Here is a 104,909-nt window from a genome sequence, read left to right as displayed (position 1 = left end):
TGGGGGGGGGGGGGGGGGGGTGCCCGGGGGGGGGGGGGGGGGTTGGCGGGGGGGGGGGGGGGGGGGGGGGGGGGGGGGGGGGGGGGGGGGGGGTCCGGGGGGGGGGGGGGGGGGGGGGGGCCCCCCCCCCCCCCCCGCCGCCTCACCCGTCGAACAGGACGGACAGGACCGCCAGCAGCACCATCGGCACCGGGACGAGTCCCGCGCTCGTCGCCCAGTAGCGCCCCGGCCGGGGGCACGACGCCGGGCGGACCAGCTGGTTCAGCGGGATCCACAGGGCGAGGAAGACCGCCCACACCAAAACCAGGAGCATCACCCAGGGGAGCATGCCGTCGTTGTCCGTGGGCTCCCTGGAGACGAGGCCCAGTCCCGCCAGGGGGTAACTCACCACGAACATCATCGACAGCCACAGCGGCACCACGGCCACGACCCCGAGGACCAGGTTGACGGCCAGCGGAGCGCCCCATCGTCTGAGCTGTCGCATGCCCAATCCCCTTGTCCTTGAGGGGAATCACCCTAGGGAACGGGCGTCGCCGTCGTTCCGGCGGGGAGGAAATCCAAGCCCCCTCTGGACATACCGTGAGGTTAGGCTACCCTAAGCCCTGCCTCGGGTCCGAGGCTCCGCAGGCCCGCATCCCACGGCTCCGTACGCACGAAAGCAGACCCGCCCATGTCGAACGCCAGAACCGCCCGCTTCTCCCGTCGCGGCATCCTCGCCGCCGGTGGCGCCCTCGGACTCGGTGCCGTGCTCGCGGCCTGCGGGGACGGCGACGCCAAGAGCGGCGGCTCGGACTCGTCGGCGGCTGCCGGGAAGTCCGGTCCCTGGTCCTTCAAGGACGACCGCGGCACGACGGTGAAGCTGGACAAGGTGCCCGCGAACATCGTGGCGTTCACCGGTGTCGCCGCCGCGCTCCACGACTACGGCGTCCAGGTCAAGGGCGTCTTCGGTCCGACGAAGACCAAGGACGGCAAGGCCGACGTCCAGGCCGGCGACCTGGACATCAGCAAGGTGACGATCCTGGGCAACGTCTGGGACCAGTTCAACGTCGAGAAGTACGCGACGCTCGCCCCCGAGGTCCTCGTCTCGACCACGTTCGACGACGCGGGCACCCTCTGGTTCGTCCCCGAGACGTCCAAGGAGAAGATCGCCAAGCTCGCCCCGAGCGTCGCCGTCTCCGTCTACGACCGCCAGCTGACCGCGTCGCTGGAGCGCATGTGGGAGCTGGCCGAGTCGCTGGGCGGCGACATGAAGGCCGCCAGGGTCACCGACGCGAAGAAGCGCTTCGAGGAGGCCTCCGAGCGGCTGCGCAAGGCCGCGAAGGCCAACCCCGACATCAAGGTGATGGCCGGCTCCGCGAGCCCGGAGCTGTTCTACGTCTCCGGCACCAACCTCTCGGTCGACCTGGAGTACTACAAGGCCCTCGGGGTGAACTTCGTCGAGCCGACGGAGAAGGCCAAGGAGCCCACCGGCGGCTGGTTCGAGAGCCTGAGCTGGGAGAACGTCGACAAGCACAAGGCCGACGTCATCATCATGGACGACCGCTCCTCGGCCATGCAGCCCGCCGACATCACCGAGGCGACCTGGAAGAAGCTGCCCGCGGTCAAGGCCGGCCAGGTCATCGGGCGTTCCGCCGAGCCGATCCTGTCCTACGACAAGTGCGTCCCGCAGATCGAGGCCCTCGCCGAGGCCATCGAGAAGGCCAAGAAGGTCAGCTGACCCTTCCCGCCCTCCCCCGTCACCGGAGCCGTCCGTGACCACTGCCGTAGCCGCCCCGTTCCGCTCCTCCTCCCTCCAGGCCGCCGGAACGAGGCGGCTCGGCCCGTCCCTGACCCGGGACAGCACGAGCCGGTCGTGCCGGCCGGGCCCGGAGGGGGGTCCCCCCGCTCGGGTGAAGCCGGGCATGGAGGGTCGTGGTGGCAGGGCCGACGTGAACCCCCCGACGACGTGCGCGCGGTGATGCGGTCGTACATCCCGCGGGGCCTGCGCACGGACGCCGAGGGCCGCACCACCGAGGACGGCATCGGCTTCGTGCCGCACGGCGTCGTTCCGGGGGCCGGCGGGGCGGCGGCCGGCCCCTCCTCCCGCCGGGCCCCCGCGCCGCCGCCGGCGACCGGGCGGCCCGTTACCGGCCGCCCCAGGACACGGACCTCGTCCTGCACCGGGCCGACGAAACCGCGCTGCCGGTGACCGTCGCCGCCCTCACCCCACCCCCCGCCTGCCGAGCGGCCGTACGCGTGGCTCCCGGGCGAGTCCGGCCGCGTGAAGCAGCTGCGGTGGCGCTTCGCCGGCGAGTGCGGTCCCGGCCGCCGGCGCGTCGCCTTCGCGGGGTGCCGCCGCAGCGGTCCGGCGGAGGTGCGGCTGCCCGAACAGCGTTGGCAGCAACGCCACTTGGGCTCGTTTCACACCTCGTGAGGGAGTGAGGACGGTCACGGCGGCAACAGGAATGAAACGCAGATGATTAGGTTAGGCTCGCCTAAGTAAAAACGGGCCGCACCGCGGCGCGCCCGCTCCCTCCCCGCACCGGACCGTCCCCACCGGAGGCCCCCACATGCGCTCGCACCTGCTCAACGACACCACCGCGGAGCACTATCGCCGCTCCGTGACCGAAGGAGTCGAGCGGGTGGCAGCCAAACTCGCCACCACAGAACGTCCGTTCACCGGCGTCACGGTCGATGCCCTCGCCCCCGTCATCGAGCGGATCGATCTCGACCGGCCGCTGCACGACACCACCGCGGTGCTGGACGAACTGGAGGACGTCTACCTCCGGGACGCGGTCTACTTCCACCACCCCCGCTACCTCGCCCATCTCAACTGCCCGGTCGTCATCCCGGCCCTGCTCGGCGAGGCCGTGCTCTCCGCCGTCAACTCCTCCCTGGACACCTGGGACCAGTCGGCCGGCGGCACCCTCATCGAGCGCAAACTGATCGACTGGACCGCCGCCCGGATCGGTCTCGGCGGCGCCGCCGACGGGGTGTTCACCTCCGGCGGGACCCAGTCCAACCTCCAGGCGCTGCTGCTGGCCCGCGAGGAGGCGAAGACCCGCGATCTCGCGGGCCTGCGCATCTTCACCTCCGAGGTCAGCCACTTCAGCGTGCAGAAGTCCGCGAAACTGCTCGGCCTCGGACCGGACGCCGTGGTGTCGATCCCCGTCGACCACGACCAGCGGATGCAGACCGTGGCCCTCGCCCGCGAACTGGCGCGCTGCGCCGAGGACGGCCGGGTCCCCATGGCCGTCGTCGCCACCGCCGGCAGCACCGACTTCGGCTCCATCGACCCGCTGCCCGAGATCGCCGAACTGTGCGCGCAGTACGGCGTCTGGATGCACGTGGACGCCGCCTACGGCTGCGGGCTCCTCGCCTCGCTGAAGCACCGGGACCGCATCAACGGCATCGAGCACGCGGACTCGGTCACCGTCGACTACCACAAGTCCTTCTTCCAGCCGGTGAGTTCGTCCGCCGTACTGGTCCGGGACGCGGCCACGCTGCGGCACGCCACCTACTACGCGGAGTACCTCAACCCGCGCCGCATGGTGACCGAGCGCATCCCCAACCAGGTGGACAAGTCCCTGCAGACCACCCGCCGTTTCGACGCGCTGAAACTGTGGATGACGCTGCGCGTGATGGGTGCCGACGGCATCGGCCGGCTCTTCGACGAGGTCTGCGACCTGGCCCGGGACGGCTGGCAGCTGCTCGCCGCCGACCCGCGCTTCGACGTGGTCGTCGAGCCGTCGCTGTCCACGCTCGTCTTCCGGTACATCCCGGCCGCGGTCACCGACCCCGCGAGCATCGACCGCGCCAACCTCTACGCCCGCAAGGCCCTGTTCGCCTCCGGTGACGCGGTCGTCGCGGGCACGAAGGTCGCGGGGCGCCACTACCTGAAGTTCACCCTGCTGAACCCCGAAACCACGACGGCCGACATCACCGCCGTCCTCGACCTGATCGCCGGCCACGCCGAGCAGTACCTGGGAGAGTCCCTTGAGCGCGCATCCTGAAGCCCCGGACACCACCTACGACTTCGTCGGTATCGGGCTGGGCCCCTTCAACCTCGGCCTCGCCTGCCTCACCGAGCCCATCGGTGAACTCAGCGGCGTCTTCCTGGAGTCCAAGCCGGACTTCGAGTGGCACGCCGGGATGTTCCTCGACGGCGCCCACCTCCAGACGCCGTTCATGTCGGACCTGGTCACCCTCGCCGACCCGACGTCCCCGTACTCCTTCCTCAACTACCTGAAGGAGAAGGGCCGGCTGTACCCGTTCTACATCCGCGAGAACTTCTACCCGCTGCGCGTCGAGTACGACGACTACTGCCGCTGGGCCGCCGCGCGGCTGAGCAGCATCCGCTTCTCCACCACCGTCACCGAGGTGACGTACGACGAGGCGGAGGAACTGTACGCCGTACGGACGCGGGAGGGCGTCACCTACCGCGCCCGGCGGCTGGTGCTCGGCACCGGGACCGTGCCGTTCGTGCCCGAGGTGTGCCGGGGCCTGGACGGCGGCCTGTTCCACACCTCGCAGTACATGCACCGCAAGGCGGAGCTGCAGGAGAAGGAGTCGGTCACGATCGTCGGCAGCGGGCAGAGCGCCGCCGAGATCTACCACGAACTGCTCTCCGAGATCGACGCCCACGGCTACCAGCTCAACTGGGTCACGCGCTCCCCGCGGTTCTTCCCGCTGGAGTACACCAAGCTGACCCTGGAGATGACGTCCCCGGACTACATCGACTACTTCCGGGCGCTGCCCGAGGAGACCCGCTACCGGCTGGAGAAGGAGCAGAAGGGCCTGTTCAAGGGCATCAACTCGGAGCTGATCGACGCGATCTTCGACCTGCTGTACCAGAAGAACGTCAGCAGCGGCGGCCGTCCCGTCCCCACCCGGCTGATCGGCAACTCCACGCTGACCGGGGCGCGTCACGAGGGCGGCGCGTACACGCTCGGCTTCCACCAGGACGAGCAGGACAAGGACTACGAGATCCGCACCGAGGGCCTGGTGCTGGCCACCGGCTACCACTACGAGCCGCCGGCCTTCCTCGACCCGGTCCGCGGCCGTATCCGCTTCGACGGCCACGGCCGGTTCGACGTGGCCCGCAACTACTCCATCGACGTGACCGGCCGGGGCGTGTTCCTGCAGAACGCGGGCGTCCACACGCACAGCGTCACCAGCCCCGACCTGGGCATGGGCCCGTACCGCAACAGCTGCATCATCCGCGAGCTGCTCGGCACCGAGTACTACCCCGTCGAGAAGTCCATCGCCTTCCAGGAGTTCACCGTATGAGCACCACCGGCACCGGCCTGCGGACCGCGCTGGGCACCTTCGGTGTCCGCCCGCTCGACCCGCTGAAGGACGCCGAACTGCTGCACTCCTGGGTCACCCATCCCAAGGCGGCCTTCTGGATGATGCAGGACGCGAAACCGGAGGACGTCGAGCGCGAGTACCTGCGGATCGCGGCCGACGAGCACCACCACGCCCTGCTGGGCCTGCACGACGGCGTCCCCGCCTTCCTGATGGAGACGTACGACCCCGTCCACCGCGAGCTGACCGGGCTGTACGAGCCGGAGCCCGGGGACGTCGGCATGCACTTCCTGGTCGCGCCGACCGGCACCCCGCTGCACGGCTTCACCCGGGCCGTGATCACCGCCGTCCTCGCGCACATCTTCGACGACCCGGCGGCCCTGCGGGTCGTCGTCGAACCGGACGTGTCCAACAAGGCGGTCCAGGCCCTGAACGAGGCCGTGGGCTTCGTTCCCGTACGCGAGATCGACAAACCGGAGAAGAAGGCGTTGCTGAGCTTCTGCACCCGTGAACAGTTCGCCGCGGCCACGGGGGTGACCATATGAGCCTCACCGACAGGGGCCCCGCCGGCGCGGGCCTCGCCGCCGCCGTGGACCACCTGACCCCCGAGCACTGGGAGAGGGCCAACCGTCTGCTGCTCCGCAAGGCGCTCGCCGAGTTCGCCCACGAGCGGCTGATCACGCCGGAGCCCGCCCCGCACCAGGCGGACGGGTACGTCGTGCGCAGCGACGACGGGCTGACCGAGTACCGCTTCACCGCCGTCCGCCGCGCCCTGGACCACTGGCAGGTCGCCGCCGAATCCGTCACCCGGCACCGCGGCGGCAGCGAACTCCCGCTCGCCGCGCTGGACTTCTTCATCGAGCTGCAGAAGTCGCTGGGGCTGAGCGACGAGGTCCTGCCGGTGTACCTGGAGGAGATCTCCTCCACCCTCTCCGGCACCTGCTACAAGCTGGCCAAACCCGCCGTCACCTCGGCCGAGCTGGTGGACGCCGGTTTCCAGGCCGTCGAGACCGGCATGACCGAGGGCCACCCCTGCTTCGTCGCCAACAACGGGCGCCTCGGCTTCGGCATCCACGAGTACCGGGCCTACGCGCCGGAGACGGCGAACCCGGTGCGGCTGGTGTGGCTGGCCGCGCACCGCTCCCGGGCCGCGTTCACCGCCGGCGTCGGCATCGAGTACGAGTCGTTCCTGCGGCAGGAACTGGGCGGGGACACCGTCGAGCGCTTCCACCGGACCCTCACCGAACAGGGACTCGACCCGGCCGACTACCTGTTCGTCCCCGTCCACCCCTGGCAGTGGTGGAACAAGCTCGCCGTCACCTTCGCCGCCGAGGTCGCCCGCCGTCACCTGGTGTGCCTGGGCGAGGGCGACGACGAGTACCTGGCCCAGCAGTCCATCCGTACCTTCTTCAACCGGTCCGACCCGCGGAAGCACTATGTGAAGACGGCCCTGTCCGTCCTCAACATGGGCTTCATGCGCGGGCTCTCGGCCGCGTACATGGAGGCCACCCCGGCGATCAACGACTGGCTGGCCCAGCTGATCGAGAACGACCCGGTGCTGCGGTCGACCGGGCTGACGGTCATCCGGGAACGGGCCGCGGTCGGCTACCGGCACCTGGAGTACGAGAAGGCCACCGACCGCTACTCGCCGTACCGCAAGATGCTGGCCGCGCTGTGGCGGGAGAGTCCGGTGGCGTCGCTGCGGGAGGGCGAGTCCCTCGTCACGATGGCCTCGCTGCTCCATGTGGACCACGAGGGGACGTCCTTCGCGGGCGCGCTGATCGAGCGGTCCGGCCTGACACCGGTGGGGTGGCTGCGGCACTACCTGCGCGCCTACTACACGCCGCTGCTGCACAGTTTCTACGCCTATGACCTGGTGTACATGCCGCACGGCGAGAACGTGATCCTCGTCCTGGAGGACGGGGTGGTGCGGCGCGCGGTCTACAAGGACATCGCCGAGGAGATCGCGGTGATGGACCCGGACGCGGTGCTGCCGCCGGAGGTCTCCCGCATCCGCGTGGAGGTGCCGGAGGACAAGAAACTGCTGTCCATCCTCACGGACGTCTTCGACTGCTTCTTCCGCTTCCTGGCCGCCGACCTCGCCACCGGGGGCGTCCTCACCGAGGACGACTTCTGGCGGACGGTCGCGGAGATCACCCGCGAGTACCAGGCGTCGGTGCCCGAACTCGGCGACAAGTTCGCCCAGTACGACATGTTCGCCCCCGAGTTCGCGCTGTCCTGCCTCAACCGGCTCCAGCTGCGCGACAACCGGCAGATGGTCGACCTCACGGACCCGTCCGGCGCGCTCCAGCTGGTCGGCACCCTGGAGAACCCCCTCGCCGGGTTCTGACCCCCGCACGGACGGGCACCCCGCAGTACGGTCCTGCGGGGTGCCCGTCGCTCATCCGGTCAGCGGCTCATCCGCCTGCGGGCCAGGGCACCTGCGGGGACCGGTGGTAGTCGCCGGCCTCGCGCGCCGCGCGGGAGTCACCGACCCGGATCCGGGTGCGTTCGGTGATGCGGTACGGGGATCCGCCCGGTTCCACCGAGGCGGGGGCCGGGATCACCCGGTCGAGCGGGACCGGCGACGCCCCGCCCCGGTCGCCCGGGGCCGCGCCCAGGGTGGTGGCCCCGGCCGCCATGACCAGCAGCAGGGACCCGAGCAGCCGGGTCGTACGGGGAGTCGTTCCGTGGTGCCGTCGTTGCCGTCTCACACGCGCTCCCCTCTCGTCAGCTCTCAACTCCACGGCTCCGCAAGGGAACCGACAAGGTACAGACCACTCTCCCGCAGATCCGGTGAAACAATCACCCCATGGCGGAAATCATCCAGAAGGACGGAACCTGGGTCTTCGACGGCGGCACCCTGCGGCTGACACCCGGCCGGGACAAGAACGTCGGGCTGCTCCGCCGGACCCTGGGCGAACTGACCGTGCCCCTGCAGGCGTTGGCGGGCATCTCCTTCGAGCAGGGCCGCAAGGCGGGGCGGCTCAGGCTGCGGCTGCGCGAGGGCGCCGACCCGCTGCTCCAGGCGACCGGCGGCCGGCTCACCGAGCCGCACGACCCGTACCAGCTGATCGTGGAGTCCGACCGGTACGGCGTCGCCGAGTACTTCACGGACGAGGTGCGCAACGCCCTGCTGCTGGACCAGGTGCCCTCCGACCCGGTCCCCGGGTATCTGCTGCCCGGCCCGTCCGTGCCGCTGTCGGTCGCCGCCGGGGACGGGTCGGCGAGTTTCGACGGGGAGCAGGTCCGCCTGGAGTGGAACTGGAAGACGGAGGACGCCAAGTCCGCCGCCGGCGCCCGCGTCCTCGCGCTGGCCGAGATCACCGCCGTCGACTGGCAGCCGGCGGCCGGGCTGGAGAACGGCCATCTGCGTTTCGTCGTGCGCCACGCGCCCGCCAAGACCCCGGCGAAGTACGACCCCAACTCGGTGGAGCTGTGGGGCTTTAAGAAGGACCCCCTGATGGCGCTCGTCGCCGCCGCCGTCCAGGCCCGTCTGCCCCATCCCTCCACCTCGGCCCCGGCCCTCTCCGGGAACGACCACCCGGCCCTGCCGGGGGCCCCGGGCGCGGGCACCGCCCCCGCCCGCGAGGACGACCACGACGCGCTGCTGCGCCGGCTGCGCGAGCTGGGCGAACTGCACCGCGCCGGGGTCCTGACGGACGAGGAGTTCACTCGGGCCAAGCAGGCGGTCCTGAAACGCATGTAGGCCGACCGGGCACCCCACCGCACACTCGACCGCATACCCGGCCGCACACCCGCCCGGCGGCCTTCACGCCCCCGCACCCTCGCAACCCTGCCCGAAATCGGGCAGGATTCTTGCGTGAACCCCTCCCTTACCCCAGGATCGTCGAGTGCACGACGAACTTGTTGATCACCTGACGCGGTCCTCGCCCCTCAGCCGGGGCGAGGCGCTGCGTGTGGTCCAGGACGTGCTCGCCTACTTCGACGAGACGACCGAGGACTTCGTCCGTCGCCGCCACCGCGAACTCCAGGCCCAGGGCCTGGTGAACGCGACGATCTTCGAACGGATCGAGGCGGACCTCAGATACCGCGCCGTGGCCCCGCCCGAGCTCTCGCTCCGGCAGCTGCGGCGCATCGTCTACGGCTAGGAAAACATCACACATGTGCGGAATCGTCGGATACATCGGCAGGCGTGAGGTCGCCCCTCTGCTGCTCGAGGGCCTGCAGCGCCTGGAGTACCGGGGCTACGACTCGGCGGGCATCGCCGTCACGTCGCCGAAGGCGGCCGGTCTGCGGACGGTCAAGGCCAAGGGCCGGGTGCGCGACCTGGAGGCGAAGGTCCCGGCGCGCTTCAAGGGCACCACGGGCATCGCCCACACCCGCTGGGCCACCCACGGCGCCCCGTCCGACGTGAACGCGCACCCGCACCTGGACGCCGAGGGCAAGGTCGCGGTCGTCCACAACGGCATCATCGACAACGCCGGTGAGCTGCGCCGCAAGCTGGAGGCGGAAGGCGTCGCGTTCCTCTCCGAGACGGACACCGAGGTCCTCACCCACCTGATCGCCCGCTCGCAGGCCGAGAAGCTGGAGGACAAGGTCCGCGAGACGGTGCGGATCATCGAGGGCACCTACGGCATCGCCGTGCTGCACGCCGACTTCCCGGACCGCATCGTGGTGGCCCGCAACGGCTCGCCCGTGGTGCTCGGCATCGGCGAGAAGGAGATGTTCGTCGCCTCGGACATAGCCGCCCTGGTCACCCACACCCGCCAGATCGTCACCCTCGACGACGGCGAGATGGCCACCCTCAAGGCCGACGACTTCCGTACGTACACCACCGAGGGCACCCGCACGACGGCCGAGCCGACCACCGTGGAGTGGGAGGCGGCCTCGTACGACATGGGCGGCCACGACACGTACATGCACAAGGAGATCCACGAGCAGGCCGAGGCCGTGGACCGGGTGCTGCGGGGCCGGATCGACGACCGGTTCTCCACCGTGCGCCTCGGCGGCCTGAACCTGGACGCGCGGGAGGCCCGCCAGATCCGCCGGGTGAAGATCCTCGGCTGCGGCACCTCGTACCACGCGGGCATGATCGGCGCCCAGATGATCGAGGAGCTGGCCCGCATCCCCGCCGACGCCGAGCCGGCCTCCGAGTTCCGTTACCGCAACGCGGTCGTCGACCCCGACACGCTGTACGTCGCGGTGTCCCAGTCCGGTGAGACGTACGACGTGCTGGCGGCGGTGCAGGAGCTGAAGCGCAAGGGCGCCCGGGTGCTGGGCGTGGTGAACGTCGTCGGTTCGGCGATCGCCCGCGAGGCCGACGGCGGCATGTACGTGCACGCCGGGCCCGAGGTGTGCGTGGTGTCCACCAAGTGCTTCACCAACACCACGGTCGCCTTCGCCCTCCTCGCCCTGCACCTGGGCCGCACCCGCGACCTGTCCGTGAGCGACGGCAAGCGGATCATCGAGGGGCTGCGCAGGCTTCCGGGACAGATCACCGAGATCCTGGAGCAGGAGGAGGAGATCAGGAAGCTGGCGCTGGAGTACGCCGAGGCCCGCTCGATGCTCTTCATCGGCCGCGTCCGGGGTTACCCGGTGGCCCGCGAGGCGTCGCTGAAGCTGAAGGAGGTCTCCTACATCCACGCGGAGGCCTACCCGGCGTCCGAGCTCAAGCACGGCCCGCTGGCCCTGATCGAGCCCGCGCTGCCCACGGTCGCGATCGTCCCCGACGACGACCTGCTGGAGAAGAACCGCGCGGCGCTGGAGGAGATCAAGGCCCGCAGCGGCCCGATCATGGCCGTCGCCCACCGGGAGCAGGAGAAGGCCGACCACACCATCGTCGTCCCGAAGAACGAGAACGAGCTGGACCCCATCCTCATGGGCATTCCGCTCCAGCTCCTCGCCTACCACACGGCGTTGGCCCTGGGCCGGGACATCGACAAGCCCCGCAACCTCGCCAAGTCGGTCACCGTCGAGTAGGCGGCACTCGCCCCCGAAGGCATCCGGGCACCCGCGTGGGCGGGGCGGACACCCAGTCCGCCCCGCCCACGCGCGGTGCATGCCGTCCCCGGCCGGCCGCCGCCCGGCTGCCGAGCGGTCGGCCATCCGGCCGACGCGTCAGGGAATGACCACGACCGGGCGCTGGGCCCGCTTGGCGAGCCGGCCCGCGACGGAGCCGAAGAGCCGGCCGACGAGGCCGTGGGTGGAGCCGACGACGATCGCGTCGGCCTCGTACTCCCGGCCGACCTCCTCGAGTTCGTGGCAGATGTCGCCGCCGCGCTCGACCAGGATCCAGGGCACCTCGGTGAGGTAGTCCGCGCAGGCCAGTTCGAGGCCGAGGACCTCGGTGCGATGGTCCGGGACGTCGACGAAGACCGGGGGCTCGCAGCCCGCCCACACCGTGGTCGGGAGCCGGTTGGCGACGTGGACGATGATCAGCGCGGAGCCGAAGCGCCGGGCCATGCCGATCGCGTACGCGAGGGCGCGCTCACTGGAGGTGGAGCCGTCGAAGCCGACGACGACGCCGTGCCGGAACGCCGGATCGCACGGCTGGCGCGACTGAGCCGCGCCCAGGGGCTCGGCCCCCGCCGGCTCGGCGGTCGTGGGGTCGGCGAGGGGTCGCTTGCGGTCCGCGGGTTCGAAGAATTCGTGACCGGCCATGGCTGTCTCGGCGTTGTGATCCTTGTTATGAGGGACGACAGGCTGCGTCGGAGCTGTGTCCGGGAATCATCTTCCCAACCCCATACCCTCAAGGGTACGGCGGCACGCCTCCTTCGCGCAGATCCCGTCCACGCTGGCCGACGGGTATCCCGGAGCATGCCCGAGGGGACACCCCTCACGCAATGGTCGCTGCGTTGTACAGGCGGTTTGCACGGGGCGGGCCCAGCCGCGAGAGTGGGGCGTGCCGGGGGTGCCGGCTCCGCAGGCGCGGTGACCGACGCCCCGCCCGCGCGTTGAACCTCCTGTGCGCCGCACCGCACGAAGCACTTACCGCGCCCGGTCCGGGAGGGGGCCCGACCGGATCCCGACCGGATCCCGACCGGACCCGGAGCGGACGCGGAGCGGAGTCGGAGCGGGCCCGCCGCGCCGACCGCCCCGCCCTCACCTCCCGGCCGGGAACGGACCTCGTGACGGACTTGCCGGACCGGTCCGCGACCCGGCGGAGAGACACCGGTCGCCTGACCGGTTTCCGCGCACGCGGCCGCATGTTTTCAGCCAACTTCCGTAACCTGTGCATCGACTGGTGCGACCACCCCCCAACCCCCGTTCGACCTGCACGGAAAGGCTCCGGGGGACCCCGCGCACCCTACGGGGATTGGCCACCGCGACAAGGCGCACTTCCCTGTACGCCCCACGAGTGCAACCCTTCGTGATCGAATGCTTCACGCCAAGTTGCCAAGTCGACAATCCGCCGGGGGCCGAACTGGCCACCCGGGCACGACGGGACGCAGTAGATTCGATCTTGACTGTCTTACGGCGGGGGACTCGTGCAGGACCGAGGGGAAACGTGCAGGTGCGACACAACCGAGGAGCCGCGACCACCGAGGGGGGCTTAGCAGTATGAGCCACGACTCCACTGCCGCGCCGGACATCGCGGCCCGGAAACTCACCGGGCGACGCCGCAAGGAGATCGTCGCGGTGCTGCTGTTCAGCGGCGGCCCCATCTTCGAGAGTTCCATACCGTTGTCGGTGTTCGGCATCGACCGCCAGGACGCCGGCGTACCGCGCTACCGCCTGCTGGTGAGTGCAGGTGAAGAAGGCCCGCTGCGGACCACGGGGGGTCTCGAACTCACCGCGCCGCACGGCCTGGAGGCGATCGCGCGGGCGGGCACCGTTGTCGTGCCCGCCTGGCGTTCGATCACCTCGCCACCACCGGACGAGGCGCTCGAGGCGCTGCGCCGGGCCCATGAGGAGGGCGCCCGCATCGTCGGGCTGTGCACCGGCGCCTTCGTGCTCGCGGCGGCCGGCCTGCTGGACGGCCGTCCGGCGACGACCCACTGGATGTACGCGCCGACGCTGGCGAAACGCTATCCGTCGGTGCACGTCGACCCGCGGGAACTCTTCGTGGACGACGGCGACGTGCTGACCTCCGCCGGTACGGCGGCCGGAATCGATCTGTGCCTGCACATCGTGCGCACGGATCACGGCAACGAGGCGGCGGGGGCACTCGCCCGGCGGCTCGTCGTCCCGCCGCGCCGGACGGGTGGTCAGGAACGTTATCTGGACCGGTCTTTACCCGAAGAGATCGGCGCCGACCCGCTCGCCGAGGTCGTCGCCTGGGCGCTGGAGCACCTCCACGAACAGTTCGACGTGGAGACGCTGGCGGCACGCGCGTACATGAGCCGTCGTACGTTCGACCGCCGCTTCCGCTCGCTGACCGGCAGCGCGCCGCTGCAGTGGCTGATCACGCAGCGGGTGCTGCAGGCACAGCGCCTGCTGGAGACGTCGGACTACTCGGTGGACGAGGTCGCGGGCCGCTGCGGCTTCCGCTCACCGGTCGCGCTGCGGGGCCACTTCCGGCGCCAGCTGGGTTCGTCCCCGGCCGCCTACCGGGCCGCGTACCGCGCACGGCGCCCCCAGGCGGAGCGGCACCAGGGCTCCGACGGCCTCCTGGCCGGCCCGGGAGGCGTCCCGTCCGGGCCGGCGCACCAGCACGGGCACCCGGGCCACCCCGGTCAGGCGCCCGCCGCGCTGCATCCGGACGGCCCGGTACCGCACCAGTCCCGGCGCACGGCGGCCGCGAGCGCCCTGGGCGGTCCGTCGCTGGCGGCGTCGGCGTCCTCGGCCGACCCGGGCCGCGAGGCCCGCGAGGCCTACCTCCAGGCCCGGGCGAGCGTGCCGGGCCAGCGCAGCGCGCCGTGAGGCGGAGCTGAGGCGAGTGTGAGGGGCGGGCGGGCCCGAACAGGGCCCGCGGCAGGCGACAGTCGGCGCCACGGGCCGGAGGCGGAAGTCTCCGGCCCGTACTGCTGCCCGCCCCGCCCTGCCCGCGCGGCCCCTGCCGTCGCTCCGGGCGTTCCCTGCAGCCCGCCCTCTCCCCGTCTGCGCCACACGCCCGGTCCCCGCCTGGTCCCCTACGCTCCTACGCGCCGTAAGGTTAGACATATGAACGATCGCATGGTGTGGATCGACTGCGAGATGACCGGCCTCTCGCTGTCCGACGACGCGCTCATCGAGGTGGCCGCCCTCGTCACCGACTCCGAGCTGAACGTGCTCGGCGACGGTGTCGACATCGTCATCCGCCCGCCGGACGGGGCACTGGAGACGATGCCGGAGGTGGTGCGTCAGATGCACACCGCGTCCGGACTGCTCGACGAGCTGGCGGACGGCACCACGCTCGAGGACGCCGAGCAGCGCGTCCTCGCGTATGTGAAGGAGCACGTCAAGGAGCCCGGCAAGGCCCCCCTGTGCGGCAACTCCGTCGGCACGGACCGCGGATTCCTGCTGCGGGACATGCCGACGCTCGAGGACTACCTGCACTACCGCATCGTCGACGTGTCCAGCGTCAAGGAGCTGTCGCGCCGCTGGTACCCGAGGGCGTACTTCAACAGCCCCGAGAAGAACGGCAACCACCGGGCGCTGGCCGACATCCGCGAATCCATCGCGGAGCTGCGCTACTACCGCGAGGCCGTCTTCGTACCGCAGCCGGGCCCCGACTCGGACACCGCGAAGAAGATCGCCGCGAAGTACGTCCTGCCTGCACAGTAGGCACGCGGCGGGCGCTCGGCGAGCGGCATTCGGGGGCCGTACGGGGGGCGCCGCGAAACCCTGGCGCGAGCACCCCTTCGGACCCTGTACACTTTTTCTCGGCCGGTCGGGAAAGACCCAGTCTCCTCCGATGGCCGCCATGGTGGGTGTAGCTCAGCTGGTAGAGCACCTGGTTGTGGTCCAGGATGCCGCGGGTTCAAGTCCCGTCACTCACCCTGTGAGGAAAGAGGCCCCCTAGGGGGCCTCTTTCGCGTTGCGGGCCGGCCGCTCACCCGGCCGGCGGCCCACCCCGCCGCCGGCGCCGCGTACGTCACGGCACCGGTCCGAAGCGGCCGGGCACTACGACGAAGCGCGCCCCACCAGCTCCGTGGCCAGCACCACCTGGCGCCGGTCCAGTTCCCTGGAGGCGGACGGGCGGCGGTCGGCGACCTCGGCGAGGAGGAGGTCGATCATCCTGCGGCCCATCTCCTCGATGGGCTGGCGCACGCTGGTCAGCGGCGGGTCCATGTGGCGGGCGATGGCGGAGTCGTCGTAGCCGACCAGGGCCACGTCGTCGGGGATGCGGCGGCCCGCCTCCCGCAGCGCGTGCCGGGCACCGGCGGCGGTCACGTCGGAGGCGGCGAAGACCGCGTCCAGGTCCGGGCGGCGCTCCAGCAGCGCCGCCATCGCGCGCCGGCCGCCCTCCTCGGAGAAGTCGCCGGTCTCGATCAGCAGGTCGTCCGCGGGGTGGCCCGCGTCGCGCAGGGCGTCGCGGTAGCCGTCGACGCGCCGCTGCGCGCCGTACACGTCGAGACGGCCGGTGATGTGGGCGATGCGGCGCCGGCCCCGGCCGAGGAGGTGCTCGACGGCATGCCGGGCCCCGCCGTAGTTGTCGGAGTCGACCGAGGTCAGCGTCTCCGCGGCCGACCGGGGACCGCTGATCACCGCCGGGATCTCCAGCCGGGCGAGCATGTCGGGCAGCGGGTCGTCGGCGTGCACGGAGACCAGCAGCACACCGTCCACCCGGTGCGCGGCCAGGTAGTCGGCGAGGCGCTGCCGCTCCCGGTCGCTGCCCGCGAAGATCAGCAGCAGTTGCATCTCGGTGTCGGAGAGCGCCGCCCCCACCCCGCGCAGCATGTCCGAGAAGTACGGTTCGGCGAAGAACCGGGTCTCCGGCTCGGGCACGACCAGCGCGATCGCGTCGGTGCGGTTGGCGGCCAGCGCGCGGGCGGCCGTGTTCGGGACGTAACCGAGCTCCGCGACGGCGGCCTCCACGGCGGCGCGGGTGGCGTCGCTCACCCGGGGTGAACCGTTGATCACCCGGGAGACCGTGCCCCTGCCGACACCGGCGCGCGCCGCCACCTCTTCGAGGGTGGGGCGGCCGCCCCCGCGGCCCCGCGCTCCGTGGCTTGCCATGTACGCCCCACTTTCCGTCGCATGTCACGCTGGCCTGGAATCTAACAGCCCTGCACACGGCGGCGGCCTCCGGCAGGAGTACCGTCCGGGCCGGCACATCCATCGGCAACGTCCGGGTGTCCAGTTAACAGCCCGATAACTGAACGCAGTTCTCCTCGTCCGCTCCCTTGACACCCCCGCCAGGACCCGCGACCCTTCAACACATCACTTGTGGGAGCGCTCCCACAGTACCTGACACATACACAACCCGCACGTTCCCCGCCCGAGCCGCAGCACGCAACAAACGGGCCCAACAACGCCGTTGGCCGGGGGGTCGGCACGTCAGGGCAACAGGAGGACGCAATGCGAGCACGTACCCTCCCCCTCTCTCGGCAGCGCACGAACGGGGGGAAGCTCTTCACCCGCAAGGCACTGGCCGTCGCGGCCGTGGTGTCACTGGGCACGGGGCTGCTGGCCGGCTGTGCCGACGACGGTGGAGACGGTGACTCCGACTCCTCGTCGGACGGCAAGGGGAAGACGACGGTCACGCTGGGCCTGTTCGGCACCTTCGGCTTCAAGGAGGCCGGTCTCTACGCCGAGTACGAGAAGCTGAACCCGGACATCAAGATCGCCGAGAACGTCGTCGAGCGCAACGAGAACTACTACCCGGCGCTGCTCAACCACCTCACCACCAACAGCGGCCTGCAGGACGTCCAGGCCGTCGAGGTCGGCAACATCGCCGAGATCGTGGAGACCCAGGCCGGCAAGCTCGAGGACCTCTCCAAGGCCGAGGGTGTGAACAAGAGCGACTGGCTCGACTGGAAGTGGGAGCAGGCCACCACCAAGGACGGCCAGACCGTCGGCCTCGGCACCGACATCGGCCCGATGGCGATCTGCTACCGCAAGGACCTGTTCGAGAAGGCGGGCCTGCCCACCGACCGCGAAGAGGTCGGCAAGCTGTGGGCCGGCGACTGGGCCAAGCTGATCGAGGTCGGTGAGGACTACCAGAAGAAGGCGCCCAAGGGCACCACCTTCATGGACTCCCCCGGCGGTCTGATGAGCGCCATTCTCAGCAGTGAGAAGGAGCGGTTCTACGACTCCTCCGGCGAGGTCATCTACAAGACCAACCCCGCCGTCAAGAAGGCCTTCGACATGACCGCGAAGGCCGCCGAGAACGGTCTGGTCGGTGCCCAGACGCAGTTCCAGCCCGCGTGGGACCAGACGATCGCCAACAACAAGTTCGCCGCGATGTCCTGCCCGCCCTGGATGCTCGGCTACATCAAGGGCAAGTCCCAGCCGGACGCCGCGGGCAAGTGGGACGTGGCCCTGCCCCCCAAGGCCGGCAACTGGGGCGGCTCCTTCCTGAGCGTGCCCAAGAGCGCCAAGAACGTCGACGAGGCCAAGAAGCTCGTCGCCTGGCTGACCGCGCCCGAGCAGCAGGCGAAGCTGTTCAAGGTGCAGGGCAGCTTCCCGAGCGCCCAGACCGCCTTCGACAGTCCCGAAGTGACCGGCGCGGTGAACGACATGACCGGCGACGCCCCGATCGGTGAGGTCTTCGCCGAGGCCGCCCGGCAGATCCCGGTCCAGGTCATCGGCCCGAAGGACCAGATCATCTCGCAGGGCCTGGGGGACAACGGCGTCATTCTGGTGACCAAGGGCAAGTCGCCGAAGGAAGCCTGGGAGACGGCCGTCAAGACCATCGACAACAACCTGGACAAGTGACCCGAATGTCCACCCGCCACGACACCGCCGCGTCCCCCGTCAAGGGGGGCGCGGCCCCGGGCCGCCCGGCCGGGAGCACCACGCCCGAGGGCAAGGAGGAGCGGCGGCGGCAGAAGCTGTCCCGCCGCTGGCAGCGGGACATGCGGTGGAGCCCGTACGCCTTCGTCTCCCCGTTCTTCCTGCTGTTCCTCGCCTTCGGCCTGTTCCCGCTGGTCTACACCGGCTGGGCCTCGCTGCACCAGGTGGAGCTGACCGCCCCGACCGACATGAGCTGGGTGGGGCTGCGCAACTACACCCGGATCTTCGACGACGACTTCTTCTGGAACGCGGCGCAGAACACCCTGACCATCGGCATCATCTCGACCGTCCCGCAGCTGCTGATGGCGATGGGCATCGCCCACATCCTCAACTACAAACTGCGCGCCTCGACCTTCTACCGGGTCGCGATGCTCGCCCCGTACGCCACCTCGATCGCCGCCGCCTCCCTGGTGTTCGTGCTGCTCTTCGGGCGTGACTACGGGATGATCAACTGGGCGCTGGACTTCGTCGGGATCGACCCGGTCGCCTGGCAGGACGACAAGTGGCCCGGGCAGTTCGCCGTCTCGACGATCATCATCTGGCGCTGGACCGGTTACAACGCGCTGATCTACCTGGCCGCGATGCAGGCGATCCCGCAGGACCTGTACGAGTCGGCGGCGCTGGACGGCGCCAGCCGCTGGCAGCAGTTCCTGCACGTGACGCTGCCGTCGCTGCGCCCGACGATCCTGTTCACGGTGGTCGTCTCCACGATCGGCGCCAGCCAGGTCTTCGGCGAGCCGCTGCTGTTCGACCCCAACAAGGGCGCCTCCGGCGGTGCGGAGCACCAGTTCCAGACGCTCGGCCTGTACCTGTACGAACAGGGCTGGATCAACCAGCACCTGGGCCGCGCCTCGGCGATCGCCTGGATGATGTTCCTGATCCTGATCGTCATCGGCATCATCAACTACGTCATCTCGCGCCGGCTGCGCGCCAGCAGTTAAGGAGTTGTGGCCGTGACGACGACTGTGACGCCCCCCGAGACCACCCCCGCCAAGGAGCAGAAGCGCTCCCGTCTGCCGAAGTCCGCGCGGGCCGGCGGCACCCTGCACGGCGGCCCCGTCGCGTACGCGATCCTGATCGTGTTCACGATCGTCTCGCTGTTCCCGCTGGTGTGGACCGCGATCGCCGCCTCCCGGGACACCCAGCGCCTGGCGCAGACCCCGCCGCCCTTCTGGTTCGGCTCGAACCTGTTCAAGAACCTGGAGTCGGCCTGGACCGATGCCAACCTCGGTGAGGCCTTCCTCAACACCACGATCGTGGCAGGCATCTCGGCGCTCACCGTCGTCGTCCTGTCGACGATCGCCGGGTTCGCCTTCGCCAAGCTGCGCTTCAGGGGTCGCGGCGCGCTGATGCTGCTCGTGATCGGCACGATGATGGTGCCGCCGCAGCTCAGCATCATCCCGCTGTACATGATGGTCGCCAAGCTGGACTGGACCGACCAGCTGCAGGCGGTCATCTTCCCGTCGCTGGTGAGCGCGTTCGGCGTGTTCTTCATGCGGCAGTACCTGATCCAGGCACTGCCGGACGAGATCATCGAGGCTGCCAGGGTCGACGGCGCGAGCAGTTGGCGCGTGGTCTGGCACGTGGTGTTCCCGGCGGCGCGGCCGGCGATGGCCGTGCTGGGCATGCTGATCTTCGTGCAGACCTGGAACGACTTCCTGTGGCCGTTCCTCGTCCTGACCCAGTCCGGCAACCCGACCGTGCAGGTCGCGGTCGCGGGCCTCGGCCGCGGCTTCACCCCGGACCAGTCCCTGATCATGGCGGGCGCGCTGCTGGGCACCCTGCCGCTGCTGCTGGTCTTCGCGATCTTCGGCAAGCAGATCGTGGGCGGGATCATGCAGGGCGCGGTCAAGGGCTGACGCGCGCACCCCCTCCACCTTCGCCCCTTTCCAGGGGCCGGGTCACCGACGCCTCGGCCCCTGCTCGCCCCCCTCCCTTCCCCCACTCCTTTTCCTCCTGGTTCCCCTGCTCACTCTTCCCCTGCTCACTCCGACTCGCAGGTCCTCCACGACCGCCTATGGGAGCGCTTCCATGTCTGACTCCGCAACGCCGGTGACCCCGGCGGCCTTCCCCCCCGCCTTCCTCTGGGGCTCCGCGACCTCCGCCTACCAGATCGAGGGCGCCGTGCAGGAGGACGGACGCACCCCGTCCATCTGGGACACCTTCAGCCACACCCCGGGCAGGACCGCCGGCGGCGACACCGGTGACATCGCCAACGACCACTACCACCGCTACCGCGACGACGTGGCGATGATGGCGGACCTGGGCCTGGGCGCCTACCGCTTCTCCGTCTCCTGGCCCCGGGTGCAGCCGACCGGCCGCGGCCCGGCCGTGCAGCGCGGCCTGGACTTCTACCGCAAGCTGGTCGACGAGCTGCTGGAGCACGGCATCAAGCCGGCCGTCACCCTCTACCACTGGGACCTGCCGCAGGAGCTGGAGGACGCGGGCGGCTGGCCGGAGCGCGACACCGCCTACCGTTTCGCCGAGTACGCGCAGATCGTCGGCGAGGCGCTCGGCGACCGGGTGGAGCAGTGGATCACGCTCAACGAGCCGTGGTGCAGCGCCTTCCTGGGCTACGCGTCCGGCGTGCACGCGCCCGGCCGTACCGACCCGGTGGCCTCGCTGCGGGCCGCCCACCACCTGAACCTGGCACACGGGCTGGGCGCCAAGGCGCTGCGGTCGGTGATGCCGGCCCGCAACTCGGTCGCGCTCAGCCTCAACACCTCGGTGGTGCGGCCCCTCTCCCCGAACGACCCGGCGGACCTGGCGGCGGCGCGCAAGATCGACGACCTGTCCGGCGGCATCTTCCACGGCCCGATCCTGCACGGCGCCTACCCGAAGACGCTGCTGGAGGCGACCTCCTCGCTCACCGACTGGTCGTTCGTCCAGGACGGCGACCTGGAGCTGATCCACCAGCCGCTGGACGCGCTGGGACTCAACTACTACACGCCCACCCTGGTGTCGGGGGCGGACCCGGACGCGAAGGGTCCGCGGGCCGACGGCCACGGGGAGAGCGAGCACACGCCGTGGCCCGCCACGGACGACGTCGCCTTCCACCAGTCTCCGGGCGAGCAGACCGAGATGGGCTGGTCCGTCGACCCGACGGGCCTGTACGACCTGATCATGCGCTACACCCGCGAGGCGCCCGGCCTGCCGCTCTACGTCACCGAGAACGGCGCGGCCTACGACGACAAGCCCGGCGCCGACGGCTCGGTGCACGACCCGGAGCGTGTCTCCTACCTGCACGGCCACCTGTCGGCGGTCCGCCGGGCCATCACCGACGGCGCGGACGTGCGCGGCTACTACCTGTGGTCCCTGATGGACAACTTCGAGTGGGCGTACGGCTACGAGAAGCGCTTCGGCGCGGTCTACGTCGACTACACGACCCAGCAGCGGACCCCGAAGTCCAGTGCCCTCTGGTACGGCCGGGCGGCCCGCTCGGGAGCCCTGCCGGAGCCGGACGGCATCTGACCCTCCCGGACACGGGGGAACCGGGAGCGGGGGAACGGGGCGCGGCGTCTCAGGGGGAGCGCCGCGCCCCACGCGGGTGTCCGCGTCCCGTCCGGGGCGTGTCCGGGGCGTGTCCGGGGCCGTCTTCCTGCCGGGCGGTGCCCGGACAGGCACCGGAGCGGACACCCGGGCGGATGCGCGCCCCGGCCGGACGGACACCCGGACGGGTGCGCGCACTGTCCGGACGGGGGAGGCCGGCCGGGGCGCGCACCGGCGTGTTCTCCCGGCCTGCCCCCGGAACGCAGGTTCCGGGGGCAGGCCGGGAGACCGGGACGGAAGACCGGGCCCGGAACGCCGGGCCCAAAACCTCAAGCCCCGAACGCCGGGCCGAAACCTCAAGCCCCGAACGCCGGGCCGAAACCTCAGGCCCGGAACGTCGGCACCAGGCGTCCCGGGCGACGGCGGCGTACGGTCCCGCGGTGGCCGCGGCCCCGGCCGCGGGGTGCGCCCTCGCGTCCGTCCAGCTGGATCCAGATCCGTACCTCGGTTCCGCCGAGCACCGACGAGCCGATGCGGACGTCCCCTCCGGTGGTCTCCGCGAGGCGGCGCACTATGTCCAGGCCGAGCCCGGTGGAGCCGTCGTGGCCGGAGCCCCGGCCGCGGGCCATCGCCGCCTCGGGGTCGGGTATGCCGGGTCCCGCGTCGGAGACGAGCACGATCACCGCGTCCTCGCCGTTGTGCACGTCGACCGCGAAGGCGGTGCCCTCGGGGGTGTGCCGGAACACGTTGCCGAGCAGGGCGTCGAGGGCGGCGGCCAGATCGGCGCGGGCCACGGGGATGCGTACGGGGGTGTCCGCGCCGGCCACCCGCCACTTGCGGCCCTCGTCCTCGGCGAGCGCCGACCAGAACACCATCCGCTCCCGGACCACTTCGGCCGCGTCGCAGCCGGCGCCGGGACCGGCGGCGGCCGTCTGCGGTTTGGCGTCCCGCGCGGTGCGGATGATGGTGTCGACCTCGCGCTCCAGTTGTTCCACCGCCGCGCGGGTCTGTTCGGCGGCCGGTCCGTCGCCGAGCGAGGCGGCGTTCAGCCGCAGCACGGTCAGCGGGGTGCGCAGCCGGTGGGAGAGGTCGGCGGCCAGTTCCCGCTCGTTGGCGAGGAGCTGGACGACCTGGTCGGCCATGGAGTTGAACGCCACGGCCGCCAGCCGCAGTTCGGTCGGCCCCTTCTCGGGCACCCGCGCGCCCAGCTTGCCCTCCCCCAGTTCGTGCGCGCCCTCGACCAGCCGCTGCGCGGGCCGCACCATCCGTACGCCCAGCCGGTCGGCGACCGCGACCGAGCCGAGGACGAGGGCGGCGCCGACCGCCGCGAGCACCGCCCAGGCCGTGCCCACCCCGTTGGTGACCTCGGACTCGGGGACGTACACCTCGACCACGGCGATCTCGCCGCTGCTGAGCGCGACCGGCTGGAGCAGCGCGGAGCCGCCGGACACCTGGGAGGTGGAGACGCGCCCCAGGTTCCGTACCGCCTCGACGTCCTCCGCGGTGGCGCGCCGGTGTCCGATGTCGAAGGGCTTCTCGCCGTCCGCCGCGGGGAGGTGCACGGCCATCCCCGCGTCGGACCCGCCGGAGCCGGCGGAGGCGACGACGCGTTCGAGCTGGTCGCGGTCGGTGGTGATGGACAGCGCGGGGGCGACCGCGGCGGCTTCCCGCTCGGCGTTGGAGAAGGCACGGTCGCGGGCCATCTCGCGGATGACCAGGCCCAGCGGCACCGCGAAGGCGACCACGACCATCGCGGTCACCGCCACGGACACCTTCACCAGGGCCCACCTCATCGCGGCTGCTCCGCTCCGGGGGCCTGGGCGGCGGGCGGCTCCAGTTTCACGCCGACGCCCCGCAGGGTGTGCAGATAGCGCGGCCGGGCGGCCGTCTCCCCCAGTTTCCGGCGCAGCCAGGACAGGTGGACGTCGATGGTCTGGTCGTCGCCGTACGACTGCTGCCACACCTCGGCGAGGAGTTCCCTGCGGGCGACGACGACTCCGGGCCGCCCGGCGAGGAAGGCGAGGAGGTCGAACTCGCGCCGGGTCAGGTCGAGCCGTACGCCGTCGAGTTCGGCCTGGCGGCGCAACGGGTCGACGGTCAGCCCGCCGACCCGGATCACCGGGGACGGCGCGGCCTCCCCCGCGAGGGAACGGGCCCGGCGCAGGACGGCCGCCATGCGGGCCGACAGGTGTTCCGCCGAGAAGGGCTTGGTCAGGTAGTCGTCCGCGCCCGCGTTCAACAGCCGTACGATCTCCGCCTCGTCGTCCCGCGCGGTGGCGATGATCACCGGCACGTCGGTGATGCCGCGCAGCATCTTCAGCGCCTCGGAGCCGTCGAGGTCGGGCAGCCCGAGGTCCAGGACGACGACGTCGAAACGGAAATGGGCGACCTCGCGCAGCGCCTCCAGCGCCGTCCCCACACTGCGCACGGTGTGCGTGGCGTCGGTCAGTTGCCGGATGAGCGCCGAGCGCACGAACGGGTCGTCCTCGACCACGAGAACACTTGCCATGGGCGGCACCGTACGCCATGCCGGGCGGGCCGGCGGCGGCCTGTGGACAACTCCGGATCCCGGAGGAGGCGCGACACCCGTGGGACGGGTGAGGCAGTATGACCGGCGATGCGCAGAGGACTCGTACACCTGTTGGCCTGGCTGCTCGCCACGGGCGCGGCGGTCACGCTGTCGTGGTGGGGTGTGCACACCGTGATGGCGGGCACCGCCTACGACCCTCCGCGTGCGCTGCCCGTCACGGCCGGGGACGCGGCGACGCAGGAGTCGAAGCCGGTCTCGTCCTCGACCCGGCGCCCGTCCGACGGGGAGCCGTCGAAGGACGCCGAGGACGGCAGGGACGGCGGGGGCTCGAAGGACAAGGGCACCGGCAAGGACGCGGAGGGCGCCGGGGATTCGGACGCGAAGGCCTCCGCGTCGTCGCGGCGGCCGGCTCGGGAGCCCGGCGGGACGTCCGCTGCGCCCGAGCCGAAGCCGGCCGATCCCGCGCCGGCCGGCGGCGACCCGGCCCCGGCCACCTCCGGCGAGGTCAAGGCCTACGACACCGCCGGCGGCCGGGCGGTCTTCGACCTCGGCGAGACGTCCGCGTCCTTGGTGTCGGCGACGCCCGGGGCGGGCTGGTCGATGCAGGTGTGGAAGACGGAGTCGTGGATCCGGGTGGAGTTCACGTCGGGCGCGGAGCGGGTGTCGGTCTTCTGCACCTGGCACGACGGTCCGCCGCGCGTGGAGATCGGCACCTACTGAGGGGGTCGGCCCGAGAGGGCTCGGCCCGAGGGGCTCAGCGGAACACCGATGCCGGTGGCGCCGGTGAGGCGACCGCCGCCAGGTCGGTGACCGGGGCGGCTCCGCCGGTGAAGTCCCTGAGTTCCGGGCCGTGCTGGACGCGGCCGGGGTGCGGGTCGGAGGCGGCGCGGCGGGTCAGTTCGGCGATCGGGAGGGGCGCGTCGGAGGCGACCAGCACGGCATTGCCGAAGCGCTTGCCGCGCAGGACCGCCGGGTCGGCGATCAGTGCGAGTTCGGCGAACCGGGCGGCGGCGGTGGCGATCTGGCCGCGCAGATGGGCCAGCGGCGGTCCGTCGGCGAGGTTGGCGGCGTAGACCCCGCCGGGTGCGAGGGCCCTGCGGACGTCGTCCAGGAATTCGGTCGAGGTCAGGTGGGCGGGGGTGCGGGCGCCGCTGAACACGTCGGCGACGACGAGGCCGGCCCATCCGTCCGGTATCTTCGCGAGCCCTTCCCTGGCGTCCACCGAGCGCACCCTGATCCGTGACCTGGGGTCCACCGGCAGCTCCCGGCGGACCAGTTGCACCAGCTTCGCGTCCCGCTCGACGACCTGCTGGGTGGACCGGGGCCGGGTGGCGGCGACGTACCGGGCGAGAGTGAACGCGCCGCCGCCGAGATGCACGGCCTGCAGGGGCCGGCCGGCCGGTGCGACGGTGTCGACGACGTGTCCGAGCCGCCGCTGGTACTCGAACGAGAGGTACGCCGGGTCGTCCAGGTCGACGTGCGACTGCGGAGCGTCGTCGATCAGCAGCGTCCACGCCCTCGGCCGCTCCCGGTCGGGGACGAGCCGGGCGAGCCCTCCGTCGACGTTCTCGACGACGGTGTCGGCGGCGGCCTGCCCGCGCCCGGAGTTCCTGGTCCTGCCCATGGGGCCATTGTCACCCGACGCCCGCCCGCTCCCCGGCCGCCCCCTCCTCGGCCCTCCTCACCGGCCGCCCTCCTCACCGGCCTCCCGCGGCTGCCCTCACCGGCAGCCGTCCGCCACGTCGAGCAGGCGCTGTGCCTGGCCCAGTGCCTCCCGCAGGGCCGCGGGGTCGGTGGCGAGGTCGGTGTCCTCGGGCGGCAGCAGCCAGTCCGGGCCCTCCCCCGGCGGCCCGGGGGCGGGCGCCCCGGAGGCGGGGGCCAGGGGCAGTCCGCGGCCGTCGGTCCGCCTGCAGGTGCTGCCCGGCACGTCCCACCCCGCGGCCGTCCCCGGCGGCACCAGGAACCCGAGCGTGCACCCGCCGTCCTCGTGCAGGACGGGACCCACCGCGTCGCCCGCCTCACCGCGCCGGAGGATGTCGACCGCCTCCAGCCCCTGGCGGGCCGGCACCGTCACCACGTCGCACCCGTCCGGCAGCCCGCCGCGCGGCGTTCGGGGATCACTGTTTCGGCTGTCCGTCATCCCGGCCTCCACCTTCCGGCCTTCGCATCTCCGGCCTCCACCACACACGCTCCTGCGGCCCCGTCCGGACGGGCGGGGCCGGAGACCGGGGCCGGGAGCCGAGTGCGCTCCCGGTTCGTCCCCCGGTCCACCGGGTTCTCCGTCCCCCGGTCCACCGGGTTCAACGCCTCGGGCCGTCAACGGCTACGGCGGAACCCAATAGCACAGAATGGCAGTTCATGGCGGATCACGGATGAGATATCCGGTTTGTTGCCAAACTTTGCGTGGCGGCTCCGTCACAGCAGGTACGTTCTTGCCCGCCGGTACCAGAGCGGCGCCGCGCGGCACATGGACGCACCATGACGAACCGCAAGGAACCGCCCTGAGGCCCGGCATGGTTCGACGGTTCGCAGAGAGGACCCGGCCATGGCGTCGTCAACGGTGCCCTCGTCACAGCCCGACCGGCCCCCGCGGCCGAATCTCGTCTTCCGGCAACTGCGCGGACCGCGCTCGCCGGCCGAGTTCGCCGCGTCGGTCCGCCGGGCCGCCCGTGAGATCGGTGAGCGGGTCAGCTGTGACGCGCGGTACGTGCACCGGGTGGAGGCGGGCGAGATCCGCTGCCCCAACTACGCCTATGAACGGGTGTTCCTGCACATGTTCCCCGGCCGCACGCTGACCGACCTGGGCTTCGCGCCCCGCTCGTCGGTCCGCGGGCGCCGGACGCGGGACGACGGGGGCACTCCCCCCGCGCCCGCCGGGACCCCGGCGCTCGTCACGGGTGAGAGCAGCGGGACCCCCGGACCGTATGACACGCAGAACCCGTACGACACGTACCACGACTACGAGGAGAGCGACGTGCTGCGTCGCGCATTCATGACCGGCGGGGGCGCCACGGTGGCCGCCGCCTCACTGGGCCCGCTCGCGCTCGCCCCGGACGCCTCGGCGGCACAGCGCGCCGTGCGCCGCCCCGGTGCGAGCGACGCCGGAGCCCTGGAAGAAGCCGTCCGCCGCATCCGGCTGCTCGACGACCGGCACGGGGCCGACGGCCTCTACCGGCGGGCCTCCGCACCGCTGCGCGCCGCGTACGCCCTGCTCGACGCCGGCGCGACCCGGCAGCGGACGGCGGACCGGCTGTACGCGGGCGCCGGTGAACTGGCCATCTCCGTGGGCTGGCTGGCGCACGACTCGGGCCGTTTCGACGACGCCCGCTCGCACTACGCGGAGGCGCTGGCGACCGCGCGGGTGACGGGGGACCCGGGGCTCGAGGCGCACGCCTTCTGCAACACGGCCTTCCTCGCCCGTGACGCGGGCCGGCCGCGGGAGGCGGTGCGGGCGGCGCAGGCCGCGCAGCGGGCCGCGCGCCCGCTCGGCTCGCCCCGGCTGATGTCGCTGCTGGCACTGCGCGAGGCGGGCGGCTGGGCGGGGCTCGCCGACCGGGCGGGCTGCGAGCAGGCGCTGGCCCGCGCGCAGGCCTACTTCGACCGCGGCACCTCGCCGGCCGACCCCGAATGGATGACCTTCTACGGGAAAGCCGAACTGGAGGGCCTGGAGGCCCAGTGCTGGTCCACCCTGGGCGACTGGCCGCGGGCGGCCCGGCACGCGCGGCGGGCGGCGGAGCTCCAGAACCCGCACTTCACCCGCAACATCGCGCTGTACACGGCGGAGCTGGCGGACGACCTGGCGCGCGGCGGACACCCCGACGAGGCGGCCGCGGCGGGGATGCGGGTACTGGACCTGCTGCCGGAGGTCCAGTCGTCCCGGGTCCGGACGATACTGGCGGGCACCGCCCGCGTCCTGCTCCCGCACCGCCACGCCTCGGGCGTCTCGGCCTTCCTGGACCGCCACGCCTCGCTCCCCCGCGCGGTGTGAGCGGCCCACGCCCGCTGTGAGCGGTGCCCGCGCGGGTGGCCGGCGGGAACAGCGGGAACGGCGGCTCCGGGACGTTCAGCCCGCCAGGTGCCCCAGGTCGTTCCAGCTCTCGACGGCCGGTTCCCCGTACGCCCAGCCCAGGACCGACAGGGAGGTCGGGTTGAGGCGGATACGGGCCGCGAAGTCGAGCGGCAGCCCCAGCCAGCGGGCGCCGATGGAGCGCAGGATGTGCCCGTGGGCGAAGACCAGGACGTCACGGTCGGCGGAGCGCGCCCAGGCCACCACCTCGTCCGCGCGGGCCGTCACCTCGGCGAGGGTCTCCCCCTCGGGGACACCGTCCCGCCAGATCAGCCAGCCGGGGCGGTCCGCCTGTATCTCCGCGGGGGTCAGGCCCTCGTAGGCGCCGTAGTGCCACTCCATGAGGGTGTCCCAGGGCTGCGCGCGCTCGCCGAACCCGGCGAGTTCGCAGGTCTCCCGCGCACGGGAGAGCGGGCTGGTGCGCACCTCGGCGTCCGGCACCCCGTCGTACGGCGGCCGGTGCAGGCGCTCGCCGAGCAGCTTGGCGCCCTGCCGGCCCTCGTCCAGGAGCGGTACGTCGGTCCTGCCGGTGTGCTTGCCGGACAGCGACCACGCGGTCTGTCCGTGCCGGGCCAGCAGCATGCGCGGTGCCATGGGAGACCTTCCAAAGAAATCACAGGCGGAACCCCTCCATCATCGCGCACCCTGGATGCGGGCAACCCGAGGGACGATCCCAGCGTCTATCAGGGCCGAGGCGCCTCCGCGGGGGCGCGTCCACGCCGTAGAGTGGCCGACCGCCATGGGGGCAACCGTATGGGAACGAGGGGGAGGGCGATCGGATGCCGCACACCGAGACACCGGGTACCGAAGGGGCCCCGGCGACCCGGCTGCGCTGGTGGACCGAGCTGCCGCTGATCCTTCTCGTCTACGTCTGCTACTCGGCGGGACGGCTGCTCGTCCGGGGCGACGTCACCGACGCCGTGAACCACGGCCTGGCGATCCTGCGCATCGAGCAGGCGCTGTACCTCAACGCCGAGCACCCGCTGAACCGTCTCTTCACGCGCGAGCCGTGGCTGGGGATACCGGCCGACTTCTGGTACGCGTCGCTGCACTACCTGGTGACGCCCGCGCTCCTGGTCTGGCTGTTCCGCTCCCGCGCGGTGCACTTCCGGGCCGCCCGCACCTGGCTGATGACGTCGACGTTCATCGGGCTGATCGGCTTCACCCTGCTGCCCACCTGCCCGCCCCGGCTGCTCGAGGCGAGCCACGGCTTCGTCGACACCATGGCCCAGTACAGCTCGTACGGCTGGTGGGCCGGCGAGGCCAGCGCCCCCAGAGGGCTGGGCGGCCTGACCAACCAGTACGCGGCGATGCCGAGTCTGCACGTGGGCTGGGCCCTGTGGTGCGGCTTGATCCTGTGGCGGCACGGCGGTACGCGCCTGGCGAAGACCGCCGGTGTGATCTATCCGCTGGTGACGGTCGTCGTGGTGATGGGCACCGCCAACCACTACTTCCTCGACGCGGTCGCGGGTGCCGCCGTGATGGGCGCCGGACTGCTGCTCACGCCGGTCGTGCTGCGGAACACGGACCGGGTGAAGTCCCTCGTGCCGCCGCGCTTCGCACCGGCCCCGGTGGCCTCTTCCGCCTCTGCTGGTTCCCCGATTGTCAGTGACGGATGCCAGACTTCCGCGGGTGAGCAATTTCCAGGGCAGCGGCAGCGACAGCTCGAGCCACGGTTCGCCTCCGGAACCGAGCCGGGCAACTCCCCTCCGGCCCGGGGGGAAGACGCCGAGACAGCTGCGGCACCGGCTCGCTGAGCTGCGCGGTCCGGACGTACGGGCCAAGGCGCTGGACGCGCGCGCCCTGGCCGCCCTGGCCGCCAACCCGGGCTGCGAGCGGCGCGCGATCCTCGACGGCGCGGGGGTCGACAAGGCCACGCTCGCGGGCGCGTTGGGCTCCCCGTCGGTCTTCGGCCAGTCCCAGTTCGCGTTCGTCCGGGGCAACGCGTTCGAGGCCAAGGTCAAGGCCGACGGCGGTACGGAACTGCTGCGGCTGGTCCACGAGAAGCTGGACCGCACGGCCGAACCGCCCGCCGCCGCCCGCGTGCCCGACCTGTCCGCGGCGGGTCACGCGGGGCGTGCGGCGCGTACGGAACTGGCGCTGGGCGAGGCCGTCCTGGCGCCGGGCGAGTGGACGCTGCTCGACCATCCGCTGCTCGCGCTGGACGTCGCCGGCTCCCCGGCCTTCCTGGAACCGGACGCGGTGGTGGTGCACCCGGACGGCAGTTGGACGGTCGTGGAGATCAAGTCCTTCCCCCTGCTGGACGGTTCCGCCGATCCGGCGAAGGTCGGCGCGGCGGCCCGGCAGGCGGCGGTGTACGTACTCGCGCTGGAGGAGGTCGCCGCCCGTCTCGCCACCGCCCCGGACGCCCCCGGGGAGGCCCCCCGGGTGCGGCACCGGATCCTGCTGGTGTGCCCCAAGGACTTCTCCAACCTGCCGACCGCGTCCGCCGTGGACGTGCGCAAGCAGCGCGCGGTGACCGCCCGTCAGCTGGCCCGGCTCACCCGCATCGAGCACATCGCGGACGCGCTCCCCGAAGGCACCTGCTTCGCCCCCGAACTGCCCCGCGAGCGGCTGACGGCGTCCGTGGAGTCCGTCCCGGCGAGCTACGCGCCGGAGTGCCTGTCCGCGTGCGAACTGGCCTTCCACTGCCGGGACCGTTCCCGCGCGCAGGACGCGGTGACCACCCTGGGCCGCCCGGTCCGTGCCGAACTGGGCGGCCTGGCGACGGTCGAGGACGTACTGGCGGCGGCCCGCGGTGAGCTCGGCGACCCCGGTGATCCGACGGTCGCCGCCCTGCGCAGGGCGGCGGCACTGCGCGCGGAGGCACTCGCCGGAGCGGAAGCGCCCACCGGCGCGCAGGCCCTCGCCGGCGTGGCGGGAACCGCCCCCGCGGAGGTGGCCCCTTGTCTCTGATCACCACCCTCGCCCGCCTCGAGGCCGTCAGCACCGGCCGCGCCCGGCCCGCCGCCACCGTCCGGCACCGGCACCTGTCCGAGCGGCCCCTGGTGTTCGTGCCGCTGACCACCGCCGGTGAGGCGGGCGCCCCGCTCGGCGCGCTGGTGGGCACCGACCGGGACGCGCCCCGGCTGCTGGCCGTACCGCAGCCGCGCGACCGCGACCTCAGGTTCGCGTTCCTGGCCGAACTGGCCGACGTGGTCCTGCCCTACATCGACGGCTGCGCCGAGGCCGTGGAGGCCGCGGAGCGCAGCGAGACCGACCCGGAGACCGGCAAGCGGGTCAAGGTCGAGGTCGAACTGTGCGCGGACGCACCGCAGTTGATCGTGCCGAGCCGGGCCGGTGTCGACTTCGTACGGCTCCTCGGCCGTTCCACGCGGTTCAGGCGCACGGCGGAGCAGGATCCGGAGGCGCCCTTCCCGGCGCCGCCCCGGGTGCCGTTGCTCGGGCGGTGGCTGACGCACTTCGGGGAACGGGCCCGGGTGCCCGGGTCGTCGCTGCTGCCCGCCATGACCGATCTGCTGGGCCGGCACTGGGCGACCGGGCAGTCCTCCCTGGAGGACCAGCACCTCGGGGCGCTGCTCGCGTGGATCGACCCGCCCGCGGGCCGCTCGGGTGCCGAGGCCGCGCGGGAGGCGGAGCTGGCGCGGGACGCCGACGGGCAGTTGCGGTGCCCGCCCGCGGGCCCGGCGACCGACCCGGCGTTCGACAACAAGCTGCTCGCCCCGGCGATCGAACGGTACGACCGCGCCCGTACGGCGCTCGCCGCCGCGCAGGACGGCCTGGAGGCCGACGAGCGGCTCGGCGCGCTGACGGCGGCGGAGCGGGAGATCCGCGTCCTGGTGGAGAGCCGTACGCGGCCCACCTGGGACGCGGTGTGGCGGGGCCTGGACCTGCTGCGCGCGCTGCCGGAGGGCGCGCGGGTCGAGGAGCGGTGGACGCGCGACCGCTGGTCGTTCACCGGCCACCGGGACCGGGTCCTGGCCGGAGAGCCGCCGCAGCCGCGCCGCGACGACGCGGTGACCGCGGCCAACAAGCTCGCCACGCGCGAGCGGGAGCAGGCCCGGCTGGAAGCTCAGGAGGCCTTGGACGACCCGCTGGTGATGGCGGGCCGGCGGCTGTCCGGGGAGGCCTTCGCGGGCGAGGTCACCGACGTCGTCATGGCGTACAGCGAGAGCAAGCGGCCGAGCCCCCGCCCGCTGGTCACCGTCCGCACGGACGACCGCCCGCACCTGGCCGTGCGGACCCGGGTGTACCGCTCGCTCGGCGGAAAACCGCAGGCGGCCGAGTTCGTCGGGTACGAGGACGAGACCGACGGGCACGGGAGGGACCGCACCGAAGAGGGGCCGCCCGGGGAGGGGCCGTCCGGGGAGGGGCCGTCCGGGGCAGGGCCGGCCACCGGCGGGCTGCTCGTTCTGCGGATCATGGACAAGATGGGCCGCGGCAAGGAGCCGGAGGCGGGCTCGGTGCCGGAGAAGGGCGACCGCCTCTGCTTCACGCTGTTCGAGCACGAGCCGCGCGGCGGGGCGAAACTGCCCGATCCGGAGGAGACGCCGTGGACGCACGGCGGCCCGCCCGGTGCGGAGGCCGCCACGCGGGAGCCCGCCGACCCGGTGACCGAGGAGGACGTGCTGTGACCCGCTCATCCACCGAGGTGGTCTTCGACGCCGGCGCGGCCGCCACCCGTGCCACCGACGCGATCCTGCGCGACACCCTGCACGGCACCGCCCGCGGTGTGGTCGTCGACTCCCCGCCCGGCGCCGGCAAGTCCACCCTCGTGGTCCGCGCGGCGCTGGAACTGGCCGACGCGGGACGCCCGTTGATGGTGGTGGCGCAGACCAACGCCCAGGTCGACGACCTGGTGCTGCGGCTCGCCGAGAAGAACCCCGGGCTGCCGGTCGGCCGGCTGCACAGCAGCGACACCGACCCGTACGACAAGGCGCTCGACGGACTGGACAACGTCCGCAAGTCGGCGAAGGCGGCCGACCTCGCCGGGCTCGACGTGGTCATCTCGACGGCCGCCAAGTGGGCGCACGTCAAGGGTGTCGAGCCGTGGGCGCACGCGATCGTCGACGAGGCGTACCAGATGCGTTCGGACGCGCTGCTCGCCGTGGCCGGGCTGTTCGAGCGGGCGCTGTTCGTGGGGGATCCGGGGCAGCTGGACCCGTTCTCGATCGTGGGCAGCGAGCAGTGGGCGGGGCTGTCGTACGACCCGTCCGCGTCCGCCGTGACCACGCTGCTCGCGCACAATCCCGAGCTGCCGCAGCACCGCCTGCCGGTGTCGTGGCGGCTGCCCGCCTCGGCGGCGCCCCTGGTGTCGGACGCGTTCTACCCGTACACGCCGTTCCGCAGCGGCACCGGGCACGGCGACCGGCGGCTCGCGCTCGGGGTTCCGTCGGACGGTTCGGGGCCCGACCATGTGATCGACGAGGCCGCCGAGTCCGGCTGGGGCCTGCTGGAGCTGCCCGCCCGGCACACCCCGCGCACCGACCCGGAGGCGGTGCGGGCGGTGGCGCTGGTGGTCCGCCGGCTGCTGGACCGGGAGGGCGCGTCGGTCTCGGAGCGGTCCGAGGACGCGGTGCCGCTCACCGCCGACCGGATCGCCGTCGGCACCGCGCACCGCGACCAGGCGGCGGCGGTACGGGCGGCGCTGGCCGAGCTGGGGGCGGCGGACGTCACCGTCGACACGGCGAACCGGCTCCAGGGGAGGGAGTTCGACGTCACGGTGGTGCTGCACCCGCTGTCCGGCCGCCCCGACGCCACCGCCTTCCACCTGGAGACGGGCCGGCTGTGCGTGCTGGCCTCCCGGCATCGGCACGCCTGCATCGTGGTGTGCCGGGCGGGTGTCGGCGAGCTGCTGGACGCGTACCCGTCGACGGAACCGGTCCAGCTGGGCACCCTCGTGAAGTTCCCGGACGGCTGGGAGGCCAATCACGCGGTCCTGGCCCACCTCGCACGACACCGGATCACCTGGCAGCCCTGACCCCCGACCCCGGCACCCGCCCGGCAGACGATCAGCACGGCACCGGGCCGCCCGCCGGACGGAGTCCGGCACACCGCCGGAGGCGGCCAACGGTCACAGCCCGGACGGCTGGGAGGCCCATCACGCGGTCCTGGCCCACCTCGCACGACACCGGATCACCTGGCAGCCCTGACCCCCCGGCCCCGGCACCTGACCCCGGCAGATGATCAGCACGGCACCGGGCCGCCCGGCAGTCCTGACCCCACCGGCCCCGAGGCCCTCTTGCGGGACGCGGGAGAATGGAAGGTGGCCCGCTCCCCCAGTGGGCCGAAGCGCACGCACGAGCAAGGACGAAGGAGAAGACATGGCGGAGCCCACGCCGCGTCGGGACGAACCGCGGCTACGCCCCGCGCCCCTGTTGTTCGAGCCCACGGCAGCGGCCGCCGATCCGGAGCACTTCTTCGACCTGGAGTCGATCGACGACCCGCGCGCCCTGCTGGAGCGGGCGACGGAACTGACGCTCGCGTTCCGCGCGGCGGCGGACCGGGCGATGGAGTTCCAGGCGATGGCGGCGGCCCAGCTGGCCGACCCCCGGCGCTTCGACCGGCTGACGACCGCCGACATCTCCGAGCGGGCCGAATGGACCGAGGACTACGCGAAGAAGATGGTCGAGTTCGGCCGGGACCTCTTGCGCGGGGACGACGCCGGGACCACGTAGGACGTGCGTGAGGCTCTACGCCTCTCGTACGGCCGACCCCCTACCGGCCCAAAGCCGCCCGGTCGAACAGGTGTGGCATATGCCAGGCGGGCACCATACCCCCCGCCCCTCCCCCTCGTCCCCGGTTCCCGCAACCCTGGGAAACCGTTCCCTCACCGCCGGTAGACAGACGGCATGAGCAGTACACGCAACGCCCCCGATGCCGGCCGTGCCACCGGCGCCACCGATGCCACCGGGGTCACCCCGGACGGCGCCGCCTGGCTCGCCTCCGCAGGAACGTATCCGCGCAGCACGCTCTCCCTCTGGGAGGAGCGGCCGGACGCGCCGGTCGTGCTGCCCTGCGGCTCCGTCTTCGATGTGGTGAGCGCGCCCTCCACCTTCGGGCGCCGGATGCTGGACCGGATGTGGGACGAAGGCCCGGGCTCCGGTCCGGTGGCCGGGTTCCGCGGCCGGATGCTGCTGTTCGCGGCGCCCGGCACCGCCCAGCGGCTGCCCGCGCTGCTGGGGTGGGAGGAGTGGGACGCCCGCGGCAGGGACACCGGGGAGGCCGGCCGTACGGGCGAGGTTCCGCCGCTGCTGTGCCACGGCACCGGAGACGCGGTGACCGTTCCGGCACCGGCTCCCGGCGCCCGCGCGGACCGCTCCGGCTCCCGCTGGCTGGTGGCCCCGGACACGCGTCACCCCTGGCTGCCGGGCCCGGAGGTGCTGCTCTGGGCGGCCGTACGGGCGGCCCGCGCGGCCGTGCGGATATCGATTTTTCCTCCCGCCGACCAGGGTGCTAATGTCTACGACGTCAGCAGGCGCCGCTAGCTCAGTTGGTTAGAGCAGCTGACTCTTAATCAGCGGGTCCGGGGTTCGAGTCCCTGGCGGCGCACGACACGGAAAGGCCTCTTGCGACAGCAAGGGGCCTTTTACGCGTCCCGCCCGCCCCCGCCCGCACTCCCGCCCCCGTCCCGGCCGGTACTGATCTGCACCGTCCAGGCGCCCGAGGCCGTACGCCCCTCCACCTCCACCCGTACGCCCTCCCCCGGCACCGTGAAGCTCTCGCCGAGGGCGACCGGGGCGTCCGCGAGGGGCGGGTAGACCGAGTCCCCCCAGCAGGCCTCCGTGCGCGGGTGGGCGTCGATCACCTGGACCGGGCCGTCCCCGGACCGGGTGGTGACGCTCACCCGGTAGACCAGCACCCCCGACCGGCAGGCACCCGCGTCGTCGCCGACGGGGCTGCGCGCCTCGAAGGCGAGCACGGTGTCCGGGCCGGTGCGCACCACCGCGAGCTTGATCCCCCGGCCCAGCCCGAAGGAGGGCGCCCCGGCGGCCCCCGTCACCGGCACCCCGGGTCCCGCCCCCAGCGGTTCCAGCGTCAGCCGTACCGGCCCCGTGCCCCGCACGCACCGCACCTGCCGGGAACCCAGCCAGCCCAGCTTCCACTTGTGCCAGCCCAACAGGTCGGGCGCGAGCGCGAACTGGCTGCCCATCAGGTCCCAGTCGCCGACGTGGGTGTCCCAGTCGCCCTTGCCGTCCACGGGCCGGTGGTAGAGGTCGGGGAGGTCGAAGACATGGCCGGTCTCGTGGGCGAGGACCAGCCGGTCCGGGGGATGGTCCTCGAACACGGTGACGACCCGGCGGATGTCGGTGCCGTCCGCCCGCAGCGGGGTGTCCAGGTTGACGACCTTCGTCGCGTCGGAGTCCACACCGGGCGCGTCCGGGTCGGCGACGAAGTACACGACGTCGTACCGCGAGAAGTCGACCCGCGGGTCGGCCGCGGCGAGCGCGTCGCGCAGATAGGCGGAGCGGTGCCGCGTGGTCCAGTCACGCTGTATGGCGTAGGCGGTGGACGGGCGCGGCATCCGGATCCAGTCGCGCAGGGCGTGCGGGTGCAGGGAGAACCTGCCGTAGGAGGCCCGGTGGAAGAAGTCGCTGGTGGCGGGGAAGTGGTCGGCTGCCAGCTCCTCGGGGGTGGTCAGCGGGTGCGAGTCCGGGAAGGACAGGAACACCATGACCGCGTTCAGCCGGCCGGCCGGGCGGGGGTAGGCGGCGTTCCAGGTGTCCAGCCCTTCCGAGTGGTGCGCGGCGGTGCGGGTCAGGGCGCACGGCGCCGCGGAGAACGGCCCGTCCTCGGAGGGGGCGCTCACCATGGAGGTCGCCGCGAGCGCCGACATGGTGGTGCACACGGCCGTGGTGCCGCGCAACCGGGGGCGCGACAACGGACCGCCCGGCCCCGGCCGGTCCGGCACCGGGAATCCCGCTCTCAGCCACCCCGCCACCCCCAGACGGCCCAACCCCCTCAGAACCTCACGGCCGAGTCCTCTCAAAGGGAGCTGACGCGGCACGGGGACCTCCGGGAGACGGTTCACGGGACACCGCACCCAGACTGTGGTGGTTTGCAGTCATACGCACTGTTTATCTACACCGGACGGGTGAGGGAGCGTCCAGTCCGTTCACGAGTGACACCCCGAACCACTCACGGAACGTCACAACTGGTCGGAGGCCTGAAGAAGCCGCCCACCTCCGAGCAGAAACGATCTGGCAGAGATGCGGGACCGTCCTGGACACTGGAGAGTGACTGGAAGGGCTTCAGGGAGACCTCTATGATCGGCACACTTTCCTGAGACATTCCTGAGGCTTTCCGGCACGGACGGCGATCGAGTGCACGGCGGGAGCGAGCGGTGAGCGGAACGTCCCAAGGGCCGACGCCCGCAGCAGATCCCAACCGGCCGACCGTCACGGAGAGTGAGATCACTGCCCCACCCCGTGCCGGACGCGCCGACCTCCCTCCCCCTCCGTCGTACCGCTCGGTCTTCGCGGCCTCTCCGCTCGCCATGGCCGTGGTCGGCCGTGACGGCAGGGTGATCAGCGCCAACGGCACGCTCGCCGACCTGCTGGGACGCGCCCCGGACACCCTGGTCGGCGCGGTCGCCGCCGACCTGGTGGACCTCCCCTCCGACGCCCGCGCCTGGCACGCCTACCGCGACCTGCTGAGCGGCCGGCAGGGCCGGCTGCGCTGCACGCGCCGGCTCAAGCACCCCGAGGGGCACTCCCTGTGGGTGCAGGTGTCGGTCGCCCCGCTCCCCCCGGACGACGGTGCCGCCCACGGCGAGTACGACGCACACGACCCGCACGACGGACACGACCCGCACGGCGTACTGCTCTCGGTCACCGACGTCAGCGCCCGCCACGAACTCCAGGCCCGGCTGCGGCACTTGCAGATGCACGACCCGGTGACCCGGCTGCCCAACCGCACCCTGTTCTTCGAACGGCTGACGGCCGCCCTGGAGGCCGAGTCGTACGAGCAGAGCGGCACCGGCCGGATCGGGCTCTGCTCCCTGGACCTCGACGGCTTCAAGGCCATCAACGACGCCCTGGGCCACCGCGTCGGCGACCGGCTGCTGGCCGCCGTCGCCGAACGGCTGCTGCTGTGCGCCGAGGAGGCGGGCCGGGCCAGGACCGGCACCCCACTGGTGGCCCGGCTCGGCGGGGACGAGTTCGCGCTGCTGGTCGAGGACTCCACGGGCACCGAACAGCTCGCCGACCTCGCCGAGTCGGTGCTCGCCGCGATCCAGGACCCCTTCGACGTGGCCGGCCAGCGGCTGTCGGTGTCGGCGTCCATCGGCGTGGTCGAACGGCACGCGGCCGGGACCACGCCCACCGCGCTGATGCAGGCCGCCGACACGACCCTCTACTGGGCGAAGGCCGACGGCAAGTCCCGCTGGACGCTCTTCGACCCGGAGCGCAACGCGCACCGCATGACCCGCCAGGCCCTCGCCTCCGCGCTCCGCCCCGCCGTCGAACGGGGCGAGTTCGCGCTGGAGTACCAGCCGCTGGTCGGCATGGAGGACGACCGGGTGCACGGGGTGGAGGCCCTGGTCCGCTGGAACCACCCGCAGTTCGGCACGCTGACGCCGAATCGGTTCATCTCCATCGCCGAGGAGGACGGCTCGATCGTCAAGCTCGGCCGCTGGGTGCTGCGCACCGCCTGCCGGCAGGCCCGAAGCTGGCAGGTCGAGCACCCCGGGGAGCCGCCGATCTTCGTCAGCGTGAACGTGGCGGTCCGTCAGGTCTGGGACTCCGACCTGGTGGCGGACGTCGCCGAGACCCTGAAGGAGACGGGCCTGGCGCCGGAGCTGCTCCAGCTGGAGCTGACCGAGTCCGCGGTGATGGGCTCCTCGGGCCGGCCGCTCCAGGCACTGACCGCGCTCAGCGAGATGGGCGTCCGCATCGCCATCGACGACTTCGGCACCGGCTACTCGAACCTGGCCTACCTCAGCCGGCTCCCGGTGTCGGTGCTGAAACTGGACGGTGCCTTCGTCCGCGGCTTCCAGTACGAGGACCGGGCCGCGGCGCCCAGCCCGGCGGACGAGGCCATCGTCGAGGCGATGGTGCAGCTCGCCCACCGGCTGGGGCTGACGGTCACCGCGGAGTGCGTGGAGACCTCGGCGCAGGCCACCCGGCTGCGCCGGATCGGGTGCGACACCGGCCAGGGCTGGCTGTACTCCCGTCCGGTGCCGCCGGACCGCATCTCCGAACTGCTGGGCACCCCGGGGGTTCAGGCGGACGTCGTCGGCAACCCGTAGGCGTCGGCTATGAGTTCGTAGGACCGCAGGCGGACGTCACCGCTGTGCGCGTTGGCCGTGATCATCAGCTCGTCGGCGCCGGTGCGCTTCTGCAGGTCGTCCAGACCGGCGCGGACCTCGTCCGGGGTGCCGTGCACGACGTTGGCGTTCCACGAGTCGACGAAGTCCTGCTCCACCGGCGAGAACGGGTGCGCCTCGGCCTCCTCGGGCGTGGGAACCAGGCCGGGGCGGCCGGTGCGCAGCCGGACCATGTTGAGCGCGGCGGCCAGGACCTGGCGCCGGGCCTCGTTCCCGTCCTCGCTCGCGAGCGCGGAGACGCCGATCAGGGCGTAGGGCTCGTCGAGGACGTCGCTCGGGCTGAACGACTCGCGGTAGAGGTCCAGCGCGGGAATCGTGTTCTGCGCCGAGAAGTGGTGGGCGAAGGCGAAGGGCAGGCCGAGCATGCCGGCCAGCCGGGCGCTGAACCCGGAGGAACCGAGCAGCCAGACCGGCGGCCGGTGCGGCGACTGCACCCCGCCCGGCGAGGTCGCCTGGACCGGGCCGGGGACGGCGTGGATCCGGCGGTAGCGGTGACCGTCGGGGAAGTCGTCGTCCAGGAAGCGGATCAGCTCGGCGAGCTGCTGGGGGAAGTCGTCGGCGCCCTCGTTCAGCCTGTCACTGCGGCGCAGGGCGGCGGCGGTGGCGCCGTCGGTGCCGGGGGCGCGGCCGAGGCCGAGGTCGATCCGGCCGGGGGCCATGGCCTCCAGCGTGCCGAACTGCTCGGCGATGACGAGCGGGGCGTGGTTGGGCAGCATCACCCCGCCCGAACCGAGCCGGATGCGCTCGGTGTACGCGGCGAGGTGGGCCAGGATCACGGCCGGGGACGAGGACGCCACCCCCGGCATGGAGTGGTGCTCGGCGACCCAGTGGCGGTGGAAGCCGCGCGCCTCGGCGAACCGGGCGAGCTCGACACTGGTGCGCAGCGCGTCGGAGGCGGTCTGGCCGGCGCCGACCGTGACCAGGTCCAGCACGGACAGCGGAACGGGTGCCGAGCCGTGCGTCACGCCCCGGATCTCTTCCGCTCCTCGGTCCTCGGCGCCTGCGGTGTCGTCTGCGGCCACGGTGGGGTGCCTCCTGTTTCGGGTGACGTTCGCCGTCGTCGGAAACAGGAGGCCTCCTCCGCTTATTCCCTGGCGGGACGCCCGGGGATCTCCGCGCGGCCCCGATCGATCCCGCGCGACGCACGGAACTCCGCGCGGTTCCGCGGGCCGCTACACCTGCACGATCGGTTCCCGCGTGAACAGGGCGCCCAGGCTCGGCGCGTTCACCCGGCGGTCGGCCAGGCGCAGCCCCTCCCAGACGGTGACCTGGTTGGCGGTGAGGACCGGTTTGCCGAGCTCCTTCTCGAGGGCCGGGAGGTGGGCGGCCGTGTGCAGGGCCGTGTCGGGGAGGAGGAGGGCCTGGGCGTCCGGGCGGTCGGCCGCGCGGGCGAGGGCGAACAGCTCGGCCTCGCCCCAGGTGCCGACCTCCGCCGCCGTGACGATCCCGGCGCTGGTGACTCCGGTCACCTCCACCCCGTCGGCCGCCAGGAACTCCACGAAGAGCGCGGCCACGTCGTCCGGGTAGGTCGCGCCGACGGCGACCCGCCGGGCCCCGATCTCCCGCGCCGCGTGCACGAAGGCGAAGGACGTGGAGGACGCGGGCATACCCGCCGTGAGGGCGAGGGCGCGCACCTGCTCGTGGGCGCCCTCCCAGCCGCGGACGAAGCTGCCGCTGGTGCAGGCCCACACCACGGCGTCGGCGCCGGTGAGCCGCAGCTCCTGGAGGCCGGCCGCGAGCCGGTCGGCCTCGCCCATCTCGAGCAGGGCGTCGGCCCGGTGCGCGTCCTCACCGATGTCGGTGTGCACCAGGTCCATCCGTACGTCGCTGCCCAGCAGTTGCTCGATGCGCGGATAGTCGTCCTCGGCGGAGTGTCCGGGGTAGAGGAATCCCAGTGCGGTCATGTCCAGCCTTCCTGCTGCTTCTCGTCCGGTCCACCGGACACGCCCTGCGCGCCCGGCACACCCTGCGCGTCCGACACGCCGTGCACGCCCCGCACCTCCGGTGACTCCTGCCCTTCCGGCAGTACGGAGCCGGTCGGCACCACCGGTCCGGCGGCCGGCACCACGGTGCCGGCCGCCGGGCCCGGCAGTGCGCTCCCGGTACCGGTACCGGTGCCGCTGCGCGCCGACGTGTCGATCAGCGCCTGATACGGTCCCACCGCCCGGGTACCCAGTCGGCGCAACGCCGCCCACATGGTCACCTGGTTGGCCGAGATCACCGGTATGCGCAGTTCCGCCTCCAGCTGGGGGATCACGTCGTAGGTCGGCAGGTTGGTGCAGGACAGGAACAGCGCGTCCGCCGCGCCGAGCCGGCCGCGCATCGCCGCCCGCCGGGCCATGTCGGCCACCTCGCGGTAGGTGACCTTCCAGATCTGCCGGGTCAGGCCCATGTACGCGCAGCCGGTGACCATGACCCCGGCCTGCGCCACGTACTCCTCCAGCGCCCGGGTCACCGACACGGTGTAGGGCGTCACCAGCGCCAGCCGCCGTACGTCCAGCTCCACCAACGCCTCCAGCAGCGCGCCCGAGGTGGTGACCGCGGGGACCGAGCCGGCCCTGCTCATCGCCTCGCACATGGCGTGCTCGCCCATGACCCCGCCGACGAAACTGCCCGACGTACAGGCGTACGCGACGGCCTCGGGGGTGACCTCGGTGAGGGTGCTCACGGCGTTCTGGAGGGTCTCGTGCTCGCTGATCATGCGGGCGAGGTCCAGGCTCACCTCGACCGGCACGTACGGCGTTCGGGTGACGTGCAGGGACACGTCGTCGGGCGTCCACCGCCACAGTTCGCGGTCCAGCGCGAAGTCGAAGGGGGCGATCACACCGACCCCGCGCTGCGGGCCCGGTCCGCCGAGAAAGGAGACGTCCATGTCAGCACCGGCCTCACGGTGAGAGACGAGCACGCAACGGTTCGTGGAAACGCCCGTGTTGACGACGGTAGGTTCGGGGTGCCAGCGTGGTCAATCCGTACATCTCAGACTTCTGGCCGTCCGGAGAAAAGGCGGCCGTGACCTCTCCCCGGAGGACCCCCTCGACCGGCTCACCGACAGGCCCGCGACCGGCCCTTCGACCTCACACAGGACCGCTTCCATGACCCTCCCCACGCTGCTCGTCCTGGACGCCGATCCGCCGCCCCGGCTGGGCCGGCTGACCGGCAGGGTCCGCGTCGAGCACGCGGACGCCTCGACGCTCGCCGAGCGGCTGCCGTCCGCCGACGTGCTGCTGGTCTGGGACTTCACCTCGCACGCGGTGCGCGCCGCCTGGCCGGGCGAGGGCCCCAGGCCCCGCTGGGTGCACACGGCGAGCGCGGGCGTGGACCATCTGATGTGTCCGGAACTCGCCGTCTCCGACACGGTGGTCACCAACGCGCGCGGCGTCTTCGACCGGCCGATCGCCGAGTACGTCGCCGCGCTCGTGCTGGCGATGGCGAAGGATCTGCCGCGGACGCTGGCGCTCCAGCGGGAACGGACCTGGCTCCACCGTGAGTCGCGCAGGGTCGCCGGGACCCGTGCCTGCGTCGTCGGGTCGGGGCCGATCGGGCGGGCGGTCGCCGGCACGCTCGAGGCGCTCGGCGTCACCACCGCGCTGGTCGGCCGGACCGCGCGCGCGGGGTCGGACGGCACCGCGGCCGTGCACGGCACCGAGGACCTGGACCGGCTGATCGCCCGCGCCGACTGGGTGGTCGCCGCCGCGCCGCTCACCGGGCAGACCCGGGGCATGTTCGACGCCCGCCGGTTCGGGCTGATGCAGCCGTCCGCCCACTTCGTCAACATCGGCCGCGGACCGCTGGTCGTCGAGGACGCGCTCGCCGAGGCGCTGCAACAGCACCGCATCGCGGGCGCCGCCCTGGACGTCTTCGACTCCGAGCCGCTCACTGCGGACAGCCCGCTGTGGGACGTGCCGGGACTGGTCGTGTCCCCGCACATGAGCGGGGACACCCTGGGGTGGCGGGACGAACTCGGCGCCCAGTTCGTGGAGTTGTACGAACTCTGGGCCGCCGGCAAGCCTCTGGTGAACGTGGTCGACAAGCAGCGTGGGTATGTACCCGGACACTGACCCGCCCGGCACCCGCCGGCCCGCCCGAGATCCCTGACCCACCCGGCACCCCTGACCTCCCGGGAGCGTGGATGACCCAAGGCACCGACCGCACCGCCCTCACGTCCCTCACCGCCGTGCAGCTCCTCGACGGCTACCGCACCGGCGCGTTCGGTCCCGTGGCGGTGACCCGCGCGGCGCTGGAGCGGGCCCAGGAGATCCAGCCGGAGGTGAACGCGTTCGTCCGGCTCTTCCCCGACCGGGCGCTGGAACAGGCCGCCGCGTCCGAGGCGCGGTGGCGGCGCGGCGAGCCGCACGGGCTGCTCGACGGGGTGCCGGTCACGGTGAAGGACATCCTGCTGCTGCGCGGCGCCCCCACCCTGCGCGGTTCGCGCGCCGTCGACCCGGCGGGCCCCTGGGACGAGGACGCGCCGTCGGTGGCGCGGCTGCGGGAGCACGGCGCCGTCTTCCTGGGCAAGACGACGACCCCCGAGTTCGGCTGGAAGGCCGTGACGGACTCCCCGCTCAGCGGCATCACCCGCAACCCGTACGACCTTGCGCGTACCGCGGGCGGCTCCAGCGGGGGCGCGGCGGCGGCCGTGGCGCTGGGCGCGGGGCCGCTGGCGCTGGGGACGGACGGCGGGGGCAGCGTCCGCATCCCGGCGGCGTTCTGCGGAATCTTCGCGCTGAAGCCGACGTACGGGAGGGTGCCGCTGTATCCGGCGAGCGCGTTCGGCACGCTGGCGCACGTCGGCCCGATGACGCGGGACGCGGCGGACGCGGCGCTGCTGATGGATGTGATCAGCGGACCGGACTCCCGCGACTGGTCGGCACTGGCCCCGGCACCCGGCTCGTTCAGGGAAGGGCTGGACGGCGGGGTGCGGGGGCTGCGGGTGGCGTACTCGCCGTCGCTGGGCGGGCAGGTGGCGGTGGCGCCACAGGTCGCGGCGGCGGTACGGCGGGCGGTGGAGCGGCTGGCCGCGCTCGGCGCGTACGTGGAGGAGACCGACCCGGACTTCTCGGACCCGGCGGACGCCTTCCACACCCTGTGGTTCTCCGGGGCGGCGCGGGTGGTGCAGCACCTCACCCGTGAGCAGCGGGGACTGCTGGATCCCGGACTGCGCGAGATCTGCGCCGCCGGGGCGCGCCGGTCGGCGCTGGACTACCTGGCGGCGGTCGACGTGCGGATGGATCTGGGCCGGCGCATGGGCCGCCTCCACGACACCTACGACCTGCTGGTCACCCCGACCGTGCCGCGCACCGCGTTCGAGGCGGGCGCGGAGGTGCCGAAGGGGGCCGGCCACCGGCGGTGGACGGGCTGGACCCCGTTCACCTACCCGTTCAACCTGACCCAGCAGCCCGCGGCGACCGTCCCCGTCGGCACCGACGCGGCCGGGCTGCCGGTCGGTGTCCAGCTCGTGGCCGCCCGCCACGCCGACGCGCTGGTGCTGCGGGCGGCCCACGCGCTGTACACGTCCGGGGCGGCCCGGGTTCCCGGGCTCACGCCCGCCGGAAGCTGAGGCTCTCCCCCACCGCGCCCGTGCGCCACAGGTCGTTGCACCCGTCGGCCATCTCCGCCAGGCCTTCGACGACCTGGCCCCAGACGATGCCGGGCACCCAGCCCACGTCGCCGTTCAGCAGCAGGTTGTTGCGCTCGTAGAACAGGGCCAGGTCCACGACCGTGGCGCCGGGGCCGACCTCGCGGTCGTAGCCGTAGGCCTTGGTGCCCAGTTCCGCGCCCGCGAAGGAGAAATAGCAGAGATCTCCCGGAATGGGGGTGATCGTCGGATTCTCCAGTGGTGGCTCGGATTCCGCGAAGGGCGGGAAAAGGGCATAGATCTCGTTGCGGGCGTATTTGGCGTGGTAGACGTCGCCGGACAGGGGCAGCGAGTTCCAGACGGCCGCACAGGTGACCGGCGCGCGGTCGTCGAGCAACCGGGCCGTACAGGTGATTCCGCGTTTGACCAGCGAGACCTCGACATATCGGTCAATCATGAAACCCATCGTCCCGCACCGGTCAAGACCGCCCGACCGCCGAACGGGGCCGAAACTGGCGGGAATACTCGGGATCGATTCGGGTAGCCGCGCCGCCATGGCTCCACCACTGGGAAAACAACTGAGACGACGCGGGGAAGCGTCCACGCCCGTCGGGCCCTCACGCCGATCGCTGCTCGCGGGGGTCGCGGCGCTCGGCGCACTGGGCGCGGCGGGCTGCTCGCGCGTACCCACCGAAGCGAGCACGGGCGGCGGTGACCAGCTCGAACGGCTCAAGGCGGCGGGCGTGGTCCGCCTGGGCATCGCCGGTGAGATCCCCTTCGGTTACATCGACAAGGACGGCAACCTGACCGGGGAGGCGCCGGAGCTCGCGAAGGTCATCTTCCAACGGCTCGGCGTGGAGCGGGTCCAGCCCGTGCCCACCGAGTTCGGTTCGCTGATCCCGGGGCTGAACTCGCAGCAGTTCGACGTCGTGGCCGCCGGGATGTACATCAATCCCGAGCGCTGCGAACAGGTCATATTCTCCGACCCCGATTACCAGATGCTCGATTCCTTCATCGTGCGCAAGGGCAATCCGAAGGGGCTGACCAGCTACAAGGACGTCGTCGAGAAGAAGGCGAAGTTCGCCACCGGCACCGGGTACGCGGAGATCGCGTACGCGGTCGAGGCCGGATATCCGGAGGGCGACATCCTGATCGTCCCCGACCAGGTCGCCGGACTGAACGCGGTGGAGGCCGGGCGGGTCGACGTCTTCGCCGGTACGGCGCTCACCACCCGTGAGGTGGTGAAGAAGTCCGCCAGGGCGGAGGTCACGGAGCCGTTCCGGCCGATCGTCAACGGTGAGCCGCACACCGACGGCGGCGGCTTCGCGTTCCGTCCCACCGAAACGAATCTGCGCGACGCCTTCAACGAGGAGCTGGCGAAGCTGAAGGAGAGCGGCGAGCTGCTGCGGATCCTGAGGCCGTTCGGTTTCACCGAGGACGAGATGACGGATCTGACCGCGAAGGAGTTGTGCGGCGGATGACCTCAGGACTTTGGGAACTCGTACTCAGGGGCGTCTGGGTCACGATCCAGCTGCTGGTGCTCAGCGCGCTGCTCGCGGCCGCGGTCTCCTTCGTGGTCGGCATCGCGCGCACCCACCGGCTGAAGTTCGTCCGCTTCCTCGCGGGTCTCTACACCGAGGTGTTCCGCGGCACCTCGGCGCTGGTGATGATCTTCTGGGTGTTCTTCGTGCTGCCCCCGGCCTTCGGCTGGCAGCTGGTGCCGCTGTGGGCGGGCACGCTGGCGCTCGGTCTGACCTACGGCGCCTACGGCTCGGAGATCGTGCGCGGCGCGCTGGCCGCCGTCGATCCGGCACAGCGTGAGGGCGGTATCGCGCTCAGCTTCACGCCCGCGCAGCGGATGCGGCTGATCCTGCTGCCGCAGGCGGTGCCGGAGATGATCCCGCCGTTCTCCAACCTGCTGATCGAGCTGCTCAAGGGCACCGCCCTGGTGTCGATCATGGGTATGGGCGATCTGGCGTTCAGCGCCAACCTGGTGCGTCTGGCGCTGCAGGAGAGCGCCGAGATCTACACGTACGTCCTGGTGATCTACTTCGTGATCGCCTTCCTGCTCACCCGGATCATGCGCGGTCTGGAGAAGAAGCTGAAGGCCGGCGTCGGAAAGAAGCCCGTGCCCGAACCCGATCTGGAACTGAAGCGGGCCGAGACGACCGGTGTCGGCGGGGGAGGTGCCTGATGAAGTGGGACTGGAGCGCGGTCTCCGACTTCATGCCGTACTTCTGGGACGGTCTGCTGGTCACCCTGCAGATCCTGGTTCTCGGCTCCCTGATCTCGTTCGTCCTCGGCCTGGTGTGGGCCCTGCTGATGCGGGCGCCGTCCCGCTGGGTGACCTGGCCGGTCGGCGGCGTGACGGAGTTCATCCGCAACACCCCGCTGCTGGTGCAGCTGTTCTTCCTGTTCTACGTGCTGCCCGAGTGGGGTCTGACCTTCTCGGCGCTGACCACCGGCATCTTCGCCATCGGTCTGCACTACTCGACGTACACGATGCAGGTCTACCGCGCGGGCATCGAGGCCGTGCCGGTGGGCCAGTGGGAGGCGGCGACGGCACTGAACCTGCCGGTGCGCCGGACGTGGACCGCGGTGATCCTGCCGCAGGCCGTGCGCAGGGTGGTCCCCGCGCTCGGCAACTACGTCATCTCGATGCTGAAGGACACGCCCCTGCTGATGGCGATCACCGTGCTGGAGATGCTCGGTGAGGCCCGCCTGTTCTCCCAGCAGCACTTCCAGTTCACCGAGCCCCTGACGGTGATCGGCCTCGCCTTCATCGTCATCTCCTACCTGGCCTCCCTTGCCCTCCGAGCCCTGGAGCGACGCCTTGTCCACTGACAGCACCCAGCCCAGCACCCCTCCCGCCCCCGGCGACGGCGCCGAGAAGGCGGCCGACCCGGCCGCCGGCACCGCCCGCGCCGCCGGCAGCGAGCTGATCCGGCTGGAGAAGGTCACCAAGCGGTTCGGGACCAACACGGTCCTCGACAACCTGGACTTCTCCGTGGACGCCGGCAAGCACGTCACCCTGATCGGGCCGTCCGGATCGGGCAAGACGACCATCCTGCGGCTGCTGATGACGCTGCTGAAGCCCGACGAGGGCACGGTCACCGTCGACGGGGACCAGCTGTTCCCCGCGCCGGAGAAGCAGGTCCGCGAGATCCGCAAGAAGATCGGGATGGTCTTCCAGCACTTCAACCTGTTCCCGAACATGACCGTGCTGCGGAACATCACCGAGGCGCCGGTCACCGTGCTCGGCCTGTCCAAGGACGAGGCCGAGGAGCGGGCGCGGGAACTGCTCGAGATGGTCGGACTGACCGAGCACATCGACAAGCACCCCGCGCAGCTGTCCGGCGGTCAGCAGCAGCGGGTGGCGATCGCGCGGGCGCTGGCGATGCGGCCGCAGGTGCTGCTCCTCGACGAGGTGACCTCGGCGCTCGACCCGGAGCTCGTCGCGGGCGTCCTGGACGTGCTGCGGGACATCGCACGCTCCACCGACATCACCATGCTCTGCGTCACCCACGAGATGGGCTTCGCCCGGGACATCTCCGACCGCGTGCTGATGTTCGACCACGGCCGGATCATCGAGTCGGCCCCGCCGGAGAAGCTCTTCAGCGAGCCCGAGCACGACCGGACCCGGGAGTTCCTCAGCGCGGTCCTGTGACGGCGGGGCGATGTCGCGGGGCGGGCGGTCTCCGGGGCGGGCGGTCTCCGGGGCAACGCCCGAGGTCCACGCGCCGGGTCATCCCCTTGGCATATGCCCGTGGACCGGCGCCGCAGTTGGGAGAGTCGCAATCTCGTCAACACCCGCTCCTCGAAGGCCGCTTGACGGCTATCGTGGAGAGGATTCGCTGACCGGATTGCGGCACCATGAGCGAGCGCAGGGGGAAACCGTGGCGCTGAAGCACAAGCCGACCGCCCCGCACCACTCGGTCCAGGACGCCCTGCGCGTCCTGGACACGGTGGCGCGGCACACCACCGGAGTCACCGACACCCAGCTCGCCCGTGAGACCGGCCTCGGCCCGGAGCGACTGACCACGCTCCTGTCGATGCTGCGCCGCGAGGCCTACGTGGAGCAGAGCGCCGACGACACGTACGTCGCCGGGGAGGCCTTCGCCCGCCTCGGCTCGGCCCATGAGCACGAAGCGGCGCTGCACGGCAAGCTCCAGCGCACCCTGGACCGGCTCCGCGACCGTGTCGGCGCCGCCGTCTACATGAGCCGGTACGTGGACGGCGAGGTGAAGGTCACCCAGTACGCCGCCGGATCGGCCGCCCCGAAGGTCCACGAGTGGGTGGACTTCCGCGACGCGGCCCACGCCACCGCCATCGGCAAGAGCCTGCTGACCCAGCTGGACCACAACGGCCGGCGCGAGCATCTCGCCCGGCACCGGGCGGTCCGGCTCACCTCGCGCACCATCACCAGCGACAAGGTGCTGCTCTCCCGGCTGGCGGCCCACCCGCCCACGGTGCCGGTGCTCGACCTCCAGGAGTACGCGATCGGCACGGTCTGCGCGGCCGTCCCGGTCACCGCCGGTTCCTCGGTGGGCTGCCTGGCCCTGTCCCTGCCCGTCGAGCACGCCCACCGCCTGCGCCGGGCGGCCGACGCCCTCAACCGCAACGCGGCTCCGGTGCTGCTGTCGCTGACGATCTAGGGAGCGGGGCACCGGGAGGTTCCGGTCCGGCGCGCGGTCGGAAGCACCCCTCGGGAGCGGGTAGTATTTTCCGCGTCGCCGACCGCGGAAGCGGACGGCGGGAGTCATGCGCCGCTAGCTCAGTTGGTTAGAGCAGCTGACTCTTAATCAGCGGGTCCGGGGTTCGAGTCCCTGGCGGCGCACAGTGAAGGGCCTCTCGTGGGAACGAGAGGCCCTTCGGCGTGCCCGGTGCGGGAGAGCGGCGTCAGAAGGTGACGTCCGAGCAGGCGTAGAACGCGTTGCCCGTGTCGGCGACCGACCACACCGCGAGGATGACGTGGCGCCCGCTCAGCCCGGACGGGAGCGTGCCGCTGTGCGAGAGCGTCTGCGGCGGGCGCTGTCCGTTGTAGGGCACCTTCAGGAACGGCGTGAGGTTGAGGTCGGACCGGGCCAGGTTGTGGTTCTGGTTCCAGCCCGGCTTGGTGATGTAGTACGAGAAGTCGCTGGTGGCGTGCATGGCCGTGAACTGCCACCGGAAGGTGTAGTTCTGGCCGCCCGACACCCTGGTGGTCGGCCAGGCGCCGCCCGAGGGCGTCTTCGGGCTGTCGAGTTGGGCGAACGGCGTGTTGTTGGCCGAACAGAGCCGGCCGTCGGCGGGGCCGGCGCCGGGGAAGCCCTTCGGGCCCTCGACGCTCTGCGGCTCCCACTGGATGGAACCGCAGTTGGTCACGCCGCCGTTCTGGCAGAGCTTCTGCCTGCTGATGGGCAGATCGGTGTAGCCGTGGCCGCTGGCACCACCGGAGGAGAGCACGAGCGCTCCGGTCGTGGCCAGCCCCACCGCGGCTGCGTACAGCTTGGTCTGTGTGCGCATGCTGCCGCTCCTGGGGAACGTGGGGGGAGTGTCAGTGAGCTGGTGCAGGTAGGTCTAGACCAAGTCTCAGATTAGGGCTGCCGCTTGAGCATGTCCATACCAATAACGCAACCCGTTCGCCGCCTTCCCGCACCCGGCCCGGCCCCGGCCCGCCGCGGCCACGGCAAGCTCTACGGCCCCGCCTCCCCCCGCCCCGCGCAGAACGCCACCGTCAGGTCCTTCACCAGCACCTTGCGCTCGTAGTCGTCCAGGTCCACCAGTCCTCGCAGGGTCAGCCGGGTCACCGTGTCCTCCACCGAGTCCACGACCGAGGTGAGCGCGCTCGCCCGCTGCCGGGCGTCCAGCTCGGCGATCCGGCGCCGGTGTATGGCGGCGGCCACCTCGGGGGCGTACTCCACCCGGACCGGCCGCACCGCGAACACCTCGATCCCCACCGGGCCGGCGTCCGCCGCGACCAGCCGGGTCAGCGCGTCCTGCGCCGTGCCCGCCGCACCGCCCGGCTCGCCCGGTGCCTTCACCGGGACCCGGAGCAGCGCCGCCTCGACGCACTCGCGCACGTACCTCTCGTGGTCCTCGACGCCCAGGGTGGCCCGCGCGGTGTCCCGCACCCGCCACACGACCAGCACGACCACCCGCAGCGCCACCCCGCCGCGGTCGGCCGCCTGCATCGGCTCACTGCGCCAGTGGCGCAGCCGCACGTCGACCCGGCGGCGCAGCAGCAGCGGGTTCACCCACAGCAGGCCGGTGCGCCGGACGGTCCCGCGGTAGCGGCCGAACAGACCGAGCACCCAGGCCCGTCCGGTCCGGCCGCGCGCCAGCCCGCCGAACCCGAACAGGCCGAGGGCCCCGGCAGCCGCGTACGTCGCCCACTGCGCGGGCCCGAGTCCGGCGGCCCCCGCGGCTCCCGCGTGCGCCGGAAGCCCGAACGCGACGGTCACCGCCGGCGGCAGGACGCCCGCCCACCACGACGTGGCCACGCACCCGGCCGCCCCGCACATCCCGGCGAGCACCCCCGCGCCCCCGGGCAGCACCCGGGCGGGCCGCTCCGCCAGTCCGGGGTCGACCCGCGGCGCGGGCGACCGGGACGCCTCGGCGGCCGGGCGGCGCAGCCGCGACTGCTCCCCCGTGCCCTGCCGGCGCCCGACGACCGTGGGACGCAGCCGCACGGGCACCGGGTCGGGGCCGTCGCGGAACAGCAGATGGACGGGGATCGCGGTGGTGGACTCGGTGCGGATCACCCGCCCGGGCCTCCCCGCCACCGAGCGCTCGCTCCCGGCCGGAGGCACGGATCCGGGGGTACGGGCACCAGGGGTGTGCGGGCCGGGAGTACAGGGGTCAGGGGAGTGGGGGGTGCCAGAGGGGTGGGGGGCGTCAGAGGAGGGAGGGGCGTCAGGGGCGTGAGGGGGATCAGGGGAGTGAGGGGTGTCAGGAGTGGTCAGGGTCATCCGTGCCTCCAGCCTTCACGCCGCCGGCCGTCAGCAGCTCCCGGGTCAGCGAGCCCGGCAGCCCGCCCGTGAGGATTCCTCCGCGGGCGGAAGCGGTCACGCCCAGGTACCGGTACGGGACGTAGCCCGCGGAGTTGTTCCAGTAGGCGTACGGGGTGGACCGCCGGAGCGTGTTCGGGCGGACCTGTTCGTAGGCGACGTAGGCGGTGCGCGTGCTGTCCGTCCAGCCGCCGAAGAGGACGACGTGGGAACCGCTCTGCGGGTCGGCCGCATTGTGGAACAGCAGCATGTCCCCCGGCTGGAGTTCCGCCTTGGTGATCTTCTGCGCGTACTGCCCGAGGCTTCCGGTCCATTCGTTCGCGGGCAGGTTCCAGGCCATCGAGACGAAACCCGAGCAGTCCTGCCGGTAACCGTCGGACCAGTACGCGGACGTGCTGTACGGAACCTTCGCGGCGACCCATCTCTCGGCCCGTTCGACGATGTCCGCGCGGGTGATCACGCGGACCGACGACGGGGGCGGGGGGACCGTGGGGTCCGCGGGATCGGGCGTCCGGCCGTCGGGGCCGTACAGCGGCCCCCTCGGCCCCTGCGGGGTGCCGGACCCCTCGTCAGCAGGGGCACCCGGGACTCCGGGAGAGCCGGACCGGCCGGCGGTGTGCGGGGCGGCCGGGGCGGGGACCGCGCACGCGCCGATCACCGCCGACGCCGCGGCGGCCACGAGGAGGGGACGGAACACCGCTCGCCGGCCGGCTGTACGGGCGGCCGGCGAGCGGGGACGGGTGAGTGCGCGCCGCCCGTGAACACAGCCGGGGCAGTCGCAGTCGCTCGCGGGATCGAGTTCCTCGAACACCGGGGGCTCCATGCGCTCCCCGCACCTTCCGCCGTCCGAGCGACCCGACCGCTCCGACCGTTCCGACCGGTGCGAGTGGTCCGGCCGGTCCGGGCGACCCGAGCGGTCCATGCGACTCCCCTCACGGTTCCGGCCACATGTCCGATCACACGCCCGGTGAAATAAGTCACGTCTGTGCATAAAGGTCACCTTCTCAACCGTCCACGGAGCACGCACTTTGACGGTCCGAATGATGTAAGCGCGCCGCCGCGGGCACCGGCGGCGGACGGAATCCGGGACCCCGCCCCGGCGGGTGGTCGGGAGTACCCCGCGGGGTCCGGTACAGTTACGGGGTCAGCGAGCGCCGCTAGCTCAGTTGGTTAGAGCAGCTGACTCTTAATCAGCGGGTCCGGGGTTCGAGTCCCTGGCGGCGCACCGACAGCACGGGCTCCTCGTCATCGAGGGGCCCGTCGCCTTTTGGCCGGAAATGCCCTCGCGCCCGTTGAACGCCCTCTCTTCGCCACACGTATGGAACATGAGCCCCACGCGACTCCCTCAGAAATCACAATGGGATCATATGACCGGTGGGCACCAAATTTCACACCTTGCGATCATGATGAAACCCGTCCAACCTGGTTCCTTCACGATGCTGCGGGTTCGCGGCCGTTGGGGGGCGAAAGACCGGTTGCGGACGGTGCGGGAGGAGGTGTCCCGCCCTCCGGGTGATGCCGCGGGGGACGCGTCATGCAACCGTACGGAGCGCTGTGCCGTGTCTATATGGTGTGGGTGCCGTGGTGACAGCGATCCACCATTGACACGCCTGGGCCGGTCGAGGGGGACCGGACACGGGCGGAACGAAGCGACGAAACACGCGGCGAGACCGTGTGTGGGGGGATGACACTCATGACGTCGACGCCGTCGGGCGCCCAGAGGGACGACGACCCGTCCCAGACCACCCAGCTCAGGGTGCCTGCGCACCGGACCGGAAACACGGGCGCTTTCCGCCGGATCAAGAAGACGCTGCCGAGATACGACTACGAGCATTACAGCCGGCTCGCGGGACCCCTCACCCAGCCCGATCCGAACAAGCCGTACACGGTGCAGTACCGCTCGCTGATCTCGCAGGAGCCGCACCGCATCCGCATCGCGCTGATGCTGGCCGCGGCCCCCCTGCTGTCGGTGGTGCTGCTGGTGTGGCTGCTCCAGCCCGCGCACTGGACGGAGCGCGACTACCCGGCGTTCGACTGGCTGCCCGCCCTCGACGTCGTCATGCTCGTCTCGATCGGTCTGATCGAGCTCTTCCGCTGCATGAACGTGCTGTCCAACGCGCACGCCACGCTGGTCGCCCGCGACCCGGTCCCCGTCGTGCCCGAGACCGGCACCCGGGTCGCCTTCCTCACCTCCTTCGTGCCCGGCAAGGAGCCGCTGGAGATGGTGACGAAGACCCTGGAGGCGGCGGTCAAGATCCGTCACCGGGGCACCATGCACGTCTGGCTGCTCGACGAGGGCGACGACCCCGAGGTGAAAGAGGTCTGCGCGCGCCTCGGTGTGCGCCACTTCTCCCGCAAGGGCGTCGCGAAGTGGAACCAGGCCAAGGGCCCGCACCGCGCCAAGACCAAGCACGGCAACTACAACGCCTGGCTCGACGCGCACGGCGACGACTACGAGTTCTTCGCCTCGGTGGACACCGACCACATTCCGCTGGCGAACTACCTGGAGCGGATGCTCGGCTTCTTCCGCGACCCGAACGTCGGCTTCGTCATCGGCCCGCAGGTCTACGGGAACTACGACAACTTCGTCACCAAGGCCGCCGAGTCGCAGCAGTTCCTCTTCCACGCGCTCATCCAGCGGGCCGGCAACCGCTACGGCTCCCCCATGTTCGTCGGCACGTCCAACGCCGTGCGCATCAAGGCGCTCAAGCAGATCGGCGGTCTGTACGACTCGATCACCGAGGACATGGCGACCGGCTTCGAGATGCACCGCGCCAAGAACCCGGCGACGGGGAAGAAGTGGCGCTCGGTCTACACCCCGGACGTGCTCGCGGTCGGCGAGGGCCCCAACGCCTGGACGGACTTCTTCACCCAGCAGATGCGCTGGTCCCGGGGGACGTACGAGACGATCCTCAAGCAGTACTGGAAGGGCTGGTACTCGCTGCCGCCGAGCAAGCTCTTCAACTACACCATGATGATCATCTTCTACCCGATGTCGGCCCTCAACTGGATCCTGGCCGCACTGAGCTGTGCGCTGTTCCTGGGCCTGGGCGCCTCGGGTGTGAACATCGACCCCGCGGTCTGGCTGATGCTCTACGGCAACGCCTCCGCGCTCCAGATCGGCCTCTACATCTGGAACCGCCGCCACAACGTCTCCCCGCACGAGCCGGAGGGCTCCGGCGGTGTGGCCGGCATGGTCATGTCCGCGCTGTCGGCGCCGCTCTACGCGAAGGCGCTGATCGACTCCGTCCTGCGCCGCAAGAGCAAGTTCGTGGTGACGCCCAAGGGCGACTCGGCCAGCCCGGACACCTGGTTCGGCACCTTCCGGTACCACTGGTACTTCATCCTGATCTTCGGTGGCTCCATCACCGCGGGCTTCATCTACGGAAACTCGCACCCGGCGATGATCATCTGGGCGACGTTCGCCCTGCTGATCACGGCCGCGCCCATGTTCGCCTGGCGGCACGGCATGCGCCAGGACAGGAAGAAGCCGCCCGGCGCCCACGCGGCGGGCCAGTCGCCGGCCGACCGGCCGGCGGCGGACCCACCGAAGGACGTCGCCCACGAGCCCGCGACCCAGCAGCTGCAGGCGCTCTCGCGGGTGCAGCAGGCACAGGCGCAGGGACAGACCCCTGGTCAGTACCAGGGGCAGCAGTACCAGGCTCAGGCTCAGCAGTACGGGCAGCAGCACGCCCAGCAGCAGCCGCACGCCGCGCACGGCCGGCAGGACCGGCCCAGCTGGGCCGCCTCCCACGGCGGACCGGCGGGGCAGGGAGAGCCGGGCGGCCCGGCGGGGCCGGGTGGAGCGACAGGTTCCGGGGACAGCTCCGGCAACGACCAGACGATGCAGATCGCCCTGGGTGGACTTGGGGGACGTAAGGAATGAACGACCGTGCAGGCCGCCGTCGCGCCCGTCGGATGGCGATAGGCACCGCGGTGGTACTCGCGCTGGCCGGCATGAATGGGCCGTGGCTGTACCGCTTCGGTTCCGAGAAATACCACCAGTACAAGATCAACAAGCCGGAGTACAAGGCGGAGAACGGCCGCTGGGAGATCGTCGAGTTCCCGGAGAAGTACCGCCAGAACACCATTCACGCGGCGCTGCTGCGCACCGGGAAGGTGCTGCTCGTCGCGGGTTCCGGCAACAACCAGGACAACTTCGACGCCAAGCAGTACGACACCCGCATCTGGGACCCGGTCAAGAAGACCATCAAGAAGGTGCCGACGCCGACCGACCTGTTCTGCACCGGTCACACCCAGCTCGCCAACGGCAACCTGCTGATCGCCGGCGGCACCAAGCGGTACGAGAAGCTCAAGGGTGACGTGACGAAGGCGGGCGGCCTGATGGTCGTCCACAACGAGAACCCGGACAAGCCGATCACCCTGCCGGCGGGCACCAGGTTCACCGGCAAGGAGAACGGCAAGACCTTCGTCTCCAAGGACCCGGTGCTCGTCCCGCGCGCCAAGAAGAACTTCGACAAGGAGACCGGCGAGTTCCTGGGCAACACCCCGGGCTACGGCCGCACCTACGTCGAGGCGCAGAAGGAAGGCGCCACGTACCAGACCGGTACGCAGGACAACTACACCGTGCAGGGCCTCAGCGGTGAGGAGGCGCAGAACACGTACGGCATCGCCGAGAAGCTCGCCCTGGACAAGAAGGACTTCCAGGGCATCGACGACGCCTTCGAGTTCGACCCGGTGGCGGAGAAGTACATCAAGGTCGACCCGATGAAGGAGGCCCGCTGGTACCCGACGCTCACCACCCTGAGCGACGGCAAGATCCTCAGCGTCTCCGGCCTCGACGACATCGGCCAGCTGGTCCCGGGCAAGAACGAGGTCTACGACCCCGAGACCAAGAAGTGGACCTACACGGACAAGGTCCGTCAGTTCCCGACCTATCCGGCGCTGTTCCTCATGGAGAACGGCAAGGTCTTCTACTCGGGTGCGAACGCCGGCTACGGCCCCGACGACGTGGGCCGCGACCCGGGCGTCTGGGACGTGGAGACCAACAAGTTCACCAAGGTCCCCGGCATGAGCGACGCCAACATGCTGGAGACGGCCAACACCGTGCTGCTGCCCCCGGCGCAGGACGAGAAGTACATGGTGATCGGCGGCGGCGGGGTCGGCGAGTCCCCGCTGGCCAGTGAGAAGACCCGGATCGTCGACCTCAAGGACGACAGTCCGCGCTTCGAGGACGGCCCCTCGATGGACAAGGGCACCCGCTACCCGCAGGCCTCGGTCCTGCCCGACGACAGCGTGCTGATCTCGGGCGGCTCGGAGGACTACCGGGGGCGCAGCGACTCCAACATCCTCGAGGCGCGGATCTACGACACGGCGAAGAACGACCTCAGGCGTGTCGCCGACCCGCTGGTGGGCCGCAACTACCACTCCGGCTCGATCCTGCTGCCCGACGGCCGCGTGATGTTCTTCGGCTCGGACTCCCTCTACGGGGACAAGGCCAACACCAAGCCGGGCACGTTCGAGCAGCGCATCGAGATCTACACGCCGCCGTACCTCTACGGCGAGAACGCGCAGCCCGAGCTGGCGGGCGGCCCGCAGACCATCGAGCGCGGCGAGTCCGGCACCTTCACCTCGAAGGACGCCGCGTCGATCAAGAAGATCCGGCTGATCCGGCCGAGCGCCTCGACCCACGTCACCGACGTGGACCAGCGCTCCGTGGCCCTCGACTTCGAGACCGACGGCGAGAAGCTGACGGTGACCATGCCGGAGAGCCGGAACCTGGTCCAGGCGGGCTGGTACATGATGTTCGCCACCACCGCGGACGGGACACCGAGCAAGGCCCAGTGGGTGCAGGTGCCGTAACCGGCCCGGCAGCCCGCGCCCGGCACGTACGGGCACACGCGTAGGGGGCGTCCTCCGTCACGGAGGACGCCCCCTACTCGCTTGTGCGGTGTGCGGTACGCGGTGTGCAGTACGCGGTCTTCGGTCTTCGGTCTTCGGTCTTCGGTGTGCAGTACGTGGTGCGTGGTGTGCGGCAGGGGGTGTGCGAGCTCAGTCGCTGGACTCGGCGAGCTTCACCGCGTAGTCCTCCCACCACTCGCCGGCCTTCGGTCCGCCCTTGCACTCGCCGTCCGACTCGCCGGGCCGCTTCACCCACAGATACGCGTCCACCAGCGGGTCGGCGGTCTTGATCGTCGGCGTCTCGCCGAGGGCGCGGCCGGGCGGGTTGCACCAGCGTTCGGCCGCATCGCCCCCGGTGTACGGGCCGTTGCCGTTGCGGCTGGTGTCTATGACGAAGGGCTTGTTGCCGACCTTCGCGGAGAGCTGCTTGCCGTAGGCGATGGACTCTTCGGTGGAGTAGAAGTTGGAGACGTTCACCGAGAAGCCGTCGGCCCGGTCGATGCCCGCCCACTTGAGCGGCTCGAAGATCTGGTCGGGGTTGCCCCAGCCGGCGTTGCCCGCGTCCAGGTACACCGTGGTGTTCTTCAGGCTCTTGAGCTTGTCGACGGCACCGTTGAGGACGTCGTAGCGCTCCTCGTGGAACTTCTCCGGCGTGCAGCCGTCGACCAGGTGGAGCACCGCGTCGGGCTCCAGGATCACGGTCGCCGCCCGGTCCCCGATGCCCTTGGCCACGCTGTCGATGAAGGCGCGGTAGGCGTTGCCGTCGGCGGCACCGCCCTGCGAGTACTGGCCGCAGTCGCGGTGCGGGATGTTGTAGAGGACGAGCAGCGCGGTGCGGCCCGCCTTGTCGGCCGCCTCGGTGAAACCGCGGGCCTGCTCCTCCGGGTTCTCCGGGCTGATCCACTCGGCGGCGGGCTGCTCCGCTATCTTGCGGATCTGCTCGGCCTCCGCCTTCTGCCCGTCCCCCTTCAGACCGGCCATCTGCTGCGCGGCCGTGCCCTCCGGGTTGACCCAGAAGGGGTTCGCGTCCTTGGGCTGCTGCGTGATCTCCGCGCCGGCCGTCCTGTCCGGGTCGTCCCCGTCGTCGCCGCCGGAGGAACACGCTGTCATCAACAGCGCCGTCCCGAGTATCGCTGCCGACGTCCGCCTCGCGGCGAACGCCCGGGCCCCCCTGCTGCCGTACATCCAACCCCCCTTGGGTGCACTTGTTCCGTGCGTGCCGAATCCCAATCCTGACATACGTCCTGTGGCAGCCACGAGGCCGAGCCGTTCTTGTCCGCGAGCTGTTACAGCCGTCGTACTGTGGTAGGTCACCTGGGACGATCACGGAAAGCGACCGGGAGCGGATGTGGCGTCGGCCGACCCGGAGTCAGGTCCGGGCCGAGCATCCCGTCCACCCGGCCCGGGCCTGGCTCCGGGTCGGGTGGACGGGATGCCCGGGGTACTCGAGGTGCTCGGGCCGGGGGCACGGTTGTGCCCGGAGCGGGGCACGGGGGCGCTCAGGCGGTGGTGCCGGTCAGGTACGCGGAGACGACCACGTTCGCCGTGTAGCGGTCGCGTGCCGTGTCGAAGGTGCCGCCGCAGGTGATGACGCGCAGTTCGGCCCGGCCCGAGTGGCGGGGCCCGTAGGCCTGCTGGGCGTCGAACCCGTCGCGGGCCAGGACCTGGACGTCCTCGATCGTGAACTCGGCGACCTTGTCGTCCTCGCGGACCACCCGGATCTTCTGGCCGGGCTTCAGCGTGCTCACCTTGTAGAACACGGCGGGCCGGGTCTCGGTGTCGACGTGCCCCACCACCAGGGCGGTGCCGGACGCTCCGGGCGCCACCCCGTCCGCGTACCAGCCGACCACGTCGGGCCGGTCGAACGGCGGCGGATCGAGTGCGCCCCGTTCGTCCAGGCCTCGGGAGACCACCGGGGCCCGGACGTCCAGGCCGGGTATGTCGAGGCGCTGCGGCAGCGCCTCGCCCAGCGGGCGGTGGGCGGGCGGAAGTTCCGCCCGGGGCGGCCGGCCGGCGGCCGCCATGTCGCCGGTGGAGGGGCCCGACCCGCCGGGGCGCAGGCCGGTCGCCTCCCCGCCCCACAGCCAGAGCACGAGCAGCAGCACCACCCAGGCCACACCGGTGAGCAGCCGCCCCGGGCGTACCGGCGGCACTGGCTGTACCAGCTCTACTGGCTGCACTGGCTGGTCCGGTGGCTGCACTGGCTGGTCCGGACGCTCCGGCTGTTCCGGGCGTATCTCGTCGTGTTCGGACACGGGCGGCCGCCTCAGCCGGTCGTTCTGCGGCTCCGCCGGACGCGGCTGCGTACGACGGCTCCCGCGGCGGCTGCCGCGAGGAACAGGCCGGTCACCGTCTGCGCGGCACCCGGCCCGCCCTCACCGGCACCCGTGCCCGTGCCGGGGTCGGAGGCGGCCAGTGGCGCGCTGCCGCCACCGCCCGCGTCGACGGGGGCGACGGGTGAGGCGTGGGCGGTCGGCTCGGCGGGCTCCGGTTTCTTCGACGGTTCGGCCGTCCCGGTGGGCCGGTCGCGGGCGGGGGCGACCTCGATCGTGCCCTGGCGGGCCCGCTCGCCGCAGTTGACCAGTACGGGGTACGTGCCCGCGGTGAGCGTGGAACGGACCCGGCTCTCGCCGACGAGTACGCCGTCGGCGACGGTGAGCCGGACCTCGGAGACGAACGCCGAGGACACGGCGAGCGCCGTCCGCTCGGCACACTCCGCCACCTTGAGGGTGACGTCGGTGCCGGGGGCGGGGACCACCGGTGTCACCGAGACGCCCGTGTCGTCCGTCGAGTCCGCCGCGTACGCCGCCGGGGTGAACGCGGCGACGGCCAGGATTCCGGTGCAGAGAGCGATTCGCAATGAACCCATCGTGAACCTCCAGACACCGGGAGCGTGCCCCGTCGGGCGGGGGACCGCATCCTCAGGGTGCGGTGGTTGCGCCGTCCGGGTGACATCGGAGGGGGACGGGTGGGGACGCCCGGGTGACGCCCCGGGCAATGCCCCGGACGCCGCCCCGGACGACCCTCCGGGTGGAGGGTGTCAGACGAGGTCGACGAGGTCCGCGATGGAGTCCAGGACCTGGGACGGGCGGTACGGGAAGTTCTCGATCTGGTCCGGCCGGGTCAGGCCGGTGAGCACCAGGAACGTCTTCATCCCGGCCTCGATGCCCGCCAGTACGTCGGTGTCCATCCGGTCGCCGATCATCGCGCTGCTCTCGGAGTGCGCGCCGAGGGCGTTCAGTCCGGTGCGCATCATCAGCGGGTTCGGCTTGCCCGCGAAATACGGCTGCTTGCCCGTCGCCTTGGTGATCAGCGCCGCCACCGCACCGGTCGCCGGGAGCGGGCCCTCGGCGGAGGGGCCGGTCTCGTCGGGGTTCGTGCCGATGAAGCGGGCGCCGTCGTTGATGAGCCGTACCGCCTTCGTCATGGCCTCGAAGGAGTAGGTGCGGGTCTCGCCGAGGACGACGTAGTCCGGCTCGTGGTCGGTGAGGATGTAGCCGATGTCGTGCAGCGCGGTGGTCAGACCGGCCTCGCCGATGACGTACGCCGAACCGTTCGGACGCTGGTCGTGCAGGAACTTGGCGGTGGCGAGGGCGGACGTCCAGATGTTCTCGATCGGCACGTCCAGGCCCATCCGGCGCAGCCGGGCGTGCAGGTCGCGCGGGGTGTAGATCGAGTTGTTGGTGAGGACCAGGAACGGCTTTCCGGACTCGCGGAGCTTCTTGATGAAGGCGTCGGCGCCCGGGATCGGCACACCCTCGTGGATGAGCACCCCGTCCATGTCGGTGAGCCACGATTCGATCGGCTTGCGGTCTGCCATCTGCGGGATCTCCTGCCTTGCGCGGTCCTGCGTGCGCCCCAGCCTAGACATGCCCGGATCTTGGGGGAACGGCCGGTGCGGCTCGGCCCGGCTCGGTTCGGCGCGGGTGGGTGCGGGCGGGTGGGTGCGGGGGGGGCACGGGGGCCGCGACCGCCGGGCAGGGTCGGGCGGGGGGCCGGGTGCGGCCGGGGTCAGCGGCGCCTGCGGGCGGCCCGCAGCAGTGCCAGGCCTCCGGCGACCAGGGCCGCCGCGGTTGCGGTGAGGACTGCGGCGAGGGTCCCGCCGCCGGTGTCGGTGCGGCTGCCGGTGCGGGCGAGTTCCTCGTGGAGGGGGAGGGACGGAGAGGAGCTGTCCCGGGGAGCGGGGGCGGCGGGGGCGGTGGCGTGGGGGTCGGCGGCTTCGGCTTCCGCGTCGGGATCCGTTGCGGGGCCTGTCCCGGAACCCGTCGCGGAGTCCGCCCCGGAGTCCGCCGCGGAGCCCGTCGCGGAGCCCGTCGCGATGCGGAACCGGTACTCGTCCGACTGTCCGACCCAGTCGCCGTCGTCCTCGCCCTCGTGCCGCTGGACGACCGCGGCCGTGGCGACGACCTCGTTGGCCACGGCGTCGGACGTGAGGGCGAGCCGTACCTTCACGGTGAGGGTCCGGCCGGCCTCGACGGTGAACCCCTCGAAGCCCGCGTCGTCGTCGGCGAGGGCACCGACGAGTTCGTCCTCGTCGGTGGTCTCGAAGCGGACGGTGTGCGGCAGTTCCCGGTCCGCCGTGTAGAACTCCAGCACCGGCTGCGAGGCCCGCAGCGCCCGCTTGTCGTCATAGAGCACGATGACCGGGTGGATGCCGCCGCAGGAACGGTCGGTGGTGTTGGTGAGTTCGAGGTACCAGGTGCCGAAGCCGCCCCCGGCCCGGTAGGAGTCCGGGCCGCCGTGGATACGGGTGGTCAGCGGGAAGTCGGACTCGTCCACGCCGACGCAGGCGGGCGGCGGCGCTTCCGCGTGGGCCGGGGCCGCGGTGGGAAGAATCGCGGCCACCGCCGCCAGGAACAGGGACGCGGGCGTGCAGAGTCGCATGCCATAGGGCCTTGCCGTTCGGCGAACGGACACCACCGGGACGCCCCCGATCACCCCCGCACGGCGGCACGATTCCCCCCGCTCGGCGGAACCCGCCCTCCCGCCCGGCCCCTCCGCCCGTCTCCCCGACTCCGTGAGTTCCCGGCTCCGCGGCTCCGCGGCTCCGCGGCTCCGCGTCTTCTCCTTCTTATCCGTCCCCCCGTCCGAACACCGGGGCCAGTACCGACTGGGCCGCCCCCTCGGCGACCCGCTGCCCACTCCCCTGGTGTCCCTTCTCCCCGCCGTCCCGTCCGTCGCCCCGCCCTCCGCCCGAGGCGATCCGTACCGGGACGGGGGTGTCCCCGGTGCGTCGGGCGCGGGCCTCCAGGACCTCGCGTACGCCTCGTACGAACGTCTCCGGGGCCGCTTCGACGATCCGGCCGCCGAGCAGGACGCGGTCGATGTCCAGCAGGCCGACCAGGTTCGCCGCGCCGGTGCCCAGTACCCGTGCCGCCTCGTCCGTGTCGCCCCTGGCCACCGCGCCCAGACAGAGGGCCTCGATGCAGCCCCGGTCGCCGCAGCCGCAGCGCGGCCCGTCCAGCTGGAGAACCTGGTGGCCGAACTCCCCCGCCCCGGTCCGTGGCCCCCGGTGCACGCTGCCGCCGATCACCAGTCCCGCCCCGAGCCCCGTGCCGAGGTGCAGATAGGCGAAGGAGCCGCCCTCGCCGCCCACGGCCAGGCCCAGCGCCGCCGCGTTGGTGTCCTTGTCGACGACGACCGGCACCCCCAGCCGCCGCGACAGCGCGTCCCTCAGCGGAAACCCGTCCCACTCGGGGAACCCGGTCACCCGGTGCAGCACGCCCCGGGCGTGGTCCAGCGGTCCGGGCAGCGCGATCCCGACGCCGAGCAGGGAAGGGCGGCGGCGTCCGCGTACGGCTGCCCCGTCTCCTGGCTCCCCCGGCTCTCCCGGCTCCCCCACTGCCGTCGGTGCCACCGGCTCCGCCGGCGCCTCCCGCGGTTCCTCGTCCCGTTCGCCCCACAGCTCCTCGACGACTCCTGCCACCCGGGTCAGTACCGCCTCCGCGCCCGCGCCCAGGTCCAGGGGGGTGTTCCGCTCCCCCACGACCGTCCCGTCGAGGTCGACCAGGACGGCCCGCAGTTCGTCCCGGTCCAGGTGCACGCCCACCGCGTGCCCGGCCTCCGGCACCAGGCGCAGGACCGTCCGGGGCTTACCTCCGGTGGACGCCCGGCGTCCCGCGTCCGCCGCGAGGCCGTCCGCCCGCAGCCGGGCGGTGATCTTGCTGACCGCCTGCGGGGTGAGCCCGGTCCGCTCGGCGAGTTCGAGCCGGCTGATGCCCTCCGCTCCCGCGGTCCGCAGCAGGTCGAGCACGAGCGCGGTGTTGTGGCTGCGCAGGCCGAGCAGGTTGACCCCGGCCGTGGTGCCGGTCCTGCCCGCCGGACCCGTACCGACCGCCGTACCCGTACCGTCCGCCGGGCCCCTGCCGTCCGGTCCGCCGTTCGTCCTGTTCACCCGCCCATTCTCTCCCGTGCTTGCACTTTGGCAACAGCGTTGCCAAAGTAGAACCATGACTGGTACTCCCCTTCGCGTCGGCCTCGTCGGCTACGGCCTCGCGGGCTCCGTGTTCCACGCCCCGCTGATCGCCGCGACCGAGGGCCTCGCCCTCGACACGGTGGTCACCTCGAACCCCGAGCGGCAGCAGCAGGCCCGCGCCGAGTTCCCGGACGTCCGCGTCGCGGCCACTCCGGACGAGCTCTTCGAGCGCGCCGGCGAGCTGGACCTGATCGTGATCGCGTCGCCGAACAAGACGCACGTCCCGCTCGCCACCGCCGCCCTGAAGGCCGGCCTGCCGGTCGTCGTCGACAAGCCCCTCGCCGGTACGGCGGCCGAGGCCCGTGAGCTGGCGGCACTCGCCGAGGAGCGCGGCCTGCTCCTCTCCGTCTTCCAGAACCGCCGCTGGGACAACGACTTCCTCACCCTGCGCAAGCTGGTGTCCGAGGGCACGCTCGGTGACGTGTACCGGTTCGAGTCCCGCTTCGAGCGCTGGCGGCCGGCGCTCAAGGGCGGCTGGCGGGAGTCCGGCGACCCCGCGGAGATCGGCGGTCTGCTCTACGACCTCGGCAGCCATGTCGTCGACCAGGCGCTGGTCCTCTTCGGCCCGGTGACCTCCGTGTACGCCGAGGCGGTCGTCCGCCGCGAGGGCGCGCGGACGGACGACGACACCTTCATCGCGCTCACGCACGCGAACGGCGTCCGCTCCCACCTCTACGTCTCCGCGACCACGGCCCAGCTCGGCCCGCGCTTCCGCGTCCTGGGCTCCGAGGCGGGGTACGTCAAGCACGGCCTCGACCCCCAGGAGGCCGCCCTGCGCGACGGCCTGCGCCCCGGTACCGGCTCGGGCGCCGACTGGGGCACCGAGCCCGAGGAGCTGTGGGGCCGCGTCGGTTCCGGGGAGTCCCCGGTGACCGGCGGCGGACGTGCCGAGCCGACCCTGCCCGGCGACTACCCCGCGTACTACACGGCCGTGGCGAAGGCCCTCCTGGAGGGCGGCCCCAATCCGGTGACCGCCCAGGAGGCCGCCGCCGCCCTGGACGTGCTGGAGGCGGCCCGCCGTTCCGCCGACGAGAAGGTGACGGTGACGCTGTGACTTCCACCCCGTCGCACACCCCGGCCCCGGAACCCACCACCCCGAGCCTGGAGGAGCTGGAGGCGCAGGAACGCCGTCTGGTGTTCCGCCGGTTCACCCACGAGGACGCCTGGGCGCTGGGTTCCCTGCTGGTGGAGATGGCCCGGGAGCGGCAGGCCCCCGTCGCCATCGACATCCACCGAGCCGGCCAGCAGCTCTTCCACGCGGCGCTGCCCGGCTCGGCCCCCGACAACGACGCCTGGATCGCCCGCAAGCGCCGGGTCGTCGAGCGGTACGGCTGCGCGTCGTACCTGGTGGGTGCCCGGCACCGTGCCAAGGGCACGACGTTCGAGGAGTCCTCCCGCCTCGACCCCGACACCTACGCGGCCCACGGCGGTTCGTTCCCGATCACCGTCGAAGGCGCGGGCGTGATCGGTGCGGTGACGGTCTCCGGCCTTCCCCAGCTCCAGGACCACCGGATGGTGGTGGAAGCCCTGACCCGCTTCCTGGACGCCGACACCGTCTGACCCGTCCCCACGGGAACGCGGGGTGCGTGCGGTGAGATCACCGCACGCACCCCGCGTTCATGTACGGGACCCGGCCGGAGCGGCCCGGTGGCGTCGCCCCCACGAGCGGGAGGGCAGGGGCGCCGCCCCGTCACCGATGGAGTACCGCCCGTTCCACCACGCCCCACGCCATGCTGGTGACCACGTACAACGCGGCGGCCAGCGGCACCACGGCCACGGTGACGAGCGTGAAGAACGACAGGAACGGCATCACCTTGACCACCGCCCCCGTCCCGGGCACCGCGACGGGTTCCACGGCACCCCTGCCACTGCCACCGCCACTGCCCCTTCCACCACGGCTACCGGTGCCCGCACCCCCACCGGTCAACGCCGAGTTCGCCGCCATCGACTGCTTGGTGAGCCGGTAACTGAAGGCGGCGACCGCCACGACGACCGCGAACAGCCCGACGTACACGAGTCCCGCCCCGCCGAGCGGCCCCCCGTCCCCCAGCGCGTCGGCCCAACGCCCGCCCAGCGGCGCGGTGAGCAGCTCGTGGCCGAGCAGTTCGTTGGGCCGCCCGCCGATCGTGGTGTTCGAGAACAGGTAGAACAGCAGGAAGAAGGCCGGCAGTTGGAAGAGGCTGGGCAGGATTCCGGCCAGCGGTGACACCTTCTCCCGGGTGTGCAGGTCGAGGAGGGCCCGCTGAAGCTTCTCGGGATTGCGGCCATGCCGGCGCCGCAACTCGGCGATCCTCGGCTGGAGTCGGGCCCTCGCCTTCTGCCCGCGCGCCGCGGCCCGGGACAGGGGGTGGACGAGGAGGCGTACGAACGCGGTGAACAGGACGATCGCGGCGGCTGCCGCGGAAAGGCCGAACAACGGCTGGAGCAGGTCGGCCAGGTGCTCGACCAGGCTGGCGAAGACGGACATGGGTGAGCCCTCCGGGGGTCTCGTCGTGCCGGACGAATGAACGGGATGACGGCATGACGACCCGTGCGCGGGCAGGCGTGGGGCGGGGAGGACGTGCTGAGGCGCCGAAGGACGAGAGGAGACGAGCAGGACGAGAAGTGTCCTGCTGCCCTACGGACGGAAGACGAGCCCTACAGCTGACGTATGTGCCCTACGCGACGGTCGTCGGAAGGGCGTGTCCGGGGGCTCTGGGCCGGGTGCGGCCCCTGGCGTCGGGGTCGCGCTGCGGCAGGAAGGCGGTACGCCGGTCGCGGTCGCGGATGGCCGTGCGCACCAGGGTGGGCGGCACGACGGGCGCGCTGCGCGCGAGGACGACGGCGCACACGGTGAGCGTGGCGGCGGCCGCGGTGGTCGGCCCTGTTCTCGTATAGCTACCGCCAGGTGGCGTGTAGCGCTGAGTAACTACTTGGGGCTGCGGTCGCGCTGCTGAAGGGCGGCGAAGTCGGCGTGTGCGGTCTCGACGGCCTCCGGGTACGCCTGGGTCTTCTCGTGCTCGGCGAGCGCCCGGTAGATGCTGGCGACGGACGGGTTCTGTCCCTTGCGCTTGCCGGTGGGGATGATCAGGGCGGGCTGGATCTGCTCGACGGACTCGCCGAGTGCCTTGCGCCGCAGCACGGTGTGCAGCATGTCGTCGGTGATGACCGGGGGCCGGCCGCCGTACTTGCCCTTGCGGGCCGCGGTCTCCAGCCCCTCCAGCGTCGACTCCCGGATGTTCTCCCGCTCCGTCTCCGCCATCGCGGCGAAGAAGCTGAACAGCAGCCTGCCCGGGCCGGTGGGGTCGTAAATGCCGGGCAGCGGCCCGGCGAGCATCTCCAGCACCAGGCCGTGCTCGGTCAGATGGTCCGCGAGGGCGGTGAGCTCTGCCGCGTCACGCCCCAGCCTCTTCATCTCGAACACGGTGAAGATGACCCGGCAGTGCGGGGCGTGCGCCTTGACCTCCCGGGCGGTCTTCAGTGCTTCCTCGAACTGTGGGCGGACCTTGATCCGGGTGCTGATCTTCTCGCTGAAGATCTTGTCTCTGCCGATGCCGTGCTTGGCGAGCGCGTTCAGCTGCGAGTCGAGCTCCTGGCTGAGGTGCGAGCAACGGGCATAGCCGATGCGGATGTCCGCGCTCGGCAGACTGGGGTCGACGGCCGCGGGCACCGGCTTGCCGGGCCGCCAGGGCTGCCCCGGCCTTCGGTTGGCCGGGGTCGGCACCCGCAGCTCCTTCGCCAGCTTCGGCACCTTGGTGAAGCGCCCGGTGTGGTACGCGCTCGTGACCGCCCCGCTGCGCGAGCGGCACGGCGAGCCAGGGGCGGCCTTGCACTTCGGGCACGGATGGCGTTCGACGAGACCGGCTTCGGACTCAGGTCCGGCGGAAGACTCTTGAGGGGCCGTCATGGACCCGGATTTTCGCACAACGCAAGTCGCAGAACCTCACTTCTGTCACTTTTGAGCGCGAACGGGTTCTGAGAGCCAATCCGCTTCTTGGCGATCTCCGTCCGGCCCTATTTGATCTTGCTCGGACAAAGGGTCGTTTGCGAGAGGGCGGAGTGCCGGGCCACGCGCGTGCCGTTGGCCGGCCCGCACGCCATGGCCCGGCCGACTGTCTTTTCAGTCCAGGTCGGACATGTCGAGCACGAAGCGGTAGCGGACGTCGTTTCGCCGGAGACGGTCGAGTGCCGCGTCCACCTGTGACGACGGGAGTACTTCGATGTCGGCGGCGACGCTGTTGTCGGCGCAGAATTGGAGCATCTCGGCTGTCGCCAGGCGGCCTCCGCTGCCTGCGGAACTGAGCTTCTTGCGGCCGATGAGCAGGTCCGTGGCCTCGACGGTGACGGGGCCCAGGTATCCGAGGAGGCTGAGGGTGCCGTCCATCGCCACCAGCTTCAGATACGGGGCGAGGTCGTGAGGGGCGGAGATGGTGTCGATGACGACGTCGAAGGTGTCGCGTGCCGTGGCCATCTGCTGGCTGTCGGTGGAGGCGATGAGGTCGTGAGCGCCGAGCTTGCGGGCGTCGTCGCGCTTGTCCTGGGTGCGGCTGATGACGGTCGTGGTGGCGCCGAGTGCCACGGCCATCTTGACTGCGAGGTGGCCCAGGCCGCCGAGCCCGGCCACGGCGACGCGACTGCCGGGGCCCACGCCGAGGGAGCGCAGGGGTTCCCAGACGGTGACGCCGGCGCACATCAGCGGGGCGGCTGCGGCCGGGTCGAGGCCGGAGGGGAGCGGGTAGGCGAAGGTGTCGCGCACGACGTACTCGCGGGAGTAGCCGCCCAGGGTGGTCGACCCGTCCTGCCGGTCGGTGCCGCCGTAGGTCAGAGTCGGGAAGGAGTGGCAGAAATTCTGCTGTCCAACTTCGCACATGGCGCACACGCCACAGGAGTCGACGATGTTGCCCACCGCGACGCGGTCGCCGACCGAGAAGGTGGTCACCACGGCACCGGTCCCGGTCACCACGCCGGTGAATTCGTGACCGGGGACCAGAGGTGCTTTCGTGTGCTGGTCGTAGGCGTGCAGGGCGTGCAGGTCGGTGTGGCACACGCCGCAGTAGTCGACCTGCACCGCGATGTCATCCGGGCGCAGGTCACGGCGCTCCAGTGACGTGCGCCGCAGCGCCGTCGGGCCGGCCGCCTGCCATCCGGTGGTCGTTCGCATACTTACTCCTTAAACAGACTGTTCGGTCTGCCAAAGTCTAGGTGCGGCCGCATCTCAAGGCAAACCAACTGTTCTGTTTGGTAGGCTGCGGGCATGCCGGAACAGCCCCAGACCTCGCGAGGCGCCGCGACCTACCAGCGCATCCTGGACGCCGCCACCGAAGAGTTCGCCCAGCACGGCATCGCCGGGGCGCGCATCGAACGCATCGTGACGGCAGCGCGCACCAACAAGGCACAGCTCTACGCCTACTTCGGCGACAAAGAGCGACTCTTCGACGCGATCTTCCTCAGCTCGCTGGAGCGCATCACCAACGTCGTGCCCATCGACGCCGACGATCTCGCGGGGTGGGCCGTTCGCCTCTACGACGAATACCTGCGCCGCCCCGACCTCATCCGGCTGGCGACCTGGACACGACTGGAGCGCCGGCCTGCCGGGCACCTCGTCGAGACCCACCAGCACTACGACGACCGCAAGCTCACGGCCATCGCCGAGGCCCAGGCCGCTGGGCGGGTCCGGGCAGGTGACCCGTTCGACATCATGGCCATGGTCATCGCCATGTCCATGGCCTGGTCACCGGTCAGCAACGTATATGCGGCCAGCAGCCAAGAACCCGATGACGTACATGACCAGCGCCGCGCCCTGCTCCGCGACTGTGTCCAAAGCGCCACCGCGGCCGGCAGAGGCGACGCATCCCCCTCATGACTGCCACCAACACCTGGTGACGCTCACGCACGATGCCTGGGCTCGGCCAGGACCGGAGCCCAGGTCTCACGCCGGAACTGCGGCCGCTTCCCCCTGCGGGGCGCGCGGGCGGGGCACCGTCGCCCGGATGGACAGGTCCAGGTCGAGACGGCTGTTCATGTCCAGCTCGAATCTGCCGTACGGATTCACGTGGGTCCAGAACAGCGGCGACAGCGCCCGGCGGTCCGCGTCGGTGAGCTTGTCCGCCCACTTCGGATCGGCCAGGACTTCCTGCATCAGCAGCGTGTTGACGTGTACCAGCGCGGACTGGAGCAGGTGCAGCGCGAGCATGCTGACCTCCTGGGACTCCTTGTCCGCACCGGCCAGATCGCCGTCCTTGCCGTAGAAGAGGTCCTTGTTCGCGGAGTTCCAGTTCTCCACCACCTGCAACCCCTCGTGGATCTCCTGGCGCATCTCGACGTCGGCGAGGTAGTCGCAGAGGAACGAGGTACGCACCGCCCGCCCAAGTTCTTCGATGGCTCGGTATGTCGGGTGCTTGGGTCCTCCCCGGGTGAAGCGCCGCAGGACCTGCTCGGCCTCGGCAGTGCTCAGGCGCAGGGCGGTGGTGTACTTCACGATCTGGTCGTACTGCTGGGCGATCAGGTCCCAGTCGATCGTCTTGGTGGAGAGCACCGGGCCCAGGTTCGGCCACTGGTCGTCCTGGCCGGCCGCCGGTCGGTACAGCTTCGCGGAGCCGATGTTCTTCAGCCGCGGCATCAGCTTGAAGTCGAGCATGTGCGCGAAGGCGAACCCGACGATGGACGCGCCGTGGGTGTCGGTGTACTGCCGGTCCACTTCCATGTCGGTGCAGTGCCGCAGCACGCCCTCGATCATCGAGGCGACCTCGGAGGCCGAACAGGACTTGAGCTGGGAGTAGATGCAGACTGATTTCCGCTCCACATGCCAGTAGATCATCACGCCGGGGCCCCGGTAGCGCTGGTGCCACTCGGTCATCAGGTTGGAGGACCAGGCGCCGAACTTGCGGCTGTCGGAGGCGCAGGCGGTGCCGGTGCCCCACCACATCTCATCGCGGACGGCGAAGGTGGCGTTCACGAGTTTCCGCAGGGCCGCGCGCATGTTGGCACAGTTGATGAACAGGTGCCGCACCCGCCGCAGCGTCGCCTCGCTCTCGCCGTGCTTGCCGGTCACCGCGACCCGCTTGATCCCCATGTTCGTGCCCAGGCCGAACAGGACCAGCAGCAGCCGGCGCCGCAGCACGTCCTTGGACAGGTTCTCCCTGGTGGCTACCGAGGTGAACTCGGCGATGAAGTCCGTGTCGAACTCGGCGTATTTCAGGATGTCCAGCAGGTCGATGATGCCCCAGCGCCGTTCGATCTCTCCCTTGACGGCCACCAGGCTCTCAGGTTCCTCCTGCTTGCCGCGTGGGGAGACCCTGATCCACGGTTCGCCGTGCTTCTTGACGATCGCCACCCCGCCCGTCGTGCCCTCCGCCAGTGCCTGCTCGAAGCGGTCCAGCGAGGTGCGGAGCTTGCCTTGCAGGGCGGAGATGAACTCCTCGGCGTCCTGCGGCTGGCCCAGCGCGGCGTAGTGCACGTCCCGGTTGTCCTCGAAGTCCGCGGGCAGGTCGTCCTCGGGGTTACGCCACCGGTTCGCCCCCACCACCCAGATCTCCCGGCGCCGCACGGCGTCCCGAAGCGCCACCAGCACGCACAGCTCGTACGGGATGCGCTCGACACGCCCCTTGTCGTCCACCACCGCCGCCCGCCAGTGCTCGGGCACCACCCCCGCCAGCGGCACACTCTCCGCCGGATCGAAGAACGCGCCCTCCTTCAGGGGCTGGTCCAGGTAGCGCTGGAGCAGGTCGATCGCGTCCATCACCGGCTGGTAGGCAATGTTGTTGCGCTTCAGCTCCAGCGCGCCCAGCAGCGGCGAGAGCATCCGGCGCCAGTGTGCCGAGTACGAGGAGCGCAGCACCGTGCGGACCCGGGCCTTGTAGCGGGCCTCGTTCGCCGCGGCCTCCGCCGCCAGCGCCTTGAGTGTCTTCTCCCCGCCGACCACTGGGTAGATCACCCGGCGTACCGTGCCCGACGGCTCGGACAACGCTGCTTCCGCGACCCGCAGCAGCATGCCCTCCTTGCCCCGGATCTTCTTCAGTTCGGCGTTCAGTTCCTTGTCGACCTTCCGCTCCGCCCTTGTGTTGATCTTCAGGACGAGCTGGATGAACAGGTCCACCAGCGAATCGGTGATCTCCGTCTGCCGTACATGGCACAGCGCGGCCAGCAGCGTCAGGCGTCGGTGCGGCTTCATCCGCTCCAGGTTCGCCGGGTACTCCTTCGACGCCCGCGCCCGCCACGCGTCCACCAGCTTCTCCGACACGTCCGCGAACAAGTCCGCAGGCAGCTCCAGCCGCCGCACCCGCTGGAGCTTGTTCACCTCGGCCAGCAGGCTCTCCAGCCCCGGCGCCCCCGGGTCGGCCTTCAGCTCGGCGAAGTGCGACCGCCCGCCGCCCGACACGGCGCCCTCGCCGTCTGCTCCCTCGCCCACCTCCTCCCCACTGCCGGCGACCAGATCCTCCAGGCGCGAGCGCGTCGCGTGCGAGATCCGCTCCACCCTGCTGCGGCAGAACTGGGCATCGAAGTCCTTGACCGCCTTGCCAACCAGCCGCCCGACCCGCCCCGGGGCCGGCGGCTCGATGCGCTCGTTACGGCACCGGGCAACCACCGCCGCCGCAAGACGATCCCGCGACAGCTCAACCGGACACAGCTCGGCGGCCAGCCACTCGGCCAGCCGCTCCTGGTCTTCCTCGGTGTTCGCCCTGAACCCGTACGCCTCCCGGATCTCCTTGCGGTGCCGCTTGATCCGGTCGCCCTGCCAGTCGTAGTCCGCCCACGCCCCGGCGGGAACCTTCACCTGCTGGGCCACGTACTCCACCGCCGCCGCGGGCATCTCCTTGGCGGACTCCGGGAACCGGGCCTCTACCTCAAAAAAACTTGAGCAACAACGCGAAGCCCAACCGGGTCGCCCCGGACTTATTTCGCACCCTCTTCATGTCATCTTCGAGCAGCGTCCAGACCTCGATCAGGTCCTCCGGCTCCCATTCCTGCCGCATCCACCCCACCCCTCGCCATCAATCGTTCAGCTCAACGAGATGGCCAGGGCAGGGAAACGAAGGTGTGGCAATTACTCAGCGCTACACGCCACCTGGCGGTAGCTATACGAGAACAGGGCCTGGTCGCGGCGAGCGCGACGGTGCCGGAGAGGCCGGAGAGACCGCCGGTGGCCGGCAGCATGAGCAGGACGACCTGAAGCCGCGGGAGCAGCACGGCGACCGCGGCGAAGGCGGCGCGCACATCACCGCGACCGGGCATCGCGATGCGTATCGCGGTACGGATCACCGACACCCCCTTCCCTTGGCCCCGCGCCCAGCCGGACCAAGCACGGTCCAGCCCTGTCCATCCTCTCAACGTCCGGGGCCGACACAACAGTTCCGCACAGTTCCTTGAAGTTACGCGGGAGCTGTATCCGCCGTTCGTCACTCGCCGTTCGTCACTCGTCATTCACCGCAGCCGGTGTCGTAGGAGACGCGCTGCCACGTTCGGCCTCTCCCGCTTCTCCCCGTTCGCGGCGAAGTCGGTGCAGACACTGCGGCTCGTCGGGGTGACGGTGTGACCGGCACGCCCGCCGGCCCTCGCGGTCCGCCCTCCCGGCCCGCACGATCGGGGCCGGGAGGGCGGACCGTGCCGCTGTCACACGGTGAACAGGTGGCTTCCCGATCCCACCTCGAAGACGGCGAAGCCGTCCTCCGCCCGCACGAAGGTTCCGTGGGTGTGCGTGACGCGGTCGGGGTCGTCCGTCGGGATCCACACCTCGGCGGTGGTGTTCGCCGGCACGCCGCACGACAGCCGGAAGCGGCCGGACCGTTGCTCCCATGCGGTGGACACCGGACCGTAGAGGGAGGTGAAGGTGGCCCGGGCGGAGGTGACGTCGCCGCCCGGACGCGGGCGGATGACGACCTGCCGGTAGCCCGCCCGGCCCGGGGCGATGCCGGCGATGTTGGCGTACATCCACTCCCCCACGGAGCCGTAGGCGTAGTGGTTGAAGGAGTTCATGCTCGGGGACTGGAACTCGCCGTTCGGCTGGAGTGAGTCCCAGCGCTCCCACATGGTGGTCGCGCCCTTGTCCATCTGGAAGCCCCAGCTCGGGAAGGTGCGCTGGAGCAGCAGTCGGTAGGCGACCTCGGTGTGCCCGGTGTCGGTGAGGACGGGCAGCAGGCGCGGGGTGCCGAGGAATCCGGTCGACAGGTGCCAGTCCCGCGCTTCGACGAGGGCGACGAGGCGGTCGGCCGCGGCCCCGCGCAAGGCGTCCGGGACCAGGTTCATGGACAGCGCGAGGACGTAGGCGGTCTGGGTGTCTCCCTTCACCCTGCCGTCGGCCGTCACGTACGCCGTCTCGAACGCCGTGCGTACGCGTGCGTGGAGGTCGGCGTAGGGTGCGGGGTCCTCCCCCAGTTCCGTCGCGATGTGTGCCGCGAGGTCGGCGCTGTGCGCGAAGTAGGCGGTGGCGATGACGTCCTTGGGCGTCTCGTCGGACACGTTCAGCCAGTCGCCGAATCCCGCGGCCGGGCGCAGCAGACCGGTGCTGTTCTTCTCCAGGTAACGCAGCCAGGCCTGGACGGACGGCCAGGCGTCTTCGAGGACCCGCCGGTCGCCGTACGTCTCGTACAGAGCCCACGGCACCGTGACCCCCGCGTCGCCCCAGCCCGCGACGCCCTTGCCGAGGTCGCCGACCAGCGGGGCCACGTCCGGGAACGCGCCGTCGGACGCCTGTGCGTCGCGGAGGTCGACCAGCCACTTGGTGAGGAAGCGGGCGGACTCCATCGTGTAGGCGGCCGTGGGTGCGAAGACGTTGATGTCGCCGGTCCATCCCAGTCGTTCGTCCCGGGCCGGCGTGTCCGTCGGGATGGAGAGGAAGTTGCCGCGCTGCCCCCAGGTGATGTTTTTGTGCAGTTGGTTGAGCATCGGCACGTCGGTCTCGAAGGTGAGCGTGAAGGGTGCGGAGGTGTGCATGACCCGCCCGGTCACGGCCGCTGCCGACGGCGTGCCGGGGAATCCGGTCACCTCGACGTAGCGGAAGCCGTGGAAGGTGAAGCGCGGCTCGTAGACCTCCGTGCCGGTCCCCTTCAGGATGTAGGTGTCCGTCGCGGCGGCCGACCGCAGGTTGGCGGTGTAGAGGGTGCCGTCGGGGTTGAGGACCTCGCCGTGCCGCAGCCGCACCGCGGTCCCCGCCTCGCCCGATACGCGCAGCCGCACCGAGCCGACCATGTTCTGGCCGAGGTCGAAGACGAAGACGCCCGGCCGGGGTTCGGTGACGGTCCGGGCGCGGAGTTCCTTCTCGATGCGTACGGGGCCGTCCACCTGCGCGACGATCCGCGGCGGGGCGGCGGTGTCGGCGTCGCGCACCGGGCGCCACGCTCCGTCGTCGAATCCGGGCGAGGCCCACCCGGCCGTCTCCTTGCGGGCGTCGTAGGTCTCGCCCGCCAGCAGGTCGGCGGAGACGATCGGTCCCAGGGCGGCACGCCAGTCGGGCCCGGTGGTGATGCGCTCGCTCGTCCCGTCGGCGTACTCGACCTCCAGCTGCGCCAGCAGCGCCGGGTGTTTCCCGTACTGGTGCGGCCCGAACCAGCAGATGTTGCCCGCGTACCAGCCATGGGCCAGGTGGGCGCCGAGGGCGTTGACTCCCGGGCGGAGCGCCTCGGTGACGTCGTAGGTCTGGTACTGCACCCGCTTGCGGTAGTCGGTCCAGCCGGGGGCCAGCTGATCGCGCCCCACGCGCCTGCCGTTGAGGTGGGCCTCGTACACGCCGAGGGCCGTGACGTACAGACGGGCGCGTCCGATCTTCTTGCGCGGCAGCCGGAACTCGTGGCGGAGCTGGTGGGCGGCGAACAGCACCGGCACGACCTCGCCCCACGGCCCGGCGCCCCATGCGGCGGCCACCTTGGCGGCCCGCCACCCGGTGTCGTCGAAGTCCTGCTCGCGCCAGTCGTCGGCCGGCTCCCGGTCGGTGGACTTCCACGCGCTGTCGGTGACGATCCTGCGCTCGCCGGAGGCCGTGGTCAGGGTGAGCACGCCGATGAGGCCGGCGGGGCCGGCCGTGCGGTTGGTCGCGGAGACGGCCAGGGTGTTCGCGCCGGGGCGTACGTGCTCGAGAACGTCGATGACGTCCGGGCGGCGCCATCTCGCGTCGTCCGAGTCCATGGCGGTGCTCGCCACCTCGGTGCCGTTGACGGAGGCGACGTAGGCGTCGTCCGCGCTGAGCACCAGAGTGGCCGCGGTGATGGCGTCCGGGAGATCGGCGGAGAGACGGAACCACCGGGTGTCCGCCGGAACGCTCTGCGCCGGTTCGCCCTCGGGGAACCAGATCCACGAACTGCCTTCCAGGGAAGGGGGTTCCGTGAGGGAGGGGGGCGCGGATATCCACCGCGCGGACCACTCGGCCTCGTCCATCAGGCCGGTCTCCCACCATGACGGTGCGCTCCACGGCGAGACGGCTCCGTCGGCGTCCCAGACGCGCACCGACCAGTGGTAGCGCGTACGCGGCTCGAGCCGCGGTCCGTCGTAGGAGACGAGAACGGACTCGGCCGAGGCGACCTTGCCGCTGTCCCACACGTCCGGGCGGGACAGGCGGGCAACGCTCGACGCGATGCGCACCTGGTAGGCGCTCTGCCGTTGCCCTGCTGCGGTCGCGGTCAACGGCCAGCTCAGACGCGGTCGGGCCACGTCCAGACCCAGGGGCCGGCGCACGTACTCGACCGTCGGAGAGGCCACCCGTAAGGCGCTCCCTCCCTTGCGCGCGGCGGGGGGCGCGGCCACCGCCGGCGCCGCTCCCGAGGCCACGGCGCCCACCGTGGCCGCGGCGCCCGCGAGAATGTTCCTTCTACTGATCACAGCGGCTCCATCGGAGAGAGGGTGAGTCGTAGAGGGTGGTGATGGAGAATGAATCGATTCATGGGAACGTAAAGGGAACGCGAGGCACCGTCAATAAGCGTGCGCAGCTTTTCCTAAGACCCGCCGAGTAAACGATGAAAGCGATGAGGACGGCCCAATTCAGCCAGGTCCAGGAGATTGAACCCTTTCAAAATGATCAGGAATAGCGGTACCGGCGACGGAAACGGGGGCCCGATCATCCCCTCCCCACCGGCCTCCTCGAGGGGTACGGGCACCGGCTCCCGCACATCGGCACTGCCTCTCCGCCTGTCACCGGTCGGCAGTACGGTGTCACCCATGCGCCCCGACACGCCCGCCGAAAACGTCGACCACATCGCCGAAGCGGCACGCCTGGAGCGGACCGCCGGCCTCTATCCCGAGGACGCCGAAGCCCTGCTGCTCCGGGCCGCCGCCCACCTCGAACTCTCCGGCGACCGTCCCGCCGCGGCCACCCTCTACGACCGGCTGCTGGCCTCCGACGCGGAGCTGGAGAGCCCGTACCTGGTCCGCGCCCTGAAGGCCTCGAACCTCTGGGAGTACGACCACGAGGCGGAGGCCCGCGCCATCATCGACGGCATCCGCGCCGCGGCCCCGCGCGATCCGGCTCCCTGGGTGATCGTCGCGGAGTCCCTGGAGGCCCACGACGAGCTGGAGCAGGCGCACGAGACGTTCACGGAGGCGGTACGCCTGCTGCTCACCGACGCACCGGAGCCCCCGGCCGCCACCCACCCGCTCCTCTTCGGCCGCCACCGCGTGCGCAGGATGCTGGGCGCGGCGCACGACGAGTGGGACGCCCTGGCGGACACCGTCCACACCCTGCCGGTCACCCTGGACGAACTCCACGACCCGAAGCGCGTCTGGTCGCTGGGCTCGGAGAACCCGGCGGAACTGGAGGCGGAGATCTCCCGTCTGCGAGCGGAAGTGGGCGCGTACCGGACGGCCCTGTCCCGCCCCTTCCCGGTGGCGGTCCTGCACTGGCCGGCGGACGAACTGACCGAGCTCCTGGAGGCGTACCCCTCCCTCGCCGCCGAGTACCCGTCGCACGAGGAACACCTGGCCACGATAGAGACGGCCCTGCGCGAACTGGCCTCCTCGGGCACCCCCAACCTGGGCATCGTCCCCGGCACCGTCCCCTCCTACGAGGCCTTCGCCGCCTCCGAGGGCACCGCCCCCGACGACGCCGACCTCCTCCCCCAGTACGCGACCACCCTGGCGGCCCGGGGCCGCGCCCTGCCCTGGCCGCCGCAGCGGTCGGCCACCTGCTGGTGCGGCTCGGGCCGCACGTACGGGGAGTGCCACGGCACGACGGCGGTGTGACGGGGGCTGCTGCGGCAGGGTCCGAACGAAACGACCTCGGCCCTGTGGGGGAAGGAGCGCGTTGGGATGATCGGAGGCTCCACCATCGAGGGGGGGGACGAACGACGTGCGGTTTGCCGATGGTCCGAGTGTGCACTGTGACGTTCGTGTCGAGGCACCGGTGTCGCGGGTCTGGGAGCTGGTGACCGACATCCGTCTGCCTGCCCGGATCAGTCCGGAGCTGCAGCGTGTCGCATGGCTCGACGGCGCGGACCGACCCGTGGTGGGTGCGCGCTTCGAGGGCTACAACCACCACCCACAGCTCGGCGAGTGGCGGACCGTCTCGCATGTGGTCGAGGTGGACGAGCAACGGGTGTTCGCCTGGGGCGTCACGGATGCGGACGGCCGGTTCGGAGTGCCGACGCTGGATCCGGCGAAGTCCTTGGCGTCCTGGCGCTACGAGCTCGAGGCCGAGGGCGGGGGCACCCGGCTGCGGCAGTCGGCCCTCATCGGGCCGGGCCGCAACGGGATCACCTTGACCATCGAGCGCCGGCCGGACCGGGAGGAGGAGATCATTGCCTTCCGGGTGAAGGAACTGCGCGCCGGGATGGAGGCCACCCTGGGCGGTATCAAGGCGTTGGCCGAGGAAGGCCGCTGAAAGACCTGGTCGTGGCGGGCTGAAAGGCTGCCGGCAATTCGTTGCTGTGTACGAACAGTCCTGTCGGCCGACGTGACAGTGCCCTGCTGAAGCCCTCAGCGAACGGCTGCGCGATTGCGGGAACGACCGTGCAGGCTGCGTCGTATGGATGTGATCGAGGTACTACCGAGTCTGCGCATGCTTCGCTTTCCTGGGGGGGGGCGCGGCCTACCTGTGGCAGGACGGCAACGAGCTGACCCTCATCGACACCGGGACGGCTGACTGTGCGGCGGAACTCGAAGGAGCACTGGACGGTGAACTGCGGCGGATCGTCGTGACGCACTGGCACGAGGACCACACCGGCTCGGCAGCCGAACTGGCTGACCGGCACGGAGCGGAGGTAGTCGCGCATCGATGGGAGGCTCCGGTGATCCGGGGGGAGGAGGCCGGGGTGCCTCCGGTGCTGGAGCAGTTCGAAGTGCCGATCCGAGCGGCGCTTCCGCCGCTGCCGCCGGCCCCGCCGTGTCGCGTGGACCAGGAGGTCGAAGACGGCGATGTGCTGGCGTTCGGCGGCGGGGCGGTGGTGGTCGCGGTGCCCGGGCACACGGACGGGTCGATCGCGCTCCACCTGCCCGGGCCGAAAGTGCTGTTCACCGGTGATGCTGTCGCCAATGTCGGCCGGATCATGCTGGGTGTCTTCAACACCGACCGCGCCCGGGCCGTGAAGTCGCTGCACCGGCTGGCCGAACTCGATGTCGAAACGGTGGTGTTCGGACACGGCGAGCCGATTACCGGCAGCGCCGCGACCGCCCTGCGAGGAGCGTCCGCCGCAACCATGTGACGCTCAGCTTTTCGGCGGGCCGGAGGTGCTGGTGTTCGAAATCGCACGGTTTCGCCCTCCCGTCGCCCGCGACGCGTCCCACCGCCTCTCGTACCACCGGTTCGGGGACCCGACACGCGAACTGATCGCCGCCAGCCGCACCTTCAACCGGTACGAGGAACGGGACGGCGTCTGGAAGATCACCTTCCGCGAGGTGATCCGGGACTGGATCCATGAACGTCCCGTGGACCGGGAGCTGTTCACCGGCGGGTTCGCGATGGAGATGAGCGAGCCCGGCCCCGCGGACAAGAGCTACGAGGTGCTCTCGATGTTCGGCCGCGGTCCGCTGCGGCCCGAGTGACCCCCTGTTCCGTACCCCGCCACGAACCCGCCGCCGGCCGCGGACCCGTCGCCGGGCGCGGGACGAGCCCCGCGCCCGCGGGGCGACCCGCAACGCCGTGAGCACCGATGACCTCGCCCCCGTGGGCGAGGTCATCGGCTTTCCGGCCGTCGGAGCAGGGGCGCGGGGCCGGTGCGGTTCGGACCCCGTACGGGGAGTGCCACAAAATCTTTCGGATCATGCTGTAACGATCGGGCGGCGCACACCACTACCTGGTGACGGATGAACCCGGAGGACGGAGGTGCACGGCGTGTCCGATGATGCGGCACGTTTCACCGCGATGTACGACACCTGCCGACAACGCGTCTGGGCGTACGTGGTCAGCCGCGCGGGGCGGCAGGTGGCGGATGAGGTGGTGAGCGAGACCTTCACCGTGGCCTGGCGCCGCATCGGCGACGTACCCCAGCCGCCGCTTCCCTGGCTGCTCGGCGTGGCCCGCAACATCCTGCGCGACACCGGACGTGCCGAGGTCAGACGCGCCTCGCTCACCGCCGAGTTGCGGGACTGGACGGACACGGTCGAGGACGACATCGCCGACGACGTCACCGACCGGATCGCGCTCCGGAACGCCCTGGCCTCCCTGGGCGACGACGACCGCGAGGTGCTGATCCTCGCCGCGTGGCAGGGGCTCACCCCCCGGGAGGCCGCCCGCGTCCTCGGCTGCACGGCCGCCACCGTGCGCGTGCGGCTCCACCGTGCGCGCCGCCGGCTCGCCAAGGCGATGGCGGTACGGGACGAGGCGTCGCCGGTACGCCCCCGTGTCCGCCCCCGGGTCAGCACGGCAGGAGAGGAAGTGTGATGAAGCACGACGACCTGATGCGTCGGCTGGCCGACGCCCGCCCCGGACACCTCGACCCCCACAGGCCGGTCGACCCCGATGTCCGGCGGACCGAGCTGCAGAGCGCCATGGTGCGGACCGGGGAGCCGCAGACGGCGCCGGCGAAGCGGAGAAGGAGCCGCGTCGGCGCACGGCCGGCGTGGAGCGTGGCCCTGGCCGGTGCGGCGGCCGTCGCGGCGGCAGCCCTGGTCGTCACCACCGCCGGGCCGCTGCCCGGCCTCGGGCCGCGGCCCGGGGCGGACCCGTCCGCCACCGCTTTCACCGAGTCCCGCATCCTGCTCGCGGCCGCCTCCAACGTCGAGAAGACGGAGGCGACCTCGGGTGCGTACTGGTACCAGGAGGTGCACATGGGATCGCGGCAAAGGGTCCCGGGCAAGGACTACGCGCTCGACGTCCGGCAAGAGGCCAAGAGTTGGCTGACGAAGGGAACCGGCAAGCGCGACCGGCGTTGGACGTTGCACACCGACGCCGGGGCCCGGCCCGCCACCCCGGCCGACGAGGAGGCCTGGCGCGCCGACGGCTCGCCGAAGCAGTGGGACATGACGGACTACGACCAGGCCCGACGCGACCTCCAGCCCGAGTCGAACAGGCACGGGCACGACGATGACGCGCCCCCCGAGCCCGAGCCGGAGATCGTCACCTGGGACGGCGAGGGCGAGGTCGCGGGCGACGCCCCCGGGGGCGACGGGGACACGGGCCCGTCCGGGGCGGAGATCGGCCTGGCGGAACTGGAGTCGCTGCCCACCGACCCGGAGCGGCTGCGCGAGCGGCTGGAGCAGATCGTCGACGAGCAGTACAACGGGCCGCAGCACATCCAGCGGATGCTGCTCGGCGACACGGCCGAGAACCTCGCCGTCGAACTGCCGGTGTCCCCGCAGCTGCGGGCCGCGGCCTACCGGGTGCGCGCCTCGCTGCCGGGCGTGCGGGACATCGGTGAGGTCACCGACCGGTCCGGGCGCCCGGGTTACGCCGTGGAGCTCGAGAACCCGCGGCCCGGAGGGGAGGGCAAACGCCGCTTGATCTTCGACAAGGAGACCGGACTGCCGCTGTCGGAGGAGTCGTACGCGACCTCGGCCCACGACGGACACAAGCCCGGAGAGCTCACCTCCTACATGACCTTCACGGCGATGAGGTGGACCGACCAGGCCCCGCCGTTCGACAAGGACTTCATCGCCGACGAGCCGGAGACACCGACCGCGAAGACCGACGCCGAGCCCGCCGACAAGCACTGACCTCACCCACCCCCGCCCACCCCGTGCCCGCCTGCGCAGGCGGGCACGGGGTGCGGTGCCGCAGCGCGCCCCGGAGCTACGGCGTGACGGCGAAGTTCCGCAGGGCGTGTCCGCGAGATCCGGGTCGCCCTCGGCCTTCACCCGGCCCGCGACCGCAACGGCTTCACCCGTCCGCGGGCCGGCCACGGCTCACGATCGTGCTCGTGACGGCCGCAGGTGCGACGGCCCTGGGCATCAAGGCCTGCGCGGCGCCCGACATCAGCGCCGGGCCCTGGGCCGCCTCGACGTCCGGGGCGTGCGCACCAGGGGGAAAGTGGCGCGCGGCGCCCGCCACGAGGGGGCCACGATCCATCCCCCTCAGGTCCGCCACAGACCCCGCCCGCCGACCGCCCCCGCGCCCCTGCCCCTGCCCCTGTCCCTGCCACGCAGACGAGCCGTGTTCGAGTGACGGCCCCAGTGGTCCGTCAGTCGATGGACGGGCTGTACATGCGGCCCATACGGCGGATCTCCTCCAGCGGGTACGGGGTCTCCCGGCTCTCGCGCTCGAACATGCGGAAGAAGTCCGCCATCATTGCGGTGAGCGGCGCGTGTCGGGCGAGGATCGCTGCGGCCTCCTCTGGAATCCCCGTGGGACGTTCGCCTTGCGCATACGTGCGCACCTGCCCCTCGCGGTCGTCTCTCCCGTATCCGTACAGGGCGGCGACCAACCAGTTCACCAGGTAGCTGACCGAGTAGCAGCGGTCGTAGGCCCGATGCCGGTCGAAGAAGCCGGCCTCCTCCGGCGACAGCTCGAACCGGGAGGAGACCGCGAGCCCGTAGTCGGCGAAGAAAAGGCGTCGGCCGTCGGTCAGGATGTTCTCGAAGTGGACGTCGAAGTGCAGGAGGCCGCGGCTGTTCATGAACGAGGTTCCGGCTTCCAGGTCCCTCTCCACCATGGCGCAGGCCCGGTCGGCGGCCTCCCCGCCCGCGTCCATCCGCTCGCCCAGCCACTGGTGCAGATTCTGTGGGACGTACTCCAGGAACAGCGCGACACTCGCCGAGGACTGCTGGAGCGCCTCGATCCGGCGGCGCACCTGCGGTCCACCACCCCAGTAGGCGACAGCCCGCTCGACGTCGGCCAGCTCCTCGGGCAGGGGCGAGGAATCCGGCAGCACCCGCCAGTGGTACATCAGCGGGAAGCCCTCGTACTCCCCCGCGAGCACCCAGTTCGTCGTCATGGCGTGCACGGCGAGCTCCCTCCAGGCCCCGAAGCCCGGCGTACCGACGGTGCCGATGCCGTACTGGCAGAGGGCCGGCAGCTCGAACACGTTCGCCGTGGAGCGGACGTTGTCCCGTTGCCTCTCCAGCTCGGTGAGGGGCACCCGCTTCACGAAGACCGGTGTTCCGTCGACCTCCAGCAGGGCCGACTCGCCACCGATGCCGGAACCGAGCGGCGTGGCGACGTCCACGAGCTCGCGCAGGGCGCGATCGCTGCACAGGGCCAGGGTGGTGGGGACGGCACCATGGGCGGCGCGACGTGCATCAGGCGACATATCAGGGCACTTCAAGGCTGCCTCCACTGGTCGCCGGCTTCCGTCCTTCAACGGTTGGTCCCTCCTGACCGCCCATCTGGCGGTTGGGGAACTCATCAACCATGTGGTCACCCCTTCGCTTGTCAGTCCCCCCTGTTAGAACTGAGGCACACATCGCCGTGGTGATCGAGGGGATTCCGATGGGGGACGTAGAGGAAGGGACGCAGCCGGTCGCGGGGGTCTACGAGAAGCTGATCACTGACGGCGTGCGTGATGAGCTGGAACACCTTGGGGCCCTGGGATGGAAGGCCGTTGACGTCGAGGTCAGCGCAGAGTCGTCACCTCATGTGCTGGCTCGGCACATCGGCGAGATGGCGGCCCGCCGCCTTCATCAGCTACCGCTCCACGAGCAGGTTCCCTTCACCAACAGAATCCTGGCGTCCCTAGACGTCGACGCTGGTGACCAGAGCGGCACCGAACCCGGCGGCACCATCGTGGACGGGCCTCGCCAGTTGCTGGCCCTCGCCGAGGAGGAGGCTCCGGGAGCCTACGCGATCCGTCCGCTCACGCCCCTCTCCGAAACGTCGCTGCTCACCAACTCACCGGAGGACCTCAGCCTGGGTTCGGAGCTGAGGGCCGAGTTGGCCACCGCGGACCGGATCGATCTGCTCTGCGCCTTCGTGAAGTGGTACGGCATACGCGTACTGGAGGACCCCCTGCGTGCCGCAAAAGAGCGGGGCGTACCGATCAGGGTCATCACCACCACCTACATGGGCGCGACGGACCGCCGCGCGCTCGACCGTCTCGTGCGCGACTTCGGTGCGACCGTGAAGGTCAACTACGAGATCCGCTCCACACGGCTGCATGCCAAGGCGTGGCTCTTCCGCCGCAAGACGGGGTTCGACACCGCCTACGTCGGCAGCTCGAACCTGTCACGGGCCGCGCTGCTGGACGGGCTTGAGTGGAACGTGCGTCTGTCGTCCGTCGCCACGCCCGCGGTGTTGGACAAGTTCGAGGCGACCTTCGACGCTTACTGGAACGACCCCGCCTTCGAGACGTACGAACCCGATCTCCACGGCGAGCGTCTCGACGGAGCCCTGGCGCAGGCGGGGGGAACCACCTCGACGACCGACCTGAGGATCAGCCTTTCCGGCCTCGAAGTACGTCCTTTCCCCCATCAGCGGGACATGCTGGAGCGTTTGAGCGTCGAGCGTGAGCTCCGCGGACGCCACCGGAACCTGCTCGTCGCGGCTACCGGTACGGGAAAGACCGTGATGGCCGCCCTCGACTACCGCGGCATCTGCCGGACGGTGACCGGCGGTCGGCCACGGCTGCTGTTCGTCGCCCATCGCAAGGAGCTACTCAAGCAGTCCCTGCGCACCTACCGGGAGGTGCTGGATGACGCCTCGTTCGGGGAACTGCTGTATGGGGGCGCGGACCCACGCGACTGGAACCACGTCTTCGCCAGCGTGCAGTCGCTCAACGTCCGAAGGTTGGAGCAATTGGCTCCCGACCACTTCGACGTCATCGTCATCGATGAGTTCCACCACGCCACCGCCACCACGTACCGACGCATCATCGAACACTTCACACCGAAGGAACTGCTGGGCCTGACCGCCACCCCTGAGCGGATGGACGGGCTCAACGTTCAGGACGAGTTCTTCGAGGGCCGCATCGCTGCCGAAATGAGGCTCTGGGAGGCGCTGGAGAACGACCTGCTGTGCCCCTTCCACTACTTCGGCATCCCGGACGGCACGGACCTGACGAACCTCAACTGGCAGAAGGGCGCCTACTCCGATCAGGAGCTCGGCAATCTCTTCACGGGCAACGAAGCCCGAGCGCGCATCGTGGTCAAGCAGATCCGGGACAAGGTCCCCGACCCCAGTGTCATGCGCGCCCTTGGCTTCTGCGTCACCAAGGCGCACGCCCACTTCATGGCGGAGTTCTTCCGCAGGGCCAACTTCCAGGCCGTGGCACTGGACAGTGATTCGCCTGCGGACGTGCGCTCCCAGGCGCTGTCCGACCTGCGGGACGGCAAGCTTCAGGTGATCTTCTCGGTGGACCTGTTCAACGAGGGACTCGACATCCCGGACGTCGACACCCTGCTCCTCCTGAGGCCCACCAACAGCGCCACCGTTTTCCTCCAGCAGCTTGGGCGAGGGCTGAGGCGTACCGAGACGAAGCCCGTACTCACGGTGCTCGACTTCATCGGACAGCACCGGGCGGAGTTCCGCTTCGAGCAGCAGTTCCGAGCCCTGACCAACCTCTCTCGGAACCGGCTCGTCGAGCACATCGAGCGGGACTTTCCACAACTGCCGTCCGGCTGCCAGATCATCCTGGAGGGCAAGTCGAAGGATCTCGTCCTCGGCAACATCCGGACCCAGCTGGGCGCCACGGTCAAGACCTTGGTGAAGGAGGTCAAGGAGTACAGCACCCCGCGTCTCGCCGACTACCTGCGGGAGAGCCGTCGAGAAATCAAGGAGTTGTACAAGGGCAGCAACTCATGGACGACCGTCCTTCGTCGAGCCGGTCTGCTCGACGATGTGGGCCCATCGGGTGAGGCTGCCTTGCTCAAGCGTGTTCATGCCTTCCTGCACGTGGATGACCCTGAGCGCGCTCAGGCGTACCTGCGCCTCCTGAAAGACGACGCTCCGCCATACGAAGCGCTGGATCCGTCCGACCAGGCGTACGCCCGCATGCTGTTCTTCAACCTGTGGGACGACGCCGGGGGATTCACGAGTTTCGAGGAGGGCTTGGCGTCACTGCGCCCGCAGCAGGCCCTCCGGGACGAACTCCGGCAGGTGGTGTCGTACGTCATCCAGGAAACCGATCACTTCCCGATCTCCCTCTCCGGCCCCCTCGGCCAGGTCCCGCTGAAGGTCCACAGCGCGTACAACCGGTCGGAGATCCTGGCTGCCCTCGGTGTCGCGCGCTTCGGCGGACAGATGCCCAGGACCTTCGCGAAGGGCGTGCAGTGGGTCGATGAGCTCCAGACGGACGCGCTCCTCATCACTCTGGAGAAGAACGAGAGGGATTTCTCACCCACCATCCGCTACAAGGACTACGCGCTGAACGCGTCCCTCTTCCACTGGGAGTCCCAGAACTCCACTGCAGCCGACTCCCCCACAGGCTCGCGCTACCAGCAGCACGCGCACCGCGGCAGCCATGTCCTGCTGTTCATGCGCCGCTACAAGAACACGGACACCGGGAAGCCCCAGCCGTGGATGCTCCTCGGCCCGGCGACCTACGAGAGGCACACCGGCAGTAAGCCGATGGCGATCACCTGGCGTCTCCAACACGACCTCCCCGCCGACGTGTGGACGTACTCGGCCGCTGTCACGGCGAGTTGATCCGGTCACGTCGGTCCGGGAGCCGCCTTCCTCAGAGGAATCGCGCCTCGGTCTCGGCCTCGAAGTGCGCTTGGGCCTGGTCCAGTACGTCGTCGGCGTCCCGTCCGTACACACGGCACCAGTAGAGGAGATCGGTGATGATGTCGATCGCCGCGTCTCGGGCAACCGCCGTTCCCAACCGACTCTGACCAGGCCCCAGCGGCAATGGCACCTCTCCGCTGTACAAGCCCAGCAGGTCCGCAGCTCGAGCCAGGCGGGGAAGCGCTGCGTGCCGGCCCGCCCTGGCATCACTCACCCGCAGCTCACACCAGGTGGCCTTCCCGTCACCGCTGAGGTCGACTCCCCAGCGGTCACTGACGGCCTCGATGAGCGCCATCCCCCGACCCGCCTCCGCCTCGACCCCCGCGGGGACAAGAGTGGGAAGCGCACGGGGGTCGGGGTCGTGTACCGCGATGCGTAGGTGGGTGCTGTTCAGCGAGACCACGAGCGTGGACGGCGTCCCAGGCCCGACATGTTTGATGACATTGGCGACGAGTTCACTGACGCAGAGCTCAGCGCCATCTCTCAGTTCTTGCAAGGCCCAGCACTCCAAGTGCGTTCGCAGGGCCCTCCGCAAGGAGGCCACCCGCTCGGCGTCGGCCAGAAACGGCAGGCTCCACAGCCTCGTTGAAATCCATCGAGAGCCGTCCACTTCGTACCCCACTCCCTGACGTGCACCCCTGTTGGCGCACAGTGACATCGTCGCGACTCAGAGTTGCATTGAAACTCTCAAAATGGAACTCTCTCCCCGGGGAGAACGGGAGCGCGGTCTCCTCTTGCGCGCCCCCAGCGCATACCGCCTTGCCGCCCAAAGCAAAAGACCACGACGATCTACCGGATCGACATGAAGGGCCACAGACATGGCAGTCGGACCCACCACCCGCAGGCGCCAACTGGGCGCCGACCTGCGCCGCCTCAGAGAGCTCAAGGGACTGACCCTTGAGGAGGCGGGCGCCCGAGTCGGCATCTCGAAGGCGACACTGAGCCGCTACGAAACAAAGGAAGGCACGGTCAAGTGGCCGGCCGTAGATGCCCTTTGCCGCGAGTACGGCGCGACGGACGAGGAGCGTGCAGCCCTGGTCGAGCTGGCGAAAGGCGCCAGGATTCAGGGCTGGTGGCGCTCTCTGGCCGATCCCATCCCCGAGTCCATGAACCTCATGCTCACCCTCGAAGACGAGGTCGTGCGTGAGGACCACTACGCCTGCATGTACGTCCCCGGCCTCCTTCAGACCCGCGCGTACGCCGAGGCCGTGCACCAGGCGTCGGAGGTGCAGTGCGGGGAACGCGAGGTGCAACACATGGTTGACATCCGCATGAAGCGCCAGGAACTGCTGGATCGCCAGGAACCGCCGCGTATCTGGTGCGTGATCGACGAAGCAGCACTCCGACGGCAGGTCGGTGGCCGCGAGGTGATGCGGAGGCAACTGGAACACCTGCTCGCCATGGCGCAGCGTCCGCACATCACCGTGCAGGTACTGCCCTTCGCCCGTGGCGCACACGCGGCGGCCGTCGGCAGTTTCGCCGTCCTACGCGGTCAGACCCCCGAACTGGACGTGGTGTACGTGGACCTCCTCGGCGGTGGGCTGTTCATGGAGAAGCCACAGGAACTGGAGCGTTATAAGTTGGCGTTCGAATACCTCAGCGCACAGGCACTCGACTTCGAGTCCTCCGCCGATCTCGTCGATCGGATCAGCAAGGAGTCCTGATGACGACACCGTCAGAGCCCAACTGGTTCAAGTCCTCCTACAGCGGCGGCAGTGGCACCGAGTGCGTGGAATGCGCGTGCTCCGCCGACGGCACGCTCATACGTGACTCGAAACGGGCGGAAGGACCGGTGGTTCGTGTGCGGGCTGGTGCATGGAGCGCATTCGTGGGGTCCCTGACCCACAACCCTCCCAGGTAGAAACACGGTTCGGGACCGACATGCCGCTCGCGAAGCCGCAGAGGCCCGTGGAAGGCTGGTGGCGCATGAGTGACGCATCATGGGCGGGGTCGGAGTTCCGGACGGCGAGCGGCCCGGTGCGCGGGCGGCGGCCGGTCGACGGGGTGGTGGCCGTCCTCGGTGTGCCGTACGCCGCCGCGCCCTTCGGCCCCCGCCGTTTCCGCGAGCCGCAGCCCGTTCCCGGCTGGAGCGGACCGCGGGACTGCACGGTTTTCGGGCCCGTCGCGCCGCAGTCGGCGGAGTTGCCCGGTTCGCCGAGGTGGCGTGAGGGGACGAGGACGTTCTCACCGTCAACGTGTGGGTACGGCGGCAGCCGGACGGAGGGCCGCTGCCGGTGCTGTTCTGGATCCACGGCGGTGCGTACACCTTCGGCTCCTCCGCCCAGCCCGACTTCGACGGCACCGCGCTCGCCCGTGCCGGGGTGGCCGTGGTGAGTTGCAACTACCGGGTCGGTTTCGAGGGCTTCGGCCACGTACCGGGTTTCCCCGGCAACCGCGGGCTGCTCGACCAGGTGGCCGCTCTGCACTGGGTTCGGGAGAACATCGCCGCGTTCGGCGGTGATCCCGGCAACGTCACCGTCGCCGGGCACTCCGCGGGTGCGGGATCGGTTGCCTGCCTGATGGCCATGGAGCAGGCGCGCGGGTTGTTCCGGAGGGCCGTCGCCCACAGCGTGCCCCACGGCTTCTTCACCGCCGAGGCCGCCGCGGCGACCTCTTCGAGGATCGCGGCCGAGGCCGGGGTGGCCCCGACGGGCGACGGACTGCTCTCCGCCTCACCGCGGAAACTGGTGGCCGCTTCCGACAAGGTCGCGGAACAGTGCGCCGACGACCCCGTGGTGCCGATCCAGGCATTCGACCCGGTGGTCTTTCAGCCCGTCGTCGACGGCGAGGTCCTGCCCGTGGACCCTCTCTCCGCACTGGCGGCCGGCGCCTCGCGCGACGTGGACCTCCTGGTGTGCCACACCCTGGAGGAGTACTGGTTCCTGCACGAGGTCGGAGGGGTGCGGGAGGTCTCCTCGGAGAAGGAACTCGCCGATTTCTGCGAGGCGTTGCGGGTTCCCGCCCGGCTGGTCGACGGTTACCGTGCGCTGATGCCCGACGCTCCGGTCCTCGACCGGTACCTCGCGCTCTTCGGCGACGCGGTGTTCGGCGAGTACGGCAGCCGGCTGGCCGAGCACCACGCGCGAGCCGGCGGCCGGGCGCATCTCTCCCGTTTCGCCCGCAGGCGCGTCACTGCGGACGGCGAAGCCAGACCCTGGCACACCGCCGACGTGCCCTTCGCGTTCGGCAACCTGGACGCGGAAGGGGCCGCTTTCCTCATCGGTGGCGCCCCCGACGAGCAGGACCGGGCCCTGCCCCGGCGCATGCTTCGCGCATGGGTCGACTTCGCGGCCTGCGGCGACCCGGGCTGGCCTCCGGTCACCGCCGACGCCACACCGGTGAAGGTCTGGGCGGTTCCGGGCGACCACGTGGCCGACGACGCCGTCTCCGACGTACGCGCGCTGTGGCGGGGAGTCCCGTTCGATCTCCTGCGGCTGTGACGCGGATCGACGCGGGCCGGGCGCAGCGTGTGACACCGGCAGGGCCGCGGAAGGCGGGGGGGACGGCAGGAAAGCGGTCAGGGGGTTGATGGCCGGGCGGGGGACGGGTTCGGTGGTGGGCGCACGTCCGGCGTGTCACTCCGGCTCGATGATGAACACCTGGCCGTTGGCGTCCTGCACGGTGCACCGCTGGGCCACGGCCACCGCGCCCGCCTTGTCGGAGCCCTGGGAGCCGTCGGGGTCCTCGGCGCTCTCGCGGATGCCGACGCACAGGGGTTCCGCGTCCTGGGCCGGCCTGAGCCGCCAGTGGTCCGTGCCGCCGCCCGGGGCGCGCTCGATGTGGAACCGCTGGGCGGTGCTGCCGCCCCGGCAGGCCTTCCAGGGCCAGGGTTCGAGCATCCCGTGGAACGGTCCCCCGTCGAGGACGGTGAGGCAGCCGGGACCGTTGTCCGGGTGGTCCCACTTGATGACGTACAAGCCGTTGGACTCCCGTTGGAGATACGTACGCGGCGGCACCGCCTCCGTGCAGGGCCGCTGCACGGCGACCGCCTTGGTGTCGCCGTCCACCCGGGCCTCCCCCTCGGTCAGGCACAACGTCGGCGCCCCGACCGGCCGTAGCCGCGACCACCCGGGAGTCGGCCCGGCAGCCACGGGGGTGGCCGCCGGATTCATGGATGCCTCCGAGCCACCGCCCTTGGAGTCCCCCGTCCGTTCGTCGTCCGGCAGCAGAACCACCGCCGCGATGACGAGCAGGACGACCGTCCCGAGCGAGGCCAGCGCGACGAGTGGGACGAGCGGGGCGGCACGGGTACGACCGCCACCGGAAGCCTCGCCCTCCGGGGCACGGCCCGTCCCCGGGACACGATCGGCGTCCAGGACGCCATCGGACTCCGGCGCGTGGCCGGCCCCGGAGGCCTCCGGCCTCTCCTCGCCCGCGAGGCGCTCGCGCTCCGCGAGCCGTTGCCGTGCGGTGAGCCACTCGGCCACGTCCTCCTCGGGGCCGCAGGCCCGTACCAGCGCCGCGACGACCTCGGCCCGCGGCAGTGCGTCCCGGCGCAGGACGTCCGCGAGGGTGCTGCGCGCGAGCACGTCGCCGCGTTCGGCGGCCCGCTCCTCCAACTGCCGGTAGGTCAGCCCACTGTTCTCCTTGAGCCGCCGCAGCAGTCCGACGTACTCGGCCGGAGTCCGCGCCTCACCGGGCTCCAAGCCGCCTGAGATCGCCATTCCGTCATTGTCGTCACGCGCCTCACACCCGGCAATCCCCGTCCCGGCCACGTCGGACATCCCTCCTCCGCTGTCCCGGACAGCCTTCCGACCAGCCCGGACGGCCCGGCCCTTGTCCCGGACGGCGCACACCGTTGCCGGACAAGATCCGGCGCTCCAGGCTCGGTTGGCGTCGCCGCAGGTCGGACCCACGGGGGTGGACCGGCCTCGGGAGACCCACCCGAACGACGTGGCAGGGAGAGCAGATGACGAAGTCCTCGAGGTTCAAAGCCCGACTCGCGACCGTGGCCCTGGCCGTCGGCATGGGCGTCGCGGTCAGCACCGTGCCCGCTCAGGCGGTCCCGATGTGGGAGGTGTCCGGCTACAGCACGGATCCGAATTACTGCCAGTACGCCCATGGGCTGTACGGCTACGAACAGACCGGTTCGCAGGCCGGTTATCCGACCTATAACGCCGGGTACCAGCTGTCGGCGTACGACGAGTGCGGCGGCGACGGGCAGGGATCGCGGCTGCAGGTCTCGTACAAGAAGTACTCGTCGGCGAGCGGCTGGTACACGCAGGGCTGGACCACCATCGCCAAGTCGGGCCAGACGGCGACCGCCGATCTCGGTCTCGTCCGCGACGTCCGCCTCCGGATCTGCGCCTACACGACGGCCAAGGGCATCTTCGCCTGCGGGTCCGTGTCGTAGCCCAGAGGACCGGGACCGGGGGGAGAAGGAGGGTGTCCGTCCGGCGGCGTCCTCCTTCGGCCCGTCTGCGCTTCGGCCTGAGAGGACCTGCCCGCTCCTCCTCGGCCGGCGACCGTCGTCGTACAGCGGCGGTATCGCCACTGAGTGCCTGGAGCGCGCGCATGGCAGGCACTCGATGGCGTACTCATGCGCGACTCCAAGGGCGCGGGCGGCACTGTCGTCGCTGTCCAGGCCAGTGCGTGGCGTTGTTTCGTAGGAGCGTTGAGCTCGGGCGCTTGGCCTCGGCGGAATCGGCGTTGCCTGATCGACTCAGCACTCTTTAGAACCTGGTTCTGAAGCTCGACGCGTCTTGATCTTGAATCTTCGGTGTCCGCCAGGAGACGCGTGGCAGCAAATGCGACCGAAGTGCTGCCGGCCTGCGTACGTCTGCCCATGTCACGTTCAACTCACAAGGGGATCGGTTACGGGGGCTGGAAATGCTGGTGACAGAGTTCAGCACGGACGTCGTCGAAGCGCCGGAGCGGTTCGCGCTATGGGAAGCAGCGACGGAACAGTCGCACATGCGCAATCGGCTGCGCAGCGACGACCAGGACGACTTCCGAGCCAGGATGCGTGGCCTGGACTTAGGGGAGGTGCAGGTGGCGGCGCTGTCCTACCCGCACCTGGAGATAGCACGGACGGAGAAACTGATCCGGCAGTCCGACCCGGAGGCCTACCAGATCAACTACTTCCTCGGCGGGGAGGGGGTTGTTTCCGCGGGCGGAGGTGACACGGCGCTGCGTGTCGGTGACCTGGTGCTGATGGACAGCAGCCGTTCCTACAGCGGCGATGTCCGAAGCGTCCCGGGCGGTTGGTCACATGTGACCATGCAGTGTCCTCGCGGGCTGCTGCCACTGCCGGAGAAGACGGTGCAGCGCCTCCTCGCTGTCCCGATCAGCGGACGCCACGGCATGGGCGGGGTGTTCACCCGCTGGCTGGCCGACCTCAACGCGCGCGCCGCCGAGTTCAGCCCGGCCGACGTCCCCACCCTCGCCTCGGTCACCCTGGACCTCCTGGCCTCTGCCATCGCCCGCTGCCTGGAGGCTGAGGAGGCGCTGAGCCCGGAGGCCCGCCGGAGTGCCCTGCGGGCCCGGATCAGCGCCTTCGTCGAACAGCACCTCGCCGACCCGGTCTTGGCCCCCCAGACGATCGCGGACGCCCACCACATTTCGCTGCGTCATCTCCAGCAGCTGCTCGCCGAGGACGACACGTCGCCGGCGACCTGGATACGCCACCGCCGTCTGGAACGCTGTCGCCTCGACCTGGCCAACCCCCGCCTGCACACCCGTCCGGTCCAGGCCATCGCCACCAGCTGGGGCTTTCCCGACCCTGCCCACTTCAGCCGCCTGTTCCGGGCCACCTACGGGATGTCGCCGCGGGACTTCAGGAACTTGCGGGCCGAAGCGTGCGCGAATAGTTAACTGCCCTGCGTGAACTGACAAGGGCTGCATGCTGCCAACTCGGCATGCTGAAACAGCACGGAAAACATCGTCTCAAATCCTTACGTCCAAGGGGAATCCATGCGCAAGACGCGAGGAATCAGACAATTCCTTCTCGCCGTCGCTGTAGCGGCAACGGCGATCGTTGCGGTGCCGACACAAGCGGGAGCCGCCGCGGCAGCGTGCAGCCCCGGCCCCACGCCCGACCCGGTGACCTTCGCCGCCGGGACGGTCTACGCCAACACCCCGCTGCGTTCTGGCCCGTACTCCGGGTGCTCGTACTACAGGATCAGCGGGTATGTGAACGTCAGCTGCGACTACGTCAACACCGCACGCAACCTCTGGTTCTACGTCGAGCACCCCGGCACCTCTCGCCAGGGCTGGGTCTACGCCGAGAACTTCGATCAACTCTACGGGGACTGGGACGAGTGCGACGGCTGGTGACCCTCTGGGCGTGAGCTCGGGGCGTGAAGCCCTCCGGGCGTGCTGCCTACGAAGCGTGCGCGAATCGTCAACTGCCCTGCGTGAACTGACAAGGGCTGCATGCCGCCAACTCGGCATGCTGAAACAGCACGGAAAACAGTGAAAAACGCTCTCACGGCTGCGGTCCTGGATTGAGCGGGCCAAGTGGGTCGCTTGATGCGACCAACGCCGACTCCACGGTGAGATAAGCCCCGTCCCGCCCGTCGAGTACGAGGCCAATCACTACATGGAATCCACGAAACACCAGGTCACAACCACAATCTGAGATCTCTACCGAACCCGGGGTGGTTCAGTTGACCGTTTCGGTCTTCTTTCCGGCCATTCAGGCGGATTGCCCCGAACTCGTGGACAGTCGGGTGTTCGGAGGCTGTCGGGCAGTTCGCCGGGCAGGCCCAGGGTCATCAGTGGCGACGACAAAGGGAGCTCTTGTGCGGAAATCGTTGACTCGCCGCGTTCGCGGCAAGGCACTGGCAATGGTGTGCACCGGCGTGGTTCTCAGCGGGCTGGCCATGACCCAGCCCGCTCAGGCGGCATCAGCCGAGACCTGCCGGACGCTGAGCGCGACAGTGAACAACTCAGCCGGGCAGGCCGGCGGTCACGTCCAGGGAACCTTCTGCATCAACACCAGTGGAGGCAGCGCTTATCTTCACTCCGGCTACTACAACTACGTGGAGGACTACCAGGCGGACGGTGTGGCCGCACGCGCCTACGTGTCACACGGCGGGATCACCAATGGCCCGCTCGGCACGGACAGCACCTCCACCCCAGGGGGCACAGAGCTGGACCGCTGGGACTGGACCAATGCCGGCTATACGCTGAGGTTGCACGTGTGCCTCGGCACGACATTCCCCGGCAAGACCGGAGCCCGATGCGCCTCCAGCAGCATGTCCGTGTAACCGCCGCAGAACGATTCCGCTGACACGACGGGAAGACCCAAATGCGCGCAGGTAGATACACGCAGCTGTTCATCGCGATTTGCGTAGGCGCTGGTTTTACGATGGTGGGGCAGTCGGCAGCTTCGGCCTCGGCGGCGGTCGTCTGCCCCACCACGCCAACACCATCAGATAAGGACCAAAGTTCTTATTTCTACGCGCTCCAGGGCGACACCAACATCCGCACTGGCCCGTACTGGGGGTGCGACATCGTGAACACCGCCGGGCGGAACAACCTCGTCGACTATCACTGCTACACCGACGGCGAAGACGGTACATGGACGTACCTGCGCACCAAGAACACGGTGTACGGCTGGGTGTGGGACCCGTACCTGTCAGGGGACGGCTCCGGCGAAAGGTGTTGACAGCGGGGTAGACGCCGGACGAGGCACGCAACAGGGGACGGAATGCTGGCAAGGAGGGGCCTCGCCAGCCGCAAACGAACAAATCAGTAGGTCAGTATTTAGGCTTTTCCAGCCTGCATTCGAGCAGGATGGGAGAGCTTAAATACTCCAGCAGCACTTTGACGTCTTCCCTGTTCAGGGGCGGTTTGGGAGCCCTGGGGCGAGGGCGACGACGACCCCGACCACAACCCGATCTGCTCCTGCCCGCGCCAGCCGCGGCAGTTCTGCATGGAGTGCGCCGGCTGCGCCACCTGCGGGCAGCGCACCAGGCCGCACGTCCGACCCCCGCGCCTCGACTGATCACCGAATGTAACGAGCGAGGTGTCACGCCCCTGTCATCGTCTTGCCGCCGTCGTGGCGCTGCACCCGCTGCTTGTTCTTCGGACCTGGTGGCCGCAACCGGTCAGGTAGGTGCGGTTCTGTTCCTCAACGGACCGCCTCCTCACCGCCGGCAAGAGTCGGTGCGGGCGCAGGCGCGGCCACCGCACGGAAGGGAAGGGCGATCAGGAGGGCCACGAGGACCAGGAGCGCGCTGGTCCACAAGGGTCCCTGAGGCCCCGCCGGAGTCGTGAGGGTGGTGGCGGCCAGGAGGGGGCCTGTGGCGGCGCCGATGTTGAGGGCGGATGTGGCGTACGAGCCGGCCATGGTGGGGGCGTCGACGGCCTCGTAGAGGACCCGGGTGATCAGGGTGCTGCCCAGCGCGAACGACAGGGCTCCCAGGACGAACACGAGGGTGAGCAGGGCGGCCGGCTGGTGGGCCAGCAGGGCCAGGGCCGGCCAGCCGGCGAGCAGCAGCGGGCCGCCGGCCGCGACGACCAGGCCGGGGCGCCGGTCGGACAGGCGACCGGCGACCGTCACCCCGGCGAAGGAGCCGGCTCCGAAGAGTGCCAGGGCGACGGAGATCCACAGCGTGTCCAGCCCGGCCGTGTCCGTCACGACCGGGGCGAGGAAGGTGAAGGCGCCGAAGGTCGCGGCGTTCACCAGGGCGCCGAGCAGCATGACGAGGAGCAGGCGGGGGCGCCTGAGCTGGGCCAGTTCGGACCGGAGGTGCGGGCCGCCTGTCGCTTCCCTCTTCACCGCCTGCGCGGGGACTCCCCTGAGGATGCCGAGCGCCGCGGGGAGGCACAGGACGGCCACGGCCCAGAAGGTGGCGCGCCAGTCGAGGAGGGTGCCGAGGACCGCTCCTCCCGGGACACCCGCGATCGTGGCGAGCGTCGTGCCCGACAGGAGGACCGTCAGCGCGCGGCCCTTGCGGTCGGGGGCGACGAGCGTGGCGGCCGTCGTCAGGGCGACGGCGAGGAAGCCGGCGTTCGCGAGTGCCGCGACGAGCCGGGTCGTGAACAGGACCGGGAAGCCGGTGGTGGTCGCCCCGACGGCGTGGGCCGCGGCGAAGACGAGGACGAAGCCGAGGAGGGACGTGCGCCTCGGCCAGGTGCGGGCCAGTGCGGCCATGAGCGGGGCGCCGACGACCATGCCGACCGCGAAGGCCGAGGTCAGCGTGCCTGCCGCCCCGACGGTCACGCCGAGGTCGGCGGCGATGTCCGGGAGCAGGCCGGCGAGCATGAATTCGGAGGTGCCCATGGCGAAGACCGCCACGGAGAGCAGGTACAGCGGCACGGGCAGGGGGACGGGCATCGGGGCGGGCATCGAGTGGCTCCGGGGTGAGGAGAGGCATGAGAGAACGGCTCATCTCGTCACCGCGGTCAGCGCCCACGGGCACACAAGGCTCTCGTCCGGTCGCGGGAGGCGGCGGGACGTCGGGAAAGCTGGGTCAGGGGTGCAGGGGGCTGACGGCGTGACCGAAAGCCCCCACCTCGTCCGACTCGGGGCTCGACATGGCCCGCACGCTACCCGACGGACGTGCGCTCGGTCCGGTGGGTTTCAGGTGCTGGCAATAGAACGGCCCATGGCTCCGGTTCTCGGCGATCAGTTCGCGGTGCAGGCGGGTGACACTCGTGCAGCCCGCGGCGAACCGCCGTTCCAGGCAGGGCTTGCAGGGGCCCGGCCTGCTGGGACGCGGCCGGTTTTCGCGCAGGGTGTTGTCCTGCCGGTGGAGGGCGCGCGCGTGACGCAGCACGGTGTTGAGGCCCGGCCCAGGTGCCGGACGCTCGCCCGATACGCGTGGCGCTGCGCGAGCGGCCCTGCGCGAGCGGCTCGTGGACCAGGGCGCGTGCGGCCTTCTTGCGCTGGGCTTCCCGGCCCGCAGGGTCCGGGCCGGGAAGCCCGCTTCGTCCGGCGGCGTGTCTGTGAATGCCTGGCTGAGGGCTCTCAGGTGAGCGGCCAGTTGCGCAGGGCGGCGTCGGCCATCTCCTGGAGTTCATCGCGGGCGACCCCGCTCGCGGCCTGCACGGCGATGCCGAACGCCAAGGTGGTGACGTAGCGGCCCAGGATCCCCGGATCGGCCCCGGGAGGCAGGTCGCCCTCGTCGACGGCTCGCTGGAACCGCTCCCGCACGCGGGAGCAGCCGTTGTTGCGCCAAGCGGCGAGAAGGTCACGGACCCCGCGCCCGGGGTCGCTGGTGACCAGGGCGCCCTGGACGCCCAGGCATCCGCGGGGACGACTCGGGCGGGTGGTGGTCCGGACGGTGCCGGCCAGGATCGCGGTGGCGACGCCGAGGGCGGTCGGCTCCTCGAGGGCCCGGTTCAGGTATCCGCCGGGGCCTTCGGTGTAGCGCTCCAGGGCCTTGCGGAACAGCTCCTCCTTGTTGCCGAAGGCCGCGTACATGCTGGTGGTGGAGATGCCCATCGCCTCGGTCAGGCCGGACAGGCTGGCCCCTTCGTAGCCGTGCTCCCAGAAGACCAGCATGGCGCGCTCGAGAGCTTCGTCGGCGTCGAATCCTCGCGGCCGGCCGATGGGGCCGCTCTGTTTGGTTGCCACCCCCACACCCTACCTCTTCCGCATCGATCGATTCAGAAGTGCTACCGTTCGAGTTCTGCATCGGTCGATGCGGAAGTTGAAGGAGGCTGTTTCACGTGGGACTACTTGAAGGCAAGACCGCTCTCGTCACCGGCGGCAGCAGCGGAATCGGCCTGGCCAGTGCGGTACGACTGGCGGCCGAGGGCGCGCACGTCTTCATCACCGGCCGGCGCAAGACCGAACTCGACGCGGCCGTCGAAGTGATCGGTTCGGCGGCCACCGCGGTGGCCGCCGACATCTCGGACCTGGCCGACCTGGACCGCCTCTACGAGACGATCCGCAGCCGGGGACGGGGCCTGGACGTACTGTTCGCGAACGCCTCCGTCGCCGAGTTCGTGACGCTCGAGCAGGTCACCGAGGAGCACTTCGACACCCTCTTCGGCATCAACGCCCGGGGCACGCTGTTCACCGTCCAGAAGGCGCTGCCCCTGCTCAACGACGGTGCCTCGGTGATCCTGAACGGCTCTACGAACGCGGATGTCGGCGCGGAGGCGTTCGGCGTGTACGCGGCGTCCAAGGCCGCCACCCGATCGTTCGCCCGGACCTGGGCCAACGAACTCAAGGGACGCGGTATCCGGGTCAACACCGTCACGCCCGGCCCGACCGACACCCCTGGCCTGTCGGGGCTCGTCCCCGACTCGGAGCAGGCCGCCGGCTTCAGGCAGCACCTGGCGGCGCAGGTGCCGCTGGGCCGGCTCGGGCGCCCGGAGGAGCTCGCCGCCGCCGTGGCCTTCCTCGCCTCCGAGCAGAGCAGCTTCATCACCGGTTCGAGCCTGTACGTCGACGGCGGCCTGAACCAGATCTGAGTCTGTGCGGCCGCGCATCCGGCGAGGACGGCGGCGCCCGGCCGGCCGGGTTTGCTCAGGTGGGCGAACCCGGCGGCCTCGATCGCCGGATGGCCGGGCGGACAGGGGTCAGACCCTCCGGACTCCCCTGCACTGGAGTTCCGGCGGCGCCGAAGGCGCAGCGAACCGCATCAAGAAGATCAAGGGTCAGCTCTACGGACGAGCCGGATGCGGACTGCTCCGCGAGGTGATCACGCTTCAGTGACCCTCCGCGACCGCCTCCCCCTCGCCCTCCTCCTCCGGCTCTCCCTGGTCGGAGGAGTCGGCGGGCTCACGATGGCCGGCCTCGGTGTCACCGTGGCCGCGACGGGACGCAAGGACTGATCCGGCACCGGACCGGCACCGGAGAGCCGCCGGAGAGACGACCGCAAGCCCCCGACCGGCGTCGGAACGACTCCCCCTCGTACGGGGGCGGCCGGCCGGGTACGGCCTGGGCTCAGTCTTCCCTGTCCACGAATCCCATCCTGCGGTTCATGGCGATCGCGTTCGCGTTCGCCGGGTGGTGGAAGGTCCGGACCGTGCTCGCTCCGTGCTCCCTGACGAAGGCCATCCCGAAGGTCTTCATGGCGATCGAGATGCCCCGGCCCCGATGGGCGGCCCGTACGCCGGTCATCTCGTTGAAGACGAAGCCCTCCTGGACCGACGTCGCCGCCAGGCCGATCCAGTCGTCCCCGTCCAGGGCGATCACGATGCCCCGGGGGTCGTAGCCGGCGGCCTCGAAGCGCCGCTCGACGTACTCCTCGAAGGAGTAGAACTCACCGCGCTCCGGGATGTCCGCGGAGCACTCCTTGTTCAGTTCGTACAGGGCGCGGCGGTGTTCCGGTGTGTCGCCCAGTTCGGCGAGCGTGGTCAGGCGGATGCCGTCCGCGCGGCACCGCGTCACGTACGTCTCGAAGTGGGGCGCGTCGAACGCCGCGACGTCCAGTTCGAGCTTCACCCATGAGCCGGTCATGTGTCCTCCACCGTGTCGTCCCCGCCGCCCTGCCCTCTCCGCCCGGTCCTCTCCGCCGGGTCCCCCTCACCGTGCGGCGGCCTCCTCATCCTGCTGCTTGATCGATCCGGGGGGAAGATCGCCGGGGTCCGGTGGAAAATCCGTGCGGTGCGGGCCGGGCAGGGCGGAGACTCGTGCCATGGCTGACATGAGGGCGTTCCGGGAAGCGGTCACCGCGTGGGCGGCCGGTGGGCCCGGTGAGCCCGCGCGCGAGCTGGCGGCACGACTGCCCGTCCGGACGGCCGTCCTGCTCGAGGGGCTGAGCGACGCCGCGGCGGTCGACGCGCTGACCGAGCGTCGCGGGCTGGACCTGGAGGGCGCAGGAGTCTGCGTCCTGCCGATGGGCGGTGCGATGAGCGTCGGCCGCTTCGCCCGGCTCCTCGGACCGTCACCCGGTCTGGGCCTTCGCCTCACGGGGCTGTGCGATGTGGGGGAACGTCGCTTCTACGCCCGCGCCTTGGACGGGGCGACGGCCGGTGCGGAACGGCGGCAGCGGTTCTTCGTCTGCGCGGCGGATCTGGAGGACGAGCTGACCCGCGCGCTGGGCGTGGCACGGGTGGAGGAGCTCGTCCGGGCGGAGGGCGACCTGCGCGCCCTGCAGACCTTCCTGCGCCAGCCCGCGCAGCAGGGCCGCACCGCCCAGCAGCAACTGCGGCGCTTCTTCGGCACGAAGAAGGGGCGCAAGATCCATTACGGCCGCGTCCTCGTCGAGGCCCTCGAACCCGACCGCGTGCCCGCCCCGCTCGACGACCTCTTCGACGACCTGCTCACCAGCATCTGACCTCTGAACTCCTGGGGCCCTGGGGCCGGGGCAGGCGTGATCACGTGGTGGAGGGGGGAGGACGACGTCGAGCGCCGGTCGGGGCGCAGGGGGCGGGATGCGACGAGGGGGGCCGTTGAAGGAGCGCATCGGGTACGCCGCGTGGATCGTGGGGGTGGCGCAGTTCTTCGTCGTCCACGGGATCGTCGAGTCGGCCTGGGCCCGGCCGGCGTACAGCTGGGCGCGGAACAACATCAGTGACCTCGGCAACGTGCACTGCGGCCTGCGGACCTGGCCCGAGTCGCGGTACATCTGCTCCCCCGAACACGGCCTGATGAACGGTTCGTTCGTCGCGCTGGGTGTCCTGCTCGTCGTCGGGTTCGTCCTGACCGGCCGGGCCGGCCGGGCCGGTGCGGCCGGCGGAGCCGGTGGGGCCGACGGAGCCGGTGGGGCCGGTGGGGCCGGTGGTGGCGTTCCGTGGCGCGGGGGGCGGGTCGCCGTCTCGGCCTGGGTGCTGCTGGCCAGTGGCGGCGCGGGGTTCGTGCTGATCGGGCTGGCCCCCACGGACGTCCACAAGGGCCTGCACGTCGTGGGCGCCGCGCTCATCATGGGGACGGCCAACTTCGGCCTCGTCCTGGCGGGCTTCGGCCCGGCGGACCGTGTTCCGGGCCCGCTGCGCCGGGTGACCGGCCTGCTGGGGGTCGTCGCGCTCCTGGCCTTCGGGCTGTTCCTGTCCGGCCACTACCTCGGTCTCGGCATGGGAGGCATGGAACGGGTCGCCGCGTATCCCTTCCTGTTCTGGGTGGCGGTCCTCGGCGTGCGGGGACTCGCCCTCCGGGCCGGCCGCACGCGTGCCGCGGTGTCGGAGGTCCGGGCGGGAAGGCCCCGTGCCGGTGCGGGTCCTTCCGGGAGTTAGCCTCGGGGGAAGTGAGATCCCGACTCGGCAGAGGGCGGGCGTGGTGGCAGGAGGCGCAGGACATGGCGAAGGTTCCCGGCTCGGTGCTGGCCGCGAGTGGACTCGTCGGCGGGTACGGCGTGGCCCGCTGGACCCGTAAGCGGCCGCTGGGCGGGGTCGTCCTCGCCGTGGCGGGTGCCGCCGCGGCGCGGGAGTGGCGGGAGCGGGCCGGCGGGAAGGCCGCCGGGGCGCTGTCGGTCGCGTACGTCGCCGCCTTCGCCGGGTCGCATCCCCTGGCGAAGAAGGTCGGCGCCTGGCCCGCCGTGTTCGGTGTGGCGGGTGCCGTGGCACTGACGTCGTGGGTGGTCGCCGACCGGCGCGGGTGAGGCCACGCGGGGAGGCGGCGGAAGCCGCGACGGACCGCGTGCGAGTGCGATGCCGGCGGCGATGCGGCCCCCGGGCCGACCGGGCTCATCGGCCGGTCCGGGCGGTCCGGGTGCCATCGCTCAGGTTCATTCCGAGGGGGTCAGCACCGGTCCTTGAAGACGAGCAGCAGCGGGTCGGTCTCGGTCCGCTCGCCGTCGGTGGCCCAGATGTCGGCGGGGTGCTCCCCCGGCCGGGGCCGGTGCGGTCGACAGCCCGACGAAGCCGTTGGTGACCGAGCCCTGGTCGGCGGGGTCCCGTTCGCTCGTACCCGGGGGAATGGTGCTGCCGCTCTGGCTGGATGAGCCGGGAGGCAGGCCGCCAGGCCACTTGCGGTAGGGGACCGACCGGCTCGCGGCGGGACCGTCAGGCGAAGAGCAGGGTGGGCTCGGCGAGGATGTCCCTGTTCTTCTCGCTCTTGTAGATCAGGTCGATGCTGCCGAAGCGGGCCTCGGTGTAGTCCAGGCCGAGTTCTGCCACCGCCTTGCGTACGGCTTCCTCGGAGCCCGCCTCGATCTCCAGGAACGTGGGGAGGTCGGGCCAGGTGTCGAAGTCGTAGGTGACGCCTCCCAGTTGCCACTCCTCGCGGTAGTTCTGCTGATACCGCACCTGACGCAGGCCCAAAGCCGCGAGGAGTTCCGCGGTACGCACCAGGTCGCTGACCTCGATCTCGATCTCGGTGGTGCCGTTGATGTGCGTGGCATCGCTGACCTGCTTCAGCGTCAGCGTCGTCCTGCCGCCCTCGTCGCGCAGGCGAAGCCACTGCTCTCCCTGGACGGCATCGTTCTCGAAGATGAGCCGGGTGAACAGGGTCTTGTCGAAGGTCCGCCGGGCTCCGGATGCCCGCAACTGGTCGCGAACGGCGTCCACGTCGATCTTCAGGAACTTCGCTTCGTATTCGTGCTGAGCCAACACTCTCTCGCTTTCGGTGAGTTGTGGGTCAAGGTCGGACGGTCAAGTCGTGCAGGTCCTGTTCGCGAATCTTCCGGATCTCTGCGCACACCTCGCTGCCCACGAACTCTTCCACGGGCAGACAGAGGTCCATGCGTTGTATGCACACGCCGATGTGGAACGTGCCGTGCGGGTCGCGATACAACCGCACTCCGTAGTAGCCCTCTTGGCAGTCGGCGCTGTTGTTGAAGCGGCAGCCTGCGCAGGTCTCGGGCAACCGCAACGGGCGTATGTGCTTGACGAGCAGAGGCCGGCCGGTGGGCAGCCGGTAGGCGATACGGAATCCGGGGGTACCCGCCATCAGTCGTACCGCTTCCGGTTGGGCGTCGAGTTCCCTCAAGAGCTGGTCGACTGCGTCGAGAGAGGCGTCTCCATCGGCCAGCGAGGTCAGGACTCGTACGGACAACCGCGGGGAGTACTTTTCCAGCAGCCGGTGGACCCGGCGAACGTGGGTGCGGTCGGGGATGACGATGTTCGCCCGTACTCCGGTACCGAGGGCCTCCAGGTGATCGGAGGCCGTAGGGACACAGGCCGTCTCGGGTCGCCGTCTCCGGACGAGCTGGCCATGCTGGTGCTGGGAGCGGCCTTTCTTCCCAGTGACGAGGAGCACGGCATGTCCACGGACCCGGTCGGACGATTCCTGACGGCTCTGGACCCGGACCACCGGGAAGCCATCAGCGCCAAACCGCGCGAGGAACAGGAACAGCTCGCGGCGGCCTGGGAACGGGAGCTGGAGAGCGACACCGAACTCGACTCCCTCGACGAGCTGTCCCCGGCGGCGGCGGAGGCCGAGGCGGCCCGCCGCGTCCTGGATCGCGGGACCGGCTGAGACCTGTCCGGTCGGGACCTCTCCGGCGGATCACGCGTCTCGCCGAGGTGATCCCGGCTGAGCTGTGCCCGGTCAGCCGGAACGGCCGCGCACAGCTCACCGTCCGGGCCGGTGCGAGCGTCAAGCGTCCCCTGGCGGAGGGGGAGCGACGCCGAAGGCCTCGGGGGCGGGCGTCGCAACCCGCCCCCGAGGCCGCCCCTCACCCCCGTGGCCGTGGCCAGGAAGGGTCAGGCGATGGCCAGGCGTACCTGTGCGGA

The 104,909-nt window shown here is 71.1% G+C and carries 91 protein-coding genes, 4 tRNA genes and 4 pseudogenes (1 of these 99 only partly in view); 61 read left to right on the top strand and 38 right to left on the bottom strand.

Going from position 1 to position 104,909, the window contains the following annotated elements; all coding sequences use genetic code 11:
- Positions 1–142: 142 nt before the first annotated feature.
- Entirely contained in the window at positions 143–484 is a 342-nt protein-coding gene (locus tag ACIF80_RS29715) for a hypothetical protein (RefSeq protein WP_399810255.1), read from the bottom strand.
- A gap of 186 nt (positions 485–670) precedes the next feature.
- Between ACIF80_RS29715 and ACIF80_RS29710 the strand changes: the two genes are divergently transcribed.
- The 5 genes from ACIF80_RS29710 to ACIF80_RS29690 all read left to right on the top strand — a co-directional run bounded on the left by ACIF80_RS29710 (position 671) and on the right by ACIF80_RS29690 (position 7,636).
- Entirely contained in the window at positions 671–1,717 is a 1,047-nt protein-coding gene (locus tag ACIF80_RS29710) for an ABC transporter substrate-binding protein (protein WP_399810253.1), read from the top strand.
- Between the two features lie 832 nt (positions 1,718–2,549).
- Positions 2,550–3,992, top strand: a complete 1,443-nt coding sequence (gene desA / locus ACIF80_RS29705; RefSeq protein ID WP_399810251.1) for a lysine decarboxylase DesA — start codon at positions 2,550–2,552, stop codon at positions 3,990–3,992.
- Positions 3,976–5,268, top strand: coding sequence for a lysine N(6)-hydroxylase/L-ornithine N(5)-oxygenase family protein (locus tag ACIF80_RS29700; RefSeq protein WP_399810249.1), 1,293 nt, complete (start codon positions 3,976–3,978; stop codon positions 5,266–5,268). Before desA ends, ACIF80_RS29700 begins: the two co-directional genes overlap by 17 nt.
- Complete coding sequence (locus ACIF80_RS29695) at positions 5,265–5,831, top strand: GNAT family N-acetyltransferase (RefSeq protein ID WP_399810248.1); 567 nt, start codon at positions 5,265–5,267, stop codon at positions 5,829–5,831. The genes ACIF80_RS29700 and ACIF80_RS29695 overlap by 4 nt, the downstream gene beginning before the upstream one ends.
- Positions 5,828–7,636, top strand: coding sequence for an IucA/IucC family protein (locus ACIF80_RS29690; protein ID WP_399810246.1), 1,809 nt, complete (start codon positions 5,828–5,830; stop codon positions 7,634–7,636). The genes ACIF80_RS29695 and ACIF80_RS29690 overlap by 4 nt, the downstream gene beginning before the upstream one ends.
- Positions 7,637–7,742: 106 nt before the next feature.
- Here ACIF80_RS29690 and ACIF80_RS29685 read toward each other — a convergent pair.
- Positions 7,743–7,928, bottom strand: a pseudogene (locus ACIF80_RS29685) (beta-N-acetylhexosaminidase); the annotation flags it as partial.
- A 170-nt stretch (positions 7,929–8,098) separates the two neighbouring features.
- On the opposite strand from ACIF80_RS29685, the gene ACIF80_RS29680 reads away from it, so the two are divergent.
- From ACIF80_RS29680 to glmS, 3 genes are all read left to right on the top strand, one after another.
- Positions 8,099–8,995 carry a DUF4429 domain-containing protein gene (locus ACIF80_RS29680; RefSeq protein ID WP_399810244.1) on the top strand — a complete coding sequence of 299 codons (897 nt, stop codon included), beginning with the start codon at positions 8,099–8,101 and terminating at the stop codon, positions 8,993–8,995.
- A 145-nt stretch (positions 8,996–9,140) separates the two neighbouring features.
- Entirely contained in the window at positions 9,141–9,398 is a 258-nt protein-coding gene (locus ACIF80_RS29675) for a hypothetical protein (protein WP_399810243.1), read from the top strand.
- A 13-nt stretch (positions 9,399–9,411) separates the two neighbouring features.
- The gene (gene glmS, locus ACIF80_RS29670) at positions 9,412–11,229 is read left to right on the top strand and encodes a glutamine--fructose-6-phosphate transaminase (isomerizing) (protein ID WP_399810242.1); all 1,818 of its coding nucleotides are present in this window, start codon (positions 9,412–9,414) and stop codon (positions 11,227–11,229) included.
- A gap of 138 nt (positions 11,230–11,367) precedes the next feature.
- Here the strand turns inward: glmS and ACIF80_RS29665 are convergent, their stop codons facing one another.
- Positions 11,368–11,910, bottom strand: a complete 543-nt coding sequence (locus ACIF80_RS29665; protein ID WP_399810241.1) for a universal stress protein — start codon at positions 11,908–11,910, stop codon at positions 11,368–11,370.
- 900 nt (positions 11,911–12,810) lie between these two features.
- Between ACIF80_RS29665 and ACIF80_RS29660 the strand changes: the two genes are divergently transcribed.
- The 3 genes from ACIF80_RS29660 to ACIF80_RS29650 all read left to right on the top strand — a co-directional run bounded on the left by ACIF80_RS29660 (position 12,811) and on the right by ACIF80_RS29650 (position 15,170).
- A complete protein-coding gene (locus ACIF80_RS29660; RefSeq protein WP_399810239.1) occupies positions 12,811–14,112 on the top strand; it encodes a helix-turn-helix domain-containing protein in 1,302 nt (433 codons plus the stop codon).
- A gap of 240 nt (positions 14,113–14,352) precedes the next feature.
- Positions 14,353–14,955: an oligoribonuclease gene (gene orn / locus ACIF80_RS29655; protein WP_399810237.1), complete on the top strand. Its 603-nt coding sequence runs from the start codon at positions 14,353–14,355 to the stop codon at positions 14,953–14,955.
- A 142-nt stretch (positions 14,956–15,097) separates the two neighbouring features.
- Positions 15,098–15,170: transfer RNA gene (locus ACIF80_RS29650), tRNA-His, on the top strand.
- 124 nt (positions 15,171–15,294) lie between these two features.
- Here the strand turns inward: ACIF80_RS29650 and ACIF80_RS29645 are convergent.
- Positions 15,295–16,350, bottom strand: coding sequence for a LacI family DNA-binding transcriptional regulator (locus ACIF80_RS29645; RefSeq protein ID WP_399810235.1), 1,056 nt, complete (start codon positions 16,348–16,350; stop codon positions 15,295–15,297).
- A gap of 342 nt (positions 16,351–16,692) precedes the next feature.
- Here ACIF80_RS29645 and ACIF80_RS29640 point away from each other — a divergent pair, with 342 nt between their 5' ends.
- The 4 genes from ACIF80_RS29640 to ACIF80_RS29625 all read left to right on the top strand — a co-directional run bounded on the left by ACIF80_RS29640 (position 16,693) and on the right by ACIF80_RS29625 (position 21,600).
- Positions 16,693–18,051, top strand: coding sequence for an extracellular solute-binding protein (locus ACIF80_RS29640; protein WP_399810234.1), 1,359 nt, complete (start codon positions 16,693–16,695; stop codon positions 18,049–18,051).
- Positions 18,052–18,056: 5 nt separating this feature from the next.
- A complete protein-coding gene (locus tag ACIF80_RS29635; RefSeq protein WP_399810270.1) occupies positions 18,057–19,070 on the top strand; it encodes a carbohydrate ABC transporter permease in 1,014 nt (337 codons plus the stop codon).
- 12 nt (positions 19,071–19,082) lie between these two features.
- Positions 19,083–19,988, top strand: a complete 906-nt coding sequence (locus tag ACIF80_RS29630; RefSeq protein WP_055593747.1) for a carbohydrate ABC transporter permease — start codon at positions 19,083–19,085, stop codon at positions 19,986–19,988.
- 172 nt (positions 19,989–20,160) lie between these two features.
- Entirely contained in the window at positions 20,161–21,600 is a 1,440-nt protein-coding gene (locus ACIF80_RS29625) for a GH1 family beta-glucosidase (RefSeq protein ID WP_399810232.1), read from the top strand.
- A gap of 401 nt (positions 21,601–22,001) precedes the next feature.
- Here the strand turns inward: ACIF80_RS29625 and ACIF80_RS29620 are convergent, their stop codons facing one another.
- Together ACIF80_RS29620 and ACIF80_RS29615 are read right to left on the bottom strand one after the other, a co-directional pair.
- Positions 22,002–23,411, bottom strand: coding sequence for a sensor histidine kinase (locus ACIF80_RS29620; protein ID WP_399810231.1), 1,410 nt, complete (start codon positions 23,409–23,411; stop codon positions 22,002–22,004).
- Complete coding sequence (locus ACIF80_RS29615; protein WP_399810228.1) at positions 23,408–24,127, bottom strand: response regulator transcription factor; 720 nt, start codon at positions 24,125–24,127, stop codon at positions 23,408–23,410. Before ACIF80_RS29615 ends, ACIF80_RS29620 begins: the two co-directional genes overlap by 4 nt.
- 108 nt (positions 24,128–24,235) lie before the next feature.
- Between ACIF80_RS29615 and ACIF80_RS29610 the strand changes: the two genes are divergently transcribed.
- Entirely contained in the window at positions 24,236–24,868 is a 633-nt protein-coding gene (locus ACIF80_RS29610; protein ID WP_399810227.1) for a hypothetical protein, read from the top strand.
- A 34-nt stretch (positions 24,869–24,902) separates the two neighbouring features.
- Here the strand turns inward: ACIF80_RS29610 and ACIF80_RS29605 are convergent, their stop codons facing one another.
- Together ACIF80_RS29605 and ACIF80_RS29600 are read right to left on the bottom strand one after the other, a co-directional pair.
- Positions 24,903–25,772, bottom strand: coding sequence for a spermidine synthase (locus ACIF80_RS29605; RefSeq protein WP_399810225.1), 870 nt, complete (start codon positions 25,770–25,772; stop codon positions 24,903–24,905).
- Positions 25,773–25,868: 96 nt separating this feature from the next.
- Positions 25,869–26,288, bottom strand: coding sequence for a hypothetical protein (locus ACIF80_RS29600; protein ID WP_399810224.1), 420 nt, complete (start codon positions 26,286–26,288; stop codon positions 25,869–25,871).
- Between the two features lie 405 nt (positions 26,289–26,693).
- Here ACIF80_RS29600 and ACIF80_RS29595 point away from each other — a divergent pair, with 405 nt between their 5' ends.
- The gene (locus ACIF80_RS29595; protein WP_399810223.1) at positions 26,694–28,136 is read left to right on the top strand and encodes a hypothetical protein; all 1,443 of its coding nucleotides are present in this window, start codon (positions 26,694–26,696) and stop codon (positions 28,134–28,136) included.
- 75 nt (positions 28,137–28,211) lie between these two features.
- On the opposite strand, the gene ACIF80_RS29590 is transcribed toward ACIF80_RS29595, so the two are convergent.
- The gene (locus tag ACIF80_RS29590) at positions 28,212–28,808 is read right to left on the bottom strand and encodes a histidine phosphatase family protein (RefSeq protein WP_399810222.1); all 597 of its coding nucleotides are present in this window, start codon (positions 28,806–28,808) and stop codon (positions 28,212–28,214) included.
- A 185-nt stretch (positions 28,809–28,993) separates the two neighbouring features.
- Here ACIF80_RS29590 and ACIF80_RS29585 point away from each other — a divergent pair, with 185 nt between their 5' ends.
- From ACIF80_RS29585 to ACIF80_RS29555, 7 genes are all read left to right on the top strand, one after another.
- Complete coding sequence (locus ACIF80_RS29585) at positions 28,994–29,971, top strand: phosphatase PAP2 family protein (protein WP_399810220.1); 978 nt, start codon at positions 28,994–28,996, stop codon at positions 29,969–29,971.
- Positions 29,952–31,130 (top strand): hypothetical protein, encoded by a 1,179-nt coding sequence (locus ACIF80_RS29580; RefSeq protein ID WP_399810268.1) that lies wholly within the window; start codon positions 29,952–29,954, stop codon positions 31,128–31,130. Before ACIF80_RS29585 ends, ACIF80_RS29580 begins: the two co-directional genes overlap by 20 nt.
- The gene (locus ACIF80_RS29575; protein ID WP_399810218.1) at positions 31,121–32,809 is read left to right on the top strand and encodes a hypothetical protein; all 1,689 of its coding nucleotides are present in this window, start codon (positions 31,121–31,123) and stop codon (positions 32,807–32,809) included. Before ACIF80_RS29580 ends, ACIF80_RS29575 begins: the two co-directional genes overlap by 10 nt.
- Positions 32,806–34,155, top strand: a complete 1,350-nt coding sequence (locus ACIF80_RS29570; protein WP_399810217.1) for an AAA domain-containing protein — start codon at positions 32,806–32,808, stop codon at positions 34,153–34,155. Before ACIF80_RS29575 ends, ACIF80_RS29570 begins: the two co-directional genes overlap by 4 nt.
- Before the next feature lie 343 nt (positions 34,156–34,498).
- Positions 34,499–34,852, top strand: a complete 354-nt coding sequence (locus tag ACIF80_RS29565; RefSeq protein WP_399810216.1) for a hypothetical protein — start codon at positions 34,499–34,501, stop codon at positions 34,850–34,852.
- Between the two features lie 174 nt (positions 34,853–35,026).
- Positions 35,027–35,662 carry a bifunctional DNA primase/polymerase gene (locus tag ACIF80_RS29560; RefSeq protein WP_399810214.1) on the top strand — a complete coding sequence of 212 codons (636 nt, stop codon included), beginning with the start codon at positions 35,027–35,029 and terminating at the stop codon, positions 35,660–35,662.
- Positions 35,653–35,726 (top strand) — tRNA-Lys (locus tag ACIF80_RS29555). Before ACIF80_RS29560 ends, ACIF80_RS29555 begins: the two co-directional genes overlap by 10 nt.
- A 37-nt stretch (positions 35,727–35,763) precedes the next feature.
- Here the strand turns inward: ACIF80_RS29555 and ACIF80_RS29550 are convergent.
- The gene (locus tag ACIF80_RS29550) at positions 35,764–37,182 is read right to left on the bottom strand and encodes a M6 family metalloprotease domain-containing protein (protein WP_399810213.1); all 1,419 of its coding nucleotides are present in this window, start codon (positions 37,180–37,182) and stop codon (positions 35,764–35,766) included.
- A gap of 336 nt (positions 37,183–37,518) precedes the next feature.
- Here ACIF80_RS29550 and ACIF80_RS29545 point away from each other — a divergent pair, with 336 nt between their 5' ends.
- Positions 37,519–39,423 carry a putative bifunctional diguanylate cyclase/phosphodiesterase gene (locus ACIF80_RS29545; protein WP_399810211.1) on the top strand — a complete coding sequence of 635 codons (1,905 nt, stop codon included), beginning with the start codon at positions 37,519–37,521 and terminating at the stop codon, positions 39,421–39,423.
- Here ACIF80_RS29545 and ACIF80_RS29540 read toward each other — a convergent pair.
- The 3 genes from ACIF80_RS29540 to ACIF80_RS29530 form a co-directional block, all read right to left on the bottom strand.
- Positions 39,396–40,523: an LLM class flavin-dependent oxidoreductase gene (locus tag ACIF80_RS29540; RefSeq protein ID WP_399810209.1), complete on the bottom strand. Its 1,128-nt coding sequence runs from the start codon at positions 40,521–40,523 to the stop codon at positions 39,396–39,398. The genes ACIF80_RS29545 and ACIF80_RS29540 overlap by 28 nt on opposite strands.
- Before the next feature lie 150 nt (positions 40,524–40,673).
- Positions 40,674–41,405 (bottom strand): decarboxylase, encoded by a 732-nt coding sequence (locus ACIF80_RS29535; protein WP_399810207.1) that lies wholly within the window; start codon positions 41,403–41,405, stop codon positions 40,674–40,676.
- Complete coding sequence (locus tag ACIF80_RS29530; RefSeq protein WP_399810205.1) at positions 41,402–42,373, bottom strand: aspartate/glutamate racemase family protein; 972 nt, start codon at positions 42,371–42,373, stop codon at positions 41,402–41,404. The genes ACIF80_RS29535 and ACIF80_RS29530 overlap by 4 nt, the downstream gene beginning before the upstream one ends.
- A 220-nt stretch (positions 42,374–42,593) precedes the next feature.
- On the opposite strand from ACIF80_RS29530, the gene ACIF80_RS29525 reads away from it, so the two are divergent.
- Positions 42,594–43,559: a D-2-hydroxyacid dehydrogenase gene (locus tag ACIF80_RS29525; protein WP_399810203.1), complete on the top strand. Its 966-nt coding sequence runs from the start codon at positions 42,594–42,596 to the stop codon at positions 43,557–43,559.
- Between the two features lie 71 nt (positions 43,560–43,630).
- Positions 43,631–45,058, top strand: a complete 1,428-nt coding sequence (locus ACIF80_RS29520) for an amidase (RefSeq protein ID WP_399810201.1) — start codon at positions 43,631–43,633, stop codon at positions 45,056–45,058.
- Here ACIF80_RS29520 and ACIF80_RS29515 read toward each other — a convergent pair.
- Positions 45,039–45,533, bottom strand: coding sequence for a DUF3830 family protein (locus ACIF80_RS29515; protein ID WP_399810200.1), 495 nt, complete (start codon positions 45,531–45,533; stop codon positions 45,039–45,041). The genes ACIF80_RS29520 and ACIF80_RS29515 overlap by 20 nt on opposite strands.
- Positions 45,534–45,630: 97 nt before the next feature.
- Here ACIF80_RS29515 and ehuB point away from each other — a divergent pair, with 97 nt between their 5' ends.
- From ehuB to ACIF80_RS29485, 6 genes are all read left to right on the top strand, one after another.
- A complete protein-coding gene (ehuB, locus tag ACIF80_RS29510) occupies positions 45,631–46,557 on the top strand; it encodes an ectoine/hydroxyectoine ABC transporter substrate-binding protein EhuB (RefSeq protein WP_399810198.1) in 927 nt (308 codons plus the stop codon).
- Positions 46,554–47,270, top strand: coding sequence for an ectoine/hydroxyectoine ABC transporter permease subunit EhuC (gene ehuC / locus ACIF80_RS29505; RefSeq protein WP_399810196.1), 717 nt, complete (start codon positions 46,554–46,556; stop codon positions 47,268–47,270). Before ehuB ends, ehuC begins: the two co-directional genes overlap by 4 nt.
- Positions 47,270–47,920: an ectoine/hydroxyectoine ABC transporter permease subunit EhuD gene (gene ehuD / locus ACIF80_RS29500; protein WP_399810193.1), complete on the top strand. Its 651-nt coding sequence runs from the start codon at positions 47,270–47,272 to the stop codon at positions 47,918–47,920. Before ehuC ends, ehuD begins: the two co-directional genes overlap by 1 nt.
- Before the next feature lie 94 nt (positions 47,921–48,014).
- A complete protein-coding gene (gene ehuA / locus ACIF80_RS29495; RefSeq protein ID WP_399810266.1) occupies positions 48,015–48,743 on the top strand; it encodes an ectoine/hydroxyectoine ABC transporter ATP-binding protein EhuA in 729 nt (242 codons plus the stop codon).
- Positions 48,744–48,972: 229 nt separating this feature from the next.
- A complete protein-coding gene (locus ACIF80_RS29490; RefSeq protein WP_399810192.1) occupies positions 48,973–49,731 on the top strand; it encodes an IclR family transcriptional regulator in 759 nt (252 codons plus the stop codon).
- A 108-nt stretch (positions 49,732–49,839) separates the two neighbouring features.
- Positions 49,840–49,913 (top strand) — tRNA-Lys (locus ACIF80_RS29485).
- A 62-nt stretch (positions 49,914–49,975) separates the two neighbouring features.
- Here the strand turns inward: ACIF80_RS29485 and ACIF80_RS29480 are convergent.
- The 3 genes from ACIF80_RS29480 to ACIF80_RS29470 all read right to left on the bottom strand — a co-directional run bounded on the left by ACIF80_RS29480 (position 49,976) and on the right by ACIF80_RS29470 (position 52,888).
- Positions 49,976–50,581 carry a lytic polysaccharide monooxygenase gene (locus ACIF80_RS29480; RefSeq protein ID WP_399810190.1) on the bottom strand — a complete coding sequence of 202 codons (606 nt, stop codon included), beginning with the start codon at positions 50,579–50,581 and terminating at the stop codon, positions 49,976–49,978.
- Positions 50,582–50,751: 170 nt separating this feature from the next.
- Entirely contained in the window at positions 50,752–51,867 is a 1,116-nt protein-coding gene (locus ACIF80_RS29475) for an SPFH domain-containing protein (protein WP_399810188.1), read from the bottom strand.
- A gap of 139 nt (positions 51,868–52,006) precedes the next feature.
- Positions 52,007–52,888 carry an NlpC/P60 family protein gene (locus ACIF80_RS29470; RefSeq protein ID WP_399810187.1) on the bottom strand — a complete coding sequence of 294 codons (882 nt, stop codon included), beginning with the start codon at positions 52,886–52,888 and terminating at the stop codon, positions 52,007–52,009.
- Between the two features lie 328 nt (positions 52,889–53,216).
- Here ACIF80_RS29470 and ACIF80_RS29465 point away from each other — a divergent pair.
- The 3 genes from ACIF80_RS29465 (at position 53,217) to ACIF80_RS29455 (ending at position 57,888) form a co-directional block, all read left to right on the top strand.
- Positions 53,217–53,290: transfer RNA gene (locus ACIF80_RS29465), tRNA-Lys, on the top strand.
- Between the two features lie 468 nt (positions 53,291–53,758).
- On the top strand, positions 53,759–55,951 hold the full coding sequence (locus tag ACIF80_RS29460; RefSeq protein WP_399810186.1) for a glycosyltransferase family 2 protein: 2,193 nt from the start codon (positions 53,759–53,761) through the stop codon (positions 55,949–55,951).
- Positions 55,948–57,888, top strand: coding sequence for a galactose oxidase-like domain-containing protein (locus ACIF80_RS29455; RefSeq protein ID WP_399810184.1), 1,941 nt, complete (start codon positions 55,948–55,950; stop codon positions 57,886–57,888). Before ACIF80_RS29460 ends, ACIF80_RS29455 begins: the two co-directional genes overlap by 4 nt.
- 189 nt (positions 57,889–58,077) lie before the next feature.
- Here ACIF80_RS29455 and ACIF80_RS29450 read toward each other — a convergent pair whose 3' ends face one another.
- The 6 genes from ACIF80_RS29450 to ACIF80_RS29425 form a co-directional block, all read right to left on the bottom strand.
- The gene (locus tag ACIF80_RS29450) at positions 58,078–59,112 is read right to left on the bottom strand and encodes a glycoside hydrolase family 6 protein (protein ID WP_399810182.1); all 1,035 of its coding nucleotides are present in this window, start codon (positions 59,110–59,112) and stop codon (positions 58,078–58,080) included.
- A gap of 314 nt (positions 59,113–59,426) precedes the next feature.
- Entirely contained in the window at positions 59,427–60,080 is a 654-nt protein-coding gene (locus ACIF80_RS29445) for a class F sortase (RefSeq protein WP_399810181.1), read from the bottom strand.
- Positions 60,081–60,193: 113 nt separating this feature from the next.
- The gene (locus ACIF80_RS29440; protein ID WP_399810180.1) at positions 60,194–60,796 is read right to left on the bottom strand and encodes a hypothetical protein; all 603 of its coding nucleotides are present in this window, start codon (positions 60,794–60,796) and stop codon (positions 60,194–60,196) included.
- 171 nt (positions 60,797–60,967) lie between these two features.
- Positions 60,968–61,747, bottom strand: coding sequence for an HAD-IIA family hydrolase (locus ACIF80_RS29435; RefSeq protein WP_399810179.1), 780 nt, complete (start codon positions 61,745–61,747; stop codon positions 60,968–60,970).
- Positions 61,748–61,938: 191 nt separating this feature from the next.
- Positions 61,939–62,811 carry a hypothetical protein gene (locus ACIF80_RS29430; protein ID WP_399810177.1) on the bottom strand — a complete coding sequence of 291 codons (873 nt, stop codon included), beginning with the start codon at positions 62,809–62,811 and terminating at the stop codon, positions 61,939–61,941.
- A gap of 187 nt (positions 62,812–62,998) precedes the next feature.
- Positions 62,999–64,378 carry an ROK family protein gene (locus ACIF80_RS29425; RefSeq protein ID WP_399810176.1) on the bottom strand — a complete coding sequence of 460 codons (1,380 nt, stop codon included), beginning with the start codon at positions 64,376–64,378 and terminating at the stop codon, positions 62,999–63,001.
- Between ACIF80_RS29425 and ACIF80_RS29420 the strand changes: the two genes are divergently transcribed.
- Both ACIF80_RS29420 and ACIF80_RS29415 read left to right on the top strand, forming a co-directional pair.
- Positions 64,377–65,456 carry a Gfo/Idh/MocA family oxidoreductase gene (locus ACIF80_RS29420; protein WP_399810174.1) on the top strand — a complete coding sequence of 360 codons (1,080 nt, stop codon included), beginning with the start codon at positions 64,377–64,379 and terminating at the stop codon, positions 65,454–65,456. The genes ACIF80_RS29425 and ACIF80_RS29420 overlap by 2 nt on opposite strands.
- The gene (locus ACIF80_RS29415) at positions 65,453–65,962 is read left to right on the top strand and encodes a heme-degrading domain-containing protein (protein ID WP_399810172.1); all 510 of its coding nucleotides are present in this window, start codon (positions 65,453–65,455) and stop codon (positions 65,960–65,962) included. Before ACIF80_RS29420 ends, ACIF80_RS29415 begins: the two co-directional genes overlap by 4 nt.
- Before the next feature lie 130 nt (positions 65,963–66,092).
- On the opposite strand, the gene ACIF80_RS29410 is transcribed toward ACIF80_RS29415, so the two are convergent.
- The 4 genes and pseudogenes from ACIF80_RS29410 to ACIF80_RS29395 form a co-directional block, all read right to left on the bottom strand.
- Positions 66,093–66,869 (bottom strand): YidC/Oxa1 family membrane protein insertase, encoded by a 777-nt coding sequence (locus ACIF80_RS29410; protein WP_399810171.1) that lies wholly within the window; start codon positions 66,867–66,869, stop codon positions 66,093–66,095.
- 190 nt (positions 66,870–67,059) lie between these two features.
- Positions 67,060–67,260, bottom strand: a pseudogene (locus ACIF80_RS29405) (DUF6412 domain-containing protein); the annotation flags it as partial.
- A 50-nt stretch (positions 67,261–67,310) separates the two neighbouring features.
- Entirely contained in the window at positions 67,311–68,132 is an 822-nt protein-coding gene (locus tag ACIF80_RS29400) for a recombinase family protein (protein ID WP_399810169.1), read from the bottom strand.
- 369 nt (positions 68,133–68,501) lie between these two features.
- Positions 68,502–69,542 (bottom strand): NAD(P)-dependent alcohol dehydrogenase, encoded by a 1,041-nt coding sequence (locus ACIF80_RS29395; RefSeq protein ID WP_399810167.1) that lies wholly within the window; start codon positions 69,540–69,542, stop codon positions 68,502–68,504.
- 93 nt (positions 69,543–69,635) lie between these two features.
- Between ACIF80_RS29395 and ACIF80_RS29390 the strand changes: the two genes are divergently transcribed.
- Entirely contained in the window at positions 69,636–70,244 is a 609-nt protein-coding gene (locus ACIF80_RS29390; protein WP_399810166.1) for a TetR family transcriptional regulator, read from the top strand.
- 66 nt (positions 70,245–70,310) lie between these two features.
- Here the strand turns inward: ACIF80_RS29390 and ACIF80_RS29385 are convergent, their stop codons facing one another.
- Together ACIF80_RS29385 and ACIF80_RS29380 are read right to left on the bottom strand one after the other, a co-directional pair.
- Positions 70,311–73,190 (bottom strand): Tn3 family transposase, encoded by a 2,880-nt coding sequence (locus ACIF80_RS29385; protein WP_399810164.1) that lies wholly within the window; start codon positions 73,188–73,190, stop codon positions 70,311–70,313.
- Positions 73,191–73,990: 800 nt separating this feature from the next.
- Entirely contained in the window at positions 73,991–77,188 is a 3,198-nt protein-coding gene (locus tag ACIF80_RS29380; RefSeq protein ID WP_399810162.1) for an alpha-L-rhamnosidase, read from the bottom strand.
- A gap of 336 nt (positions 77,189–77,524) precedes the next feature.
- Between ACIF80_RS29380 and ACIF80_RS29375 the strand changes: the two genes are divergently transcribed.
- The 6 genes and pseudogenes from ACIF80_RS29375 to ACIF80_RS29350 all read left to right on the top strand — a co-directional run bounded on the left by ACIF80_RS29375 (position 77,525) and on the right by ACIF80_RS29350 (position 82,450).
- Positions 77,525–78,544, top strand: coding sequence for an SEC-C metal-binding domain-containing protein (locus ACIF80_RS29375; protein WP_399810161.1), 1,020 nt, complete (start codon positions 77,525–77,527; stop codon positions 78,542–78,544).
- 130 nt (positions 78,545–78,674) lie between these two features.
- Positions 78,675–79,181, top strand: coding sequence for an SRPBCC family protein (locus ACIF80_RS29370; RefSeq protein WP_399810160.1), 507 nt, complete (start codon positions 78,675–78,677; stop codon positions 79,179–79,181).
- A 144-nt stretch (positions 79,182–79,325) separates the two neighbouring features.
- Positions 79,326–80,001 (top strand): annotated as a pseudogene (locus ACIF80_RS29365) (MBL fold metallo-hydrolase).
- A 31-nt stretch (positions 80,002–80,032) separates the two neighbouring features.
- The gene (locus ACIF80_RS29360; RefSeq protein ID WP_399810159.1) at positions 80,033–80,341 is read left to right on the top strand and encodes a hypothetical protein; all 309 of its coding nucleotides are present in this window, start codon (positions 80,033–80,035) and stop codon (positions 80,339–80,341) included.
- A gap of 289 nt (positions 80,342–80,630) precedes the next feature.
- Positions 80,631–81,179: an RNA polymerase sigma factor gene (locus tag ACIF80_RS29355; RefSeq protein WP_399810158.1), complete on the top strand. Its 549-nt coding sequence runs from the start codon at positions 80,631–80,633 to the stop codon at positions 81,177–81,179.
- Entirely contained in the window at positions 81,179–82,450 is a 1,272-nt protein-coding gene (locus ACIF80_RS29350; RefSeq protein WP_399810157.1) for a CU044_5270 family protein, read from the top strand. The genes ACIF80_RS29355 and ACIF80_RS29350 overlap by 1 nt, the downstream gene beginning before the upstream one ends.
- 464 nt (positions 82,451–82,914) lie before the next feature.
- Here the strand turns inward: ACIF80_RS29350 and ACIF80_RS29345 are convergent, their stop codons facing one another.
- Positions 82,915–83,982, bottom strand: coding sequence for a protein kinase family protein (locus tag ACIF80_RS29345; protein WP_399810155.1), 1,068 nt, complete (start codon positions 83,980–83,982; stop codon positions 82,915–82,917).
- Between the two features lie 179 nt (positions 83,983–84,161).
- Between ACIF80_RS29345 and ACIF80_RS29340 the strand changes: the two genes are divergently transcribed.
- Positions 84,162–87,311: a DUF3427 domain-containing protein gene (locus tag ACIF80_RS29340; protein WP_399810154.1), complete on the top strand. Its 3,150-nt coding sequence runs from the start codon at positions 84,162–84,164 to the stop codon at positions 87,309–87,311.
- A gap of 31 nt (positions 87,312–87,342) precedes the next feature.
- Here ACIF80_RS29340 and ACIF80_RS29335 read toward each other — a convergent pair whose 3' ends face one another.
- Positions 87,343–88,002, bottom strand: coding sequence for an ATP-binding protein (locus ACIF80_RS29335; protein ID WP_399810152.1), 660 nt, complete (start codon positions 88,000–88,002; stop codon positions 87,343–87,345).
- A 208-nt stretch (positions 88,003–88,210) separates the two neighbouring features.
- On the opposite strand from ACIF80_RS29335, the gene ACIF80_RS29330 reads away from it, so the two are divergent.
- The 3 genes and pseudogenes from ACIF80_RS29330 (at position 88,211) to ACIF80_RS29320 (ending at position 90,832) form a co-directional block, all read left to right on the top strand.
- On the top strand, positions 88,211–89,056 hold the full coding sequence (locus ACIF80_RS29330) for a helix-turn-helix domain-containing protein (RefSeq protein ID WP_399810151.1): 846 nt from the start codon (positions 88,211–88,213) through the stop codon (positions 89,054–89,056).
- Positions 89,056–89,253 (top strand): DUF397 domain-containing protein, encoded by a 198-nt coding sequence (locus ACIF80_RS29325; protein ID WP_399810150.1) that lies wholly within the window; start codon positions 89,056–89,058, stop codon positions 89,251–89,253. The genes ACIF80_RS29330 and ACIF80_RS29325 overlap by 1 nt, the downstream gene beginning before the upstream one ends.
- 65 nt (positions 89,254–89,318) lie before the next feature.
- Positions 89,319–90,832 (top strand): annotated as a pseudogene (locus tag ACIF80_RS29320) (carboxylesterase/lipase family protein).
- A gap of 135 nt (positions 90,833–90,967) precedes the next feature.
- Here ACIF80_RS29320 and ACIF80_RS29315 read toward each other — a convergent pair.
- Positions 90,968–92,056: a helix-turn-helix domain-containing protein gene (locus ACIF80_RS29315; protein ID WP_399810149.1), complete on the bottom strand. Its 1,089-nt coding sequence runs from the start codon at positions 92,054–92,056 to the stop codon at positions 90,968–90,970.
- 245 nt (positions 92,057–92,301) lie between these two features.
- Here ACIF80_RS29315 and ACIF80_RS29310 point away from each other — a divergent pair, with 245 nt between their 5' ends.
- The 6 genes from ACIF80_RS29310 to ACIF80_RS29285 all read left to right on the top strand — a co-directional run bounded on the left by ACIF80_RS29310 (position 92,302) and on the right by ACIF80_RS29285 (position 96,003).
- Positions 92,302–92,745: a hypothetical protein gene (locus tag ACIF80_RS29310; protein WP_399810147.1), complete on the top strand. Its 444-nt coding sequence runs from the start codon at positions 92,302–92,304 to the stop codon at positions 92,743–92,745.
- Between the two features lie 144 nt (positions 92,746–92,889).
- Positions 92,890–93,081, top strand: coding sequence for a DUF397 domain-containing protein (locus tag ACIF80_RS29305; RefSeq protein WP_399810146.1), 192 nt, complete (start codon positions 92,890–92,892; stop codon positions 93,079–93,081).
- A 140-nt stretch (positions 93,082–93,221) separates the two neighbouring features.
- A complete protein-coding gene (locus tag ACIF80_RS29300; RefSeq protein ID WP_399810144.1) occupies positions 93,222–94,205 on the top strand; it encodes a helix-turn-helix domain-containing protein in 984 nt (327 codons plus the stop codon).
- Between the two features lie 228 nt (positions 94,206–94,433).
- Positions 94,434–94,667, top strand: a complete 234-nt coding sequence (locus ACIF80_RS29295; RefSeq protein WP_399810143.1) for a hypothetical protein — start codon at positions 94,434–94,436, stop codon at positions 94,665–94,667.
- A gap of 467 nt (positions 94,668–95,134) precedes the next feature.
- On the top strand, positions 95,135–95,602 hold the full coding sequence (locus ACIF80_RS29290) for a hypothetical protein (protein ID WP_399810142.1): 468 nt from the start codon (positions 95,135–95,137) through the stop codon (positions 95,600–95,602).
- A gap of 101 nt (positions 95,603–95,703) precedes the next feature.
- Positions 95,704–96,003, top strand: coding sequence for an SH3 domain-containing protein (locus tag ACIF80_RS29285; RefSeq protein WP_399810141.1), 300 nt, complete (start codon positions 95,704–95,706; stop codon positions 96,001–96,003).
- Between the two features lie 465 nt (positions 96,004–96,468).
- Here ACIF80_RS29285 and ACIF80_RS29280 read toward each other — a convergent pair whose 3' ends face one another.
- Entirely contained in the window at positions 96,469–97,665 is a 1,197-nt protein-coding gene (locus ACIF80_RS29280) for a Cmx/CmrA family chloramphenicol efflux MFS transporter (RefSeq protein WP_399810264.1), read from the bottom strand.
- Positions 97,666–98,310: 645 nt separating this feature from the next.
- Complete coding sequence (locus ACIF80_RS29275; protein ID WP_399810139.1) at positions 98,311–98,919, bottom strand: TetR/AcrR family transcriptional regulator; 609 nt, start codon at positions 98,917–98,919, stop codon at positions 98,311–98,313.
- A 95-nt stretch (positions 98,920–99,014) separates the two neighbouring features.
- Between ACIF80_RS29275 and ACIF80_RS29270 the strand changes: the two genes are divergently transcribed.
- A complete protein-coding gene (locus ACIF80_RS29270; RefSeq protein ID WP_399810137.1) occupies positions 99,015–99,764 on the top strand; it encodes an SDR family oxidoreductase in 750 nt (249 codons plus the stop codon).
- A 240-nt stretch (positions 99,765–100,004) separates the two neighbouring features.
- A complete protein-coding gene (locus tag ACIF80_RS29265; protein WP_399810136.1) occupies positions 100,005–100,127 on the top strand; it encodes a hypothetical protein in 123 nt (40 codons plus the stop codon).
- 112 nt (positions 100,128–100,239) lie between these two features.
- Here ACIF80_RS29265 and ACIF80_RS29260 read toward each other — a convergent pair whose 3' ends face one another.
- The gene (locus ACIF80_RS29260) at positions 100,240–100,755 is read right to left on the bottom strand and encodes a GNAT family N-acetyltransferase (protein ID WP_399810134.1); all 516 of its coding nucleotides are present in this window, start codon (positions 100,753–100,755) and stop codon (positions 100,240–100,242) included.
- 178 nt (positions 100,756–100,933) lie between these two features.
- Between ACIF80_RS29260 and ACIF80_RS29255 the strand changes: the two genes are divergently transcribed.
- The 3 genes from ACIF80_RS29255 (at position 100,934) to ACIF80_RS29245 (ending at position 102,835) form a co-directional block, all read left to right on the top strand.
- Positions 100,934–101,575, top strand: a complete 642-nt coding sequence (locus tag ACIF80_RS29255; RefSeq protein ID WP_399810132.1) for a TOPRIM nucleotidyl transferase/hydrolase domain-containing protein — start codon at positions 100,934–100,936, stop codon at positions 101,573–101,575.
- 115 nt (positions 101,576–101,690) lie between these two features.
- Positions 101,691–102,470 (top strand): hypothetical protein, encoded by a 780-nt coding sequence (locus tag ACIF80_RS29250; RefSeq protein ID WP_399810130.1) that lies wholly within the window; start codon positions 101,691–101,693, stop codon positions 102,468–102,470.
- A 62-nt stretch (positions 102,471–102,532) separates the two neighbouring features.
- Positions 102,533–102,835 carry a hypothetical protein gene (locus tag ACIF80_RS29245; protein ID WP_388216416.1) on the top strand — a complete coding sequence of 101 codons (303 nt, stop codon included), beginning with the start codon at positions 102,533–102,535 and terminating at the stop codon, positions 102,833–102,835.
- Positions 102,836–103,238: 403 nt separating this feature from the next.
- Here ACIF80_RS29245 and ACIF80_RS29240 read toward each other — a convergent pair whose 3' ends face one another.
- Together ACIF80_RS29240 and ACIF80_RS29235 are read right to left on the bottom strand one after the other, a co-directional pair.
- The gene (locus ACIF80_RS29240; protein WP_399810128.1) at positions 103,239–103,784 is read right to left on the bottom strand and encodes a class IV adenylate cyclase; all 546 of its coding nucleotides are present in this window, start codon (positions 103,782–103,784) and stop codon (positions 103,239–103,241) included.
- 28 nt (positions 103,785–103,812) lie between these two features.
- Positions 103,813–104,229 carry a hypothetical protein gene (locus ACIF80_RS29235; protein ID WP_399810127.1) on the bottom strand — a complete coding sequence of 139 codons (417 nt, stop codon included), beginning with the start codon at positions 104,227–104,229 and terminating at the stop codon, positions 103,813–103,815.
- Between the two features lie 207 nt (positions 104,230–104,436).
- On the opposite strand from ACIF80_RS29235, the gene ACIF80_RS29230 reads away from it, so the two are divergent.
- Positions 104,437–104,652, top strand: coding sequence for a hypothetical protein (locus tag ACIF80_RS29230; RefSeq protein ID WP_399810125.1), 216 nt, complete (start codon positions 104,437–104,439; stop codon positions 104,650–104,652).
- A gap of 227 nt (positions 104,653–104,879) precedes the next feature.
- Here the strand turns inward: ACIF80_RS29230 and ACIF80_RS29225 are convergent, their stop codons facing one another.
- Positions 104,880–104,909 carry the end of a hypothetical protein gene (locus tag ACIF80_RS29225; RefSeq protein ID WP_399810124.1) on the bottom strand. It continues 321 nt past the right edge of the window, so 30 of the gene's 351 nt are visible here — the last part of the coding sequence; its start codon lies off the right edge, out of view; its stop codon occupies positions 104,880–104,882.

The organism is Streptomyces sp. NPDC085927, assembly GCF_044540975.1.
Classification (GTDB): Bacteria; Actinomycetota; Actinomycetes; order Streptomycetales; family Streptomycetaceae; genus Streptomyces; species Streptomyces hirsutus.
The sequence above is the reverse complement of the archived record's forward strand: the minus strand, read 5'-3'. Positions and strand labels throughout refer to the sequence as shown.

Bases quoted from the DNA above. Each gene is read 5' to 3' on its own strand.
- ACIF80_RS29350 (WP_399810157.1), top strand. From the start codon at position 81,179: ATGAAGCACGACGACCTGATGCGTCGGCTGGCCGACGCCCGCCCCGGA.
- ACIF80_RS29640 (WP_399810234.1), top strand. From the start codon at position 16,693: ATGCGAGCACGTACCCTCCCCCTCTCTCGGCAGCGCACGAACGGGGGG.
- ACIF80_RS29375 (WP_399810161.1), top strand. From the start codon at position 77,525: ATGCGCCCCGACACGCCCGCCGAAAACGTCGACCACATCGCCGAAGCG.
- ehuD (WP_399810193.1), top strand. From the start codon at position 47,270: ATGAAGTGGGACTGGAGCGCGGTCTCCGACTTCATGCCGTACTTCTGG.
- ACIF80_RS29660 (WP_399810239.1), top strand. From the start codon at position 12,811: ATGAGCCACGACTCCACTGCCGCGCCGGACATCGCGGCCCGGAAACTC.
- ACIF80_RS29435 (WP_399810179.1), bottom strand. From the start codon at position 61,747: ATGGCAGACCGCAAGCCGATCGAATCGTGGCTCACCGACATGGACGGG.
- ACIF80_RS29530 (WP_399810205.1), bottom strand. From the start codon at position 42,373: ATGGACGTCTCCTTTCTCGGCGGACCGGGCCCGCAGCGCGGGGTCGGT.
- ACIF80_RS29440 (WP_399810180.1), bottom strand. From the start codon at position 60,796: ATGGGTTCATTGCGAATCGCTCTCTGCACCGGAATCCTGGCCGTCGCC.
- ACIF80_RS29595 (WP_399810223.1), top strand. From the start codon at position 26,694: ATGGCGTCGTCAACGGTGCCCTCGTCACAGCCCGACCGGCCCCCGCGG.
- ACIF80_RS29560 (WP_399810214.1), top strand. From the start codon at position 35,027: ATGAGCAGTACACGCAACGCCCCCGATGCCGGCCGTGCCACCGGCGCC.
- ehuB (WP_399810198.1), top strand. From the start codon at position 45,631: ATGGCTCCACCACTGGGAAAACAACTGAGACGACGCGGGGAAGCGTCC.
- ACIF80_RS29325 (WP_399810150.1), top strand. From the start codon at position 89,056: ATGACGACACCGTCAGAGCCCAACTGGTTCAAGTCCTCCTACAGCGGC.
- ACIF80_RS29590 (WP_399810222.1), bottom strand. From the start codon at position 28,808: ATGGCACCGCGCATGCTGCTGGCCCGGCACGGACAGACCGCGTGGTCG.
- ACIF80_RS29680 (WP_399810244.1), top strand. From the start codon at position 8,099: ATGGCGGAAATCATCCAGAAGGACGGAACCTGGGTCTTCGACGGCGGC.
- ACIF80_RS29430 (WP_399810177.1), bottom strand. From the start codon at position 62,811: ATGCGACTCTGCACGCCCGCGTCCCTGTTCCTGGCGGCGGTGGCCGCG.
- ACIF80_RS29715 (WP_399810255.1), bottom strand. From the start codon at position 484: ATGCGACAGCTCAGACGATGGGGCGCTCCGCTGGCCGTCAACCTGGTC.
- ACIF80_RS29345 (WP_399810155.1), bottom strand. From the start codon at position 83,982: ATGTCGCCTGATGCACGTCGCGCCGCCCATGGTGCCGTCCCCACCACC.
- ACIF80_RS29340 (WP_399810154.1), top strand. From the start codon at position 84,162: ATGGGGGACGTAGAGGAAGGGACGCAGCCGGTCGCGGGGGTCTACGAG.
- ACIF80_RS29230 (WP_399810125.1), top strand. From the start codon at position 104,437: ATGTCCACGGACCCGGTCGGACGATTCCTGACGGCTCTGGACCCGGAC.
- ACIF80_RS29385 (WP_399810164.1), bottom strand. From the start codon at position 73,190: ATGCCCGCGGCGGCGGTGGAGTACGTGGCCCAGCAGGTGAAGGTTCCC.
- ACIF80_RS29535 (WP_399810207.1), bottom strand. From the start codon at position 41,405: ATGACCGCACTGGGATTCCTCTACCCCGGACACTCCGCCGAGGACGAC.
- ACIF80_RS29690 (WP_399810246.1), top strand. From the start codon at position 5,828: ATGAGCCTCACCGACAGGGGCCCCGCCGGCGCGGGCCTCGCCGCCGCC.
- ACIF80_RS29525 (WP_399810203.1), top strand. From the start codon at position 42,594: ATGACCCTCCCCACGCTGCTCGTCCTGGACGCCGATCCGCCGCCCCGG.
- ACIF80_RS29455 (WP_399810184.1), top strand. From the start codon at position 55,948: ATGAACGACCGTGCAGGCCGCCGTCGCGCCCGTCGGATGGCGATAGGC.
- ACIF80_RS29620 (WP_399810231.1), bottom strand. From the start codon at position 23,411: ATGAGGTGGGCCCTGGTGAAGGTGTCCGTGGCGGTGACCGCGATGGTC.
- ACIF80_RS29695 (WP_399810248.1), top strand. From the start codon at position 5,265: ATGAGCACCACCGGCACCGGCCTGCGGACCGCGCTGGGCACCTTCGGT.
- ACIF80_RS29395 (WP_399810167.1), bottom strand. From the start codon at position 69,542: ATGCGAACGACCACCGGATGGCAGGCGGCCGGCCCGACGGCGCTGCGG.
- ACIF80_RS29470 (WP_399810187.1), bottom strand. From the start codon at position 52,888: ATGGAGCCCCCGGTGTTCGAGGAACTCGATCCCGCGAGCGACTGCGAC.
- ACIF80_RS29605 (WP_399810225.1), bottom strand. From the start codon at position 25,772: ATGGGCAGGACCAGGAACTCCGGGCGCGGGCAGGCCGCCGCCGACACC.
- ACIF80_RS29515 (WP_399810200.1), bottom strand. From the start codon at position 45,533: ATGATTGACCGATATGTCGAGGTCTCGCTGGTCAAACGCGGAATCACC.
- ehuC (WP_399810196.1), top strand. From the start codon at position 46,554: ATGACCTCAGGACTTTGGGAACTCGTACTCAGGGGCGTCTGGGTCACG.
- ACIF80_RS29450 (WP_399810182.1), bottom strand. From the start codon at position 59,112: ATGTACGGCAGCAGGGGGGCCCGGGCGTTCGCCGCGAGGCGGACGTCG.
- ACIF80_RS29645 (WP_399810235.1), bottom strand. From the start codon at position 16,350: ATGGCAAGCCACGGAGCGCGGGGCCGCGGGGGCGGCCGCCCCACCCTC.
- ACIF80_RS29410 (WP_399810171.1), bottom strand. From the start codon at position 66,869: ATGTCCGTCTTCGCCAGCCTGGTCGAGCACCTGGCCGACCTGCTCCAG.
- ACIF80_RS29635 (WP_399810270.1), top strand. From the start codon at position 18,057: ATGTCCACCCGCCACGACACCGCCGCGTCCCCCGTCAAGGGGGGCGCG.
- ACIF80_RS29330 (WP_399810151.1), top strand. From the start codon at position 88,211: ATGGCAGTCGGACCCACCACCCGCAGGCGCCAACTGGGCGCCGACCTG.
- ACIF80_RS29420 (WP_399810174.1), top strand. From the start codon at position 64,377: ATGACTGGTACTCCCCTTCGCGTCGGCCTCGTCGGCTACGGCCTCGCG.
- ACIF80_RS29300 (WP_399810144.1), top strand. From the start codon at position 93,222: ATGCTGGTGACAGAGTTCAGCACGGACGTCGTCGAAGCGCCGGAGCGG.
- ACIF80_RS29310 (WP_399810147.1), top strand. From the start codon at position 92,302: ATGACGAAGTCCTCGAGGTTCAAAGCCCGACTCGCGACCGTGGCCCTG.
- ACIF80_RS29585 (WP_399810220.1), top strand. From the start codon at position 28,994: ATGCCGCACACCGAGACACCGGGTACCGAAGGGGCCCCGGCGACCCGG.
- ACIF80_RS29615 (WP_399810228.1), bottom strand. From the start codon at position 24,127: ATGGCAAGTGTTCTCGTGGTCGAGGACGACCCGTTCGTGCGCTCGGCG.
- ACIF80_RS29315 (WP_399810149.1), bottom strand. From the start codon at position 92,056: ATGGCGATCTCAGGCGGCTTGGAGCCCGGTGAGGCGCGGACTCCGGCC.
- ACIF80_RS29460 (WP_399810186.1), top strand. From the start codon at position 53,759: ATGACGTCGACGCCGTCGGGCGCCCAGAGGGACGACGACCCGTCCCAG.
- ACIF80_RS29520 (WP_399810201.1), top strand. From the start codon at position 43,631: ATGACCCAAGGCACCGACCGCACCGCCCTCACGTCCCTCACCGCCGTG.
- ACIF80_RS29480 (WP_399810190.1), bottom strand. From the start codon at position 50,581: ATGCGCACACAGACCAAGCTGTACGCAGCCGCGGTGGGGCTGGCCACG.
- glmS (WP_399810242.1), top strand. From the start codon at position 9,412: ATGTGCGGAATCGTCGGATACATCGGCAGGCGTGAGGTCGCCCCTCTG.
- ACIF80_RS29565 (WP_399810216.1), top strand. From the start codon at position 34,499: ATGGCGGAGCCCACGCCGCGTCGGGACGAACCGCGGCTACGCCCCGCG.
- desA (WP_399810251.1), top strand. From the start codon at position 2,550: ATGCGCTCGCACCTGCTCAACGACACCACCGCGGAGCACTATCGCCGC.
- ACIF80_RS29390 (WP_399810166.1), top strand. From the start codon at position 69,636: ATGCCGGAACAGCCCCAGACCTCGCGAGGCGCCGCGACCTACCAGCGC.
- ACIF80_RS29255 (WP_399810132.1), top strand. From the start codon at position 100,934: ATGGCTGACATGAGGGCGTTCCGGGAAGCGGTCACCGCGTGGGCGGCC.
- ACIF80_RS29600 (WP_399810224.1), bottom strand. From the start codon at position 26,288: ATGACGGACAGCCGAAACAGTGATCCCCGAACGCCGCGCGGCGGGCTG.
- orn (WP_399810237.1), top strand. From the start codon at position 14,353: ATGAACGATCGCATGGTGTGGATCGACTGCGAGATGACCGGCCTCTCG.
- ACIF80_RS29610 (WP_399810227.1), top strand. From the start codon at position 24,236: ATGCGCAGAGGACTCGTACACCTGTTGGCCTGGCTGCTCGCCACGGGC.
- ACIF80_RS29260 (WP_399810134.1), bottom strand. From the start codon at position 100,755: ATGACCGGCTCATGGGTGAAGCTCGAACTGGACGTCGCGGCGTTCGAC.
- ACIF80_RS29665 (WP_399810241.1), bottom strand. From the start codon at position 11,910: ATGGCCGGTCACGAATTCTTCGAACCCGCGGACCGCAAGCGACCCCTC.
- ACIF80_RS29625 (WP_399810232.1), top strand. From the start codon at position 20,161: ATGTCTGACTCCGCAACGCCGGTGACCCCGGCGGCCTTCCCCCCCGCC.
- ACIF80_RS29285 (WP_399810141.1), top strand. From the start codon at position 95,704: ATGGTGGGGCAGTCGGCAGCTTCGGCCTCGGCGGCGGTCGTCTGCCCC.
- ACIF80_RS29425 (WP_399810176.1), bottom strand. From the start codon at position 64,378: ATGGTTCTACTTTGGCAACGCTGTTGCCAAAGTGCAAGCACGGGAGAG.
- ACIF80_RS29710 (WP_399810253.1), top strand. From the start codon at position 671: ATGTCGAACGCCAGAACCGCCCGCTTCTCCCGTCGCGGCATCCTCGCC.
- ACIF80_RS29245 (WP_388216416.1), top strand. From the start codon at position 102,533: ATGGCGAAGGTTCCCGGCTCGGTGCTGGCCGCGAGTGGACTCGTCGGC.